This window comes from Granulicella sp. L46 (genome assembly GCF_009765785.1).
GTDB lineage: Bacteria > Acidobacteriota > Terriglobia > Terriglobales > Acidobacteriaceae > Granulicella.
In genome coordinates, this window is record NZ_LMUT01000016.1 from 127883 (window position 1) to 243225 (window position 115343).

General features: G+C 57.5%; 75 protein-coding genes, 1 other RNA gene and 1 pseudogene (2 of these 77 running past the window's edge). 24 read left to right on the forward strand and 53 right to left on the reverse strand.

The genetic code is table 11. From position 1 onward, the window contains the following. The 5 genes from kdpA to GSQ80_RS17680 all read right to left on the reverse strand — a co-directional run. A protein-coding gene (kdpA, locus tag GSQ80_RS17660) for a potassium-transporting ATPase subunit KdpA (RefSeq protein WP_158788986.1) crosses the window boundary here: on the reverse strand, nucleotides 1-694 show its beginning. The gene continues 1082 nt to the left of window position 1, outside the view; the window shows 694 of its 1776 coding nt (coding positions 1-694); its start codon is at nucleotides 692-694; its stop codon lies beyond the left edge, outside the window. Further along, entirely contained in the window at nucleotides 694-807 is a 114-nt protein-coding gene (gene kdpF / locus GSQ80_RS23985; protein WP_216850422.1) for a K(+)-transporting ATPase subunit F, read from the reverse strand. Before kdpF ends, kdpA begins: the two co-directional genes overlap by 1 nt. A 354-nt stretch (nucleotides 808-1161) precedes the next feature. Beyond that, nucleotides 1162-1848, reverse strand: a complete 687-nt coding sequence (locus tag GSQ80_RS17670) for a response regulator transcription factor (protein WP_158788987.1) — start codon at nucleotides 1846-1848, stop codon at nucleotides 1162-1164. A 27-nt stretch (nucleotides 1849-1875) separates the two neighbouring features. Then, nucleotides 1876-3015 (reverse strand): histidine kinase, encoded by a 1140-nt coding sequence (locus tag GSQ80_RS17675; protein ID WP_158788988.1) that lies wholly within the window; start codon nucleotides 3013-3015, stop codon nucleotides 1876-1878. Nucleotides 3016-3225: 210 nt separating this feature from the next. Continuing rightward, nucleotides 3226-3915 (reverse strand): hypothetical protein, encoded by a 690-nt coding sequence (locus GSQ80_RS17680; protein WP_158788989.1) that lies wholly within the window; start codon nucleotides 3913-3915, stop codon nucleotides 3226-3228. 258 nt (nucleotides 3916-4173) lie between these two features. On the opposite strand from GSQ80_RS17680, the gene GSQ80_RS17685 reads away from it, so the two are divergent. Both GSQ80_RS17685 and GSQ80_RS17690 read left to right on the forward strand, forming a co-directional pair. After that, nucleotides 4174-5628, forward strand: a complete 1455-nt coding sequence (locus GSQ80_RS17685) for an ATP-binding protein (RefSeq protein WP_158788990.1) — start codon at nucleotides 4174-4176, stop codon at nucleotides 5626-5628. Nucleotides 5629-5782: 154 nt separating this feature from the next. Beyond that, complete coding sequence (locus tag GSQ80_RS17690) at nucleotides 5783-6799, forward strand: radical SAM protein (RefSeq protein ID WP_254059741.1); 1017 nt, start codon at nucleotides 5783-5785, stop codon at nucleotides 6797-6799. Here the strand turns inward: GSQ80_RS17690 and GSQ80_RS17695 are convergent. After that, the gene (locus tag GSQ80_RS17695; protein WP_254059742.1) at nucleotides 6796-7893 is read right to left on the reverse strand and encodes a LacI family DNA-binding transcriptional regulator; all 1098 of its coding nucleotides are present in this window, start codon (nucleotides 7891-7893) and stop codon (nucleotides 6796-6798) included. The two genes, GSQ80_RS17690 and GSQ80_RS17695, sit on opposite strands and share 4 nt — an antisense overlap. A gap of 200 nt (nucleotides 7894-8093) precedes the next feature. On the opposite strand from GSQ80_RS17695, the gene GSQ80_RS17700 reads away from it, so the two are divergent. The 3 genes from GSQ80_RS17700 (at nucleotide 8094) to GSQ80_RS17710 (ending at nucleotide 11588) form a co-directional block, all read left to right on the forward strand. After that, nucleotides 8094-9674, forward strand: coding sequence for a ribulokinase (locus GSQ80_RS17700; protein ID WP_158788991.1), 1581 nt, complete (start codon nucleotides 8094-8096; stop codon nucleotides 9672-9674). Between the two features lie 41 nt (nucleotides 9675-9715). After that, complete coding sequence (locus tag GSQ80_RS17705; protein WP_158788992.1) at nucleotides 9716-10417, forward strand: L-ribulose-5-phosphate 4-epimerase; 702 nt, start codon at nucleotides 9716-9718, stop codon at nucleotides 10415-10417. Nucleotides 10418-10481: 64 nt separating this feature from the next. Continuing rightward, on the forward strand, nucleotides 10482-11588 hold the full coding sequence (locus GSQ80_RS17710) for an aldose epimerase family protein (protein ID WP_158788993.1): 1107 nt from the start codon (nucleotides 10482-10484) through the stop codon (nucleotides 11586-11588). Nucleotides 11589-11627: 39 nt separating this feature from the next. Here GSQ80_RS17710 and GSQ80_RS17715 read toward each other — a convergent pair whose 3' ends face one another. The 3 genes from GSQ80_RS17715 to GSQ80_RS17725 form a co-directional block, all read right to left on the reverse strand. Then, entirely contained in the window at nucleotides 11628-12650 is a 1023-nt protein-coding gene (locus GSQ80_RS17715; protein ID WP_158788994.1) for a hypothetical protein, read from the reverse strand. Between the two features lie 159 nt (nucleotides 12651-12809). Continuing rightward, entirely contained in the window at nucleotides 12810-13730 is a 921-nt protein-coding gene (locus GSQ80_RS17720; RefSeq protein ID WP_158788995.1) for an N-acetylglucosamine kinase, read from the reverse strand. 8 nt (nucleotides 13731-13738) lie between these two features. Then, nucleotides 13739-14875: an SIS domain-containing protein gene (locus tag GSQ80_RS17725; RefSeq protein WP_254059743.1), complete on the reverse strand. Its 1137-nt coding sequence runs from the start codon at nucleotides 14873-14875 to the stop codon at nucleotides 13739-13741. A gap of 136 nt (nucleotides 14876-15011) precedes the next feature. On the opposite strand from GSQ80_RS17725, the gene GSQ80_RS17730 reads away from it, so the two are divergent. Beyond that, the gene (locus GSQ80_RS17730; protein WP_158788996.1) at nucleotides 15012-15797 is read left to right on the forward strand and encodes a DeoR/GlpR family DNA-binding transcription regulator; all 786 of its coding nucleotides are present in this window, start codon (nucleotides 15012-15014) and stop codon (nucleotides 15795-15797) included. Between the two features lie 14 nt (nucleotides 15798-15811). Here GSQ80_RS17730 and GSQ80_RS17735 read toward each other — a convergent pair whose 3' ends face one another. Then, nucleotides 15812-17959 (reverse strand): glycoside hydrolase family 20 zincin-like fold domain-containing protein, encoded by a 2148-nt coding sequence (locus GSQ80_RS17735; protein ID WP_158788997.1) that lies wholly within the window; start codon nucleotides 17957-17959, stop codon nucleotides 15812-15814. A 306-nt stretch (nucleotides 17960-18265) separates the two neighbouring features. Between GSQ80_RS17735 and nagA the strand changes: the two genes are divergently transcribed. Next, nucleotides 18266-19402 carry an N-acetylglucosamine-6-phosphate deacetylase gene (gene nagA / locus GSQ80_RS17740; RefSeq protein ID WP_158788998.1) on the forward strand — a complete coding sequence of 379 codons (1137 nt, stop codon included), beginning with the start codon at nucleotides 18266-18268 and terminating at the stop codon, nucleotides 19400-19402. 76 nt (nucleotides 19403-19478) lie between these two features. Here nagA and GSQ80_RS17745 read toward each other — a convergent pair whose 3' ends face one another. The 3 genes from GSQ80_RS17745 to GSQ80_RS17755 all read right to left on the reverse strand — a co-directional run bounded on the left by GSQ80_RS17745 (nucleotide 19479) and on the right by GSQ80_RS17755 (nucleotide 26319). After that, nucleotides 19479-20525 carry a glycosyl hydrolase family 18 protein gene (locus tag GSQ80_RS17745; RefSeq protein ID WP_254059744.1) on the reverse strand — a complete coding sequence of 349 codons (1047 nt, stop codon included), beginning with the start codon at nucleotides 20523-20525 and terminating at the stop codon, nucleotides 19479-19481. Between the two features lie 103 nt (nucleotides 20526-20628). After that, nucleotides 20629-24201: a carboxypeptidase regulatory-like domain-containing protein gene (locus GSQ80_RS17750; protein ID WP_158788999.1), complete on the reverse strand. Its 3573-nt coding sequence runs from the start codon at nucleotides 24199-24201 to the stop codon at nucleotides 20629-20631. Between the two features lie 828 nt (nucleotides 24202-25029). Beyond that, entirely contained in the window at nucleotides 25030-26319 is a 1290-nt protein-coding gene (locus GSQ80_RS17755; RefSeq protein WP_158789000.1) for a sugar MFS transporter, read from the reverse strand. Nucleotides 26320-26738: 419 nt separating this feature from the next. On the opposite strand from GSQ80_RS17755, the gene GSQ80_RS17760 reads away from it, so the two are divergent. Continuing rightward, nucleotides 26739-27473 carry a copper homeostasis protein CutC gene (locus GSQ80_RS17760; RefSeq protein ID WP_158789001.1) on the forward strand — a complete coding sequence of 245 codons (735 nt, stop codon included), beginning with the start codon at nucleotides 26739-26741 and terminating at the stop codon, nucleotides 27471-27473. Nucleotides 27474-27551: 78 nt separating this feature from the next. On the opposite strand, the gene GSQ80_RS17765 is transcribed toward GSQ80_RS17760, so the two are convergent. The 12 genes from GSQ80_RS17765 to GSQ80_RS17820 form a co-directional block, all read right to left on the reverse strand. Beyond that, nucleotides 27552-29048, reverse strand: a complete 1497-nt coding sequence (locus GSQ80_RS17765; RefSeq protein ID WP_158789002.1) for an NADH-quinone oxidoreductase subunit N — start codon at nucleotides 29046-29048, stop codon at nucleotides 27552-27554. Next, nucleotides 29048-30562, reverse strand: a complete 1515-nt coding sequence (locus GSQ80_RS17770; RefSeq protein ID WP_158789003.1) for a NuoM family protein — start codon at nucleotides 30560-30562, stop codon at nucleotides 29048-29050. Before GSQ80_RS17770 ends, GSQ80_RS17765 begins: the two co-directional genes overlap by 1 nt. A gap of 2 nt (nucleotides 30563-30564) precedes the next feature. Beyond that, entirely contained in the window at nucleotides 30565-32124 is a 1560-nt protein-coding gene (locus tag GSQ80_RS17775) for a NuoM family protein (RefSeq protein WP_158789004.1), read from the reverse strand. Continuing rightward, nucleotides 32121-34238 (reverse strand): NADH-quinone oxidoreductase subunit L, encoded by a 2118-nt coding sequence (nuoL, locus tag GSQ80_RS17780; protein WP_158789005.1) that lies wholly within the window; start codon nucleotides 34236-34238, stop codon nucleotides 32121-32123. The genes GSQ80_RS17775 and nuoL overlap by 4 nt, the downstream gene beginning before the upstream one ends. 7 nt (nucleotides 34239-34245) lie before the next feature. Then, a complete protein-coding gene (nuoK, locus tag GSQ80_RS17785) occupies nucleotides 34246-34557 on the reverse strand; it encodes an NADH-quinone oxidoreductase subunit NuoK (RefSeq protein WP_158789006.1) in 312 nt (103 codons plus the stop codon). Continuing rightward, on the reverse strand, nucleotides 34554-35078 hold the full coding sequence (locus GSQ80_RS17790) for an NADH-quinone oxidoreductase subunit J (RefSeq protein WP_254059745.1): 525 nt from the start codon (nucleotides 35076-35078) through the stop codon (nucleotides 34554-34556). Before GSQ80_RS17790 ends, nuoK begins: the two co-directional genes overlap by 4 nt. A 59-nt stretch (nucleotides 35079-35137) precedes the next feature. Then, the gene (gene nuoH / locus GSQ80_RS17795; protein WP_158789007.1) at nucleotides 35138-36313 is read right to left on the reverse strand and encodes an NADH-quinone oxidoreductase subunit NuoH; all 1176 of its coding nucleotides are present in this window, start codon (nucleotides 36311-36313) and stop codon (nucleotides 35138-35140) included. 54 nt (nucleotides 36314-36367) lie between these two features. Continuing rightward, the gene (locus tag GSQ80_RS17800; RefSeq protein WP_158789008.1) at nucleotides 36368-37048 is read right to left on the reverse strand and encodes a 4Fe-4S dicluster domain-containing protein; all 681 of its coding nucleotides are present in this window, start codon (nucleotides 37046-37048) and stop codon (nucleotides 36368-36370) included. A 49-nt stretch (nucleotides 37049-37097) separates the two neighbouring features. Then, nucleotides 37098-38258, reverse strand: coding sequence for an NADH-quinone oxidoreductase subunit D (locus GSQ80_RS17805; RefSeq protein WP_158789009.1), 1161 nt, complete (start codon nucleotides 38256-38258; stop codon nucleotides 37098-37100). Continuing rightward, complete coding sequence (locus GSQ80_RS17810) at nucleotides 38255-38890, reverse strand: NADH-quinone oxidoreductase subunit C (RefSeq protein WP_158789010.1); 636 nt, start codon at nucleotides 38888-38890, stop codon at nucleotides 38255-38257. The genes GSQ80_RS17805 and GSQ80_RS17810 overlap by 4 nt, the downstream gene beginning before the upstream one ends. After that, complete coding sequence (locus GSQ80_RS17815) at nucleotides 38871-39512, reverse strand: NADH-quinone oxidoreductase subunit B (protein WP_158789011.1); 642 nt, start codon at nucleotides 39510-39512, stop codon at nucleotides 38871-38873. The genes GSQ80_RS17810 and GSQ80_RS17815 overlap by 20 nt, the downstream gene beginning before the upstream one ends. Nucleotides 39513-39594: 82 nt before the next feature. Then, the gene (locus tag GSQ80_RS17820) at nucleotides 39595-39966 is read right to left on the reverse strand and encodes an NADH-quinone oxidoreductase subunit A (protein WP_158789012.1); all 372 of its coding nucleotides are present in this window, start codon (nucleotides 39964-39966) and stop codon (nucleotides 39595-39597) included. Nucleotides 39967-40075: 109 nt separating this feature from the next. Between GSQ80_RS17820 and nifJ the strand changes: the two genes are divergently transcribed. The 3 genes from nifJ (at nucleotide 40076) to GSQ80_RS17835 (ending at nucleotide 46970) form a co-directional block, all read left to right on the forward strand. Beyond that, nucleotides 40076-43717, forward strand: coding sequence for a pyruvate:ferredoxin (flavodoxin) oxidoreductase (gene nifJ, locus GSQ80_RS17825; RefSeq protein ID WP_174241362.1), 3642 nt, complete (start codon nucleotides 40076-40078; stop codon nucleotides 43715-43717). A gap of 353 nt (nucleotides 43718-44070) precedes the next feature. Beyond that, on the forward strand, nucleotides 44071-45924 hold the full coding sequence (locus GSQ80_RS17830) for a 2-oxoacid:acceptor oxidoreductase subunit alpha (RefSeq protein WP_158789013.1): 1854 nt from the start codon (nucleotides 44071-44073) through the stop codon (nucleotides 45922-45924). A gap of 2 nt (nucleotides 45925-45926) precedes the next feature. Next, nucleotides 45927-46970: a 2-oxoacid:ferredoxin oxidoreductase subunit beta gene (locus GSQ80_RS17835; protein WP_158789014.1), complete on the forward strand. Its 1044-nt coding sequence runs from the start codon at nucleotides 45927-45929 to the stop codon at nucleotides 46968-46970. A 62-nt stretch (nucleotides 46971-47032) separates the two neighbouring features. Here GSQ80_RS17835 and GSQ80_RS17840 read toward each other — a convergent pair whose 3' ends face one another. Together GSQ80_RS17840 and GSQ80_RS17845 are read right to left on the reverse strand one after the other, a co-directional pair. Beyond that, a complete protein-coding gene (locus tag GSQ80_RS17840) occupies nucleotides 47033-47659 on the reverse strand; it encodes a hypothetical protein (protein ID WP_158789015.1) in 627 nt (208 codons plus the stop codon). A gap of 10 nt (nucleotides 47660-47669) precedes the next feature. Then, nucleotides 47670-52352, reverse strand: coding sequence for a choice-of-anchor D domain-containing protein (locus tag GSQ80_RS17845; RefSeq protein WP_158789016.1), 4683 nt, complete (start codon nucleotides 52350-52352; stop codon nucleotides 47670-47672). A 437-nt stretch (nucleotides 52353-52789) separates the two neighbouring features. Here GSQ80_RS17845 and GSQ80_RS23990 point away from each other — a divergent pair. The 4 genes and pseudogenes from GSQ80_RS23990 to GSQ80_RS17860 form a co-directional block, all read left to right on the forward strand. Next, nucleotides 52790-53023: pseudogene (locus GSQ80_RS23990) on the forward strand (transcriptional regulator); the annotation flags it as partial. Nucleotides 53024-53725: 702 nt separating this feature from the next. Beyond that, nucleotides 53726-55135: a tetratricopeptide repeat protein gene (locus GSQ80_RS23490; protein ID WP_254059747.1), complete on the forward strand. Its 1410-nt coding sequence runs from the start codon at nucleotides 53726-53728 to the stop codon at nucleotides 55133-55135. Between the two features lie 131 nt (nucleotides 55136-55266). Further along, the gene (locus tag GSQ80_RS17855; protein WP_371315736.1) at nucleotides 55267-60063 is read left to right on the forward strand and encodes a DNA glycosylase AlkZ-like family protein; all 4797 of its coding nucleotides are present in this window, start codon (nucleotides 55267-55269) and stop codon (nucleotides 60061-60063) included. Beyond that, the gene (locus GSQ80_RS17860; RefSeq protein ID WP_158789018.1) at nucleotides 60056-60958 is read left to right on the forward strand and encodes an Fpg/Nei family DNA glycosylase; all 903 of its coding nucleotides are present in this window, start codon (nucleotides 60056-60058) and stop codon (nucleotides 60956-60958) included. The genes GSQ80_RS17855 and GSQ80_RS17860 overlap by 8 nt, the downstream gene beginning before the upstream one ends. A 75-nt stretch (nucleotides 60959-61033) precedes the next feature. Here the strand turns inward: GSQ80_RS17860 and GSQ80_RS17865 are convergent, their stop codons facing one another. The 4 genes from GSQ80_RS17865 to GSQ80_RS17880 are packed head-to-tail and all read right to left on the reverse strand — an operon-like array spanning nucleotide 61034 to nucleotide 64235. Further along, entirely contained in the window at nucleotides 61034-61786 is a 753-nt protein-coding gene (locus tag GSQ80_RS17865; protein WP_158789019.1) for an SDR family NAD(P)-dependent oxidoreductase, read from the reverse strand. Then, nucleotides 61776-62195, reverse strand: a complete 420-nt coding sequence (locus tag GSQ80_RS17870) for a MaoC/PaaZ C-terminal domain-containing protein (protein ID WP_158789020.1) — start codon at nucleotides 62193-62195, stop codon at nucleotides 61776-61778. The genes GSQ80_RS17865 and GSQ80_RS17870 overlap by 11 nt, the downstream gene beginning before the upstream one ends. Further along, nucleotides 62192-62455, reverse strand: a complete 264-nt coding sequence (locus GSQ80_RS17875; RefSeq protein ID WP_158789021.1) for an acyl carrier protein — start codon at nucleotides 62453-62455, stop codon at nucleotides 62192-62194. Before GSQ80_RS17875 ends, GSQ80_RS17870 begins: the two co-directional genes overlap by 4 nt. Beyond that, nucleotides 62448-64235: an HAD family hydrolase gene (locus GSQ80_RS17880; protein WP_158789022.1), complete on the reverse strand. Its 1788-nt coding sequence runs from the start codon at nucleotides 64233-64235 to the stop codon at nucleotides 62448-62450. The genes GSQ80_RS17875 and GSQ80_RS17880 overlap by 8 nt, the downstream gene beginning before the upstream one ends. Nucleotides 64236-64474: 239 nt before the next feature. On the opposite strand from GSQ80_RS17880, the gene GSQ80_RS17885 reads away from it, so the two are divergent. Both GSQ80_RS17885 and GSQ80_RS17890 read left to right on the forward strand, forming a co-directional pair. Then, a complete protein-coding gene (locus tag GSQ80_RS17885; RefSeq protein ID WP_216850424.1) occupies nucleotides 64475-65494 on the forward strand; it encodes a hypothetical protein in 1020 nt (339 codons plus the stop codon). After that, a complete protein-coding gene (locus GSQ80_RS17890; protein ID WP_158789024.1) occupies nucleotides 65491-66999 on the forward strand; it encodes an MBOAT family protein in 1509 nt (502 codons plus the stop codon). The genes GSQ80_RS17885 and GSQ80_RS17890 overlap by 4 nt, the downstream gene beginning before the upstream one ends. Nucleotides 67000-67138: 139 nt before the next feature. Here the strand turns inward: GSQ80_RS17890 and GSQ80_RS17895 are convergent, their stop codons facing one another. From GSQ80_RS17895 to GSQ80_RS17915, 5 genes are all read right to left on the reverse strand, one after another. Continuing rightward, complete coding sequence (locus tag GSQ80_RS17895) at nucleotides 67139-69523, reverse strand: Ig-like domain repeat protein (protein ID WP_158789025.1); 2385 nt, start codon at nucleotides 69521-69523, stop codon at nucleotides 67139-67141. 15 nt (nucleotides 69524-69538) lie between these two features. Then, nucleotides 69539-71914 (reverse strand): DNRLRE domain-containing protein, encoded by a 2376-nt coding sequence (locus GSQ80_RS17900; RefSeq protein WP_158789026.1) that lies wholly within the window; start codon nucleotides 71912-71914, stop codon nucleotides 69539-69541. Between the two features lie 918 nt (nucleotides 71915-72832). Then, on the reverse strand, nucleotides 72833-74635 hold the full coding sequence (locus tag GSQ80_RS17905) for a DUF262 domain-containing protein (RefSeq protein ID WP_256369912.1): 1803 nt from the start codon (nucleotides 74633-74635) through the stop codon (nucleotides 72833-72835). Nucleotides 74636-74644: 9 nt separating this feature from the next. Continuing rightward, nucleotides 74645-74866 (reverse strand): hypothetical protein, encoded by a 222-nt coding sequence (locus GSQ80_RS17910; RefSeq protein WP_158789028.1) that lies wholly within the window; start codon nucleotides 74864-74866, stop codon nucleotides 74645-74647. 146 nt (nucleotides 74867-75012) lie between these two features. Next, nucleotides 75013-76182 carry a hypothetical protein gene (locus GSQ80_RS17915; protein WP_158789029.1) on the reverse strand — a complete coding sequence of 390 codons (1170 nt, stop codon included), beginning with the start codon at nucleotides 76180-76182 and terminating at the stop codon, nucleotides 75013-75015. A 103-nt stretch (nucleotides 76183-76285) separates the two neighbouring features. Between GSQ80_RS17915 and GSQ80_RS17920 the strand changes: the two genes are divergently transcribed. The 4 genes from GSQ80_RS17920 to GSQ80_RS17935 are packed head-to-tail and all read left to right on the forward strand — an operon-like array spanning nucleotide 76286 to nucleotide 78105. After that, nucleotides 76286-76486: an AlpA family transcriptional regulator gene (locus GSQ80_RS17920; protein WP_158789030.1), complete on the forward strand. Its 201-nt coding sequence runs from the start codon at nucleotides 76286-76288 to the stop codon at nucleotides 76484-76486. Beyond that, nucleotides 76486-76815 (forward strand): hypothetical protein, encoded by a 330-nt coding sequence (locus tag GSQ80_RS17925; RefSeq protein ID WP_158789031.1) that lies wholly within the window; start codon nucleotides 76486-76488, stop codon nucleotides 76813-76815. Before GSQ80_RS17920 ends, GSQ80_RS17925 begins: the two co-directional genes overlap by 1 nt. Then, nucleotides 76812-77807: a hypothetical protein gene (locus tag GSQ80_RS17930; protein WP_158789032.1), complete on the forward strand. Its 996-nt coding sequence runs from the start codon at nucleotides 76812-76814 to the stop codon at nucleotides 77805-77807. The genes GSQ80_RS17925 and GSQ80_RS17930 overlap by 4 nt, the downstream gene beginning before the upstream one ends. Next, entirely contained in the window at nucleotides 77791-78105 is a 315-nt protein-coding gene (locus tag GSQ80_RS17935) for a hypothetical protein (RefSeq protein ID WP_158789033.1), read from the forward strand. The genes GSQ80_RS17930 and GSQ80_RS17935 overlap by 17 nt, the downstream gene beginning before the upstream one ends. Before the next feature lie 517 nt (nucleotides 78106-78622). On the opposite strand, the gene GSQ80_RS17940 is transcribed toward GSQ80_RS17935, so the two are convergent. From GSQ80_RS17940 to GSQ80_RS17960, 5 genes are all read right to left on the reverse strand, one after another. Continuing rightward, nucleotides 78623-79528 carry a hypothetical protein gene (locus GSQ80_RS17940; RefSeq protein ID WP_158789034.1) on the reverse strand — a complete coding sequence of 302 codons (906 nt, stop codon included), beginning with the start codon at nucleotides 79526-79528 and terminating at the stop codon, nucleotides 78623-78625. Nucleotides 79529-79616: 88 nt separating this feature from the next. Continuing rightward, entirely contained in the window at nucleotides 79617-81176 is a 1560-nt protein-coding gene (locus GSQ80_RS17945) for a hypothetical protein (protein WP_158789035.1), read from the reverse strand. An 840-nt stretch (nucleotides 81177-82016) separates the two neighbouring features. Next, on the reverse strand, nucleotides 82017-83978 hold the full coding sequence (locus GSQ80_RS17950; protein WP_158789036.1) for an FRG domain-containing protein: 1962 nt from the start codon (nucleotides 83976-83978) through the stop codon (nucleotides 82017-82019). A gap of 193 nt (nucleotides 83979-84171) precedes the next feature. After that, nucleotides 84172-88251: a hypothetical protein gene (locus GSQ80_RS17955; RefSeq protein ID WP_158789037.1), complete on the reverse strand. Its 4080-nt coding sequence runs from the start codon at nucleotides 88249-88251 to the stop codon at nucleotides 84172-84174. A gap of 575 nt (nucleotides 88252-88826) precedes the next feature. Continuing rightward, nucleotides 88827-95192, reverse strand: a complete 6366-nt coding sequence (locus GSQ80_RS17960) for a hypothetical protein (RefSeq protein ID WP_158789038.1) — start codon at nucleotides 95190-95192, stop codon at nucleotides 88827-88829. Between the two features lie 491 nt (nucleotides 95193-95683). On the opposite strand from GSQ80_RS17960, the gene GSQ80_RS17965 reads away from it, so the two are divergent. After that, a complete protein-coding gene (locus GSQ80_RS17965) occupies nucleotides 95684-96382 on the forward strand; it encodes a YiiX/YebB-like N1pC/P60 family cysteine hydrolase (RefSeq protein ID WP_158789039.1) in 699 nt (232 codons plus the stop codon). Between the two features lie 303 nt (nucleotides 96383-96685). Here the strand turns inward: GSQ80_RS17965 and GSQ80_RS17970 are convergent, their stop codons facing one another. Then, nucleotides 96686-97924 carry a hypothetical protein gene (locus tag GSQ80_RS17970; protein WP_158789040.1) on the reverse strand — a complete coding sequence of 413 codons (1239 nt, stop codon included), beginning with the start codon at nucleotides 97922-97924 and terminating at the stop codon, nucleotides 96686-96688. A gap of 366 nt (nucleotides 97925-98290) precedes the next feature. Here GSQ80_RS17970 and xerC point away from each other — a divergent pair, with 366 nt between their 5' ends. Further along, nucleotides 98291-99628, forward strand: a complete 1338-nt coding sequence (gene xerC / locus GSQ80_RS17975; protein ID WP_158789041.1) for a tyrosine recombinase XerC — start codon at nucleotides 98291-98293, stop codon at nucleotides 99626-99628. A 75-nt stretch (nucleotides 99629-99703) separates the two neighbouring features. After that, complete coding sequence (locus GSQ80_RS17980) at nucleotides 99704-102787, forward strand: SIR2 family protein (protein WP_158789042.1); 3084 nt, start codon at nucleotides 99704-99706, stop codon at nucleotides 102785-102787. Nucleotides 102788-103000: 213 nt separating this feature from the next. Here the strand turns inward: GSQ80_RS17980 and GSQ80_RS23995 are convergent, their stop codons facing one another. The 11 genes from GSQ80_RS23995 to glmU all read right to left on the reverse strand — a co-directional run. Further along, nucleotides 103001-103516, reverse strand: coding sequence for an ASCH domain-containing protein (locus GSQ80_RS23995; protein WP_371315737.1), 516 nt, complete (start codon nucleotides 103514-103516; stop codon nucleotides 103001-103003). Further along, nucleotides 103437-104708 carry a hypothetical protein gene (locus tag GSQ80_RS17990; protein ID WP_158789044.1) on the reverse strand — a complete coding sequence of 424 codons (1272 nt, stop codon included), beginning with the start codon at nucleotides 104706-104708 and terminating at the stop codon, nucleotides 103437-103439. The genes GSQ80_RS23995 and GSQ80_RS17990 overlap by 80 nt, the downstream gene beginning before the upstream one ends. Next, a complete protein-coding gene (locus tag GSQ80_RS23120) occupies nucleotides 104705-105457 on the reverse strand; it encodes a hypothetical protein (protein WP_216850426.1) in 753 nt (250 codons plus the stop codon). Before GSQ80_RS23120 ends, GSQ80_RS17990 begins: the two co-directional genes overlap by 4 nt. Then, complete coding sequence (locus tag GSQ80_RS18000; protein WP_371315739.1) at nucleotides 105450-108494, reverse strand: CHAT domain-containing protein; 3045 nt, start codon at nucleotides 108492-108494, stop codon at nucleotides 105450-105452. Before GSQ80_RS18000 ends, GSQ80_RS23120 begins: the two co-directional genes overlap by 8 nt. Before the next feature lie 70 nt (nucleotides 108495-108564). Next, entirely contained in the window at nucleotides 108565-108894 is a 330-nt protein-coding gene (locus GSQ80_RS18005; protein ID WP_158789046.1) for a hypothetical protein, read from the reverse strand. Between the two features lie 264 nt (nucleotides 108895-109158). Continuing rightward, complete coding sequence (locus GSQ80_RS18010) at nucleotides 109159-110106, reverse strand: DUF4238 domain-containing protein (RefSeq protein ID WP_158789047.1); 948 nt, start codon at nucleotides 110104-110106, stop codon at nucleotides 109159-109161. A 1105-nt stretch (nucleotides 110107-111211) separates the two neighbouring features. Then, on the reverse strand, nucleotides 111212-112453 hold the full coding sequence (locus tag GSQ80_RS18015; RefSeq protein WP_254059748.1) for an integrase arm-type DNA-binding domain-containing protein: 1242 nt from the start codon (nucleotides 112451-112453) through the stop codon (nucleotides 111212-111214). Nucleotides 112454-112586: 133 nt separating this feature from the next. Continuing rightward, nucleotides 112587-112938: a transfer-messenger RNA gene (gene ssrA / locus GSQ80_RS18020) on the reverse strand. A gap of 81 nt (nucleotides 112939-113019) precedes the next feature. Further along, nucleotides 113020-113439, reverse strand: a complete 420-nt coding sequence (locus tag GSQ80_RS18025) for an EamA family transporter (RefSeq protein ID WP_158789049.1) — start codon at nucleotides 113437-113439, stop codon at nucleotides 113020-113022. 373 nt (nucleotides 113440-113812) lie between these two features. After that, nucleotides 113813-114115 carry a 4a-hydroxytetrahydrobiopterin dehydratase gene (locus GSQ80_RS18030; protein ID WP_158789050.1) on the reverse strand — a complete coding sequence of 101 codons (303 nt, stop codon included), beginning with the start codon at nucleotides 114113-114115 and terminating at the stop codon, nucleotides 113813-113815. 40 nt (nucleotides 114116-114155) lie between these two features. Then, a protein-coding gene (gene glmU / locus GSQ80_RS18035) for a bifunctional UDP-N-acetylglucosamine diphosphorylase/glucosamine-1-phosphate N-acetyltransferase GlmU (protein WP_158789051.1) crosses the window boundary here: on the reverse strand, nucleotides 114156-115343 show its 3' portion. The gene runs 237 nt beyond the window's last position; the window shows 1188 of its 1425 coding nt (coding positions 238-1425); the start codon falls outside the window, past its right edge; it ends in the stop codon at nucleotides 114156-114158.

A 115343-nucleotide genomic window follows, 5' to 3' on the forward strand; every position in this document is an offset into this window, starting at 1 on the left:
TGGTAACGGTGGTGGTTGTTGTCTTGCCGTCGGCGCCGGTGGTGGTGATGGTCTGCGGCTGAACGAGCTTGGCGGTGGTGTAGGGATGGAAGTTTTGGATGACTCCCTGCGAGGTGAGGGTGACGGCGAAGACGATGCAGATGGGGAGAAGAACCCAGAGGGTGGCGCGTGTGAGGTCGACCCAGAAGTTGCCGAGGGTCTTCATCTCGCGGCGAGCGATGCCACGGATGAAGGCGATGGCGAGGGCGATGCCGACGGCAGCGGACCAGAAGTTATGCGTAGCAAGGCCGAGCATCTGAGTGAGATAGCTCATCGTGGTCTCGGGCGTGTAGGACTGCCAGTTGGTGTTGGTGGTGAAGGAGACAGCGGTGTTGAAGGCGAGGTCGGGCGCGACCGCGGCGAGATGCTGCGGATTGAGCGGGAGGACCTGCTGGATGCGCTCGATGACGTAGGTGAGGACGAGCGTGGCGGCGCTGAAGACCAGCATAGCCATGGCGTACTGGGTCCAGCGCATTTCCTGGTCCGGGTCGACGCCGGTGAGGCGATAGAGGAGGCGCTCGCAGGGTACGAGGATGGGGTCGAGCCAGGTGCGGCGACGATCGAAGACGCGCGTCATGTAGCTGCCCATGGGTTTGGCGAGGAGCAGGATGAGTGCGATGAAGAGGGCAATTTGGAGCCAGCCGTTGAGCGACATTAGAACTTCTCCGGACGTAGCAGAGCGTAGACGAGATAGATGAGGAGCAGGGTGCTGATTATGAGAAGGATCACGTTTTCGATCATCGACGGCTTCCTTTCAGGTGGTCGCATGCGGAGACGTAGAGCAGGGACAGGGGGAAGAGAACAGCGATGGTGATGAGTGCGAGGATGTCTGGCATAGGTGCTCCGAGCTAGATGGGAGTGGGTAAGTTGCCGGGGACGACGAAGCCGCGGCGTTTTCCAGCCGGCGCGGGGACGGTGACGTGTGCGGGAAGCCCGTCGCTACGATGGATGGTCGGTCGATGGAAAGTTAGATCTGCGGAAGTTCGCGAAGGGTCGGCTTGGGAGGCCGCGAACGGAGACGTGCGAAGGAGTGCAGAAGCAGGAACGCAAGCGCAGAACATCGGAAGATTTCACCTCCATTAGTAGAAGGCTGAAGGCCATGAGAAGTCCGTAGGGAATTCGTTAAGAAGTCGTAAGGGTGGAGCGGAGGCGATAGCCGACCCAGGGCTCGCTCTCGATGTAGCGGGAGCTGTCGGTGGGGTCGAGTTTTTTGCGGAGTTGGGCGATGAGGACGCGGAGGTACTCGGGCTGATCTTCGCCGGCGGAGCCCCAGATGTGGCGGAGAAGGAACTTGTGGGTGAGGACGCGGTTGGGGTTGTTGACGAAGAGCAGAAGGAGGTCGAACTCCTTGGGGGTGAGGTGGATTTCGTCGCCACGCACGCGGACGGTGCGCGAAGGGGTGTCGATGTAGAGGTCGCCGACCGTGAGCTCGGCGGATGCGGGTTCTTCGCGAGCGATCTTGCGGAGGTTGGCGCGGACGCGGGCGAGGAGCTCGGGCATGCTGAAGGGCTTGGTTACGTAGTCGTCGGCGCCTTCGTCGAGTGCGGCGACTTTCATGGTCTCCTGCTCGCGGACGGAGAGGACGATGATGGGGGTTTCGGAGAGGCGGCGGATGGCGCGCGTGAGCTCGATGCCATCCATTTCGGGCATGGCGAGGTCGGTGATGACGAGGTCGGGAGCAGCGGTGCGAAAGAGCTCGAAGGCTTCGAGGCCGTTGTTGGCGACGGTGACTTCGTAGCCGCTGCTTTGCAGCGAGGTGCGGAGGACGCGGGTGATTTGCCGTTCGTCGTCGACGATGAGGATGCGCATTAGCTATTGTCCCGAAAGGCATTCATGTTAGCGATCCTCCTGCGTGACGATGTGGAGGTCGACGTGCGGGGCTTCGGACATGAAGCGCTGGATGGCGAAGAAGTAGAGGTATTTTTTCAGGCCGTGGAGGGCAGAACGACCGAAGAGCGCCTGCGTGATGCGCTGCTCGGTGATGTAGGCGGCGGTGACCGAAGCGATGCGCTTGCCGGAGAGGTGGACAACGTGGGCTCCCAGGTTTTCGGCGAACTTGAGGCTAGCTTCGAGGGCGCGCTTGCACTCGGGGGATTCGTCCTTGTGATTCTGGACGTGGAGGACGTAGAGCTCGCCATTGAGGCCTTCGGCCAGGCGAGCTCCGCGGGCGATGAGGTCGCGGGCCTGCGGCCGGTTGCTGATGCAGACGGCTACTTTTTCGGTGACGGACCAGTGTGGCCCGAGCTGCTTGCGCTTGACGTAGTCGTCGAGGGTGCGATCGACGGCGCGGGTGACGCGGTGGAGAGCCATTTCGCGGAGAGCGATTAGGTTGCCGCGGCGGAAGAAGTTGGCGAGGGCGCGGTCGGCGCGGTCGACGGGGTAGATATCGCCGCGGCGCATGCGGGTGACGAGGGCTTCGGGGGTGAGATCGGAGATGACGATCTCGTCGGCACGATCGAGGACCCAGTCAGGAACGGTCTCGCGGACGGGGATGCCGGTGAGGCTCTGGATGCGCGGGGTGAGGCTTTCTACGTGCTGGACGTTGATGGTGCTCAGTACGTCGATGTTGGCTTCGAGGAGAAGGAAGACGTCCTCGTAGCGCTTGGTGTTGCGGCTGCCAACGATGTTGCTGTGGGCGAGCTCGTCGATGAGGACGACCTGGGGCTTGCGCTCGAGGATGGCGTCGACGTCCATCTCGTGAAAGAGGGTGCCCTTGTAATTGATCTCGCGGGTAGCAACGTGTTCGAGCTTGTTGGCGAGTTCGGCGGTGCCTTTGCGGCCGTGGGTTTCAACGATACCTATGACGACGTCTTCACCACGCTGGCGGCGGCGGATGCCTTCCGAGAGCATGCTGAAGGTCTTGCCGACGCCGGGAGCGTAGCCGAGGAAGATCTTGAAGCGGCCGCGCGTCTTCTCGGGATCGGCGGTGATCAGCCAGTCTTCGGGACTCTTCCTGGGTGTGGAATCGGTCGGCAAGTCGTACTAACTCCTTGTGAACTGACAGAGGGTGGTCGAAGTATTTCGGTAGTTGTCCGCGAAGGTGGTGCTGACCGGAATTGTAGCCGTATATTACCTATCGCTGCACGGCGCCGGTGTCGGAAGCGAGAGCGCTGCGCAAAAGCAACGGGCAGAGCGGAGGAGTCCGCTCTGCCCGTCAGGGTGGTTCAGCCAATGCGAAAGATGAACTTACGAACGACGAAGAGCCTTGCGGCGAATCATCTCGCCGAGGCCGGCCAGTCCCGTAAACAGCAGACCAAAGGAGCCGGGTTCAGGAGTAACGGAGGATGCCGCGGCGTAAGAGATGGGTCCGATACCGAGGTTGTTGCCATCGGCATCGCTCAGCACGATCGACGTGATGTCGAAGCCGGCTGTGGCCTGCACGCCTTCGAAGCTCAGGTTCGAATTGAATCCGCCGTCGGGATCGCTTCCGTTCGCAGTGTAGGTTCCGAGCCAGGTGGCACCATCATAGGCTGAGAAGGTCATGGTGTAGGGGCCGTTGGCAAATTCCTCCGCGTTGAATCCGACCTGGCTGACCGCGGTGCTGAAGTCGATGGTGGCCGTGCCTCCGGATCCCTCGAATCCAGTTCCGTAGAGAATCTCGGTACCGTTCGCGAATGCAGTGTTGAAGTAGTTGGAGCCCGCCTGGTCTACTTCAAAACCGTTCGTGTTGGAGAAGGTCAACGTATTTCCGCCAGCAGCGAAATTCACGGGATTGCCTAGATTGGTGCCGAGCGGACCCGAGAAGGTGAGCGTTGTGTCCGACCCGGAAAGGCCGGCGGGCGAGGTGATTTGCGTTGACTGCGCATGGGCTGAGAAAGACCCTGCGAGCAGTGCCAGGACGGGGAGGGAGGTCCAACTGAAGAACCGTATTTTCATAGCTGCTCCTTGTGGATGGGCGATCGGGGCGAATTGCCTCGTTAGAATTGCAGCACGTCGATATCCAATATAAGCGCATGTGTTTTCAGTTAGATAGATCTAGGAAGCTATAGAAATGGATAAGACTTTGCATATAAGGCGTGAAGGAATTTTCCCTTCGCGGGGATTGGGCGGCTCAACTGGTTGGGCTTGGGGTCGAATTGTGGACGGCTTGATCGCGTGGGTGTGGAATCGGCCGGCAAGACGTAGTATCTCTTTGTGAACTCACAGAGGGTGGTCGAAGTATTCCGGTGGTCGGCGGCGGCGGCGGTACTGATCGGGATCGTAGCGGTGTATCACCTGTGGCTGCATGTTAACCCTACGACGGTTGCGTTAACGCTGCTGTTGCTGGTGTTGTTTCTGGCGGCACGCTGGGGATTGCGGTACGCGGTGGCGACGTCGATTGTAGCGACGCTTGCATACAACTATTATTTTCTGCCGCCGATTGGGACACTGACGATCAGCGATCCGCAGAACTGGCTGGGGATCTTCGCGTTTCTGACGGTGGCGGTGGTGGGCAGCCGGTTATCGGAGCGCGCCCGCGAAGAGGCGGAGGACGCGCGGCGGCGGCAGAGAGAGCTGGAGGTGTTGTATGGGCTGAGTCGGCAACTGCTGCAGGCTGAGAATGTGGCGAGCCTGCTGAATGCGATCAGTCCAGCAATCATGCTGGTGACGCGGGCGGACACCATCGTGCTGTATCTGCTGGACGGCGACCGGCGGTACATGGCGGGAGAGTCCTCTGAGATCCAGATGGACGACATTGGGTTGCGACAACTGGCGCAGACGCTGCCGAGTGCGGAGATGGTGGGGCTGCAGGCGAGGATTCCGCTGCGCGTTGGGGTGAGGCCGCGCGGGCTGCTGCTGATCGATGGGTTGAGCCGGGGGGTGCGGCTGTCGACGGAGACGCTGGAGGCGATTGGGGGGTTGATTTCGGTGTCGATTGACCGGGCGCAGGCGCTGGAGGATGTGACTCGGGGCGAGGCGGCCAAGGAGAGTGAGCGGCTGCGGTCGCTGATGATTGACTCGATTACGCATGAGCTGCGAACGCCGCTGACGGCGATTAAGGCAGCCGCGTCGACGCTGCTGCTGCCGAAGACGCTGGACCATGAGGAGCAGCGCGAGTTGCTGACAGTAATCGATGAAGAGAGCGATCGGCTGAACCAGCTGGTGACCGAGGCGGTAGAGATGGCGCAGCTCGATACTCGTGAAGTCCACATGACGTTTGCGCCGACGGGCGTGGGAGCGATGGTGGAGCATGCTCTGGCGAACTGCTCGAGCCTGCTGGATAACCGCGAGGTGAAGGTGAATCTGCCGCCGCTACCGCTGGTGATGGCCGACGCGGACTTCATTACGAAGGTGCTGACAAACCTGGTTGAGAATGCGGCGAAGTACTCGCCGGCGGGAAGTCCTATCAGTATTTCGGCGGAGCGCAAGGAGGGAATGGTAAGCGTGAGCGTCGCGGACCGTGGGATCGGGATTGACTTGTCGGAGCAGAGTTTGATCTTTGAGCGATTTTATCGGGCGAGCGTTCCGAGCCAGCAGACCTGGGGCACGGGGATGGGATTGGCTATCAGCCGCGCGATCATCGATGCACACCACGGGACGCTCTCAGTGACGAGCCAGCTTGGGGAGGGGTCGGTGTTCAGCTTCACGCTGCCGGTGGTGGAGGGGTAGGCGGTGATGCGTTACGAATTGGTCGGGAAGCGCATGGGGTGGAAAGCGGCTTCGGGCATAGACTAGAGGGGTGAGTGCTACCGCATCGTTGTCCAATGAAATTCGAACGAAGGTTCAGAGCCGCGAACGCGTGACGGCTGATGAGGCCTTGTGGTTGTGGAAGAACGCAACCGATGAAGAGATGCGCGAGCTGGCGCAGATCGTGCGGGCGCGGTATGTCAAACCGAATGCCTGCACGTACATGCTGATGCGCATCATCAACTACACGAATGTGTGTGTGGCGCAGTGCGATTACTGCGCGTTTTATACGCTGCCGGGTGGCGAGGGCGGGTACGTTCTTACCCAGGAACAGGTCTTCGCGAAAATCGACGAGCTGATTGCGCTGGGCGGGGATCTGGTGGGGTTCAACGGCGGATTTAATCCGGCGCTGGCATTGGAGTATTACTGCGATTTGTTCGCTGCGGTGCGCGCGCGGTATGGCGACAAGATGGAGTTTTATGCGCTGACCATTGCGGAGTTTATGTACCTGGCGGATCACGCGAAGCTGGACTATGCGACGACGGCGCAGCGGTTCAAGGATGCGGGCGTGCGCTGGATTACGGGCGGTGGCTCGGAGATTCTTACCGAGGATTTCCGGCGGCGGCACAGCAAGTTCAAGTACACGGTGGCGCAGTATTTTGAAGCGCAGAGGGCGATTGTGGAGGCGGGGCTGAGCACGTCGGCGACGATGGTGATTGGCTTCGACGAGACGATTGAAGAGCGGATCGAACACTTGGAGCGCACGCGGCAGTTTCAGGATGAAGTCGGCGGGTTGGGAAGCTTTCTGTGCTGGACCTTCAAGCCGTACTTCACGCCGCTGGGGGACCAGTTGGGCGGGATCGAGATCAGCACGAGTGAGTATTTGCGGCACCTGGCGTTGAGCCGGATCTACCTGGACAACGTGCCGCGGATTCGGACGTCGGTGCTGACGCAGAATGAGCGCGCGCTCGAGGGGCTGCTGTATGGGGCCGACGATTTCGATCTGCCGATTGAGGACGAGGTGACGCAGAAGGCGGGGGCGACGATCAGTCTCCAGTTCGACAAAATCCTGGCGTTTGCGCGCAGCCTGGGATATGTGCCGACATATCGAAGTGTAGCGCTGGCGCGTACTGCACCAGTCCCGGCAAGTTAGCGCTTGCGTGGCGTGGTGGCCGGCATCTGGGGAAGATCCTGAAGCGTGTTTCGCGGCAGACCTGTGGTTTGTCGAACGATGAGACGCGTGGTGATCTTGGTGGCGGATTCAGCGGGGTTGTCGAGCGGCTTCAAGCGCGAGAGTAAATTGTCGATGGCCCTGGTGGCCAACTCTCTGCAGGACATACGGACGGTGGTGAGGGGCGGGATGGTGTACTCCGCGAGGTGAATGTCGTCGAAGCCGATGAGGGAGAAGTCGTCGGGAACGCGCAGGTTGGCTTCGAAGAGGGCGTGCTGGAGGCCGATGGCGGTCATGTCGTTGGAGCAGATGATGGCGGTCGGCCAGGTGGGCAGCGCGAGGATCTTCTGCATGGCGTCGCGACCGCCATCGAGGGCGTGATTGCCTTCGATGAGCCATTCGGGATTGGCCTTGAGGCCTGTGGACTGGAGGCAGCTGAGGAAGGCGGCCTTGCGACTCTGAGCGGAGCGGCGAGTGAGGGGACCGCTGATGAAGCCGATGTTACGGTGGCCGAGAACGGCGAGGTGCTGGACGCCCTCGTAGATGCCGGCGCGATAGTCGACTGCGAGAACGCTGTTGAGTGGGCGTGAGGGAGCGGGGTCGATGAAGACGTAGGGGATATTGTCGGCGGTGAAGCGATCGAGGAGAAAGTCTTCGATGCCAAAGGTCATGATGGCGACCCCGTCGACCTGGCGCTCCAGCATGCGGCGCGCACAGACTTCCATGGTCTTGGTCTCGTAGTTGGTCGAGCCAATGAGAATTTCGTAGCCGCGCGCGACGGCGATCTGTTCGAACTCCTGGATGAGCTCGGGGAAGAACGGATTCGTAATTTCAGAGACGACGAGGCCGAGCAGGCGGCTTTTGCCAGAGACGAGCGCGCGGGCCTGGGTGTTCGGAAAGTAGTTGAGTTCGGAAACTGCTTTCCAGACGCGGGAAGCGAGGACGGGGTCCACGGTGGGGACGTGATTGATGGTGCGGGAAACCGTGGCGATCGAAACACGGGCAAGGGAAGCTACGCCGCGGATATCGATCTTCGGGGGCGTGGTCACGTCATTGGGCTTGCGCGTTCTTTTCACGGGGAGGGCAACCTGGATTTGTGGATCAGCATACGCGTGAACGGGCCGGGAAGCGAATTGCAGAAACTGTATTGACTAGCAAGTATTCACACAGGTATCGTACCCCACGGAAAACGTTTACACTAGGCATTATTTCATTTGTGCCTGCCTCGTGAACCGGCGAAGGTACGCGAGGGTAAGAGAAGGGTTGAGAGGATCGCATGGCCATCGTTGCGGGTGTGGATTTTGGAACGCTCAGCGTTCGCGTCACATTGCTGGATAGTGAGCGGGGCAGGCTGGGTACAGCTTCGGCGGGGTATCCACTGCACCGGAAACAGGAAGATCCGGACTTCGCGACCCAATCGCATGAAGACCAGATGCGCGCCCTCGTGGAGGCGGTGCGGGCGGTGGTGCAGCAGAGTGGTGTGGATGCAAAAGAGATTGTGGCGCTGGCGCTGGATACGACGGGGTCGAGCGTGATCCCGGTGGACGCGACGCTGCAGCCGCTGGATGAGTACATGCTGTGGTGTGACCATCGGGCACATAAGGAAGCGCAGCAGATTACCGAGCTTGCTCATGCCAGCGGGCTCGAGGCGATTGAGTGGTGCGGTGGGGTGTACTCGCATGAGTGGGGATTTGCGAAGCTGCTGTATTGGCTAAGGAATAACCCTGAGAAGCGGGAGCGGTTTGCGACGGCGCTGGAACACTGCGATATGGTGGCGGCTACGCTGATCGGGATTACGGATGCAGCGAAGGCTCCGCGCAGTGTGTGCGCGATGGGGCATAAGTGGATGTGGAATCCGAAGTGGGGTGGGCTGCCATCGCAGGAGTTTTTGTCGAAGCTGGATCCGGTGTTTGATGGAGTGAGGGAGAAGCTTGGCGGAGAGTATCGGACGTCGGATGCTGTTGCTGGAGGGTTGAGCGAGAAGTGGGCGACGGAGATGGGTCTGCCTGCGGGGATTCCGATTCCGGTGGGAGCATTCGATGCGCATTGGGATGCGATCGGGGCGGGGTGTAAGGAAGGCGACGTGGTGAACGTGGTGGGAACGTCGACGTGCATTATCGCGATGAGCAGCGAGACGACGCTGGTGCCGGGAGTGTGCGGCGTGGTGCCGGGGAGTGTGCATCCGGCGTATGCGGGAATTGAGGCAGGGTTGTCGGCTACGGGCGATATCTTTGAGGCGATTGCGCGGCGTGCAGGGACGGATGTGAGGAAGCTGTCGGAGGGGTTGGCGGAGTATAAGCCTGGGCAGACCGGGTTGTTGCGGCTCAGTTGGGATAATGGCGATCGGACCGTGCTGGTGAATCCTGAACTAGGCGGCATGACGCTGGGATGGAACCTGATTCACACGGCGAAGGATGAGCTGTTTGCGGCGATTGAGGGGACGGCGTTCCATACGCGGATTATTCTGGAGCGGATGGCGGAACATGGAGTGCCGGTGCATCGCGTGATTAATGCGGGAGGGATTCCGCAGAATAATGTGGTGCTGAACCAGGTGTACGCGAACGTGCTCGGTAAACCGGTGCTTGTGCCCGATGGCGTGCCGACCAGCCTTGGGTCGGGAATTTTTGCGCTGGTGGCCGCGGGCGTTTTCAAGACGATCGAGGAGGCGCAGGCGAAGATGTGTCTGCCGTTCAAGACGTATGAGCCTGAGCCCGGAGCGGTGAAGTTGTATGACGAACTATTTGCGCTGTATCAGAAGGTTTATTTTGCCTTTGGATCGCGGAAGAGTGAGTCAGCGTCGATGGGAGATGTGTTGCCGGAGCTGCGCAGGATTGCGGCGAGCGTCTGGCGGGCATAGAAGTTGAAGAGAGAAGCAAAAAAGTTGATGAGGTGTTATCGATGCTGCTGAAGAAGCTGAGAGAAGAGGTCCTGGAGGCCAACCTGGAGTTGGTGCGCAAGGGGTTGGTGCTGTATACGTTCGGGAATGCTTCGGGCGTGGATCGCGAGCAGGGGCTGGTGGTGATCAAGCCGTCGGGCGTGGATTACGACGTGCTGAAGGCCGAAGACATGGTGGTGACCGACCTCGACGGAAAGATTGTGGAGGGTACGCTGAAGCCATCGTCGGACTTGGATACACATACGCTGCTGTATCGGGAGTTTACTGAGATTGGTGCCGTGGTGCATACGCACTCGGAGTTTGCGACGAGTTTTGCGCAGGCGGGACTGGCAATTCCTGCGTTCGGGACGACGCATGCGGATTACTTTCATGGGCCCGTGCCGGTGAGTTTGCCGTTGAGTGATGAGGCGATCCAAGGGAAGTATGTACACGAGACGGGGCTCGCGATCGTGGCGCGATTCAAGGGGATTCCGGCGATTGACCCGATGGCGGTGCCGGCTTGCCTGGTGGCGGGGCATGCGCCTTTTGTGTGGGGAAAGAATGCTGCGGACGCGGCGCACAATGCGGTGGTGCTTGAGGCAGTGGCGAAGATGGCGTATCGCACCCTTACGCTGAAGGCGAGTGCGGACGAGGTTTCGCAAGCGCTCCTGGACCGGCATTACCTGCGCAAGCATGGGGCGAATGCAACGTATGGACAAGGGTAGTGTGCTTGGTAAAGAATGATGCGGCGATAGTGAATTAAAGCGATTGAAGTTTGAAGGAGATGGAATGACGTTCAAGCAGGCTGTACTTGGAGTTGCGGTAGTGTTCATGAGTTCGCTGGCGCAGGCGGGTGTGACGAAAGCGGATTGGGGGAAGACCGCGGATGGAACTCCGGTGCAAATTTATACCCTCAGCAACGAGAACCTTACCGTGCTGATTACGACGTTTGGTGCGCGGGTCGTTAGCATCGAAGCTCCAGACCGCGCGGGGAAAAAGGCGGATGTGGTACTGGGCTATGACAGTTTGAAGGAGTATGAAGCGGACAAGAGCACGTACTTCGGTTCAATTGTGGGGCGCTATGGAAACCGCATTGCGAAGGGTGCGTTCACGATTGATGGCAAGACCTATCATGTGCCGCTGAACAACAATGGCAACGCGCTGCATGGCGGGCCAGCGGGCTTCAGCAGCAAGGTTTGGGTGGGCAAAGAGATTCCGGACGGCGTCGAGATGACGCTGGTGAGCCCGGATGGCGACATGGGTTTTCCGGGAACGCTGACGGCGCGCGTGCGTTATACCGTGGAGGGCAAGTCGCTCAAGATTAATTACATCGCGACGACGACTAAGGCGACGGTCGTGAACCTTACGAACCACAGCTATTTCAACCTGGCGGGCGATGGGAAGGGAACGATCCTCGATCACGTGTTGATGATGCCCGCGGACTTCTATACTCCTGTGGATGCTACGCAGATCCCCACAGGCGAGCTGGCGCCGGTCAAAGGAACGCCGTTTGATTTCCTGAAGCCTACGGCGATTGGCGCGCGTATCAACGATACCAACGAGCAGTTGAAGATTGGCGGTGGCTACGACCATAACTGGGCGCTCAATGGCGCGGGCGATGGGCTGCATGTGGCCGCGAAGGTTTATGAGGCTAGCAGCGGACGGACACTTACCGTGACGACGACGCAGCCGGGCGTGCAGTTTTATTCCGGCAACTTTCTGGATGGCAGCAAGACCGGGAAGTTTGGCGTGACGTATCAGAAGTATGCGGGCTTCTGCCTGGAGACGCAGCACTTTCCGGATGCGCCGAATCAGCCGAAGTTTGCGTCGACCCTATTGAAGCCGGGCGAGACGTTGCACTCGGAGACGGTGTTTACGTTTGGCGTGCAGAAATAGCTGGTAGAGGCGGATGGCTCAAGCGGTAGTGCTTCGGCGCTACCGCTTGCTTTCGTTTGGGAGTTTTTGTTCGACCTGGGACGTTACGGGTTCGGCGGGGCCTAGCAGGAGTTGAACGCCGACATACGCGATCCAGCTCGGCTGGCTGTTGTTGGCTGTGATGGTTTGGAAGCTGCGGCCCGCCATCAGCAATAAGTTGAATGTCTTGGAGTGATTGAGCGCCTGACGGCCCCCGAGGCCGAGCGTGGTTTCACGCTGTTTGGGGCCACCGGTGGCGAATTTCCCGACACCCTGGCCGGCAGGGAGCGTGTTGGCGTCCTGCTGGTCGTAGAGTTCAATGTAAGCTTCGGTGCGGTCCGTGAACTCGTGCCCTACGAGCAGACCGCGTCCCCAGCTTTGGGGTAACGCATGATTGCCGAAGTTGTAACCGACTTCGCCGTCGATACGGATGGGGCCGATGCGGCCATTAATTTCGATCGGAAGAAAAAAGTTTGGCCCGGGGGCGACGACACCGCGAGGGACAGAGCCGGTGGGATTGTCAAGAAAGAGCTGCGGGTACGTGGAGATGCTGAAGTTGACGATGGGCTCTGTGGAATCGTCGGCGCCGGGGGAATCGCCGGAGGCCGCGACGGGCTGGGGCTGATCGGATGGATGACGCCCGAAAGCTCCCAGCAGGCCGGTACCGAAGCGATTCTTGACCCAGGGATCGTTGGGATGATGTTCGTAGAAGCGCCACTTGATACCGAGCAGGCTTTGCCCGAGGCCGCCGATGACCTGTTCCTCAACGGCAGGCTGAGACGGTGAGGCTGGCTGGGCGCGCGTCTCTTCGATGGCGATGGGGATTTCGTACTTGAGTTGGATGCGGTCGCCGAGACCGTAGTTGATGTCGAAGTCGGGCACCTGGTAGGCGCCTGCCTGGGGATTGCGATCGCCAATCCAGCCGAAGTTAATCTCCCAATGCTTGTTGCCGGGTGTTTCCGGATCGTCGGTGCGAAAGGGCGGGCCTCCTTGCGCATGCGCGATGGTCGCGAGCACAGGAATGACGATGAGAAACAGAACCAATTGGCGAGGCCATTGACGTTGCTGTCTTTTTTGGAGAGGTAAGCTCAAGGCCTTGAGCCTATCGAGGTTCATGTATCTATAGTAAGCAATCCAGCTAAAGACAAGCTGAAGATCAGCGTCGGTGGGAGACAGTGCGCTGCTGGGCACATGAATTTTTGTTCAGACAGAATGGCTGGTGCGAGCGCGCCAGAGTGCGCCTGCGATGGGGTCGATGACGCCGTCGAGGGTGTGGAGCGTAGGAAACTCGGCGCGGACGGCGGCGATGAGGGCGTCGCGCACGGGCTGAACTTTTTCCATGATGGAGCCGGTAAAGGCGAGGCTTGGAAGCGGGGCATCGGCGGAGGACGCGGCGTGAATGCGGTGAAGAACGACGCGGACAAGCCATGCTAAATCTTCGCCCTCGCGACGGAGGACTTCGGCTGCAACGACGTCACCCAGGTTAGCGCAGCGAAGGACGACTTCGGTGAGGCGAGAGAAGTCAGGGGCGGGGCGGGAGTTGGCGTACTCGACGAGGAGATCGAGAGAGGCGAGTTTCCAGAAGTCGAGGACGGCGTCGAGGAGGATGGTGGGGAGTTGTTCATCGCGGGCGAGCAGCGCGGCGCGAAGGCCTTGGCGGCCGATCTTGTAACCGGAGCCCTGGTCGGCGAGCTCGGGCCCCCAGCCGCCGGCGGTGACGAGGGTTCCGTTGGGCATGCGGCCGGCTACGTTGGATCCCGTGCCGGCCATCGCGAGCACGCCGATGCCGCCTTGAAAGGCTGCGTCGAGCGCGATCTCGACATCGCCTAGAAGGATGAGGTCGCCGGAGACGCGGGCGGCGAAGGCTTCGCGCAGCCAGTCGGTGACGAGCGGAACGGTTTCGCCAGCGGTGCCGATGCAGGTGCGGGTGATGGCTTGCGGCGAGATGCCGGTGAGGGTAGTGAGTTCCGAGAGCGCTTGATCGAGGTTGGTGGCTGCAGTGGTGGCGTCGGTGCGCATGCGCTTGATGGTGCCGGTGCGCACGCGCGCGAGTTCGCGGGTGTCGTCGGCGAGGAGGTAGTCGGTTTTGGTACCGCCGATATCAAGGGCAAGGAAGTACGGCATGGGATGAGCTACTCCGCGAGCACGGCCTTGGTCAGATTCCTCGGATGGTCGACGTCGATGCCGTTGTTGATGGCCATCCAGTAGGAAAGAAGCTGCAATGGAATCGTCTCACAGATCGCCAGCAGCGGCTCGCGCATCTCGGCGACATAGACCGTGTGATCGGCGAGCTCGGCTACCGTTTCATCGCCGGTGTTGGCGATGGCGAGGATGCTCGCGTGCTGCTCGCGCATGTCGCGCATGAGCTGAACTACCTTCTCGTAACGCTGGATCGAGTCGGGATCGGAGTGGTCGACGGTGGCGATCATGACCAGCGGTGTGCCTTCGGCGACGAGCGCGTTGGGGCCGTGCTTGAGCTCACCGCTCGGATAGCCTTCGGCGTGAAGGTAGGCGGATTCTTTTAGCTTGAGGGCGCCTTCGCGGGCGATGGGATAGTGAATGCCGCGGCCGAGGAAGAGGAAGTTTTTGGCTTCGCGGTACTGGTAGGCGACGCCGTGCATGGCCTCCTCCCAGCCGCGGAGCTGGGCTTCGATCTGGTCGGGGAGTGCGGCCACTTCGGCAAGGCGCTGCTTGAGCTCGGCGGCGTCCATTAGGTCGCGCGAGATGGCGCTCATGAGGGCGAGGAGATAGAGATTGAGCAGTTGCGCGGTGAAGCTCTTGGTGGCAGGGATGGCGCGCTCGCGGCCGGCAACAGTGGGGAAGGAGACGGTGGCTTCGCGCTCCATGGTGGAGTCGTCGACGTTGGTGATAGCGAGGGTTTCGTTGCCGACGAGATTGGCCTTGCGCAGCGCGGCGAGGGTGTCGGCGGTTTCGCCGGATTGGGAGATCACCATGACGGCGGTGTTGGTGAGGGCCTTCTCCGAGCGGTAGGAATATTCGCTCGCGTACTCGACGTCGACGGGGATGCCGCTGAGGTCTTCGATGATGAGTTCGGCAAGCAGACCGGCGTGGCGGCTGGAGCCGCTGGCGGCGATCACGATCTTGTTCTGTACGCGCTTGAGCCATTCGAGGAGAGGGGCGCAGGTTTCGGAGCAGAGGCCGTCTTCATCGACGTAGCGGGCTACCGTCGCCTCAAGAGTGGAGGGCTGTTCGAAGATCTCGCGCAGCATCCAGTGAGCGAATGGGGAGGGTTTAGGCGATGTGGGCACGGAGTGGCTGTCCTTCGGCAAAATTGATCGTTTAAGCTCTATACGATCAGAATAGGGCACGTTTCAGGAAGCTGCAAGAAAAATATTTAGTTAACGGCAAGCATTGTGGCGCTACACTCATCTAGATTCAAATCGTATGTCAACCAAGACAGATGTTCGCGGCGATCGTATTATGAAGGCCCTGCTTCGGGCGGGGGATATCTCCGTTCAGGAGCTGGTGGACCAGGTGGGGACGTCGGCTCCGAGCATTCGGCGAGACCTGGCGCGACTGGAAAAACGTGGTCTCGTGTTGCGTACGCATGGTGGCGCGACGCTGGTGGAACCGCTGTTGTATGAGCCATTTCGGCACGATACTTCGTTCCAGGCCAGAGAGCTGCGGTCGGCGGATGCGAAGCGGCGGATCGGCGTGGCGGCTAGCGAATTAATTGGCGAGAGCGAGACGATTGGGCTGACGGCGGGAACGACGACGACGCAGATTGGTCGGTCGCTGCGGCATCGGCGCGGGATTTCGGTGATCACCAATGCGGTCAATATCGGGATGGAGCTTTGCAATCAACCGGCGATCAAGACCATGCTGACGGGCGGAACGCTGGCCTGGGCTTGGACCTTCGCGCTGGCAGGGCAGCCGGCCTTGAATTTTCTCCGCGATGTGTATCTGGATAAAGCGTTTATCAGTATCACGGGGTTCGATATGGAGCGCGGAATCACGACGCTGGAATCGGAAGAGGCGGCGGTATCGCTGGCGTTCATTCGGAATGCGAAGAAAGTGATCGTGGTGGCCGATAGCAAGAAGATGGGGCAGGTGAGTCCTGCACTCATCTGCCCCATATCGGCGATCCATTGTCTGGTTACAGATTCGGATCTGCCGAAGTCGATCCATGAAGAGCTCACGGCGCGGGGTATCGAGGTCATTCTCGCGTAGCCGCTGCGGTGGCCCTATTTGGGTGGTGAAACCGGTGCGGGAATGCCTATCTGGTTTGCGGGCGGAAGGGTTCGCGTCACGTAGAAGTTGTCGATGAGGGTGTCGATGTCCTGGCCGCGCTTCTGCCAGAGTTGCGTTTGCAGGTCGTAGCGGACGAGGACGTTGTCGATCCAGTAGGGACGATTCTCAGCCATCCAGCTTTCGCGATAGAGGTTCTTGAGGAGCGAGAACCCGTCGCGCAGATCCTGGCAGCGGCCGTTCATACTGCTGATGTTGTAGAGCAGGTTTTCGGTGGTGGAATCTTTCTTGCGATCATGCTGCAGGTCGTAGGCCTGAGCGTAGAGGTCGCGCATTTCGTCGGAGAGCTGGAATTTCAGGCCGATGAAATCAATGCGGCGGGCGCCTAGTTCCATGGCACGTAGCGAATCTTTTTCGCGGAGAGACGGATCGGTGGCGAGCGCGGTTTCGATCAGCTCGATGGCTCGCTCGGAATGGAGGCGCGCGGCGGAGAGGTTGGGTCGGAGCTTATCGGCCTTGGCGAGGCCGGCGGGGCTCCAGGGGTCGAGCCAGAAAGCTTCGTCGCTGACGTCGATGAGATCTTCGGCGGCGATGATCTCGGCCATGGCCTGGTTGATGCGGCCTGTTTTATCGCCATAGAAGCTCGGGCCGAATGATGCTTCGTAAGGCGCGGCCTCGGCTTTGACGGACTGCCACCCGGCGGCCGCGCCGAAGAGCGTGCCAAACCAATCCTGGTTATAGAGGCCTTCGCCGTCGTCGTTCCAAATGGTGGTGAGTTCGCCGGTGCTGCCGAGACGCTGGCCGGCAGCGATAAAGCCGGAGATGTTGTCGAGTGCGGTTTTTTCGACGGGGTAGACCTGGCGCCAGTTGGAATCGCCGGGGGCAACCCAGGTCTCGAGGCCTTGTTTCTTGAAGGGAAGAATGTCGTTGTCGTAGCTGTCTTTGTGGCCGTAAACCCAGGGGACGGCGATCATGTCCTTAGGGATTCCGAGGATGGCGGAGGGGTCGGAGTCGCCGATGTCGCCCCAGAAGATGAGGCGGCGGTGAAGCGGGGCGAGCACCGTATGGATAGAGCTGAGGAAGTCGGCGTACGCGGGGCCGAGACCGCGCTTGTCGACTTCGGGTTTGGTGCGACCGAGGCCGAGGTCGAAGGTTTCGTCTGCGCCGATGTGCAGGAACGGGCTGGGGAAGTCGGCGGCAATCTGGGTGAACCAGCTCACGATGAGCGGGAGCGAGTTGGGCTGGCCGGGGGCGATGACGTTGCCGTGCGGCGTCTCGGCTACGTCGGCATACTTTTCGTATTCGAGAACGTGGTGAACGTGGCCAAAGGCTTCCTGCTCAGGAACGATCATGATGTGGAGAGGCGTGGCGAAGGCTACGAGCTCTTTGGCCTCATCGCGGGTGAGGGCTCCGCCGGGGGGCGCGGCGAGAGGGTCGGCGGAATACTCGAGATTGCTCTCGAAGTAGGGCGAGTAGAGATTGACCTTGTGCGCGGCGAAGACTTCAAGCTGATGCTTCTGGAAGGCGAGCGTGGGGAAGGGGCCGCGGGAGAGGTCGTCGTGCTGCCCTCGATACTTCATTGCGGGCCAGTCGCGGATGGTGGCGGACCATATCTGTGGGCCGTTGGGGGAGGATTCCACGAGCTGCTTGATGGTCTGCGCGCCGTAGAAGATGCCGGCGGCGGTCTGGCCGATGATGTCGACGGTCTCGCCTGCCGTGGAGTTTTTTTGCGAGACGAGGACGTAGCCTTCGTCGTGCATGGGAGCGTCGAAGGCGAGATGGCTTGCGGATAGGAGCCGGCGGGCTTGCGAGGAGTCCGCGCGGAGGAGATTTACGGTGAGATCGGCGTTGCCCGCGGCTGAGGATAGGAGGATGCCGCTTTGGGTGAGGGATTGGGTGAGGTTTTGCGCGGCGAAGAGGTCGTCCGGATCGCTGCCGGGAACGAGTACAGAAACGGAATGCACAGAAACCAATGCGCCGGGCTGGATCTCCTTTGGCTGCGGAGACATGGCGGGAGCAGCAGGTGTGACGGATTGCGCCTGGATAACGGGAGTTGACACGAAAAGCAGGCAGAAGACACCGGCCAGAGACCAACTCGACCGGAAGCGGCAGAAGCGAAATGTCGGTTGGATGGAATCGATCATGTAAGTGGACATTCTCCTGCCAAAGTGATTGTTTTCTATTGAAGTGCGCAAACTTCTGAGCTATCGTGTACTACAAGAACACACTCTGTCTGGTGTGGGCAAGAACTTTTATTCGCAGCGTCCATGGCGGAAGCTGCGACGGCCCCTTCTGCGTGCTGTAACGAGGGTAGCTTTTGATGTGCCGTCGAAGGCACCTCGGCGGTGTGCATCACATGATTCGAGCATAGCTTCGTGATAGCACAGCTGATACGAAGAAGGCGATCGACCGGGCTTGAGCATTGCAAGTTGTTAGAAGAATGGAAATCGATGCTGACGACAATAACTGCACGTAGATTGATCACCGACACGGGAGAGATTGAATATCCGGTGGTATCGGTGGAGGATGGCCATATCGTTCGCATCGAGTCGGGAGATGCGAATGGCTCGAAGGAAACGCTTACCGCAGCCTTCTTCGATATTCATGTGCATGGAGCGCGATCGTTCGACTTCATGGCGTCGGACTCGTCGGGTATTGCGGAGGTAGGCCGGTTCCTGGTGACGCGTGGCGTAGCCCATTATTTACCGACGACGGTGACAGCGCCACTGGAGCTGACGCTCAAGGCGCTGGAACGGCTGGCCGATGTGATCGAACATCCGTCCCACGGCCGATCCGGCGCTCCTATCGCGGTTCCGGTTGGGATCCATCTGGAAGGACCGTTTGTGTCGCACGGAAAACGTGGCGTCCATCCCGAGGTCAGCATTCGTGAACCGAACATTGAGTTGTTCGATCGCTTCCAGGCGGCGGCGAGAGGGCACATTCGTTTGATGACGCTGGCGCCGGAACTTCCGCATGCGCTTGAACTGATTCAGCACGCGACCGCTGCCGGTGTGCGCGTAACGATGGGCCATAGCACGGCGACATCCGAGGAGACGCTGGCGTCAATCGCGGCGGGGGCAACGAGTTCCACACATTTGTTCAACGCGATGCGGCCCATTGATCATCGTGAGCCGGGAATTGTGGGAACCATCTTAGATCGCGATGATATTTATGCTGAGGCGATCTGCGACGGAGTGCATGTGGATCCAGCCATCATTCGGCTGTGGCTGAAGATCAAGGGGGAAGAGCGGGCGATCCTTGTGACCGATGGTATGTCGGCGACGGGCGTGCCGGATGGAACGTATACGCTTGGAGATTTTGAGGTCGTCGTGAAAGATGGTGTCTGCCTGTCGGGCGAGACTCTGGCTGGGAGCGTGTTGACGATGGACCAGGCCGTTGCGAACGTGCAGAAATTCACTGGAACGTCGCTGGGAGCAGCCGTTCGGCTCGCTTCGCGTAATCCTGCGCGCATGATGGGAATGTCGCAGCTGTCGACGATGGCGCCGGGCACGCCTGCGAACTTCAACGTGTTCGACGAGGCTGGCGATCACACGGGTACCATCTTCCGCGGACGGTTGGTGGAGTAGCGGTTGCGAATTGCTGGTGAAGAAAAGCCCTCTCGTTGGAGAGGGCTCTTTCGTGCGTTCGTCCCTATAGTTTGAGCTAGCGTTTGGCTGGGATCGCGTCCCATATCGCTGGGTCTTCTTCGCCGAGCACCCAGGCGCAGACGCCCTGCAGGTTTGACTTCTTCGCGAGGTCGAAGCGATCCATGAAGGCGCGCTTGTCGGTGTAGAAGAACCACTCGCGCATCTGATCGCGATTGATGAAGAACCAGGGAGTGTGCTCCTCCTCATCCCACTGGGTCTTCCCGCCGTAGGTGTCACGGAGATAGATTGTGTCGGCATAGGAGATATAGTCAGCGGTGGGATGCGGGATCCGGTCCTTACCCTCGAAGCCAGGCTCGCCGGTGTACCAGTGATAACCATAGAACGCGATGCCGAGCGAGAGCTTGCTCTTGGGCACGGCCTTGAGCGCGTAGTCGAGGTTCTGATTCGTCCAGACCCAGCCGTCGACGGGACCGGGTTCAGTCCAGCGAGTGTTCTGATCGTAGGTCATCAGGCAGATGAGGTCGACGGCATCCGCGAGAGCTTTCAGGTCGTAGCCTCCGCGCCACTCTTGAAACATCCATGTGCTGAAGGCAGTCTCGCCAGGATGTCCGGGCGCGTTGGGAACAACGTCGATCTGAACTTGCAGGTGTTGCTGGTGGAGGGCGTCAGCGATTTTCTTTACGAGCGCGGAGAGGCCATCGCGATCGGTCCACATGACATCTTCGATGTCGAGATTTGCGCCGTCGTAGCCGTTCTCTTTGCACTCGCGAAGGAGGGAAGCGATCAGCGCGTCCTGAGCTTTTGTGTCGTTGAAGAGTGCATGCGCCTTGTCGGGATTGAAAAGCGCGAAGAGCGGGATGATGGTGAGATGCGCGTCCTTGGCGGCCTTCAGGACAACCGGCTGCGGCTCGCCGCTAACGAAGCCGTTCTGGTCGATCTGATACCAGGTCGGAGAGATGATGTCGATCTTATCTTTGTGCGCCATAAAGGATGCGACGGAGGTGGTCCCGTTACTCATCCAGAACTCTGTTTTCTGAGCGTGTGCAGGTTGGATCACGCTCATGCAGATCACTACGAATAACGCGTAAACGGAATGTTTCATTGAAACCTCAATTATCCAAATGTACCCGAAGAGAAATCTCTGGTTGGCGTTAAGCACAAATGCCACCCCGAGCTGGGGTGGCATCAATGGTTAGGGTTGATGGTTAGAAGCTGAGTCTGAGTGCGAACTCAACTTGACGCCCAGGGTTCGATCCATCGACGAGGCCGAAGGTGCCAACCGTGCCCGCACCGCCGCCGAGTGGACCGGTTGTGCGAACAGCATTGCAAGCTCCGCAGGAGCTGTATGCTCCGCCGTAGGCTGCCGGTACGCTGAAGATCGGCGTGTTGGTCAGGTTGATGAACTGTGCAGAGAAGGCGAGGTTGAACGTATCGGTAAAGTACACCATCTTGGTGATATTCAGGTCTGCCGTCTTAAGGCCCGGTCCACGAAGGGCGCCATTCTGACAGTTTCCGAACGTTCCACCATCGGCTACATCAGCGACTTCAGTTACCGACTTAGGATTGAGATTGGTTCTGCCAATGCTTCCGCCGATCTGCACGGTCTGCATGGGTTGATTGTTTAACATGCCTTGCACGCAATCAGGACGTGCCATGTAAGAGCCGGTGAGTGTCGATGCAGAGTTGGGATTTTGGTCTGCGAAGTAGGCGCCGGCAAAAGGAGTGATACCGAAGCCGGAATGCATCTGGGTGTCGGCAGCAATCTTCCAGCCACCGATCACGGCATTGACGGGCCTGCTGACGTTGGTGCCAATCAGCTTTCCGCGACCGAAGGGCAAGTCATACACGCCGTAGGCTACGAAATACTGGGCGACGTCTATAGTGCAGCGGCCGTAGTCGGCCTTTGGGTCGTACTCGTTCTGGAAGAAGTTCTGCCCGGCCTCCGTCTGCGATTCGCCGGCACCTTCTTCATCACCATACGATCCGAAGTAACCGAGGGAGTTGGCCTGGCACTTCGACCAGGTATAGCTTACCGTGAGATCCAGGCCGTGGTAATTCTTCTGAGCAAACATGAGTTCCAATGCGTTATAGCGGGAGATGCCGTCGGACGCGTTGTAACGCGCCTGAGCTCCAGCGTTCACGATCGGCTGCATGTAAGGACCGGGAACGACCTCGCCCGCGGAGTTGATCTGCTTCTGGTTGTAGAGGTAGATGTCGGACATGTGGTCGTCTTTGTTACCGACCCAGCCGATGGTGATGGACGAATTCGCGGCGAACTGCTGCTGAACAGCGAGGCTGAACTGCTGATCGACAGCGGGTCGCAGATTCGGATTGGTAGCGTGCACCTGTCCACTGGCAAAGCACTCGGATGCAAACTCCTGCAAGAGTGCCGGAGTGCAGGCAGCCGATTCGAAGGGCAGGTAGCCTTCATCCAGTGTGGTGGTTGGATACAAGAGCGACGCGCCTGAAATGTTTTGCTCATTATGCAGTTCGACGTTGGGAGGATTGACGACCGCCATATTGTTGACGCCGTTGCCTTCCATGTAGGTGGAGATATCGTACGCGCCACGAACGACCATCTTCGGAATCCAGCTCGGCTGCCATGCAAAGCCGACGCGCGGCTGCCAGTTACCGATACCGGTATAGGTGTTGTAGTTGGTTCCGATCTGTGGAGTTCCGGTGAGGAGATCGAAGTTGACGTTGTTGTTGTGGTCCTTGTCGCCCCGGTCGGTGGTGAGCTCGTAGCGAAGACCGAGGTTGAGGGTCAGGTTGGGAGAAACCGTCCAATTGTCCTGCACGAAGCCTGCGAACAGACTGTTGCGAAGGTGGAAGTTGAAGGGTTCGCCCTGTTGAACGCCCTGGGGCAAGCCGAGCAGGAAGTCGGCGAACGCGCTACCGGAGATGGCCGTCTGGGTGCCCGGGACGAGCCCGTTGGCAGTGTATTGACCGTTGAAGCTGAACGCACCCGAAGCGCCCTGGTTGCCGGCGTAGACGTCGTTCATGATGTAGTGATAGTACTCAAACCCGCCGTGAATGGAATGCTTGCCATGTACCCAGGTAAGCGAATCCTCCGCTTCGATGGTGGTGTCGTGGAAGATCTCGACTCCGTTTTGGCTGCCCACGTTGCCGTAACCGAAACTCATCAAAGGCAAGATCGTTCCCTGAACGCCGGGGAGTCCAAACACCTCAGGTAAATTCTGGTCGGTTGCGTTGGTGTAGATCTGATCGTTGGCCGGGAAGATCTGCATACCTGCACGAACTTCGTTTACCAGCGATGGGGTGATCTGGCGATCCCAGTTGGCGACGAAGTTCTTGAGCGGATATTCGCGCGTAAGATTCGGCGTCAGGACGTTGGTTCCATTGCTGCTGGTGTTGATCGTGTACGCCTGGGTGTAACGGCCGTTGATGTGATCCTTCGGGCTGGCTTGCCAGTCGATCTTGAGATCACCCTGGTAGCTGTGCACGTAGCCGTTGGTGTAGTAGGTCGGCTGCTCGAATTGCTCCTTGAAGAGCGAGGACGAGACCATGTTTTGCGCTACGGTGCTGTTGATCGGCACCAGGTTGTTGAGGAAGGGCTGACGTCCACCGATAGGGGCGATCTGGCCGGCGTTGGGACCAGTGAGATAGACCGGGCTGTAGAGTTGCAGGGCCTGGTTGGAGCAGACGCCGTCGACAAAGGAAGCGCCCTGGCTAGTACAAAGGGTGCTCATATCGCCGGTAAGAAAGGCTGACGGAATGACCTGGTTATTTTGCGCTGTTTTGGGAGTGTTGTTAATCGCAGAGTTGAAGTCAGCGAAGAAGAACAATTTGTCCTTGACGATCGGTCCACCTACAGCGGCGCCAAAGTTGTTCCACTGCAGAACCGGGCGAGGATTTCCTGGTCCGGTAAAGTAGCCACCGTCACCGTTGGTGTCAGGGATGAGGAGGAAGGCCTGGGCCTTGTCCTGCCAGCTATTGGCATTGAGAACGGTGTTGCGGAAATACTCGTAGACGGTTCCATGAAAGTGGTTGGTGCCGGACTTTGTGGTCTCGACGAGTACACCGCCGATGTAGTTGCCGTAATCGGCCGGCGCATTGCTTGTGATGAGTTGGAAGTTTCCGATGGCATCCGGTGCGGCCACATAGGCTGCGTCGTTGTTGTCGGGCTGGTTGATGTCCATGCCGTCGAGGCTGGCGTTGTTGTCCTGCTCACGCGCGCCGTTCACATAGGGACGACCGGTACCAAAGGTGTTCTGCGAGGATGCGAAGGCGAAGATGTTGGGGCTGATCGCGCCCGGAACAAGGAGGGTCAGTTGGTTGATGTTACGCGAGGCCATCGGGAGATTTCCGACGGTGTTGGCGTCAAGGACGGTGCTCACTTCCGTTGAAACGGTCTGGAGGAGGGGAGGAGCTGCAGTCACATCAACCACTGCATTGACTCCGCCGACCTGCAACTTGAAGTTGATTTCAGCGACCTGATTGACGGACAGCGAGAAGGAGTTGCGAACCTCTTTGCTGAAGCCGGAAGCCTCGACGGTGATAACAACGTTTCCCTCGGGGATTTGGGGGAAGTTGTACAGACCCGCGCCGCTGGTCTTGGTGGTCCATACAGTGCCACGATCGGTATCGCGGACGGTGACGAGTGCATTCGGAATGGCGCCGCCGCTGGGGTCAGTTACGGTTCCAGTAATAGAGCCAGCGGCTTGCTGGGCCCACGCAGGCGTTGACGCTCCAAATACGAGCGTGCCCAAACAGATGGCTATCACCATCATTAACGTTGAGTAACATTTCAGCTTCACTGGGATCTCCTTATGCAATACAAATTCGCGTGTCATGTCTGCTCTCTCTTGAAGCCTTGTTTGCGAACCTTGTGCGATACGTCACACATGAGTTAATGGCCCGTGACTCAAACTGCTGCTCTAGGGTTCTTCGAACACTATTTTGTTCAAATGGGGCCGAGTTGCTCAAAAGTGTGACGATTTAGTGAAATCTACCTTGTCTCGATGTGGTTTGCAACAACGAAATTGCGGATAGGGCAAAAAAACTGCTAGTCAAGGGCGGAATAGCGATTTTTGGGCACAATTCGAGCAGATTTCTAGCCGGATCAGGGGGAAGCGACCGGCGAAATCGGCGTTTGGTGCCCAAGTGATCGCGGGGTCTCGGGCCTTTGGATCAGAACTGAGCAGCCGGATGTCAGGTATGATTGGCCGCGCACGCCTTCCGGTTCGCTTGGGCGAACTCATTGTCTTCTCGTCCAAGGGCGGAAACCAGGCCGAATTGCCCCCCAACAGAATCGCGGAGCAAACCACTCAATTGCAGAGGGCACAATTTCACTAGCATGGTTGAACGAAGCGATGGGCATCGCGGTCGGAGTATGCTTCGCGTTCGCCGGATGAATGGTGCGAACTCGGATGGGCGCAGCTATCAGCCAAACGTTTTGAGCTGCGACTACGATGCATCGATCGGGTCGATGGGCAGCCTGTTTCTGCCGGGCGCATGGTGTACTCCGGCAATAACGACGTTACGGTGATGGGTCTCGATGGTGGTCCGACTGCTTCGCTCGGAGCGGACGATCGCCCAACGCATCTCGATCCCAAGCGGAAGCCGGGACCGACGTCATAAGTTAACTAGATCTCAACCGGCGGCATGTAGTTGGGTAGGGAATCGAAGCGGGGCTGGCGAATCTTGTAACCGCTGGTGGCGAAGAAGACTAGGTAGGCGTAGCAGAGCAGCACCATCACGAAGCTGTGCTGGTAACCGAGCTTGTCGGCGAGGAAGCCTTGAAGGACAGGCACGATGGCGCCTCCGACCACCATGGTGATCAGGATGCCAGAACCCTGGCTTGTGAATTTGCCGAGGCCCTTGACCGCGAGCGGAAAGATGCAGGGCCACATGACAGAGTTGAAAAGGCCGCAGCTGACAATAGCCCACTTGGCGACAGAGCCATGGCCGAAGATGGTGATGACAACCATGAGGGCGGCTACGCTGGCTACGGCGAAGAGCGCGTGCTGGGCTTTGACCTTGAGCAGGGCTACGGAGCCGATGATTCGGCCGGCCATGGCACCTCCCCAATAGAAAGAGACGAAGGTGGCGGCCGCGGCGTGGGTGTAACCGCCCATGGAGGGTTGGCCGAGAAAGTTGATGAGGATGCTGCCGATGGCGACTTCGGAACCGACTGAGGAGAAGATGGCGAGTGCGCCGAAGCGCAAGTGTGTGAAGCTCCAGGCTCCGCCATCGGCTTTAGTGGTGACGGCTTTGGAGTTGGTTTCGATCAGCGAGGGTAGGGGAACAGCGGCGGTGATGAGGGCGACCAGCAGGGCGAAGCTTCCGAGGATGACATAGGGCATGCGCACGGAGTGGGCGAGCTGCGCGGTGGTGGCTCCGGCTGCGATGAAAATAAAGATGGCGCCGACGCGCGGAGCGATGGTCGTTGCGGAGGAGTTGAAGATGCCGCAGAGATTGATGCGCCAGGCGCCCTTATCGGGTGGACCGAGGACACTGACATAAGGATTGACCGCAACTTGCAGGAGAGCGAGTCCGCTGCCGACGACGAAGAGCGCGAAGAGGAATATAGGATAGGAGATCGCGATGGAGGCTGGAACGAACAGGAAGAGGCCCGCCGACATGACACAAAGGGCGGTGATGATGCTGGGCTTGTACCCGATGCGGCCGACGATCCAGCCGCAGGGCACCGACATGACGAAGTAGGCGCCGAAAAAGCAAAGGTCGACCAGCAGGGCGAGCACGTTCGTGAGGTGGAAGAGTTCTTTGAAGTGCGGGATGAGGATGTCGTTGAGCGCGGTGATGAAGCCGATGCTGAAGTAGAGAGCGAGCATGAGGACCATCGGCAGGATGTAACTTCCCGACGCTTCGTTGCGGATGGTTGTGCCTGCATCTCCGGTGGTTCCAACAGCCATGCGTGTCTCCCGTGTATCGTGCTTGAAGAGTTTAATGCTCTAAATCCTGATACATATTCGTCATTCGGTTATCTCTTGGTAATCATTCTCAAAGAGGTAACGCCATGACCCAATTTGATTGTTTGGCGCCTATACGCTCAGTTAGAGTGACGATATCACACAGAATATAGGTCAGGGGGATCTCTCCAATCCGGTTCGCCGAGCAGGTCTGCGGTCCCATGGGCTGATCGAAGAGTGCAATGCTCCCGTGCCTGGACCTCGTTATCACGACGTCGATCGTACGGCTTCCTCATTGGAGGCGCGGTGAGGTCGTGCGTCGTCAAACGACTTCCTATCGATGCTGACTAGGTACAATCGAGTCGTTGAAGTGACTCAACATGTAAGTTGTTTTCGTTGATGCCGGAAGCAGGTCAGGCCAAATGCAAGAGATGATCTTTGAACTCTGCGCCGAGACGATCGACGCGTGCCTCGCGGCAAGAGAGGGCGGAGCGCACCGAATCGAACTATGTTCTGGACTCAGCGAGGGTGGAATTACCCCGAGTCACGGACTGATTCTTGATGCGGTCGAGCGTAGCGGGCTTCCCGTGCATGTACTCGTGCGGCCGCGTGGTGGCAGCTTCGTGTACGCGGCGTCCGAAATCGATGTTATGCGGCGAGACATTCTGCACATCAAGGAACTTGGTGCCGCTGGTGCGGTCTTCGGAATTCTGTGGCCGGATGGGCGCGTCGACGTTGAGGCCACGCGTGCGCTGGTCCAGCTCGCACGACCGCTGAAGGTCACCTTTCATCGGGCCTTCGATGCGACGCCATCGCTGCCCCAAGCTCTCGAAGACGTGATCACCACTGGAGCCGATCGACTTTTAACTTCAGGGGGGCAGCCGAACGTCGTTGCCGGATCCGCAGCGCTCGCAGAGTTGGTTCGGCTGGCAGGCGATCGGATTGAAATTGCAATTGGAGGCGGTTTGCGGTTAGAGAATGCTGCCTCGTTGGCGCGGGCCACCCACGCCAAACACTTTCACGGATCGCTCCGTCGAAGGCTGAAGCAAACTGCTTCGCCAGCGGAAATGGCCGGCGAGTCGCTTTCGATGGGACCTCAATATGTCGTGGATGCGGATGACGTTCGAGCTCTTATCGAACGGCTCGCGAAGGATTGAAAGCCTTCGCGATATGTGGGCACACCTATGACAAGATAACGATCGTCTGATCGAAATCAGTTCGCAGCCGCTGGTAGATCAGAGTCCCGAGGCGTGAATCACTTTCAGAATCTGGTTCAGGATCAGGTCTGGGGCGCAGCCCAGGGCGACTACGCCAGCTGCAAGCAATCCCACGACTAACTGCAGCAGCATGGGCGACTGAATTGGTGTGGCATCGGCCGGGGGATCAGCGACGAATGCGCTCTTGAGCACCCTGAGGTAGTAGTAGAGGGAGACCGCGCTCATGCCAATGGCGAAGATGATTAGGCCGATCAGGAGCTTCGAACCCGGGCTTACCGCGAGCACCGCGGTGAAGAGAAGGAACTTCGCGAAGAATCCCGACAGCGGAGGAATCCCAGCAAGGGAGAGCACGAAGATGAAGAGGCAAGCAGAGAGGAAGGGCGCCCGTCGGCTCAGGCCAGCAAGGTCGGAGATTTTGTCGTTGCCAAGCTGCTTTTCCGTGACTGTCAAAATGCCGAAGATACCGAGCGTGGCGAGCGCGTACGTCGCGACGTAATATAAGAGCGCCGCCAGACTTTGCTCTGAATGGGCCACGTAGGCGAGCAGCATGTACCCAGCATGGGCAACAGCAGAATAAGCAAGCAACCGGCGGAGGCTGGTCTGCGTGATCGCGACTAGATTTCCCAGCAGCATCGAGGCGACTGCAACCGTGACAATCACCGGCACCCATCCGCTCTGGAAGTGATGCAACGTCGCGCTACCTTCCGCGCCGGCAAAGCCTATAACGAGAACCTGGAAGAAGATGAAGAAGCTCGCCACCTTTGAACCGGAAGCGATGAAGGCAGCACTCGGTGTGGGCGCGCCTTGATAGACGTCTGGTGCCCAGAAGTGGAACGGTGCGGCAGCGATCTTGAATCCGAAGCCGATCACCGTTGTGACGATCGCAAGGATCACGAGTGGATTGAGCGGCACCGCGTGAATGGCACTGGCGATCTGGACGAGGTTAGTCGAATTGGAGAACCCATACAGCAAGCTGAAGCCAAACAGCATGAAGGCCGCAGACATGCCACCGAAGAGGAAGTACTTCAAAGCAGCTTCAGCCGAACGAGAGCTCCGCTTGTCAAACCCTGCAAGAATGTAGACCGACAGGCTCAGCAACTCTAGCGAAATGAAGATAACGAGCAGATCCTGCGAGGCAACGAGAAACATCATTCCAGTTGTCGCGAGCAGAATTAGGAGAACGAACTCACCCACGTGATCAGTAAAGGTTGAGTCTACCGAGAGGAAGAGCGTCAGGATCGCGATCACCAGCAGCGCGATCTGAACCAGGTGCGTGGCCGGATTGGATAGAAAGACGCCGCCGAGAAGCATGCCCTCGCTCGAGCCGGGCAACAGCTTGAAGATCGCGGCTATGCAGCCAATCGACGCTATGCTTGCGGCGACCAAAAATCGGGTACGCAGTGCAGACTGTCGAAAGAATAGGAGGTCGGCAGCCAAAGCGATCAGCGCCGCTACGGTAAGGATGATCTCTGGCCAAGCGAGTTGCAGCAGTTGTCCGTAGTTGATGACGCTCATTACCAGCCTCCGTTTCGCAGGCCCTGGAAGAGCGGCGAGTTCAAGGCTGGATGAATGACGTTAAGAAAGACCTGGGGAAATGTTCCGACGATCACACTGGAGCAGATGAGAATTCCTGCACCCAATTTCTCCGGGAAGGTGATCGGGGGAAGCGGATGATCTGGCGGAGCGACGGCGGCAGCAGGCGTTGGCCCCGTAAAGAATGCTTGTTGCATCGCTCGCCAGATATAGGCGACTCCGGCAATAAGCCCTATGCCGACAAAGAGAATGAGTGTCGGATACGAATGCCAAACCCCAATCAAGATCATCAACTCCGCAGCGAATCCGCTGAAACCAGGTAGACCCATGCTCGCCATACCGGCAATGACGAAGGTGAAGGCAGCAAACGGTAGCGCCTTGTTCATGTGCATGGGTCCCAGAGCGGGAAGATCGCGGGTGTGGGTGCGGGAGTAGACCATGCGCCCGACAACAGCGAACAGCAAGCCGGCGAGAATTCCGTGCGACACCATCTGAACTACGGCACCGGAGAGGCCAATCTGGTTGAGGGTCATCAGGCCAAGCAAGATGAAACCCATGTGGCTGATGCTCGAGTAGCCGATGACGAACTTGAAGTCTTTCTGCACCAAGGCGACCAGCGCGCCGTACAGAATGCCGATGACGGCGAGTACCGCAAAGACGTCACGCCAGGAACCCAGGCCAAGGACATGAAAGCCCCAGGGAGCAAGGCCAAGAGGGAAGAGCGTCATGGCCACGCGCAGGCAGCCGTATGCTCCCAACTTCATCACGACGCCGGCGAGCAACATGGAAGCAGCCGTCGGCGCCGCAACGTGGCCCGTTGGTGCCCAGGTGTGGAAGGGCCAAAGACCGGCGAGAATGCCGAATCCCACGAAGACCAGCGGAAACGCCCACATCTGGAAGTGAGGCGAGTACTGATATCCAGCAAGATCGCCGAGGGACATGCTTCTGGAACCTGCGACTACGTACGCGGCGATGAGGCCGACCAGGACCATGGCGCTGCCAATGAAGGAATAGAGCACGAGCTTCATAGCCGCATATTCGCGACGTGTCGAACCCCAGATGGCGATGAGGAAGTACTTGGGGATCACCACGATCTCGTAGAACACAAAGAGGAGGAATAGGTCAAAGCTCAAAAACACGCCGTAGACTGCGCCGATCAAGACAAGGTAGAACGCGAAGAACTCCTTGATGCGATGGTCAACATCCCAGGAGAAGAGAACCCCGCAAACTCCGATGACGCCGGTGAGCAGGAGCAAGGTCAAGCTGATGCCATCGGCCTTGAGGCTGAAGTGAATGCCTAGCGATGAGATCCAGGGATAGTCGACGACCGTAAACATCTCGCCCGAACGGTGCTGGAGGAACGCCGTCAACGTGATGGCAAAGGTGACCAGAGTTGTCGCAAGCGCTAGGACGCGTACCAACGCCGCGTTACGGCTGGGCAGCAAGAGGAGCACCAGAGCTCCGAGAAACGAGATGTAGATCGTCCAAGCAAGCATAATCAGAAGTTCCGCAGATGGATCGCCATCTGTATGGCGGTATGGTTGACGACGCCGAGAATCAGCTGGGGATAAAGACCCAGAGCAAACATAAGTCCAATAACAGGCACGAGCGCCAGCCGCTCGCCGAGTGTGAGGTCAGGTAACTGCGCCCACTTCTCCTTGAGCGGCCCGGAGAAGACGCGCTGGATAACGCCGAGGATGAAGATGGCTGTGATCAGCAGGCCGATCACTGACAGGGAAGTGGCCCAGGTTACGAGCGGAAACGACCCCTTGAAGATCAGGAATTCGCCGATGAATCCGTTCAGTCCGGGGAGGCCGAGGGAAGAGAACAGCGCGATCCCCATCAGGCCGGTGAAGACTGGAATGACTTTGCGCAGTCCGCCGAAGTCATCGAGTCCGCGCACGCCGCCGGTCCGCTTCTCCAACATCGCGATGAACCAGAAGAGCGTCGCTGCTGTGAGGCCATGGTTGAACATCTGCAGGAAGACGCCATTCATCGCGGCAAACTTCTGAGTGGTGAGCGCTGCATCTCCGCCGGTGAATTTGGCCACCGCGAAGATCGCCAGCAGGCAGTAGCCCAAGTGGTTGATCGACGAATACGCAAAGATTCGCTTTAGGTCTTTCTGCGCCAATGCTGTGTAAGCGGACAGAACCACAGTTGCGACCGCGAGCCACAGAAGGAGGTTCAAAACCTTCTGCATCTCGGGGTTGAAGATTGGAAGGAGGATACGAAGAAAACCGTATACACCCATCTTGGACATCGCGCCCGTCAACAGGATGGTCGTTCCACTTGGGGCTTCCGAGTAGGTCGAGGGCAGCCACGTGTGAAAGGGGAACAGCGGGACCTTGACCGCGAAACCAAGAAACGCACCAAAGAAGATGACCAGCGCCACGTGTTCCGGAGTTAGCAGATGCCATCCGAGCTTCGCGACCACCGCCGGCATCAGGGTGCCGTTCTGCGCCATGGCCGCGAGTTCGGTGAAATCAAATGTCTTCGTTGCCAGGAAGATTGCCAGAAAGGAAAGCAGCATCGCCACGCTGCCCACCATGGTGTACACGAGGAATTGCATCGCGGCCTTGGCGCTGCCGGAGCCGCCCCAAAGTCTGACCAGGAAGAACGCGGGAATCAGCGCCAGCTCCCAGAAGATGAACCAGTGGAAAAAGTTCAGTGCCGTGAAGGTGCCGACGAGACACGTCTGAAGCATAAGAACCAGCGCAAAGTACAGCGGAACCCGTTGTTCAATCTGCCAGGACGCGAGCATGCCGATTGGAACGACAATCGCAGTGAGCAGTAGCATCAGCAGGCCTAGCCCATCGATGCCCACGCGATAGCTCACGTTGAGCGACGGTATCCACGCATGCAACTCCTGAAATTGGAAGCCGTCAGCGGTGCTGTTGAAGCTGTGCCAAAGAATCAGCGTAATGATCAGGGAGATTGCGCTGAAGGCCAGCGCTGTCCAGCGTACGAACGCCTTGTTCCTGACGCCCAGCGCCAATACAGCAAGCGCGCCCACGAGCGGGACTGCGGTCAGAATGGTGAGCCATGGGAAGGAGTTCATATTTTGGCCTTCCATAGCAGCACGATCGTGAACACGATGAGCGCTCCTGCGACAATCTTGAGGTATCCCTGCACGCGACCAGCTTGCAGCCTCGAGAGGATCTGGCCGCTGAGCGAGACGCCTTCGCATCCTTCATCAAAGCCCGAGTTCACTACGTTAGTGTCTAAGAAGTTATCCAAGTGAGCGAATCCAAATACGAGTGAAGTGATCGTCTTCACGGCACCACTCCAGACCCAGCGGTCGAGCCAATCGGAGATCTTCGAAAGCAACGTATTCAGTCGAATAAAGGTCGCACCGTAAAACGCGTCGAAGTAGAACGCGTGGCCCAGCACCGTGAAGATAGGAGGAGAAAGTTTTCCGACAGCGTCGGGGGCTACAGCACTCTCAATCGGCTTGCGGCCATAGAACCACCAGCCCAGGCCAAGGCCGAGAAACACGATGACCGAGGAAATCAGCATCACTGGCAGTATGCCGCCCTCTCCGAACGCGCCGAAATTAACGGCCAACGGCGAGTCATCGAGGAATGACTGGAACCACGGCCACGCTGGCGTTCCGAAGAAACCGAGCAGCAGGGCAAACACCGACAGGAGAGCGAGCGGCACCGTCATGACCGCAGGGCTTTCATGGATTGCGCTGGAGCCATGATGGTGGTCGGCGGCGTGCGCATCGGTGTGAGCCGCGGCGTGCGATGCATCCGTGACCTCTTCGGTGAGCCGCGAGCTTCCGGCAAAGACATAGAACACCTGCCGCGTCATGTAGAACGCCGTGAGCAGCGCGGCAAACGCACCCATGTAGTACGGCGCCTGCGAGATGTTCCAATGATGCGCGGCGTGAAGAATTTCGTCCTTACTCCAGAACCCGGAGAACAACGGAAATCCGCACAGCGCCAGCATCGCGATCCCGTAGGTGAGGAAGGTAATGGGCATCAGCTTTCGAATTCCGCCCATGCGGCGGATGTCCTGCTCGCCCGAGCAGCCGTGAATGATCGAGCCAGCGCCGAGGAACAGCAGCGCTTTGAAGAACGCGTGCGTGATGAGGTGGAACATGCCGACGGCAACGCCGCCCACGCCCAGTCCCATCATCATGTATCCCAGTTGGGAAACAGTCGAGTACGCCAGGATCCGCTTGATATCAAATTGCGCGACAGCAACTAGAGATCCGAACAGCGCCGTGATTGCCCCGATCCACGTCACAGCCTGCAGCGCAGTCGACGTTGTCAGCATGCCAGCGATGCCGTTGTGGGCGCTCATCAGCGGATAAACCCGGGCGACGAGAAATACGCCGGCAGCTACCATCGTCGCAGCATGGATCAACGCGCTTACCGGCGTCGGGCCTTCCATAGCGTCCGGAAGCCATACGTGCAGAGGGAACTGGCCAGATTTTCCAATCGCTCCACAGAAGATCAGCAGCGCAATTCCGGTTGCTACGCAGACGCCGATCGCGGTCGTCTGCGAGAGCAGGTGAGTGATGGCTGTGGGTTCGAGGCACCCGGCCCCGTTGTTGTAGAACAGCAGCGTCCCCGTCTGCGAGTACAGCCAGACGATCCCAAGGAAGAAGGGAAGATCTCCGATGCGGGTTGTAATGAATGCCTTTTTTGCTGCCGCCGCGGCGCTCGGTTTGAAGTACCAAAAGCCGATGAGCAGGTAGGAGGTAAGACCCACAATCTCCCAGCACATGAAGAGCAGCAGCAGGCTGTTCGAGATGATCACGCCCAGCATCGCGCTCGCGAACAGCGCCAGGAAGCAGAAGAAGCGCGTGAAGTTTTCGTCATGCTCCATGTAGCCGACGCTGAAGATGAAAATCAGCAGACCCACGAAGGTGACCATCACGAGCATCACGGCAGTCAGCGGATTTAGTACCCATCCCAGCGACAGCCAGTCATTGCCGAACTGAAACCAGGGAAAATTGAAGACCTGTTGCGTCGCCTGCCCGCTGCTTCGCAACACCAACACATGAGCAAACGCGCACAAGGCAAGGAGGAAGGAGATGCCCATCGAGCCGATGGCAAGGCCGGCCGCGAGAGCGCGATTCTTCTGCTTCGCGAGTGCGCTGATTCCGGCTGCAAAGAGAGGCAGCGCGGGAATCAGCCAGAGATTTCGTACGATCCAGTTCATGTGCTGCTTAGCCCTTCATCGAGTTCAGCTTGTCTAGGTCCGTTGTCCTGGAGTGCCGATAGACGGCAAGGATAATGCTGAGGCCCACAGCGGCCTCTGCTGCGGCGACACTGATGGAAAAGATCGCAAACATCACGCCGGTCAATGCTTCAGGGTGCGGACCGTAACGCCAAAAAGCAATAAAGTTCAGGTTGGCCGCGTTCAGCATCAACTCGATTCCAATCAGCACCAGAATCGCGTTGCGACGCGTGAGAGCGCCAGCCAGGCCAATGGAAAACAGAAAGGCAGAGAGCAGAAGGTAGTCGGAGAGCGGGTTCATCGAGTCCCCCGATGTTCATCCATCGCAAGGATGCCCGCACCGATGAGTGCGGCTGTGAGCAGCAGACCGATGACCTCGAGCGGCAGAACGAAGCGATGCATCAGCGCCGCGCCCACCTGGCCGACCGAGCCTTCCGGCGCTGCAGTGAAAATCGGCTGCGCCGAGGTTCCGGAGATTGTCGCCCAGGCCAGGACCGCAAAGACCAGAACGGCGATCAATGCGCCGGATGCTCGAAAGGAGGCGGCAGCGTTCGATGCCGTCGGGTCAGCGCTTCGCGTCATCATGATGGCAAATGCGGCGAGAATCGCGACAGCTCCGACATACACCAAAATCTGCGTGAACCCAACGAACTGTGCGCCAAGTTGCAGGTACAACGCCGCTAATCCGACCAGGCCAAGCGACAGCGCGAGAACACAGTGCACGAGATTTTTCAGAGTCATCGCCGCGGCGGTTCCGATGATGGTGATTGCGGCGAGCAGCAAAAAGGAAATTGTCATCTTGAAACGATTCCAACCCTGCAAAGGAAGTAGATACAGATGAACATACGGAACCCGACTACCCTGTGATGATCATCACAGGTCTAACTGGCGAAGCGATACGTGCGCACATGAAACCACTTGTTGCGCCGCAAGCCGCGGCTTAACAGCACACACGACAGAAGGATGAGCAAGCTTACTACGCCCCACCGCGTAAATCCGGCAGGCATAAAGTGCCAGATTCCGGCACCAACAATATTGATCAGCGACAGAGGCAGCATGAACTTCCATGCGAAGTTCATCAACTGATCCATGCGCAGACGCGGCAGAGTGCCGCGAACCCAGATGAACGCGCAGATGATCGTCAGCAGCTTCCCGAAGAACCAAACGTAGGAAGGAATCCAGGTGAGGAAAGAGAACGGAGCCGCCCAGCCGCCGAGGAAGAACGTGATCGCCATCGCGCTGGTCGCAAACATGCCGAGATACTCGGCGAGGAAGAACAGCGCAAACTTGAATCCGGAATATTCGATGAAATAGCCGGCGATAATCTCCGATTCGCCCTCGGGCATATCGAACGGGCAACGGTTCGACTCCGCTGTCGCCGCAATCATGAAGATAATAAATCCGGTGATGCCCCAGGGCGTAAACACGTACCAGTGTGGCCAGATCCCGGTATAGCCGGCCTGCATGTTCACAATCGTCACGGTCGAGAGGGACCCGGCTGCCATGATCACGACCACCGATGCAAGCACCAGCGGCATCTCGTAGCTGATCATCTGGGCGATGGCGCGCATCGCACCCAGCAGCGAATACTTGCTGTGGCTCGACCATCCCGCCATGAATACCGACAGCTCCACCATGGAGCCGATCGCAAAGAAGAACAGCACGCCGGCATTTAGATCGGCGATGACCATGTTCCTGCCGAGAGGCACTACGGCGTAGACCAGGAACGAAGCAATCACCATCACGACGGGTGCCAGGAAGTGCACCAGTTGATCTGCCGTCCGCGGAACGATGTCTTCCTTGGTCAGGGATTTAATGCCATCGGCCATCGGCTGCAGGATGCCGAACCAGCCGGTACGATTCGGGCCGTAGCGGTTCTGCATTCTTCCCAGACCTTTGCGCTCGAGGACGGTCGTAATCGCAAACAGCAGAGGGAACGCAATGACCACCGGAACAACCGAGAGGATCGCGGAGATGAGAGGCTGAGCCATACCGGGCACATAGCCAAGGAGCCAGTGCTTGATGAGGACAAAGATTTGATCGATCGTCTCAAACATATGTCCGCACCATCCAACACAGAATATTGATCCCGTTTCCTACCACTCGATCGTTCACTTGGTCTCTCCAGATGCCGTCGCGACGGCGGGTGCCGGCGTCTCAGCTGCAAGAGCCGGCGTCGCGTCTGGAGGAGGAGGAGCTGCTGCTGCGGCAGCCTTAGCGGCAGCGACTTCTGCGTCCTTCTTCGCCTTCGCCTCTGCTGCCAGCTTTGCCTTCGCGCGCTCCTCGGCCAGGGCTGCGTCGACAGCGCCAGCCTCGGTGGGATGAATCTTGTTGTAATACTCGTTCGATTTCGCGAGCTTGTACTTGTCCAGCAGCAAGCCACCAAAGCGATCCTCGGAGCTCATCTCGAACTCGACGTCCATCTTGATCGCGTCGAACGGGCAGACCTCGACGCAAATCTGACAGCTCATGCAGACCGAGATATCAATATCAAACTGTGCAGGATAGAACTGCGCTTTCCCTGTCGCGTCCGGCTTCTTGTCCGCGCTCTTGACGATGTAAATGCACTTGGGCGGACACTCCTTTTCGCAGATCTGGCAGGCCACACAACGCAGTCCGGGCTCGGGATCGGTGCCGTCATACACCAGGAAAGGGAAGTCGCGCGTCGCCTCGATCTGGGGTAGCCGCTCTTCTGGAAATTGAACCGTCGTGAGCCGTTCTTTGTTGACGTAGCTGCCGAAGAAATTGCGTGCCGTCTCGGCCAGGCCCTTAACAATACCTTCACCTAGCAAAGCGAACCCCCTGCGATGCGAAAGATGGCGAGCTGCCGTTTACAGGAACTCAACGGTCCACCTCGCCCAAAACGATGTCGATGCTGCCGAGAATGATCACGATGTCGGCGACGTTATGTCCCAGGCACATGTCTTCCAGCAGCGTGAGGTTGATCAGCGTCGGCGGACGGACACGATAACGGTAAGGATTCGGTGACCCATCGCTAATCAGATAGAAGCCAAGCTCCCCCTTCGGTCCCTCAATGCGTCCATAGGCCTCGCCAGCCTTGGGACGGAAGCCGCGAATCTTGGTGCCGGGGTCCATGATCGGGCCTTCCGGCAGATCGCGAATCGCCTGCTTTAGAATCTCGACCGACTCGCGCATCTCCAGCACGCGCAGCATGTAGCGGTCGTACACGTCGCCGACTTCGCCGAGCGGAACTCTAAAGTTGAAACGCTCGTAGATGCCGTACTTATCCACCTTGCGCAGGTCGTAATCGACGCCCGAGGCCCTCGCCATCGGTCCGCTCAACCCAGCGTTGATGGCCTGTGCCTTGGTGACGATGCCCACTCCCTGAGTCCGCGCCATCAGGATTTCGTTGGTCTTCAGTAGGCTTTCAAACTCGTCCAAAAACTTCGGGAAGCCTTCCACGACCTTCTTTGCGCCGTCCAGCCAGCCCGCCGGCAAGTCACAACGGCAGCCGCCAAACCGCATGTAATTACACATCATGCGCGCGCCGGTCAGCGCCTCAAACAGGTCCAGAATCTTCTCGCGCTCGCGGAAGGCATACATCAGCGGTGTGCCGCTGGCGCCCATGTCCTGCATCAGGAAGCCGATCAGGCCGGCATGATTCTGCAGCCGGGTCAGCTCGCCCGTGATGACACGCAAATACTCCGCGCGCTCCGGGACCTTGATGCCGGCCAGGGTCTCGACCGCCAACGCGTACGCCCAGTTGTTGGTGATCGAGCAGATGTAGTCCAGCCGGTCCGTGTAGGGCATGCAGCCGAGGTAGCTTTCGGTCTCGGCGATTTTTTCGTGATTGCGATGGAGGTAGCCGAAAACGGGCTTCAACTTCACCACCTGCTCGCCGTCCAGCGTCACGTTCATCCGAAACACGCCGTGCGTGGAAGGGTGCTGCGGCCCCATCGAAATCTCGAGCAGGTCTCCTGTGAGATGGTCGGTTTCATCAGTGGAAATCGAATCGACAGAAGTGTCGGTCAGGATGTTCATAGACCTCCCTCCTGCGCGGGACGATGCGCCTGGGCTCGCTTCAATACGTCGTCGTGCGCTGTCGGCTCGTACTCGTAGTCGTCCGGATCAACATAATCTCTGCGCATTGGATGATCTACAAAGCCTTCCCACATCAACAGCCTGCGAAGATCCGGATGTCCATCAAACAGAATCCCGAAAAGGTCATATGCCTCGCGCTCCTGAAACTCGGCGCTCCGCCAGATCGGCGTGAGTGAGGGAACATGTACCCGCTCGGCGCGGTCTTCGGTCCGCATGCGCAGAACCACCGGACCTTCCCGCTGCTCAATCGAATAGAGGTGATAGACCACCTCCAGATACCCACCCGTCTGGGACTTCACCACCTCATCCACTTCCTTCTCCACGCCATCGACGATCTTCTTCACCTTGGTCTTGGTGGAGACCTCTTTGACAGGCCAGTCAATGCCAGTGACGTTGGAGCAGAAGTCAAAACGCGGGGTGGCGCCATCGCGCAGAAAGCTCGCCACGGTAAATCCGTGCTCCACATCCACCAGCAGGGAATGCTGACCGGAAGGGCTGCCATTGGGAATGATCTCCAACCGGCAACCGGGAACGTTCGCTTCGATTTGGGACTTAATCTCTTCCAGGTTCATTCTTGCCTGCATTCGAAATGTTAACCAGCGGAACGCTCCAGACTTCGCTGTTGCTTGTCGGAACCAAATCGTGTGGGCCAAACTCCGGCACCACAAACTCACTTGGCGTTTCAGCGTCCAGGTGCCGCGGCCGACCGGGGCCGGTCAGATACTGCGCATCGATCTTCCGCTGCAACATCATGAAGGCGTCGATCAGCGCTTCGGGACGCGGCGGGCAGCCGGGAATATAGACGTCCACCGGAATGTAGCGGTCGATTCCCTTGAGCACGTTGTAGCCCTGCTTGAAGGGACCGCCGGATATCGCACAGGCTCCCATCGAGATCACGTACTTCGGTTCCGGCATCTGGTTATAGAGTCGCACCACTTGCGGCGCCATCTTTTTGGTCACGGTTCCGGCGACGATCATCAGGTCGGCCTGGCGCGGGGAGGGGCGAAAGACCTCGGCGCCAAATCGCGCAAGATCATAGCGGGCCATGGTGGCCGCGATCATCTCGATGGCACAGCAGGCGAGGCCAAAGTTCAACGGCCATACCGAACTCTTCCGGCCCCAGTTGTAGAGTTCCTGAAGAGAGGTTGCAACCACACCTTGCCGTCTCAACTCGCTCTTTAGCTGCTCATCCATTTCCACAAAACCTTCTAACGTCAGGGTTCAATCGGTTTTTTGGGGGCAAACCGACGCTTTTTCTAGTTTACTCCGCGTTCGGCTAGCTCCAGGAAAGCACATCTTTCCGGCAGGCCCAGACCAGGCCACCCACCAGCAAAATTACAAACACCAGCATCTCGATCGCTTCGCCTGCGGTAAAACCACCAAACGACACTGCGAAGGGCAGCAGAAAGATCGCTTCTACATCAAAGATAAGAAAGACGATCGCGTAAATGTAGTAGCCCGGCTTGAACTTGATCCAAGCGTCCCCGTCGGATTCCAGACCGCACTCGTAGATAGAGTTCTTGCTGGGGCCGGATTTCTGTGGCGAAAACTTCCTAGCCCACACCCACGCCAAGGCCAGCGGACCGACCGCAAACCCGGCGCCTCCAATCAACAGGACGATAACCGGCAGATAGATATGGCTTGTCATACGTTCTTTCTACAACATATCAGACCCCGAAAAACAGCTTTGTGATAATCATCACAACCGCTCATCGGCCACAAGCTCAGAATGGGATTGCAACGATTGGAGCCTCCCATTGGTCGATCAAAAGACAGCAGTTCCTGAAGGAACTGAGACAGCCATCCTTGATGGAAACGAAGCCGCCGCCCTGGTGGCTTACCGGTTAGCGCAGGTAATCGCCATCTATCCCATCACTCCCTCATCCACCATGGCCGAGTGGGCGGACCAGTGGAAAGAAGAAGGCCGCAAGAATATCTGGGGCACCATTCCCCTCATCGCAGAGATGGAGAGTGAAGGCGGAGCCGCCGGCGCCATGCACGGCGCCCTGCAGGCCGGAGCCTTCAGCACCACCTTCACCGCCTCGCAGGGCCTTCTATTAATGATCCCCAACCTGTTCAAGATTGCAGGCGAGCTCACCTCCAACGTCATCCATGTAACTGCGCGCTCGATCGCGACCCACGCTCTCTCCATCTTTGGCGACCACTCGGACGTCATGGCCTGCCGCTCCACCGGCTACGCGATGCTCGCGTCGAACTCCGTGCAGGAAGCCGGAGATATGGCCCTCATCTCGCACATCGCCACCCTCGAATCGCGAATCCCCTTCATGCATTTCTTCGACGGCTTCCGCACATCGCACGAGATCAATAAGGCCGCTGTCATCTCCGACGCGACCATCAACGCACTGCTAGACGAGAAGCTCGTTCGTGCCCATCGCGAGCGTGCCCTCAGCTCCGACAATCCGATCCTCCGCGGCACTGCCCAGAATCCCGACGTCTTTTTCCAGGCGCGCGAAGCCTCCAATCCCTTCTACCTCGCCTGCCCCACCATCGTGCAGAACACCATGGACAACTTCGCCCGCCTCACCGGCCGCGCCTACCAACTATTCGACTACGTTGGCGCTCCCGACGCCGAGCGCGTCATCATCATCATGGGATCGGGTGCCGGAGCCGTCGAAGAAACCATCAACCATCTCAACGCCCAGGGGGAAAAGCTCGGCCTGCTGAAGGTTCGGCTCTATCGCCCATTCGCTGCCGAAGCCTTCATGGCGGCATTGCCGCTGACAGTCAAATCCATCGCCGTCCTCGACCGCACCAAGGAGCCCGGCTCGCTCGGCGAACCGCTCTATCAGGACGTCGTCACGGCGCTCGCCGAATCCTTCGCGAGCCCCGCGCCGCGCTTTTTGCAAAGCCCGCGCGTGATTGGCGGCCGCTACGGTCTCTCCTCCAAGGAGTTCACTCCCGCCATGGTCAAAGGCATCTTCGACGAGCTAAAGAAGCCGCAGCCCAAGAACAAGTTCACCATCGGCATCCAGGACGACGTCACCCACACCAGCCTCGACTACGATTCAGCCTTCTCCACCGAAGATCCGCGCACCATCCGCGCTCTCTTCTACGGCCTCGGTTCAGACGGCACCGTCGGCGCCAACAAGAACTCCATCAAGATCATCGGGTCCGGCACCGACAACTACGTGCAGGGCTATTTCGTCTACGATTCCAAGAAGTCCGGCTCCGTCACGACGTCCCATCTGCGCTTTGGTCCCGAGCCCATTCTCTCGACGTATCTCATCACCGAAGCCAACTTCATCGCCTGCCACAACTTCTCGTTCCTCGAGCGCATGGACATCCTCGCCGCGGCCGCTCCTGGCGCAGTCTTCCTGCTCAATTCGCCCTACGGCGCCGACGAAGTCTGGCAGCATCTCCCCCGCAAGACGCAGGAGACCATCCTCGCCCGCAAGCTGCAGTTCTATGTGATCGACGGCTACAGCGTCGCGCATGATGCCGGCATGGGCAACCGCATCAACACCATTATGCAGACCTGCTTCTTCGCCATCAGCGGCGTTCTTCCGCGCGACGAAGCCATCATCCAGATCAAGCAGGCCATCAAGAAAACCTACGGCAAGCGCGGCGACGTTGTGCTACAAAACTACGCGGCCGTCGACGCCGCCCTGGCTCACCTGCATCGCGTCACCTTGCCCGAGCACGTCAGCGCCACCTTCGACCTTCTTCCGATGTTCCCGCGCGAAGCCCCCAGCTTCGTCTACAACGTGCTCGGCGAGATGGCTGCCGGCCGCGGCGACCTGCTCCCCGTCAGCGCGCTGCCGCCTGGCGGAACATTCCCCACCGGCACCGCGCACTGGGAAAAGCGCAACATCGCCCATGAGATTCCTGTGTGGGATACCGACCTCTGCATCCAGTGCGGCAAGTGCGTCCTGGTCTGCCCCCACGCCGTCATTCGCGCCAAGGTCTTCGACTCCACGCTCCTCGCCACCGCGCCGCAAACTTTCAAAACCGCGAAGCCGAAGTGGCGCGGCATGGAAGCCGAGCGCTACACTCTGCAGGTCGCGCCCGAAGATTGCACCGGCTGCCATCTCTGCGTAGAGATCTGCCCCGCCGTCAGCAAGACCGATCCAAAACACAAGGCCCTCCAGATGGTGCCGCAAGCCCCGCTGCGTGAAGAAGAAGTCAAGAACTGGACATTCTTCGAAGCCTTGCCTTCGGTCGACCGCAATCGCCTCTCGCACAACCAGGTGAAGGACATCCAACTCCTCGATCCGTTGTTCGAGTTCTCGGGCGCCTGCGCCGGTTGCGGCGAAACGCCGTACCTCAAGCTCCTCACCCAGCTCTTCGGCGACCGCCTGTTCATTGCGAACGCCACCGGCTGCTCGTCCATCTACGGCGGCAGCCTTCCCACCACGCCCTACACCGTCAACAAGAGCGGCCGCGGTCCCACCTGGTCCAACTCTCTCTTCGAAGACAACGCCGAGTTCGGTCTCGGCATTCGTCTCGCGCTCGACCAGCAGAAGGAGTACGCCGAAGTTTTGCTGCAGTCGTTCGCTGCGATCCTCGGCGACCAGCTTGTCACGGCCATTCTCTCTGCTGACCAGTCCGCTGAGGCTGGTATCGAAGCGCAGCGCGGGCGCATTGTGCTTCTCCGTGCGAAGCTGGCTGGCGTTGATTCCCCTGAAGCTCGCACCCTGCTCACCGTGGCCGACTCGCTCGCCCGCAAGAGCGTTTGGCTGGTCGGCGGCGATGGCTGGGCCTACGACATCGGCTTCGGAGGACTCGACCACGTGCTCGGCTCCGGCGAGAACGTCAAGGTCCTCGTCCTCGATACCGAAACCTACTCCAACACCGGCGGCCAGATGTCGAAGTCCACCCCACGCGGCGCGGTCGCCAAGTTCGCTGCCGGCGGCAAGCTTACCGCCAAGAAAGATCTAGCCATGGAGGCCGTCAGCTACGGTTCGGTCTACGTTGCCCGCGTAGCCATGGGCGGCAGCGACGCCCAGACCATCAAAGCCTTCCAGGAGGCCGAGGCCTACGACGGTCCCGCCCTCATCATCGCCTACAGCCATTGCATCGCCCACGGCTACGACCTCTCCCAGGGCATGGAGCAGCAGAAGAAGGCAGTGCTCTCGGGCTACTGGCCGCTGATGCGCTACAACCCATCTTTGCGGGCCGAGGGCAAGAACCCCTTCCAGCTCGACTCGCGCGCACCGTCGATCCCGCTGAAAGATTACAGCTACAACGAGGCGCGCTACACCATGCTCGCCCGCAGCCATCCGGACGTCGCCGCCAGGCTGTTGGAAGAAGCGCAGGAGGACGTGGATCGCGAGTGGCGCGTCTACTCCGCGCGCGCCGCAAATCCGGGTCATTCGGATCCGAAAGCAATCCTCGCAGCGGAACCACAAAAGGCACCTGTCCAAACGGGCGCAGAATGATAATCGCACCAAATGTCAGCTATCTCGATTCCTGTGGGAAGTACCCGCTGCCCGGTCTAGCGAACCACCACGAAACCCCCGCCACACAAGGGAGTTCGCTCGCCAATGCTCTTGGGAAATGCAACCTCGTTGTAAACCATGACCACTCAAAAAGGCTATCAATACAGGGTTTTCGTAACTATCCGCTTGCGCCATCCCATAGCGAGCAGTTATGCGAAAGGGCTACAATTCCGATGACATAAGCAAGTTGGCCGTTAAACGGCCACGAGTGATTTCGGCAGGTTCCACGCATGGATTCCCCAACACACATTGCAAAACGCACTCGACGCACCCAAGGATGGAAGGATTTTTAGATGGCTACCAGTAATCTCGACGTTCAGAGTCTCCCCGTTGCAGACTCGACCGTTCACCCTAAGAAAATCGTCAACGATTTCGCGATCAATGTCGCAACGGTCAATGGCTCTGGATCACAGTCGGCCAACAGCATTCTTCTTCGCAGCATCTTCAACATGGGAGTGCCGGTCTCGGGCAAGAATCTATTTCCGTCTAACATTGCTGGTCTGCCCACCTGGTATCTGATTCGCGCCAGTCAGGACGGCTGGGTCGCGCGCAAGAGCGAAAACGACCTCCTGATCGCCATGAACCCCGAGACGGTTCACGAAGACATTCGCAAGCTCGCACCCGGTCGCGCCGTTATCTTTGACGAGGCATTCAATCTCACCGAGCGCCGCGACGACATCGTCTATTACCCGGTTCCGTTCGACAGCCTGGTAGCTGCCACCGGCGCCGAGATGAAGGTCCGCAAGCTCATCAAGAACATGGTGTACGTCGGAGTTGCAGCCCAGCTCCTCTCAATCGACCTCAAGGGCATTGAGAGCATCGTGCGGAAGCAGTTTGCCAAGAAGGTCACGGTAGCCGACCTCAACTGGAACGCAGTCCAGCTCGGCTATGACTACGCCGCCAACTCCCTCACCAAGCAGGATGGCCTGGTCGTTGAGCCCATGAGCGCCACCCGGGGCAAGATCATCATCGACGGCAATGCCGCCGCCGCCATGGGCGCCATGTTCGCGGGCGTCACCGTCGTCGCCTGGTACCCGATCACGCCTTCGACCAGCATCGTCGAAGACCTCATCAAATACATGAAGACCTACCGCGTCGAGAAAGATGGCAAAGCAAGTTTCGCCATCGTCCAGGCAGAGGACGAACTCGCCGCCATCGGCATGGTGCTCGGCGCGGGCTGGGCGGGTGCCCGTTCCATGACCGCAACCTCAGGTCCCGGCATTTCGCTCATGGCAGAGTTCGCCGGCCTCGGCTACTTCGCCGAAATCCCGGGCGTCATCTTCGACGTGCAGCGCACCGGCCCCTCGACTGGTCTGCCCACCCGCACTGCCCAGGGCGACGTAGCGTTCATCGCGGGCCTCTCCCACGGCGACACCAAGCATGTCCTGTTGTTCCCGGGCACAGTCCGGGAGTGCTTCGAGTTTGCCACCCAGGCCTTCGATCTCGCCGAGTCGCTTCAGACTCCAGTCTTCGTCCTCTCCGACCTCGACCTCGGCATGAACAACTGGATGTCCGAGCCGTTCGATTATCCCGAGAAGCCGCTCGCGCGCGGCAAGATCCTCAACGCCCAGCAGCTTGAAGAAGCCGGCGGATTCGCCCGCTATAAGGATGTCGACGGCGATGCGATTACCTATCGCACCCTCCCCGGCACGCCTCACCCAAAGGCCGCATACTTCACCCGCGGCAGCGGTAAGAACGAGAAGGCTCAATACACCGAGCGTCCTGAGGATTACGAGTACAACATGCGTCGTCTCGCGCGTAAGTTCGAGACCGCCAAGACCTATGTTCCCAAACCTGTTCTCGAAGCCTCCGGCAACCACAAGATTGGCATCATCGCCTTCGGCAGCAGCCACGTAGCCGTGATTGAAAGCCGCAGCCAGCTCGAACGCGAGTCGAAGATCGAGACCGACTACCTCCGCGTCCGTGCCTATCCCTTCACCCAGGAAGTCGAAGACTTCGTCGCCAGTCACGAAATCATCTATGTCGTCGAGCAGAACCGCGACGGCCAACTCCTGAACCTCATGAAAGTTGACCTGGATCCAGCCCAGGCAACCAAGCTGCACTCCATCGTTTATTTCGGCGGCCTTCCGCTCGACGCCCGCACAGTTACCGAGGCCATCGCCTCACACCAAGGAGCAACCAAGTAATCATGGCGACCTCACCTGTTATCCCAACACCGAAAACCAACGTCATCGGTCTCGAGATCCTCGAATACCGCGGCGGCAAATCGACCCTCTGCGCCGGCTGCGGACACAATGCGATCTCTGAGCGCATCCTCGAAGCCTATTACGAGATGGGCATTCAGCCCGAGACGGTAATGAAGATGAGCGGCATCGGCTGCTCCTCCAAGTCGCCGGCCTACTTTATGTCACGCTCCTTCAGCTTCAATTCCGTGCACGGACGCATGCCGTCGGTGGCCACGGGCGCTATCCTCGCCAACAAGACCATGCGCAGCATCGGCATCAGCGGCGACGGCGACACGGCCTCCATCGGCGTTGGCCAGTTTATTCACCTGCTCCGCCGCAATCTCCCCATCATCTACATCATCGAGGACAACGGCGTCTACGGTCTCACCAAGGGCCAGTTTTCCGCGACCGCCGACATTGGCTCCAAGCTGAAGACTGGCGTGGTCAACGACATGCCACCCATCGATGTCTGCGCGCTTGCGATCCAGCTAGGCGCAACCTTCGTCGGCCGCTCGTTCTCGGGCGACAAGAAGCAGCTCTCCGCGATGCTCAAAGCCGCCATTGCCCACAAGGGCACGGTGCTGCTCGACATCATCTCGCCCTGCGTTACCTTCAACGATCACGAAGGCTCGACCAAGAGCTACAAGTACATGAAGGAGCATGACGAGCTGGTCAACGAAACCGGCTTCATCGCCCAGTTCGAGAACATCTCCGTCGAGTACGATCCCGACACCACCGTCGACGTCGAGCTGCATGATGGCTCTCACCTGCGTCTCCGCAAGCTGCATGAAGACTACACCCCCACCAGCAAAACAGGCGCCGTCAACATGCTCATGGAGGCCCACGAAAAAGGCGAAGTCCTCACCGGCGTCTTCTACATCAACACCGAAGAACTCGACTTCGCCAGCCGCCTCAACATGGTGGACGAGCCGCTCGCAACCCTGCCAGAAGATCGCGTTCGCCCCAGCCGCGAAGTCTTCGCAGAACTCATGCGCGCCCACGCATAAAACGATTGTTTCAGAAAAATGGCTCTGATCCGAAAGGGTCAGAGCCGTTCCTCTTTAACCTGCTAGCGAGGGCCAATGCGAAAAGCAATCCCAGTCGTCACGCGAAGATCATTCTGATGATCGTTCACAGCATTTGGCAGCCGCGAGTAGACGTAATTCACCTCAACGATGTTCCACGCAAAATGCCGGCTCAGCAAGCGACTGACGCCGCCGCCGCCACTCACTGCAAACGCCTGGCTGTTCCGCACAAACGCATAGTTTGAGAGCTCGTCGGACCCTCCTACCAGCACCTGCGCATACGGCGTAAACCTGCTCGCCGATCGATACGAATAGCGCGGCCCGAATAAATAGTCGAACACCGTAATCGTCTGCGGCGTGTCATTGATATTGTGCGCGTGGGTAGTCTGCAGGTCTGCAACCATGCTGAGACCATGCGGCATATTAACTACTAAATTTCCGCCGCCGCCGTTCATCGAAAAGCATCCGCACGCCGCCGGTGGCGCATTCGCCCGCACATACGCATAATCCAGGCCGACATCCACCGCACTTGTCTGCCCCGGCTCCAATCCAAACACCATCGTCGGCCGCGCCTGTGCTCGACCGTGAAAGGGAAGCGCGACGACTACCAGCGCGACGAATCCCTTGATCGCCGCCGCACCTACCGCTGAGAAGGTTCTATCCAATCGCATCGCGTCTCTCCTACTGAACCGTCAGCGTGACGGTGGTGGAATGTTGAGTGGAACCGCTCGTACCGGTCACGGTAACGGTGTATGTCCGGGCCGGAGCCTGCGAGTAATATCCGCCGCCGCAACCCGTCAGCATCGCCGCCCCCACGCTGAGCAGCAGGCACAGCAGCCCGGAACCCAGCCGCCAGATTCGCTCTCTGCGCCTCCACCAAAGTAGCGGTATGCAGAATGCCAAGGTAACGCCAGGCATCCAGCGCCAGCCGCTCGGCGCATGGGCCTGCGCAGTGAGCGAAGCCGTCTGGATCGTCAGCACGCTCCCCTCGCTCTCGCCGCCCGGTGTCACCGACGCCGGCGCAAACGTAGCCGTCGCGCCCGTAGGCAATCCCGTGGCGCTCAGCGCGACCGCATTGCTGAAGTCCCCGTTCACCGAGCCGACTGTGACCTGATACGTCGCCACGCCGCCGTAGTTCACAGTCTCTATAGCCGGCGTGACGCTCACCGTAAAGTCCGGTGCCGCAATCCCCGCGCCGCTCAAAGAAGCAGTCTGTGGCGAACCCGCCGCAGAGTCCGCCACAGAAACCGTTGCCGTGAAGCTCGCCACCGAGCTCGGCGTGAACGTCACCTCGATCGTGCACGAGGCCCCCGCCGCCAGCGACTCACCGCAAGTTGTCGTCTCGGCAAAGTCCGATGCATTCGTCCCGCCAATCGCGACGCCCGAGATCGTCATCGCTGCATTGCCCGTGTTCGAGAGCGTCACCGTCTGCGCACTCGCAGTCGCTCCCGTAACCACGTTCCCGAAGCTAACCGTACTCGGCGAAAGTGCAGCAATCGGAGCCGCCGGAGCCGTTCCCGATCCACTCAGCGTCGCCGTCTGCGGTGAGCCCGTCGCGTTATCCGCAACCGAAACCGTCGCCGCAAAGCTCGCCACCGAACCCGGCGTGAACGTCACCGAGATCGTGCACGTAGCTCCCGCAGCCAGCGAACCTCCGCACGTATTCGTCTCTGCAAAGTCACTAGGATTCGCGCCAACAATCGTGATCCCCGAGATTGTCAGCGCCGCGTTGCCTGTATTCGACAGCGTCAGCATCTGCGCACTCGACGTCACGCCCGACGCCACACTCCCGAAGCTCAGCGTCCCCGGAGAGAGCGTCGCAGTGGGTGCCGCTGCAGCCGTTCCCGTCCCTTGCAGCGTAATGCTCGAAGGGCTCGCCAGGGCATTGCTGGCTACGCTAATCGACCCCGTCTGCGCCCCGGTTGCTGTGGGAGTAAACGTCACCGTCAGGGTGCAGGTTTCGCTCGGACTATACCCGCCATCCGTCTCCTGTTCGCAGGTTCCTCCCGTGACGCTGAAGGGCCCCGTGGCAGTAAAGTTCAGGCTATTGAAGTTCAGGAAGTTGTTACCCGTATTCTCGACCGTAACGGTCAGCGGCGCGCTCGTCGTGCCCGTCGCCTGGTTGCCAAACTGCAGCAATCCCGTTGGTCCAGCCGACAGCACCTGCGGCGTCCCCGTTATCGGAATGAGCACGTTGCCGTTGTTGTCGATTCCTGGCTGTCCAACACCAGACAGTAATGCCGCCGTCGCTGGTCCTCCCAGCCCGCCGGTCCCGCCCCCCGCGAATGTGGAGATGTACCCCTGGTTGCTAGCCTTGCGTAGAGTCGTTCCATTCGAAATAAAGATGTCATCGGCTTCGTTGAGCGTAATCGACAGGGGAGTAATCTCCGCGCTGGTGGCTACGCCGCCATCTCCCGTATTGCCCGCGGTCCCGTTACCAGCCGCGGTCGAAATCAGCCCCGGCTCGAAGTTTTCGTTGATGTAGCGTATGCGGTAATTCAGCGAGTCCGCAATATAGATGTTCCCGTTGCGATCACTCGCCACACTGGTCGGCGCATTCAACTCCGCGGTGTTTGCTTGTATGTTGTCGCCGTTATATCCGGCCATGCCCGCGCCGCCCGGCGCCTGCACACCCGCGAACAGCGTCGCCACGCCTATAGACGTCACCTTCACCACAATCTGTTGCGTTGGTTCCGCAATGTACAGATTGCCGGAAGGATCAAAGGCAATCCCCGCAGGAGCGAGCACGACAGCCGCTCCCGTGCCTCCATTGAAGTAGGTGCCACTGCCTCCTCCGACAAAGGTCGTAATCGTGTGGGTCGTCGCATTCACCTCGCGAATGCGAAGATTGCCGGAGTCAGAAATGTAGACATTTCCCAGTCCATCAACCGCGAGGCCTGACGGTGCATTCAGATGGGCCGCGTTTGCCGGGCCGTTATCGCCGCTAAAGCTGCCAGCGCTGCCTTGAACACCCGCAAACGTTGTGATGTTTCCGGTGGTATCGAGCTTCAACACCACGTTTGCGGTCGGCTCCGCGATGTATACATTTCCACTAAAGTCCACCGCCACCGCGCTCGGTCCGCACAGCTGCGTTTCCAGGGCCGGGCCTGGCTCCGCCGGGCTCACACAGTTTATTGGCATCGTGCCGGTTCCTGCAATCGCGCTCAGGACGGTTGGCGTGAACTGCACCTGGGGCTCCGCCGCAGGCGTTCCTACACCGCTTAGTGTGATCGTTTGTGGCGAGCCGCTGGCGCTATCCGCTACCGAAAGTGTTGCCGAAGATCCGCCGACGACCGTTGGAAAGAAGTTGATCAGATAGGTGCAGCTGGCTCCCGCGGCAAGCGTGCTTGTGCAAGTAGAAGTTGGATAGATTACGAACTCACTCGCGTTTGTTCCCGTGATGCTCGCCACGATATTGGTGAGGGTCGCAGTGCCGGTATTGGTCAGCGTAGCTGTACCTTGCGTGTAATTGCTATTCACCGCGACGTTTGGGAACACCAGCGGATTCGGCGACAGGCCAGCAATCGGCGCCGACGCCGATGTTCCATTGCCGGACAAACTGAAGCTCACCGATGGCGCATTTCCCGGTCCCACATCCGTCACCGAGACGCTTCCCGTTGCGCTATAACTCTGTACTGCTGTCGGCGCAAACGTCACGTTCAAAGTGCACGTCGCATTGACGGCTACGCTGGCGCAGCCGCTGCCCAGGGTCGCGGTGAATGCTGGATCCGTCGTGCTGACGCTATACGCATCTGCGGCGAAACCGTATCCCTGGTTCGTCAACGTGATCGACTGTGTCGTGCTCGTCGTCCCGTCCGTCTGCGATCCAAAGTTGAGCGACGTCGGCGATCCGACCAGGTAGGCCCCGCTGATCGTCGCGGAGAGCGCCACCGTCTGAGTGACAGCCGTCTGGTTCAGCGAGTTGGTTGTGAACGTCAGCGTTCCCGTAAAGTCTCCCGGATTCGCCGACGTGAATCCGAGCTGGACCTGGCACAGGGCGCCGGGAGCGATGGTTGTCGATGACGTGCAGTTTCCCGAAGGCAGTGTTCCGATCGTGAACGTCGCAGATCCGCTTAGGGCCAGCCCTGAGATCGTGAGCGGCTCGTTGCCGCCGTTGTATAACGTAATCGTCTGTGCGGTTGCGGCTGTCCCAGGCTGTTGCGCTCCAAAGGCCACGGCGCCCGAAGAGCGGTTCACGACGTCCAGGTTGGTGTAGTTCTCGACGAAGACGGTGCCATCCGGCCCGATCGAAGCTCCCAGTGGGGAAGCGGCTGTATCGATGGATGCTTCCAACGTCCCATATCCCGTTGCCGGCAGCTCGGCCACGCCGCCAGCCGTGTACCGCATCGCGTAGAGCGTGTCAGCGGCATCCGTAAACAATCCCTCGCTGGCCCCCACCGTGTTGACTTCCGTCTGCGTCCCGCCAGGCGTTAACTCATTGATGGTGTACCCGCCGATGAATACGTTGCCCGCGTCGTCAACCGTCATAATGCTGGGCTGCGTGATCGCCGGGGCGATCGTCACATCGGTCGGACTTCCGGTCGGAGGAAAAATATAGATGTTCGCATAATCGGCCTCATAGACCGTGCCCGTATTGCCCACCGTAGCCGACTGAATATATCCCGGGCTGGGAGTAGGCCACGGAAAAGTGTCTTGGACCCCCCGCACAGTATCGTAGGTGGTGATCGCGGAGTTGGGCTTCTGGTCGGCAATGTACAGAACACCCGCACCGTCGATGGCGATCGTCCGCGGAGAGCTGAGACCTGTGATCGGCATCGCCGTAATCACTCCCGCCTTCGTCCGCTGCAAGACAGTGTTCTGTTCGGTTTCCAGGATGTAGAGCACCCCATTCTCATCCACTACCGAGTCGTAGAGATAACCCGCTTCAGAAACCGAGGTGCTGAACATTCCGGGTTGCAGCAATGCAAATGGGCTCTCACCGATTCCGTACACCAGCACCGTGGCCAGTCGTGTCGTGCCATTCATCAGGAACAGCGCGTCTCTCCGCCCGCCCGGATACGTAGGCGTAAACTTCACCGACACAGTGCAACTCTGGCTCCCCAACGATCCCGTGCAGCTCACCGCTCCTGCGGTGTAAGACAGTCCATAGTGCATGGTCGCCGTCGGCGTGATCAGGCTGCTGAACCCCGTGATCGTAAACGTCTCAGTAAGGCTCTCGGCCGTCCCGGCGGAGATTCCCACCTGGGCCGAGGTGAAGGTCAGGCTCGTGCTCGCCGGCGTTACCGTTTGCGCGAATCCCGGCACGACCATCCCGAAGAGAATGAGTGCAACCCCAAACCGAGCTAAACACGTCGATTTGAGACGCGAAACCGGGCTAAGTATGTCGTAAATTGAACCGCTCACCGGAGCCTCCTTATGTCCTCGCTCTGCCGCGAGCCCTTCATTCCGCCTCGTTGTTTGGGACCAGGACACGATCCCTGGCCGTCCCGATGTCCTAGCTTCAGTTCCTGCGCCTTCTCTTCGGATAAGGGTTCCGGTACCGGAAACATTGGGTTTCCGCACAAAGGACACGTCTTGGGCCCACCCCAGGACGTTCCTTCGAGCACCAGGGTTTGCTCTCTCTCGCTCACCGTCACCTCGGTGCGCACGCTATGGTGCGTTCCGTCGTCATGCGACTCGACGCGGAAGAGCATTGCTCGTTCCCTCAACCATTGGTAAAGTCGTGTCACCAAGCTCCTCGAAATTCAGCGTGCGCGAATTGTGCGCATCGCGCTGCAAGAACGCCAGTGACCCATTCTGACCGCGACTGACAAGTTGTGAATGGCGATAAACTCAAATAAATGAGTGAGATATTCCAGTTCGGTGAGTTCCGGATTGACCCCTTGGAACGCACATTGCGGCGCAATGACAGCGCCGTGACGTTGCAACGTCGCGCATTTGACGTGTTGCTTTATCTCGTCCAAAACCCCGGACGGGTCGTCACCAAGGATGAATTGTTGAAGAACGTCTGGCCAGATGCCTTCGTAGACGAGAACAATCTCACCCAAAGCATCTCTGTACTGCGAAAAGCTCTCGATCAACCCCCCGGAGGAAGCAACTACATTACGACTCTCCCCGGCCGTGGCTATCAATTTGTTGTTCCAGTACAGATTCTCGGGCAATCCGAAGGTGCTGGTCAGCGAAGAAGGCTCGGAGATACGCCGCAGGGTGGAAGCCTGTTGCTTCAGCAGCGCACCGTGACCACCAGCATCGTCACGGAGGAGAAGCACACGCGGCGAAGGACCTCTATCTGGGGTTGGGTCGTAATTGCGGCGCTCACCTCGGGGCTAATTGCGATCATCTTTGCAGGCAATGCCCTATGGAAACGTCTTCACCCAAAGCCATCTGTAGCGACCGTCGTGTTGGCGGATTTTGTCAATTCCACGGGAGATGTGACGTTTGATCGCACGCTCAAGCGGGCCCTCAACATCGATCTGGAGCAGTCTCCCTACATGAATGTCTTGAGCGAGCGTGCGGGAGTAAGCACGCTTCTCTTCATGGGACGGAAGAGTGATACGCCGATTACCGCAGATATCGGCCAGGAGATTTGTGAGCGTACCAACCGGCAAGCTCTGCTTACGGGCACGATATCGACCGTCGGGAACAAATACCTCGTAACATTGGAGGCTTCATCCTGCACTACGGGGAAGCAACTGGCCAGCGCAAAGGCAGAGGCGAAGAGCAAAGAACAGGTTCTCGAGGCACTCGACACCGTTGCTGAACGCGTCCGCAGAGGTTTGAATGAGTCCGCCGAGTCCGTTCAGAGTTACGAGGTGCCGCTGCGAGTCGCTACGACGCCATCATTAGAAGCGTTGAGAGCCTATTCCATAGGGAAATACCTGCAATCGCAGGGTAGCAGTCGAAGCGACATCATTGCTGCCTATCAGCGAGCCGTCGAGCTGGATCCTCAGTTTGCGATGGCTTACCGTGAACTCGCAGTTGAGAATGTAAACAGCGGCCAAAACACTGTTGGCGCCGAATATTACAAGAAGGCCCTGGATCTGAGCGACCATATCAGCGCATATGAGCAGCTTGTCATTCGGGCTGGATATTACGCCTATGGACAGCATGATCTGATTGCAGGGATCAAGGCAAACCAGGTATTGGCGTCGGCCTATCCTCAAGACGTCGTTGCAACAGTCAATATCACCGATGAATACCTGAAGTTGGGACAATATGGTCCCGCGATCGCGACCGGCGAGCGGGGCGTAAAGCAATTCCCAACGAATGCGCTAATGTATGAAAACCTCGCCGAGGCCTATAAAGGCGTAAACCGCTTCGAAGATTGTAAGAGAGCAACATTGATGGCTGCGCGAGTCGGCAGGGGAGATACGGGGCTGCACCTCAACCTATTTGAGATCGCATTGGCGGAAGATGACGAAGATTCGCTTACTCGGGAGACAAAGTGGTTTGAGACTCACGAGGATGGGACGAGCGTATGGTATTTCCCATCCTTTCGCGGCGGAGCGGCTGCGGTCCAGGGAAGATATCGACAAGCGCGGGATCTCTTTCAGGCGGCTTATCAAAATGCCGAACGAGTGAAGTTGCCGGAAACTGCAGACAAAATATTGACCGATGAGGCCCTGGTTGAGTTGAAGCTTGGTCTGCCTGAAGCGTCTCGAATGGCGCTGGATCGAATTCATCCTGCCGATTCTGGAACCGCAGATTATGCCCAACTCCGAGCAGAGTTGGGAGATCCGTCGGCGGCGCAAGCATTTCTTGCCGCACACAGCAGTCCGTCGCCGGACACGTTGCTGACGTACGTAGACTTGCCGCGGATCCGTGCGGTCTTGGCATTGGAACACGGAAAGCCGCTGGATGCGATCTCCGCGCTAGAGTTGGCGAGGCCGTATGAAATGCGCGATTACAACATTCTGTCGCTTCGCGGGCAGGCTTTTCTGCGAGCCGGCCAACCTGGCAGGGCAATCGATGAATATAAGAAAATTTTGGGGAATCGGGGAATAGACCCGACATCCGTTCTCTATCCATTGGCATATTTAGGCATGGCTCGGTCCTATGCGGTACTTGGAAACATGAGTGCAAGTCGCGGTCAGTATGAGGCTTTTCTTACCGCATGGAAAAACGCGGATCGTGATCTTCCGGTTTTGAAAGATGTAAATACGGAGCTCGGCAAGCTGCGAATCTAGCGGATTCTCGATCATCGCTACTGGCCTTCCTCGACTTTCGTACGTAGGACCTTTGCGCAGAGCCGATTCATGTCCCGCGGTGTTGCATCTAATCTGCAGCACCATCGAAGGTGGCCCCGGAGCGGGATCAAGTGGCTGGACGCAAACTGACACCAGGGAAGACGAGAATATCGCCGGGTCGGCGGAGCGGTGCATCTGCCGCCAGCAGCAGCGATGTGCTCGATCTTTTCCATCCGATCACCGCCGAATGGTTTCGTGCGGTTTTTGATGACGCCACTGCGCCGCAGAGGGAAGGCTGGCCCGCGATCTCACGCGGGGAGTCCACGCTTATCCTCGCGCCCACCGGCACAGGCAAGACGCTGACGGCCTTCCTCTGGTGTCTCGACAAGCTTATGCTGCGCGAGCCCGCGACGGGGAAGGGATGCCGCATCCTCTATATTTCGCCGCTCAAGGCGCTGGCTGTTGATGTGGAGCGGAATCTTCGCTCGCCGCTTGCGGGCATCGCAAATATGGCGCAACGCAAAGGTGTCCCGGTGCACATGCCGGAGATCAGTGTCCGTACCGGCGACACGTCTCCGAAAGATCGCGCGCGCTTTAGGAATCACCCTGGCGAGATTTTGATCACCACGCCTGAGTCTCTTTACCTTCTGCTGACCTCGGACGCGGGAGAAGCGCTTCGCTCGGTCGAGACAGTTATTATCGACGAGATCCATGCGCTAGTGCCGACGAAGCGAGGTGCGCACATGGCGCTCTCGCTCGAACGGCTGGAGGCGCTCGCGGGTCGACCGATTCAGCGCATCGGGTTGAGCGCGACCCAGCGCCCTCTGGAAGAAGTCGCTCGTTTTCTCACGGGAGCGGTCGGAGTCGGCACTGAGCTGACGGGCGAGAGACTCGCGATCGAGAGCGAGAGCGAGATCACCGTGGATGGGGTTTTGAAGGAAGACGAGGGAGGCGATGGGCGGCTGGTAAAGGGAGAAGTTGCCGGGCCGCGCTATCGTCCCGTGACGATCGTGAATGCGGGCACGCGTAAGACGCTGGAGTTGAGGGTTGAAGTCCCAGTGGAAGATATGGCAAAGCTCGGGGAGATCGACGAGCTGCCCAGCGGGCCGGCTTCGCAAGGCCCCAAGCGCACCAGCATCTGGCAGAGCATCCATCCACGTCTACTCGAGATCGTTCGCGGGCGGACCTCGACATTGATCTTTGTGAATGCGCGTCGTGTGGCTGAGCGGCTTGCCGGCGCATTGAACGAGCTTGCCGGCGAGCCCATTGCACGGGCGCATCATGGATCGCTGGCAGCGGCGCAGCGCAGTGAAATCGAGGAGATGCTGAAGGCAGGCAAGATCAAGGCACTCGTTTGTACGTCGTCGCTCGAGCTTGGTATCGATATGGGCGCGGTAGATCTGGTTGTCCAGATTGAGGCGCCGCCGAGTGTCGCCAGCGGCATGCAGCGCATCGGACGCGCGGGTCACCAGGTGGGCGCGCCGTCAACAGGCATCATCTTTCCGAAGTATCGCGCGGACCTGGTGGCCTGCGCCGCAGTCACGCAGGCGATGCACGAAGGCCACGTGGAGTCGACGCGTTTTTTACGTAATCCGCTCGACGTACTGGCGCAGCAGATGGTTGCCGTCATCGCGCAGCCCCCGCTTCCCGCAGCTGAGGTCGAACGTCGCCGCAAACGCAAGGCAAGCGAGGAAGAAGAAGCGCCTGGAATTTCCTACGAGGCTCTCCTCGGACTCGTGCGCAGTGCCGCTCCCTTCGCGGGATTGAGCGTTGCGGTATTTGATGGCGTGTTGGACATGCTTGCTGGCCGCTATCCCTCTGACGAGTTCGCCGAACTACGTCCGCGTGTCACATGGGACCGCACGCGCAATTGGATTACGCCGCGCCAAGGTGTGAAGCGCATCGCTATCCTGAACGGCGGGACGATTCCGGATCGCGGCCTGTATGGCGTGTTTCTGAGCGGATCCAGCAAGCCACTGCGTGTAGGCGAGCTGGACGAAGAGATGGTCTTCGAAGCGCGCGCCGGCGAGACCTTCGTGCTCGGCGCATCAACCTGGCGGATCGACGAGATCACGCACGACCGCATGCTTGTAAGCCCCGCACCCGGCGAGCCCGGAAAGATGCCGTTCTGGCATGGAGACCGGCCAGGCAGGCCGATTGAGTTCGGCCGCCGCATCGGCGCGCTCATGCGCGAACTGCGCGGGATGCCTCGGAGCGCCGCGATCGCAAAACTCACTAGGGACCACGATCTCGATCCGCAGGCTGCAGAGAATGTGTTGCGCTTTCTTGTCGACCAGGAACTGGCGACTACCGAAGTGCCGGATGATCGCACGATCGTAATCGAACGCGTGCGCGACGAGCTTGGCGATTGGCGAGTGTGCGTTCTTACGCCGCTCGGCAGCCGCATCCACGCGCCCTGGGCGATGGCTGCAACTGCCAGGCTGAAGGTTGCCGGGTTCGACGTCGAAACGATGTGGAGCGAAGATGGATTCGTTCTTCGCTTTCCCGAAACCGACGCGCCACCGGAGATCGACTCCCTGCTGATGGGTTCGGAAGAGGCCGCACAGCTCGTCATGCAGCAACTGGGTTCTACGGCGCTATTTGCGGCGAAATTTCGCGAAGCCGCCTCCCGCGCGTTACTTCTGCCGCGCCGACGCGCCGACGGCCGCACGCCGCTGTGGCAGCAGCGCAAGCGTGCCTACGATCTGCTGAGCGTCGCTTCGCGCTATGCCAGCTTTCCCATATTGCTTGAGGCCTATCGCGAGTGTCTCCGCGATGTTTTCGACATGCCTGCTCTGATGGAAACACTTCGTGCCATCGCCAGCCGTTCCATCCGCGTTCATGTCACTGACTCCCGAACCCCGTCACCCTTCGCCGCGTCGCTGCTCTTTAGCTATGTGGCGAACTACATCTATGACGGCGATGCGCCCCTCGCCGAACGCCGCGCGCAAGCTCTGAGTATCGACCAAGAACAGCTGCGTGAGCTGCTCGGGGATGCCGACTTGCGTGAGCTACTCGACGTCGGCGCCATCGAGGAAGTTGAAGAGCAACTGCAGTGCGTCGTCGATGCCTACAAGGCGCGGTCGATGGATGGCGTACACGATCTCCTGCTGCGGCTTGGGAATATGACGCGCGCAGAAATCGCAATACGCAGCACAAGCAAGGACGTAGCCGCCAGCGTCGACCGACTTATCAAAGCCCGTCGAGCGCTGGAGTTGATGGTCGCGGGCGAAAAGCGGGTGATGGCCGTCGAAGACGCAGCACGCGTGCGAGATGCGCTTGGCGTTCCGCTCCCGCCTGGCCTTCCTACGGCATTTCTCGAACCCGCTCCCGATGCATTGCTCGATATAGTTCGTCGTTATGCCCGCACGCACGGTCCGTTCACCACGAATGATCTCGCTCAGCGATATTCGCTTCCAAAGGCTTCTGTGGAAGCCACGTTACAGCGTCTCGTCGGCATGGGCCGCGTTGCAGAAGGTGGATTTCGTCCTGGCGGCGTCAATCGCGAATGGATTGACGCCGAGGTGCTGCGCTCCGTCCGCCGCAAGTCCCTCGCGAAGCTGCGCAAAGAAGTCGAGCCGGTCGAGCAGCGCACCCTGGCGCGACTATTTACGCGCTGGCAGGGAGTCATGCAGCCTCGTCGCGGACTGGACGCGTTGCTGGACGTTATCGAAAACCTACAGGGCGCGCCGCTTCCTGCGAGCCTACTTGAGAGAGAGATCCTGCCCGCACGCATCGTGGAGTATAAATCTGCCGATCTTGATACATTGATTGCCGCTGGCGAAGTGGTCTGGGTTGGTTTGGATCCGCTGGGGGAGCGCGATGGGAGGGTAGGGCTCTACCTGGCCGAAAAGCTACCGTTGCTTTGGCCGATGAAACCAGGCGGGAGCGAAGAGCCTCTGAGCGAGCGGGAGCAGACGATCGTTGCGTATTTGCAACGCAACGGAGCCTCGTTCTTTCAACCGCTGCACGATGGTATCGGCGGCGGATATCCGGGCGAGACGCTGGAGGCTCTCTGGTCATTGGTGTGGCGGGGCTTGCTTACCAACGACGCGCTGCACGCGTTGCGCGCCTACTGCGAGAAGCCGGCGGGTACGGGGCACAATGCAAGGCCTGCGCGACGGGTACACAATCAGAGCAGCTTTCGCAGCCGCCGCACAACGCCACCGACAGGACAGGGCCGGTGGAGCTTGAATGTCGTGGCCTTCGATACCACGCGCGATACCCCAGCCGGGCAGACTGCGTGGAGTCATGCGATTGCGCAACAGTTGCTGACGCGGTACGGCGTTGTGTTTCGTGAGACGGCGCATGCGGAGAATCTTCCCGGCGGATTTTCTGCGGTGTACGACGTACTGAAGGCATTGGAAGAGAGTGGCCGGGTTCGTCGGGGGTACTTTGCGGCCGCTCTTGGGGCGACGCAGTTTGCGATGCCTGCGGCTGTCGATCTGCTGCGCTCGCTGCGGATCACGCAGCAGGAGCAGAGCGAAGTGGTGATGCTGGCCGCGACGGATCCGGCGAACCCGTATGGGTCGCTGCTGCGCTGGCCGACGGCGCCTGAAGAAGGTTCGTCGCTTACGCGCAGCGTCGGCGCGCGCGTCGCTCTCGTCGATGGTGCTCTCGCGGCATATATCCGGCGTGGGAATCCAAACCTACAAGTCTTGCTGCCCGAAGAAGAACCTCAGCGTTCGCAGACGGCGCGAGCACTCGCCGAGTTCCTTGTGCAGCATGTTCAACGTGGAGATAACCCCGAAGGCCGCGGACGCACCAGCATGTTGATTACCCAGGTAAACGGCGTTCCTGTCGCCGAGCATCCGCTTGCCCGCTTCCTGCTCGATGCAGGCTTCCAGGCAGCTCCACTCGGTTTTAACGTGCGGCGCAATCTGCCTTCGCTTCCAGGTCGCGCCGCAGAAGCGAGGCCGGATGCCTGAAGGCGACACGATTTACCGGGCGGCCCGCGCTCTTCAGAGAGCTCTTGGCAGCAAGGTCGTCACCGCGTTTGAAACGGGTTTGGCGAAACTTGCGCGCGTCAACGATGACTCGCCGTTGGTTGGCCGCACCGTCGAGAAGGTGGAAGCTCGTGGCAAATGGTGCCTCATCTTCTTGTCGGGCGACTTAATTCTCGTCACGCACATGCTCATGAACGGTACGTGGCACATCTATAGGACCGGCGAGAAGTGGTGGCAGCCAAAGAACCGGATGCGCGTGGCCATCAGCTGCGGCGACTATCAGGCCGTTGCGTTCAATGTCCCAATTGCCGAGTTTCATACGGCTCGCTCACTTGAACGCAACTCGCAGATCCCCAGACTCGGCCCGGATGTGTTGGCTGACGAGTTCTCCATCGAAGCGGGCGTTCAGGTACTGCTTCAACGCGCTGCTTCCCATCCCGCGGACGAGATCGCCGTGGTGCTGCTCAATCAAAGGGTACTCGCAGGTCTTGGCAATGTGTACAAGAGCGAAGCCGCCTTTGCTGCCGGTGTAAACCCTTTTCGTCCGATGAGCAGCATCACCGAACGCGAAATGCTGGCGATGATTGACGCCTCACACAAATTTATGAAAGCTAACGTGCTCGATGGTTCTGGCAACGAAATTGTCACCTATGCCGGGAACCGTCGGACGACACACTTCATGGATTCAAGTGACCGGTTGTGGGTTTACGGACGCCAGGGGAAGGAATGCCGCCGCTGCGGCGCCAGCATCCTGATGCGCAAACAGGGCGAACAGGCGCGCTCCACTTACTGGTGCCCGAATTGCCAACCCCGGCATGCGGCTGATGGACAGCAGGACAAAGCTACCGTTGCATTGCCGACAGTTGCGAAGAGATAAACTCTTGGGAATATAGAGTCGCGTAGAGCTGCGAGGGAGATTCTTTCAGCATTTGAAATATACGTATTTCTGGAATTAATAAACATGCGTTCCTGCGGTGATCGGTATCGTTATTCCTTGTATATAGTCCGACGCGGGAGAAAGAAGTAGTTCAATTGCTCCCAACAGATCAGAAGGCGCCGCGTTCCGTTTTTGAGGATTCGAAGCCGCTTGCATTTGGACAGCCACCTCCGGAAGGTCAGACAGGAACTGCGTTTCAACCATGCTTGGAGAAATAGCGTTGATCCGTACGTGCGTCGAGTCATACTCCGAAGCTAGCGATCGCATAAGCCCCAGTTGCGCATACTTGACCGTGGTGTACATCGTCATATATTTGGGCGCCACTCCATGCACGTAGCTCGACAGGATAAAAACTACTCTCGCGCCCGGCATCTTTGCCATCTTCGGAAGGAACCGTTGCAGCAGGATCACGGCCGACTGCAACTGCACTGCAAGATCGGCCTCGAAGCGCTCCCAGTTAAACTTGGTGAAGCGCTCTGGTGAAGGACGCAGGGCCGGCAAATGTACCATCGCTGACGGGGTTCCGACCTCGCTGACGATGAGGTCCGCCATCGCCGATACCGAGGTGCTTTGCGTGAAGTCCGCTTCATACAGTCTGAGGCTTTTACCGAACTCAGCCTTCAGCGAGCGCAGCTTCTCGCCGGAGCGGTGCGAGTGCGCCAGAACTACCGGGGGATTTGCGCGGCTGAGCAGACTGCGGATTAGCGCGCACCCGATGTCCGACGATGCGCCGGTGATGAGAATCGTTTGAGCTATATCAGTTGACATGAAAACCCACTCGTATGGTTGCTTTCGAGACTAGTTTGCGATCGCCTCGGCGGATCGTAGCCTTGATCTCGACGCGCTTCATGGCTTCGCTCACGAAGACCACCTCGCCCGCCACATGCAACGGGTCACCCGCATGGCACGGCGAATTGAAGTCAATGTCTATCCCATGCAGCAAAACGTACTTGCCTGGAAGATAGACACCCACCAACTGTGAATACAGGGAAGACGTCAGCATTCCAAAGAGCACGGGCGACGCAAATCCCGCGCCTTTGGCATACGTTTCATCTACATGCAAGGGGTTCACGTCGCCCGAGATCCTCGCAAACGCCGCCGCATCTTCCGCGGTGAGCGTAGCGTCGAACTCATGCTTCATGCCGACCGTGACGTCTCCCAGACGATACTCGTTCATTTCGCGGCCAATTTTCTCTGGATTAGCTCGATCATGTCGCCGACATCTTTCAGTTCCTGAATCTCATTGAGCGCGAATTTGATCTTGAACTGCTTCTCGATTGTCGTCAACAGATTGATGTGCGCGAGAGAGTCCCAATCCTCTACGTTACTGGCGTTGGAGGCGCGCGTCAGAATGAGATTAGGTTGATCGAGAATGTCGCGGAAGATTTCCTGCAACTCGGCAAGGATCTCATCGCCGTTCTTCGTAATATCAGCCATGTACAAGCTCCAGAATGTGGATGTGCCGGTTGTGTGCGGCGTAAGAGGAAACGTCGAGCGACCAGGCCGACGCGTTGGTTTCGGGGTCGAGCGAAACCGGCTCAAATCCTAGCTTCTCATAGTGGTCCGCGACCATTCCGTTCTTTTTGGTCGGGAGGTAGAATCCCCTCAGTGTACGAATGTTCGCGGCCCTGGCGCGGTCGACGAGGACGTCGAGCATCGCCTGCTCCATATCCCGCTTGAGAACGCGGCAGCTCATCAGCCAAAGGTCGAGCTCCAGTTCGTCGCCTTTCTTGCGACCGAGCACGATGGACACCAGGCCGTTGTCTCCGAAGCGATCGAGCAGCCGTCCATAGATCCCGATGTAGTTGGGGTCTGCCGAGATCGCATCTATTTCGGTCTGCGTGTAGCGGCGAGTTGTCAGGTTGAACTGGTTTGTCTTGTTGGTCAATTGCGCAATGCGTTCTAAATAAACCGGCTTGAACTCAGCAATCTCCGCCTGCATCTGCAGCGAATCCAGGTATTCGCCGTAGTTCGCAAACTGCGCCTCCGACAAGGCTCGCGCCGCATTCGCCTCATAGAGCGCCGAGCGCGACAAGTCTTCCTTTGACATCGAGATTGGCTCAAAGTACCTGCCTGCATCGATGATGGCAGCGTAGCGCGACACCTCCGCTCCCACGTCAGGCACGGCAATGCCCCCGATCTGTGCGGCGACGATGGCGCGCTCGGCCGGATTATCGTCTACGAAGACGAAGCTGTCTGTCCCGAGGCTGAGCTCCTTGGCAATCGCGAGAATGTTCTCGTGCTTCGGCTCCCAGTTCGCCTTGAAGCAGGAGATGTGTTCGAGCTTCAGCACCGAACTCGGGTGCTCGAATCCTGATTTGGCCACGTCCTCGTCGTTCTTCGAGCACACGGCAAGCAGCACGCCGCGCCGCTGCAGCGAGAGGCAGTACTCCTGGAACGCTGTGTAGGCCTCGGCCACCGGCGTCTCGCGCCCGATCTGAATTTTGTCAACGCCATCGTCTCCGATTACGCCACCCCACAACGTGTTGTCTAGGTCGAGCACCAGCACCTTGCGGCTCTTACCGTAAACCGCGCGCACCAGCGAGGTTAGCGAGCGAGCGATGGCGACACTAGCCTCGGTCGTGGTGAGAATCTTGTAGCTGAAATAGCGGTCCCAATCGAACCACTGTTCTGTCCCCATGCGTGCCGAGAGGCTATGGATGTCCTGCAGCAGAAGCCGCGAATCCGCCGCAGCGGACCGTGCAAACTCCACGTTGAGTGCCATGAAGTAGCGCACCGCGCCGCCACTCGACACGGCATCAAAGTTTCCCAGGATCGCGTAGGGAGGTGTCTCGAAGTTGTTCTGAATAATCTGTGCGGCAACGTTTTGCTCGATCGACTTCCATATTTGCTGATACCGTTTTGCCTCTGCCGCGACGTACCCATCAAACTCCTCTTCCGAACAGCTCACGGGAGGCACAGACTGCACATTCAGACAGGAGGTGTGGAGATAAACAATGTCTGGCTTGAACGCGATCAGATCGGCCGGATCCTGCACGGCATCCTCGTAAAAGCGCCCGTACTCCGATTGGTGGAATACAGGCTTGAAGCCGGATTCCAGTAGGAACAACTCGAGCAGGTCGACTACCTCATTCGTCGTCGTTCCGCCGAGCACGGCGATCCGGAGTGGCTGCAATCCTTCCACCGCGGATAGTTGACGACGCAGGCCCAGGCGCTTCCGGAACAGTTCGTCGACAGCGTATTGGTCGAGGTTCATGGTGGCGGCTCAAGATCATTTTATCGCACGCCGAAGGTCACCCCCTAGCCTACTAGACTTAGATCTCAGCTGATCGCAAGCGGTCTGTCGCCATCGCCTTGTGACGACGACAGACCGCGCTTATATAATTGGATTGCCAGCTAAAACGAAAGCCTTGATACCTTGCGCTGAAGAGGCGTTGACCATACAGCCTTCTCCCCCGGAGCTAGATGCCCACCCTGAGTGAGATTCCACACAGCATGGAGCCGGTCGAGCCCGAGCTGGTTGCCGGCAAACAGGCTCCGCTCTGGTATGCAGCTCTCTTTGTCTGTGTGCAGCTTGGCGCGTTGGCGGGTTTGCTCTCCGTTATGGCGCGGCCCTGGTTTCTCACCCACGACGGGTATCCCGGTATCTACCAGGCCGGCTATGGAATGCGGCTCATGCATGCGGACTGTGACGTCGTTGTATATGGAGATTCATCCGCTCTTACCGGGCTTGACCCTCAACTGATTGCAAAGATTACCGGGTTGAAGACCTGCAATATCGCCGAAGCGCGCGGGGTAGAGGATGTGGTGGGCTTTCGATTTCCATTGGACGCGTATTTGCAAAGAAACAAGCGGCCACGATTCATTTTGATGATGCTCGGCGCCCCCTCATTTCTACCCGACAAGAAACCATTCACCGCGTTCTCAACGGAGGGCATGATTTACGCGCTTCAGTATGACCACGGTCGAGAGATGCTCCATGGATTTCGACGGCGCCCCAGCTGGGTCGTGAACTTTGTGTTCTGGGCGGCCGAGAACATCTTGGAAAACCAATGGAAGCAACTCTTGCCCTGGACCCGTAGAGCTGACATCGACACCAGGAAGCAGCGCGCGGATCGAGACGGCATCTGGCCGTTTCCATTGCCGCCCGAGATCAACTGCGACTACAGTGCGCTAGCTCCCGGCGCAGTGGTCGAGCGAAATGCTGTAGACGTTGCCGAAACCCGAAAACAATATGCAGTCGAGGGAACTCAAGTGATTATCAATGTCTCCCCGATTTCAAATTGCAACCCGTACGAAGGTCTCTATCGAAAACAACTGGATGGATTGCATGACAATGCCCTGATTGCGCTTCCCATGCCCTATTTCAATATGACGGATGTGCACTTCAGCCCCGTGGGCTCGGCCTATATATCTACGGCGGCGGCCAACCAGATCCTCGAACTCATGCACCAGTACGATGCAAAAAGGCTGAATACCCCTTCGCCCGTTCTCCGAGGACCAATCGGCAAATGACTTTCAGCAGCCCCGTTTTCTATTTGTGCTTCCTACCCCTCAGTCTGCTGGGCTTCCAAATCTTTGGTCGGCTCGGCAGGCGCGGTGCAATCGGCTTTCTTGCTTTCATGTCGTTCGCCTTCTACGCCCACTGGAGCAGGGTTTACCTTTTGCTGCTGGTCGGTTCGATCTTTTTCAACTTCGCGATCACTCGCATGATTGTGCGTTTCAGGGCGAGCAATCGCGCGGCTACTGGCTGGCTCGTCTTCGGCATCGCGTCGAATCTTGCTGCGCTCTGCTACTTCAAATACCTCTTCCCGGTGTTGGGTTTTTTTAGCGGACACGGCCTGTTGAACCACGATTTTGGATCGGTCATTCTCCCACTGGGCATCTCCTTCTTCACCTTTACCCAGATTGCTTACCTAGTCGATCTCAAGCAGGGCGCCGCCGAACCAGAGCCGTTGCTCAGCTACTCGCTCTTCGTGACCTTCTTTCCTCACCTGATTGCCGGTCCCATCCTGAACCACAATGAGATGATGCCGCAATTCCGGCAGGAGCGGCGCTATCAGCTCGACCGTAACGACGTCGCCCTCGGCTTGACCTGGTTCACCATGGGGATGTTCAAAAAGGTGATGGTGGCCGATCGAATCTCGCCGATCGCAGACGCTGTCTTCGCGGACACGCACACAGGAATGGTCAACGCGTGGATTGGAGCGTTGACGTACTCGCTGCAGCTCTACTTCGATTTCTCCGGATACTCCGACATGGCGGTCGGCCTCGCGAGGATGTTCTCCATCCGCTTCCCGCTCAATTTCAACTCACCCTACAAGGCGTCGAATATCATCGACTTCTGGCAACGCTGGCACATGACGCTCACCCACTACATCATGGATTACATCTACGCTCCGATACAACTACGCGTCAGCCGAAGCCGATTGAACGCGGGCAAGAAGATATCAAAGAAGGCAACGGCGACGCCTGAAGGGTTTTTGCATATGGTGGCGTGGCCAATGATGCTTACGATGTTTCTTGCCGGAGTGTGGCACGGGGCGGGCAGGCAATTTCTGGTCTTTGGTCTGCTGCATGGGACGTACCTGGTGATCGCCCACGCCTGGCGTATCTTCGTGCCAAACGATAGTAAGCTGCAGAAGCCCCTAGTCCGGCCGGTAAGCATCGGCATCACCTACCTCGCAGTTGTTGTTGCAGAAGTCTTCTTTCGGGCTAACTCGGTGCACGCCGCACTGTCGGTACTCTCCAGCATGACAGGGCGAAGCGGATTCGATCACTTGACCGGCCATACAACCCAGATCCTCATCCTTGTGTGGTTGTACGCGGTTATCTGGCTGATGCCGAACACGCAGGAGCTGCTTGGCGAAGAGCAGAAGAACGACTCACCCAATTGGTCGATCCTGCCGCACATTCGCTGGCGTCCGAACCTCCCCTGGTGGGCGGCCATTAGTACGGCCTTCATGATCAGCATGTTTTACTCGACGGCTGGTTCGACGTTTCTGTATTTCCAGTTCTGATAGCGTCCCACGCAAAATGGGTATTTGTCGTCCTGGGCCTTCCTTCGCGTCTGGTGAAAGCTGATCGGGGACCGGGCCATTTCGAAGGATGAAACTCAAACTGATCCGATCGGTTGGCGTAACAACGCTTGTCAAATCTTTATTGCACCGACAACGTGACGTTCACGGTGTGTTGCAGGGAATACCCTCCGGATCCTAGAGCGGTGGCTGTGATCAGGACGGTGTAGTTGTGCTGACGCCTGGGGAAAATGGCGGTGCGGGTTCCGCATCCCGTGATACTGCCAAGGGTGGCCGCGCATGCCAGCAACGCAACTGTCAGCTTGATGGGGCGGGGCATCTTCCTCTGCCGCATACGCCACGGCAAGCGACGCTTGAAAGGCAGCAGTAATAGAGCGATCGCCACGGTCCCGCCGCCGAAGGTTCCTTTAAGATGGTTCAAACCTTGATTGACCGCGGTTTGCACGGTCATGGTGAGGAGCGTGGCAGCGGCACCAGGGGTGGCCGTCTGTGGCGAGAAGGTGACGGTTGCTCCCGGTGGCAATCCTGTAGCGCTCAGCGTGATAGGAAAATTGAAGGGGCCTACCAGCGGTGTCAGGATAGCGTCGAAGGTGGCGGCGTTGCCGGGAACGACGGTTTGGCCGGTAGAGCCTGCTGGGTTCGTCGGCTGCTGTGTAAGGTTGATGCTAAAGTCCTCAACGACCTGGGCCAGCATGGTCGAGGTGCTGCCGGTAAACTTCGGATCGCCGGAATAGACGGCGAGGATGATGGACATCCCTGTGGGTCGCACGTGGGCACCGGATAGAGTTGTTGCACTTCCAGGAGCGAGCGCCTGAGTGTTGAAGGCGATGGCCCCTGCATCGAAGGCGACTGTTCCCGTTGGCGTTCCAAGTCCGATTGGGTTTACTACGGCAGTGTAGGTGATAGGTTGGCCAGCGAGCGCCGGGTTTACGTTTGCGGTCAGTGCGACGGTGGTCGGTGCCTGGGTTGCGGTACCTGTGAGTAAGATGGTTTGCGGCACGACACCTGTGCCGTTGAAGATGATTGCCCCCCCTGCAGAACCCGCAGCTATGGGAAGAAATTCAATGTTTTCCGTGCAGCTTCCACCCGCGGAGAGCGTTATGGGCAGAGCGGAGCAACTGCCGCCGGTCGCCAGGGTGAAGTTGGTGACGAGGGTGATTGCCGAGACGGTGATGGATTTCGTGCCAGTGTTGGTCAAAGTTACTGACTGAGTTGGGCTGGGGAGGCCGACGTCCTCGCTCGGGAAAGTCAGGATTGGAAGCATGCCGGAGCGTATGCGCTGGTTGAGCCTGTCGGCGATGGAGAGGTTGCCGTAGGCGTCAGGGGCGACCGACCGCGGGGAGTTGAGGTTGGCTGCGGTTGAGAGGCCTGCGTCTCCGCCGTAGTCTTGCGAGCCGGAGCCTTCGATGGTGGCAATCACGCGGGTGGCAATCGCGCCGCCGCCCACTTCGCGGATACGCTGGTTGTCGGTGTCGGCGATGTAGACGTTGCTGGCTGCGTCAACGCTGACGCCACTCGGCTTGGCGAGGGTAGCGGCGGAGGCCGGCGCGCCGTCGCCGGAGAAGCTTCCCGAGAAGCCCGCCGTACTGGTGCCGGCGATGGTGGTGATGATGCCGTTGCTGACCTGGCGGATGCGCTGGTTGAGGCGATCGGCGATGTAGACATTGTCGCTCGAATCGACCGCAACGCTGGTGGGGGAGTCGAGCGCAGCTGCCTTGGCGGCTGCTTTGTCGCCTGCGTAGAGTTCCTCGCCATCGCCTGCGATGGTGGTGATGATGCCGTTGGTTATCTCGCGGATGCGGTGGTTGTTGGTGTCGGCGATATAGACGTTGCCGCTTTTGTCGACTGCTACGCCGCCGGGAAGCGAGAGTTGAGCGGCGGTCGCGGCCGCGTTGTCGCCGGAGAAGCCGGGAGTTCCGGTTCCGGCGATGGTGGTGATAATGCCGTTGCTTATCTCACGAATGCGGTGGTTGTGTGAGTCGGCGATGTAGACGTTGCCGCTAGAGTCGACGGCAACTCCGGTGGGCGTGTCGAGCTGCGCGGAGGTGGCTGCGGCTCCGTCGCCGGAATAGCCTTCGATACCGGTTCCGGCGAGGGTGATGATGATGCCGGTGGTTGAGATCTCTCGGATGACGTCGTTGTTGGCGTCGGCGAGATATAAATTTCCGGTTGCATCGTAGGCTACGGCTGCGGGGTTGGCCAAGGTGGCCGCGGTTGCCGGGTCAGTGTTGTCCGCATAGCCTACGGCGCCGGTTCCGGCAGTGGTCTTGGCCGTGCGAGTTGGATCAACCGTTAGAATTCCTTGCGCCTGCAACGAAATGGAGAGGGCAAAGAGAAGAGCCGTTGCTATGGCGAGGGAGAGGGCAGGGGGAAAACCCTCGCTTCTCCCTGGTTTTGCCGGATGGATGGATGCGACGGTTGCAGAAATGACTGATGCTCGCGCTGTGATCATCGTCTGCTTCCTTTCGGGGTAGCGTTCTGTATTGCCGGTTCTGCGCTTATGCATGGGGACTCGATAGCGTTACTGAATCTGGCAAGTCAGCGTCGTGCCTACTTGGGCGAACGTGCCGAGCGTTGGGGGAAAGAACTGAGTCAATGAATATTGAATCTCGTCCCCCGCGTTGACGCTGAACGTGTTTGTGGAAATGCAACTAGATGCGGGGAGGAATCCCGGCAGACTGGGCTCTAGTTGACAAGACATCGAGGTATTGGTCCCATTGTCTTGCGCCGTCACAATGATTTGGTCCGGAGGGAATGGAAGACCAACTTCGGCCGCATAGACCTGGAGGCTGGTGGCGGTACATGCCACTGGGGCGAATGCGAATTCGGGTAGCTGGGTCTCAGATGTGGGTACGATGCCGACGGCACCGGTGAGGGGATTGATGTTATCCGGTCCTCGATCGGTGGAAGCCTGGAACGAGGTCGTCCAGACGAAGCCGGCGCTGCTACCGCTGCTGGCTGGGAAGTTGATGTTGATCGTTGGGGTGGTTGCGGTGCCGCCGATGCCGACTGTGCCGGTAGATCCCGAGGTGGTAACCGTACCCACTGCAATCGAGCCGACTGTTCCAGTACCGATTGCGCCCGTGAGGCCATTGACTCCGGGAACGCCTTGCGGCCCCTGAGGTCCGGTTGCGCCCGAGGTTCCGGCGGTGTTGGCGACGAGGCTGAAGGCGGCAATGTTCTGGAAGGTGGCGATGGCATACAAGGTCAGGGCTGCGGCTGAGCCGTCGCTGATTAGCCCGACCACATCTCCGGCGTTCAGCGCAATCTGGCCGTGGCCAATGATCTGTGTTGTGCCGGTCGACCGACCGAAGCTCGTGCCGGGGATAAAAATGCCATTGTCCGTCAGGGCCAGAACTCCCGGTTCGTCGACCGAGACGTCGTAGTCGTAGGTGTAGGTTCCGGCAGCGGCCACGGTCACAGTTCCGGTGGTGCTGTTGAAGATAAAGCCGGAGTTCGAGGCGACAAGAGGAGAAGGAGCAGACGTAACGGCAAAGACCTCTGCTCCGATCGCGACGGTAGCGGAGGCGACCGTCTCGGACACATCGATATAGCTGGCCGGAGAGGTGCTTCCGGATGCGCTGCCCGTGGTTGCGACCCAGTAGGCGCTGTTGGATCCTGGGGTAATGGTGGTGGTGGAGGGACCGTTGGTCTGGACAGCGAGGTAGGTGGAGAGGCTATAGTCGACGACGGAACCGGCCGGATAGTTGATGGAGTTGGAGTAGATGCCGCCGACAAAGGGTCCGATGGCTCCTGCGACACCGGTAGTTCCGGTGGCTCCAACCGCACCTGCGACTCCCGGTATACCTCCCGTACCAGTGGCTCCGATAGCGCCTGTTGCCCCGGTAGCTCCAACTGCACCTGCGACTCCGGGTGTGCCCGCTACTCCAGTAGGTCCGATAGTGCCTATTGCCCCGGTCGCTCCGACCGGACCTGCGACTCCGGGTATACCTGCTGCTCCAGTGGCTCCAGCGGTACCTGCGACTCCGGGAATACCCGCTGTTCCAGTATCTCCGATGGTGCCTGCCGCACCGTTGGCTCCGATGGGGCCTGTTGCTCCGGTGGGTCCAATCGCACCCGCGACTCCGATAGCGCCTGCTGCACCCGTTGCTCCAATGGGACCCGTTACTCCGGTGGGCCCGACCACGCCTGCGACTCCTGGAGTACCTGCTGTTCCGGTGGCTCCAATGGGGCCTGTTGCTCCGGTGGCTCCGGCTGCACCTGCAGGGCCGGTTGCGCCTATCAGGCCAAGGGAGCCAGCGAGACCCTGCGGTCCCATGAGTCCCGCCGATCCCTGAATCCCTTGTGGACCTTGAACGCCCTGTGAACCTGCGGCGCCCTCGGAGGTGATGGTGATATCCAGCGAGGCCGCGTGTCCGGTCTCGTCGTTCTCCTTGCTATCGAGCAGAAGGTTGGCGCTGGTGGAGTTCAGGGCGAAGCCGAAGTCGGTGGCCGGGGTGGTGACCCAGCCCTGCACAATGGTGGTGACATCGAGTGTAACGAACTGCCCGGCCGTCGAAGCTGTGAAGGTGCCTGAAGGCGGGCCGATCGTGGGGATTGTCTCGTCGGTGATGGCGGATTCGGTCCAGGAGGCGGTGACGGGGGAGAGCGTCACCAATCCGGATGCGTTGACACGATTGACGAAGACAGTCAGGGTAGCGTGCGCGATCTGGCTGGCGGTGGTGCCCGTGGGCAACGTGCCGAGATCGAATCGCAGGAACGCCGTGCTGCCATTGCCAATGTAGAGATTGGATAGGCCACCGAAGTTAGTCGATGAGCGCGCGCTGCTCACGCTGGCGTCGGCGATCAAAGCTGCCTGCGTAGCGTGAAGGGTTGCAGTAGCCCCAAGAGCGATCAAGACGAGAGACAACAGACGAGTAGATAGACGTGAGTTCAAGGAACGCTCCTGTGAGGTGCGTACGCTCTACACCGTGCAGAAGTGTTCTTCTCTTCGCGAATTGAAACTCAAGGGTGTGGGAAAGGAAAACTTGGCATTAGCAATTGTCAAATTGCATAACCTTTACCCAGTTTTTGAATTTCAGTGAGTTGTCGCTTTCAAAAGATTTGCTCACATCTGGCGGTATGGGGCTTCACTATGTCTATCGACACCAAAGATGTAACCTTTAGCGTTATCTGAAATTTTTGATGATTGTGTTTCAGAGGATTGTGCTCTGCGCGATCTTTTGTGCCATCGATAACGGATAAGGCGCTGTCAGATGGAGGATCTAGCTTTCCCGTACTAAGTACAGGATGTTCGTCCGCAGACGGAAAGGTCTTCAGAAAGTTGGAACTGCTCGCAACCGTGCGGGGTGCAATTCAAGTGGCTTTCGGATGGTTGCGATCATTGAAGATGTCGCGTCGATTAGTCCGTTGCGCGATTGTGATTGTCGATCTGTAACCATTGAAAATGGTTGGTGGAGGCGGCGTCTATCGAATAATGGCCTCAACTGTTTGACAACAAAAGATATTACTGAGTCAAACAAAATAGGTTGCCCCCATAGTTGCCCCAAGATCGAGTGCGTTGGTCTGAGGCGGATTTGAGCTCACCAGCGTGAGGCGGGTCGAGGTTCACTGCTGATCGAGCACGTCATCATCGCCCGATCCGGCCGCGTGATCGCGATCGCCATCGAAGGCGACACCCAATTATCCCAGCTGGTCGAGCGCGTCATCGACATCCCCAAAACCCGCTTGCTCCTTCCCCCCATCCTCGAAGTAGTCCCCTCCTGCTCCCGCCTACCACATAGCCGTCCGCCGAGGCTGCGACGTAGACCAACCCAGAAACCTACCAAAGCGTCACGGTGGAATGAGACCTAGGTTAGCTCGGCCACCTTTCAGCAACCCATTCGCTGAGGTCTTTGGAGCGCCTCTCAATCTCATCCGGCCCCCAAACTGAGAACTCTTTTGCAAATTCGCGAGCCGCTTTATACATCGAGTCAAACTCGTATGTCTTACGTTTAGATTGGTAATCCGTGTTTCCCAATCCTTGATTCATTGGTTGACTCAGGGGGAGCAAATTCGCAAGTCTATCTTTGAGAGCGTCGTGCTGTTTTTCGGAAAATAGCAATTTCCAGCCGTCCGAAATCGTGTCGGGAAGCACATGTTCAATCCAGGGAATTGTGCCCGGAACGTCTCCACCAAGGCTTCTGTTCCATTCGACCAAGAGAAAGTTGGTTATGCCCGACCCGTAGAGCTGACGGGTCATTGCACATGCCTTGACCTCCTCAGTCGCAGGCCAGGCGACCGTTTTGTGAGCTCGAATGCCTGCTTCAGCTTTTTCCGCCGTGGGAGAGCCTCCGCAGTCATCCCACAAGCCTTTGAAAACGGCGTGCAGGCCGGTTGGTTCATGGCCGCAAATCGCTCTTCGAACAAGGAACGACTCCAAGAGGCCAAGTACATTAAGGCCGTCCACCTCCGCAATTTCCAGCGACGCGAGCCCTCTCAACAACCGCATGAGAAAAGGATAGGTAGACGTCGGAGCAATGATCGACATGCGCCCGACCGCTTGCGAGAGTGGCTTTGATAGATCTTCCAAATTGTTCCCGCGTTCGATATCAAGGAAGGCCTGCTGATAGGTGGCCAAATCCTGGATGATCGCAGCGGGACTTTTCTCGTCTTTCCATAGATTGCGAAGATGAGCGTAGACGTCCGACTTTTTCAGATTCGGGTCCTTTATCAACCCGAAAGGGAAGAAGTAATCATCAAATGAAGAATGTTCCGGAGTCGACTTGAACTTTTCGTAAAAGGGTTGCCAGTGCTGTTCATCCAGACTTTCGACCTCGGCAGAGGCATGAGACGCCACACGAGAGAATATCTCGTTCCTCACCAAATCGCCGGTAGTCATCGGTTCTTGTCGCGAATTCAAGCTGTCGAAAATTTTTGGCCCATTAATTGGGTCAAACACGTCGATTTGCACCACAGAAACTTGACCAAGAAGTGCGGTATAGATTGCCCGCAGACGGTCGAGCGACTCCAATTTCACCTGGCTGGCCAGAAACCGTAGTATTGCTCGATAATTATTTGAAAGACGACCTTTTTCACTTCCCGCCGCAGGGAGCGGCTTGAAAGCGAAGGGCGTTAGCTTTCCAGCAAACGTCACGTCCTTCGTAAGGTCCTGCATTACAAAATTGAGTTGCTTTCGATCGTCCTTGCCCGACTGAAGCTTTGCGTTGGTAATGAGGCTTGTTTGGCGGTTTATCACAAGATATTTGAGGAATAGGCTGACCGCTTCGTCATATTCACCGCACTTACAGAGCGTTCTCACGATCGCGCAGAGATATAGATAGACCGTTGTGATTCTCTGTTGGCCGTCAATTACCTCGTAGACCCTCGGGTCAGCGGGATTGCTCGATCTCCCATGAATGATGATTGCGCCGAGAAAGTGGTTGTCAGCTGCACCGTCAACCAACTGCAAGATGTCTCCTTCGAGCTGCTGCAGACGTTCCGGCTTCCACTTATAGGGGCGTTGGAAATATGGAATAGTAAACACCGAGTCGCCCGACAAAACAGAACCGAGGCTAGTTTCGTCCGATACTATTTGTAAGCTTCTGCCATTTCGCCATAATCGACCTCGGCAATGATTGTACGAGATGAAACTACGTGGTAGTCGCGCGACCGCCATCGTTTCGCCTCATTCCGTTTTCGTCGATTGCATCCTGTCTGCAAACTGCGACCACGTGAGCTGGGTCTCACCCTTCTTTCCAGCTCTTCTGTTTTTGGGTCGCCAATCGATGGTTCCTTTACTGATCGTGAGAGTGCCCAACAATGCTCCATCTTGTCTTGCAATAATCACCAAATCGCTGTGAAGGACTTCGATCCCCTTTGGAATCGTTAAGGATATTTCGTAGGCCATAGGTCTCCCTGTCGCCTTTCGGCGACCATAAATTTTGCTTCTGGGGAATAATACACATCTGAGCGGAACTTAAATATTGGGGGCAATATCGAAATCGCGAATGGGCTGAAGAGACGGTACAACGCGCAATCGATCACGCCTCCATATCATCCTTTGGCCGGTGGCGGAACAAGCGTCTTCCTCTTGCGCCTCCTGTCTTTTTTCATTTTGTCTTGGCATTGGCGGTTGCAGAACGTTTTCTCTTTATGCGCTTCTATCTCGAATAACTTATCGCAAGCGGGACACTTCCCAACCCGGACACCGGCCACACGCTCCGCATAGATGGCGGCAGCAATTGCTTCCAACGCGCAGCGAGCATAGATAACCAGAACGGGCAGTAATTCCTCTTGATCTATGAGGTAGTCGAGCAATGCACCTCCGCGTTGCATGTTGCGCTCAAGGTCTGGATTAGGCTTCTTGGGGACGAATTCGATGGAGTACGCCGAAGGCGGAGGAGCGTAAAACCAATGCTCTAACTCTTGCTGACGCTGATGCCTAATTGCAGCACCTTTCTTCATCTGGGCTAATGTTTCCTGGTACTTTTCGGCGGCCTGGCGGGGCGTCTCTGAAGTTATTCCTGTAACGCGGCGAAGCTGCTCTAGGTCGTGCTGAGATGGTGGCGGAGCGGAATCACCGAAGTAGGTATGCGGATAGATGCCGGTCAACATGAGGAGCAATTGCTTGAGCTCATCTGTGGGGTCGGTGTCGTTCTTAGGACGACCCGCAAATATGGCTTTGCTAGCCGAACTCAACGTGTCCCGCTCGATCACCATCTCTGCGCACCTTTGCCAGCGTTTGAAATCGGTCCATGAAATCTGCTGGTCGTAAGGCAGGAATTCGCCGTTTTCGCGCAGAAAATCCAGCGCTTGCCGCTCCGTCGTTACCTTTAGAAATTCGTCTCGTACGTTGTATGCATCGCAGGGGCGATGTGCCCAGCCCTCGATTCGACCCACATCGGTGTTGCCTTCCGTCGCGTCCCTGAATATTTCATCGACAAATCGTCCGCTGGTGCTCTGAAAGACAACTTCGCCCGATTGCTCAATTTGCCGGACACGGGGAATCTTGGCGTAATAGCTAACTGCTATGGGCATCGCTGAGATGTTCCGCTGCTTAGTGCCGTACAGCGCAGCTGTGGCTTGTTCCGGGCCTGTTGGCGGCTCTACCATTCTGTCGCAGTAGAACTTCAATTGCGCCTCTGACAGTGTCCCACTCCCGATCGAGACCCGGCGGTCCAGCTTTTCGAGTGTTATTGTTTTCGCCGTCATCTTTTTTTTCATGCATCCCCCTATGTGCCCCCTAGACGGGGGATAAGACCCCCGATTAGGATCGCCGCAGACGCAATGCTACATCATCCAGCGAAAGCAAACCTTAGGGATAACGATGGCAGAGAACCTGATACGGCTTTCGGAAGTAATGAAGCGAGTACCTTACTCTCGCAGCACCATATATCTAAAGGTTGCCCGGAACGAATTTCCGCAACCTGTCAGCCTGGGCGCACGCGCTGTGGCATGGGTGGAGTCTGAGGTCGACGGCTGGATAGCAAAGCGGATTCTCGGTGGGTGGCGTGGGGAGGAAGAGTAATGCGCGCTCACGGACCTCTTTTCGATTTGGCCGCTGACGAGTCCGCAAAGGAGGCTGGGCGGTCGAGGGCGGCGGCGAAGTGCCGTGACTATCTCTTAGCTTTTGTGCGTGACGCCGTGCGAAGGGCGGCGTTATCTAGGCTGGATCGGCTGGCGACCTCCGATGATGCTTACTCATTCATGGCGGATGTGGGGAAGGATGCGGCGGAACTGGGCAACGCGGAGGGGGCGATCTTCAGTGGGGATGAGTGGGAGGCGGCGGGTTGGAAACCCTCCAAACGCAAATCAAACCATGCCCGCGTGATCCGAGAGTGGAGGCTGCGCGGGTGAGTCGATATCGCAAAGTGGAGGTCCGGACCTGGGGAGATGAGAAGTTCCGCAAGCTGTCGCCTATGCCGTCTTGCGGTCAAGGGCTATGGCTGTACCTGATGACGGGGCCGCATACCACCTCTGTTCCTGGACTGTTTCGAGCGGGTAGAGCGGCGCTGGCGGAGGCGCTTGGCTGGTCGCAGGATGCCTTTGACAAAGCCTTTGAGGAAGTCTTTCGGGAAGGCATGGCGAAAGCCGACTGGCATCACCGTGTCGTATGGATTCCGAACGCGATAAAGCACAACCAACCGGCAAACCCAAACGTCGTCAAGTCCTGGTGGGCGGAGCTTGATCTGATACCAGAATGTGAGCTGAAAGTGGTGGGCGTTGCTGGGATCGCTGCGGGGCTGGCGGCGATGAATCCAGTATTTTCAGAGGCGTTTGCTTTGTTGAAGCAACCGTCGAAGACTTCCGGAAAGCCTTCCGCAAAGCATTTGGGTAAGGTTATGGCGAATCAGGAACAGCAACAGGAACAGGAACAGCAAGAGACTCTCGCGCTCACCGCTGTTGCTGTTGTCAACGGCCCCATGAGCGCCGACCAGGTGGAGCGAGTGTATGCGGCTTATCCACGACACGTAGGCAAGGCAAAGGCGATTGAGGCTATTCGCAAGGCAGTGGTCCGCCTTGGAACGGGCAAAGACTTTCCTGCGATGGATTGTGCAACGGCCCTGGTGTTTCTTCTTGAGGCGGTCGTGCGGTTTGCGGGGACTCCAGCGGGCAATGCTGGAAAATTCACGCCATACGGAGCAACGTGGTTCAACCAAGCAAGGTACTTTGACAATGAAAAAGAGTGGCTACATGGAACCAATACGGGATATTCGGCAGGAAATGGCGCTGGTGCCCTCGCCTCACGCGCTCTCGCAGCACGCGAACAGGCAAGAGCGGCAATCGAAAACGGTGGATCTGTTGACAGCGCTTGGAATGGCGAGGCGGCAGGTGCTCGAAGGTGTTGAGTTGCTGATGTACTCGAAGGCGCTCGAAGAATTTCCTGATGAGGCAATCGCGCTGGTGTTAACGCGGCTGGCGAAGTCAAAGCGCGGGGAATACGAGCCACGAATCCCTGAGCTAGGGGACCTGATTGATATGGTGCGGAAGGAAGCGCGGCGAATGGATCGACCACACGACTGCGTGATTTGTGGAAACTCGCGACAGGTGGTGGTTGAACTAGGTGGAGAGCGCTGGGTGAAGCCGTGCCAGTGCATCATCGAACGGAACGAGCGCCGGAAGGGGGTGGGGGGATCAAATCTCTAAGGCAATCGTCTCCCTAGACCGTACGTTAGGCACACTTACGTTTCCACAAAATGAATGTTTTTGGATTTCAACTAGGAATAATGGGACACCTTTTTCCGGTCAATCAGTCCTTCGGACACTGTGTGGACCCTGTGCAGGCGGGGAGAGACTATTCAGAAACGTGCCGCTTCTCGACTCAAGCGCATTTGTTATGCAAGGTCCCCAATCAGTTTGTCATTTGTAGCAAAGCGTGCGTCTTCAGAAAGTTGGGGCATGTTTGAGAAAGTTGGAAGTTGCCGAAACGCTGGTTCAGACAACAACACGATCTATAGCATATATTTACAGCCAATACGCCGCCCTTCGGGTAGTTGTGGGCCTCGCTGAGTGAATCGGCGATCTCGCACTCATCGAGAATCATTACTGACTACAAGAGCGTTTCCCATTACCTATGTTCTTCCGAGGTAAACAACTCTCATTTCGCGAGTTGACCATGGGCGTCAACTGAGTGGCGCCCACGATAATCAAATACTGTCGAGGTTCATTCAGGCAAATTCCCGGACTTGAACCATGATGGAAGCAAATTCGATGCAGACGAAGGCGCATCCGGAACGTTGAATGATCCAGAGGCAGACGTCCGAACCGCAGTGGTCGCCACTGAGGAAAAGTCTTGATCGATTATTCGGTATCTGACATCCATCCCGGACCACAACGTGGTCGCGGTTCTCCCCTGATACTCAGCATTGTGCAAGATTTCCACCGAGAGTTTCTCAATCTGCGCCCAAAAGTCCTGCAGCGAACTACACACTCGGAAGAAGTCATCTCGCAACTGAGCCTCGACAGGCACGAAGTCTGAGAGATCCCGATCGAACATCACTTTTGTCCAGGGGTTGTATTTATCTATTTTGTCTCTCGTGGGAATGAGGCGAATCTCGTTCGCATCCTTCAGAGTTGCCAAGACAGGATGGTGCAAACGATTCCTGTACACCTTTACGGTTGTCTCCGCGCTATCGAGCCGCTCGGTGTTGATTCTGGCTTCTTTTCGGGTGCAACCGCGGTAAAAGTTGGAAAAAGCTTTGGCGGCCTTGAGTGCCACCGCAACGGCCCGCTGGAGATTTGCCGAGATCTCTTCGGAAAACTTGAAATCGTCTGCCTTGCTCTCGATCTTCCTCCAAGCGCGTGCCATGTTTACATACGCTGTGTAGTTGTTCATCGCGAATGTTTCTATATTGGGGTCGATGCCACGCCGCAAATAGATAGACCCGGGAGCCCTGAGCGGAACAACATGCATCCGCCAAACCACCTCGTATTTCGACAAGTATTGCTGAAGTTGCGGCCATGTTTCCGTTTCCAACTCGTCGCCGTCGCGAAGCAGCGAAATTCCCTGATTTGGCTCCATATTCCCTCCAAAGAACAGCATGACGTTCTTTGACTGAAAGTCGATCATAGTTCAAGTTGATTTGCTGGCGGGTGGCATAGTTTATCGGTGCTTAATACGCCTGGTAAGGAACGCCGGCTTCCTGATTAGGACTTGGTTACGGGTTCACTGTTTCAGTGGTAGCCCAGTAGTTGAACGCGAATCCGAGCTCAAGTATGGGCGTGGCCGCGTCACCACAGAAAAAGCTGCATGGGCAAGTGAGGTAACTGTCGCCACAATTCGAACATGTTGTTGAAGCCACCTTGAACGCGCGCCGCGTCTCCAGACCGGTCTCGTTCCCGTCCGCGGTTGCAGTTGGTGAATCGGCCGAATCGGATAATGCGGCCTCACCACCTTCAGTCGAGGCTGCGCGTTGCGGCGCCACCTTCCGTCGCGGATATAGATTTAGATTCTCTGGATGGACATACTCCAAAGCAGTATCTACGCCCTCCTCGAATGACGCGATACTCTCCGCCGCTTCCCGGACCCAGTCCGCAACGGATTCTGCAGGCGGAAAAGGTTGATCCCGGTTTAGCCAATCCAACACCTCGGTGCATCTTCCAAAGACCGAAACCGAGATTGCGTATTCGGGGAGTGCAAGGGAGAGATTAATCAAAAGCGGAGAAGCAGGGTCTTCCTTCTTCACTTCGGACGCGAGCTCCCGGTAAGCCTGAATCGTTTGGTCGAGTGCTTCTCGAGTGCGATGCATCACGATGGGCATCTGCAAATAGTTGTCTTCGAAAACCATGAAGCGGGCGTTGGCTGGAAAGATCAGGCGACGGCCATCCCGCCCCAAAATCTTCATCAGTTCCAGGGTACGCAAATCGAAGAGAGAATATTCCGCTTTTTCGCCTCTCGCCCATACGTAAGGAAACGCGATGGGTTCTTCCGCAATATTTTCTAGGAGAGCAGGTAGATGCGTCACGGACATGCGGAACGATCTCGCGTCAACGCATGCCCAGGGAACTCGTCTGTCGGGATTGAGCTCCTTCGGAAACACATCCGTCTTTTCCAATTCCTCGCGGACATCGGCTTCGGACTTCTGGCTCCCGAAGTATTCGGAAACCAAAACGTTGTCACGGAAGTGATTATGGATTAGGCTCTTCCAACGTCCGATCTCGATGGCGCCATCGACACGCCAAAGCTTTGTGTATTCCGTCTGGCGGCCGGCGCGCTTGAGATCCACATCGAGCCGGGTGATCATCTCTTCCGGCGTATAGGCGCGTATCGAGCCGTCGAGATGTCCGATCCGGTTCGTGGTGGCGTCGATCACGCTGTGGACGTAACGGCAAAGTAGCTTCGTCCGATCGGCACCGCTTTCGCTGTCGCGCAACTCCTCGGCTTCAAGGATGAGCTCCGCGCTCGTTTCTTTCGTTCTTCGTTGCCACCAGAATTCGGTGCGGTAGATTCGATGGAAGAACTGCTGACGTTCGTCCGCCGTGTGCGCGGTTACTCCGGTCTGAAGCGATGAGAGGTCTTCATTGAACTTCGGCCCATACCAGTAATCCAGCTCCATCGTGTGAGTCGCCGTATCGGCCAATCCCACCATGTCCGGGTCGAGCCTCACTCTCACATTCACGGTTGCATCCTGCGCCATTCGGTGGAGTGTCCCCAGGAGCTCTTCGTTGAAGCGATTGAGGGGGCTTTCCGAGCGCCGCATGAATTGATGTGCAAACACACAAAGCTCCGATCTGGAATACGCCTGGTCGAACCATCGTGAGAGCCGTGAATGCGACGAGACCGTCCTTGTCCGCCTGCTCGAAGATTTCCGGGAATGCTCTTTGTGCGAGACCTGCTGCTCGCAGAGCATGAGCTCCCGAATCCCAGGGGATCTCAGAGCCTGTGAGCACGTCCGGACCTAGAAGATCTTTCAGACGGTCTGTGGACTGTTGAGGTACACCAAGAATTGTGGAGGCGATGAACTTCTTCCATCGCTGCTTTATCTGCCCAAAGTCCTCGTCTGTTTCGGGCTCCATGACATGCGCGAGAACACGGGTGAGACCAGGCTCGAGGTAGACCGCGGCGGGAACAACCCATCCCACCGGTCTGTGACGATCATGGCTGACGAGCTGGGGCATCCCGACGTCAGAGAGATTCTTCATAGAGTCGTAGAGGGCGCCGGTATCCATCCTCATGGACTTCCGATTGACTGAATCGCTCATGATCGCTGCAATCTTAGTTTTCACGGAGGTTCTCGACTTGCGTGCAATCACCCTGCATCAAGGGTTATAGTGATGATAAGTCGGCCTATCGAAAGAAATCCGCCCGGACGTTCTCAATTGTCGAGAACAGGACAATGCACGTTTCCAGACCCGTGAAGGCTCGAAACGCGCAGTGGCGATTTGGCACAAAGGCAAGCATGCAGCCGGCTTACCAAGCAAAAACGCCTATAGCAGGACCAATCTTGGTTCGAGTTCCGACATTGCCAAAGTATTTATGAGGTCCTGCATTTGCGAGATGCAAAGAAGAATAATGCGTACCCATCGAAAAGACTCTGATAGCTCGATCGTATCGGCCTTCAACGCGGCTGACAGATGTATTCAACAATCCTCGAAAAGAAGCTCGCGTATGGCCCAGATGCGTATCGCTTCTTGAGATCAAGCATGTAACCGTAGACATGATCTTCTGTGGAATTCGGGAACAGTCCGGCGAACGTCAATCCGCTGCTCCATTTTCCCGGCTTGAGGCGCAGGATGCATATCAGAGCTTCAGCCAGGCGGTTCGTGCCCGCGCCCTGCCCTCCGGTAAAAAAATGTGCCTTTTGGCGTGCGGCTCTCAGGGCATCCACTCCCAGTTGGCCGAGGGGATTGATGTGTCGGATCGACGATTCCAGGGTAGAGGTGAGAGGGCAGAACACATAAATCACTGGCCATGATTCCCTGGGGGTTTGCCGGTGCTGGTCCGATAGCTCTTCATACCAGGCCTTGGCACCGTCGGTCGCGCAATATTTGTTCGTCGCAAACCAGAGTGCGACCTTCCAGGATTCGGTTATGTCCAAGCCATGCGTCGGGATTCCATAGTGTTGTGCGATCGCCATAACTCCGATATCCCACGAACTCGCCGCACCCGTCGCCAGCCGCTTCCAAGCATAGTTAGTCGACAGCAGATTGTCCTCCCCGTTCACGGCATACATATGGTCCTGCAGCAGAAACTGGAGGACGGGATGGAAATCTTCGTAGTTCAATTTCGCCCGTGCATCCGCGGTCTGCAAAGATGGCTCGCGTGTCTCGTCCGCACCAAACAATAGCTGCCGAATGGCGGCTTCTCGTGCGACCCAGTAGGGCTTGGTCTGCCCGCGAAAGAACAAGGGCCGGTGGGTCGCCTCAGCAAGACTTTGGATCACATGATCGGCGGCAGCGACTTCGTCCACATCGATAATCGGTATCGAATAGTGCCGCACTCGTTCGCGTCCGGACATTTTTTGTTCCGCCAACCAGGTTTTCGTTTGATCGCGGAAGACCGGGTTCGGAGAAAAACCGTACCACCCGTGGGGGGCGATGGAGCAAGCTTCAAATGCTGCGAAGTAATTCTTGTCTAAGAGCAAGCCCGTGTGGCCATCACTGACTGGGGTGGGCGTTTCAGTAGTCAACCAGAGTTCCAATCCAGACAATGAACCAGGTTCGATAGGAGCGATCCACTGGGGAGGATTATAGGGATGATACTCATTTCGAGGCAGTTCGTTCAGATCGTAGTTCGATGCACCGGGATATTGTGGTTCCGACAGGAATTGCAGAATCCACGCTTTAATTCCCAGGATGTCGCTTTTCTGCAAAATCGTGGCGTCAGCCTCGGTGTACCCCATGGATATTAGACCTTCAATGTTTTTCGCAGAATCCGATTTCGAGGGATGGGCCGCCTGTTCGAGGACATAGAGAGGAGTTGTGTAGTAACCGGAAAAGAATGTCCCACGGTCTATGTAAAGGGCATGCCAGCGCGTTGGCCATGAACGGGAGCCGGTGCCAGCTGCCTTCACTCCCGCGGGCATATCAGTGTTTTTTTTCAAAGCTACGCGAAGAGAAGCTAAATAGAGCTCTGCGAAAATTTCAAGCGGAAACCAGAGGCCGCAAGGCCACGGGTGCGCTGACTGCCAATCCATGACGAATATGTCCTCATTTTCCAACTTGCTCGGCACGATTTCGAATGTGCTCGCGTGAGTCGGACTGCACTTTGGAAGTTGGAAGCCACATACGCCATAGATTCGAGATACGAACGTGTCTTCAAACAGCGACTCATCTATGTCTTCCTGTTTCATGTTGTAAAGCTGGAACTTCAACGCAGCGACCAAGGCCTCGGCGACCTGACGGTCTCTTCCGAGATAGACACCGCCACGGTAATCAAAAAGCATGGGTGGCACAGTCTTCGTCTCATCGTCGACAGCCAAATGGGAATAGCCGTTGTGGCGACCTGCGTTGTAGGTCAATCCGAGTAGATCAACCCAATATGGCGAGAGAGCATAATACGACGTAAAAACGTTGGACATGCTGACCTCAATCTTAAGTTGTTTGCCAATCGTCTGATTTCAGTTCAAGACTGCTGCGGTTCTGTAGGGGCTAATTTTATTGAAAGAAATCGCGAACAGGTGCCTAACGACTGTTTAGTCGAGCTGAAGATGGAAACAAACGCATGAGAATACACCCTTCGAAGCAGTTCATCGGCCCACCCTAAGGGTGCACTCAGATGTTGACGTAGTGCATGTAAGTTCTCCGTGAATTCGGACTGGCGCTTGGCTCTCGGAGAATGCCATCCGACTCACCGGGTAGCATCCATTCCGACTCTTCGATCAGGATGCGGAATTCATGCAGCAACATTGACCCTGGCAGCTCCAGGTCACGTGTGTAGGTGGAAAGCCCCTGATCGTCGGGTGTACCTGGCTTGAAAGCACTAAGTTTGGAAACAGGGCGCCATTGCATATCCCGTGTAAGTCCATGCCATCCCTGTTCCACCGAGCACGTCAGGCGCACAGGATTTGCGGCGTCGTTGGGGAAAACGCCTGTCACTGCAAGCGAAATATGGTGATGGTCTGTCCGCGAGACGGAAACCCACCTGTCGGAGCGAATCTGGATGAAGTCCGCCATGACGACTTGAGAAGCTAAGCAGTCAGGCAGCGAGTCGGGTTGCCAGCGCGCCAGAGCCAGACGCACGAAGGCCGAAGCCACCTTGCTGGTGGCCAGGGGAAGATCGCAGAACCAGAGCCCTCTTTGGTCATGAAAGTCCACGTTGAAGGGAAGGACCGTTGCCGTCCCGCCTTCGTCCATCGAAAAGTCTTGCGGAGTCCAGTGTTTGCGCTTCTTTGTAGTCGGATCAGCCGCTTCGGAGGGATTTTCTTGGGTGATGAAGTCCGTGGGCTTCATCTTATAATCGGCGATGCCACGCGGGCTATTGACGATGGGGTCTCCGCCCCAAGTAGAGACCAGTTTTTGAGCGGCGGAGGACGGGTTGGGAGAGTCTTTGTAGAAAACCACTCCAATTGTTTCGCGGTTGCCACTGACGCGGAACGGACGCGCAAGATAGACCCTGAGCGCCATGGTGCGCCCACGCTGCGACATGCCGTTCACCGTGCACTCTCTCCAAGAGAAGACAGGGATGACGTATAGGATAGCCGGAGCCGGTGGTCGTACCGAACTACAGACAGTGACCTGGCAGGGGTCTCCTAGCCGCGAGAATTTATCGATGTCGCTGTTGGGGTCACCGGGGAAAAATTCGCGAAAACGCGTGAATGCCGAAAGTGAATACGTCACAACATGGGCACGCGTATCTCGGAATTGGTGCATTCCTAGGTTGCTGTTGATGTTGCGCCATGGGGTAGCTGGCGAGCCATCATTTGTTAGCTCGCCGGCCACCTCGCTAGTTGTACGGTCCTTCGGTCCCGGCTGTGTCAGGTCGTCGACGCTGTCAACCCACGTAGCGTGGACCGTGATCTTGCTCGTGCTCTGCCAATGCGCGGAAATTTGTCCGGACATTGCAGCAGCAGATTGTCCCGGTTGCCGCGTTACTGGAAAATGAGCGGGCTTGAATTTCGGTGGGTGGGCCGGGTTGCTGTCGGCGGTGCCGGGTTCGAATTTTGGCGGGTCGACCGGCTTGCTGACAGCGTGAACAAGCGTAATCCGTACTGGAGGTGTCGTCTGGTGAGAGCTGCCGTCTACAAAGACAGCCGCGGGAATCATATCGATGATGGCCGTGAAGGTGTCCGTGGCGTGCTGGGACGGAGCTGCCGGAGGAGGTGGCGGTACAACACTGGGCGGCGGCGCTCCGACAGGGGGCGTCGTCGGGTTGGATGCCGCCGGGTGCTGTTGGTGCAAATCCAAGATCTCAGCAACGGCGTCTCCTAGGAGAAACTCTCCACCCAAAGGGGCTGGCGGCGTTGCTGTTGGATTTGCTGCGGGAGTCGGATTTGAGGCGGGCGCCGCAGGGGCAACCCTCTGCTTCAGCCTGGCGCTGAGCTGTTGAAGATTGTTGAACAGGCTAAGCGTTGCTCCGGCCGGTAAGACGTGGGGTGGTGCCGCTGTCGCTTGATCATCTTCAGGGGTGACTCTGTAGCGAAGGAGCGAAGGCAAGCCACAGCCTCCCGAGCCGCTCTCCCTATTGAACGGTGAGGTTGCCGTTGGCATGGAGGAACTTGTGATCTGTAGCAATACTGTTTGCCCCGGTGGAAGTTCGACAAGAATGGCCGGCACCTTGCTGGGCGTCATGTCTGCGAGCGGCACCGGATCTAGCTTGATGTCCAACGAATTGCCATGGCGAAGAACGATGCGCACCGGCGATGGCTGTGGCCACTCGGAGGAAGGAAAGAACGGCAAGTAGATAGCTGTACCAGGGTCTTTCGTGGTGACGGCAGGAGAGTAGGACTTTAACGATTCATCGAGCTCGTAGCTTTCAATGCGAACGAAACGCACGAGCGGGTCAGGCCAATACGGGTTGTTGGGTTGTACCGGCGCCCGCATCAGCAGATAAATCTGATCGTTTTGTGCAGAGCCTTCTTGGGGCAATCCATCACGAAGCCAATGGTTCGCAGACGCGGCAGCTAAGCTGGGAAAAGCGCCATTGTCCTGGAGTTGAGCATTTGCGAAGGCCCACCTGCCTGGGGGAAAGTTGCGGCCATCGAAGGCTCCGTGCAGTTCAACCAGAGAGAAAGGCTCACGAGGCGGCGCTAATAGCCGTGAAGCATCGCAGTTCTCGCGATCCCGAAGGACCATCACGGTGCCCTGTTCTCCGGGGCTGGTCGTACCGCTGTATGGCTTCTCAAGTAGGACCTGAGGTCCACGCAACGGCTCATGGCGGTCGAAGAGATTGTCAGGCAGCGCATATTGTTCATCGGCTGACCAGTTGGGCGGGAGACTGTTGCCGACCAGGTCAACGTGGCGCAAGCGAAGGTCGTAACGATGATCGAAACGCAGGCGAGGGGCGGCAATTTTGGCCGGTTGTGAGTAAGCGGGCTCGATGCGGACGATCGGCGCACCATCGCCCGGGCGCATCGACCTCTTTTCATTGAAATCAAACTTCGGGCGCGGGATAGAAAGCGGCCACCCATTCCATGTCACGAGGGTTTCGTGAGTCTTCAATTGCATGTCTTCGGGTAGCTGAGATACGCCAGATCCGAGAGTCGTGTAGCCTTCGTCGCTTGCACAGGTATAGGGTTCGGTAGGGTCGATCTTTTTGAGATCGATCGGTTCCGGCTTCCATCTAAGGAGGGTGCGTTTGCCCGTTGCGTCGAGAATTCTGTAGGACGACTCACGAAGGTGGAGAGAATTCCATTGGGCGGTCCCCGTTTCGCGCACGTCTAAGCGGTAGCCCAGCGTCAGGTCCTCCAAGGCGAGCGGTTTGGCTTGTGTTCCGAGGTCATCGTCGTTGCGCGCGATCTGGCGGGCGAGAAAGTCCTTCCGGCCTTCCCATAAAAGCGAAAGTCCCTTGGTGCGCGACGAAGGGAGAGTCTGAGATGGGCGATTGTCGTTGACTGTCAAATTGACCGAGGTCGTCTTATACTCCTGACCGCGCGCTGAGGACCTCTTCTGATGGATCAACTTCTGCGCCGATCCATCAGAGTCCTCGGTAATGACTCTGAATATGCTTCTATCGCTGATGTCCAGAAAGCGGTTCTTGTGTGTGTTGTCGGCACTGCTGGCGACAAACGAGGGGTTGATCACGCACGAGGTATAAAGCGAGACCAGATCAATGCCACTTATTTCTTTTTCTGGACCCTCGAGATGTGCTGTGAAGCCGGGTAACGTCTGCAGGGTCTGCAACGACTGATTGCCGAGATCGACGTCTTCAAAGTCCAGCGCGAGTCCAAGTGGACGCAGCAAGACTGGGTATTGGTGGAGCATGCCGAGCAATTGGTGGAAGTCAGGTCTGTCGGGTTTCGGCAGTGTCGTCGTCGATTTCACGTGCTGGCTGGCACTATGAAAGAGCTGGAAGTTGACGTACTCGCGGATGCGCTGGAACAGGTCGTCGCTAATGGCGGTGTTGGAGTGTGATGTGAGCGGACCTGTGGAAGCATGTATGGCGGTCACAACGCCTCGCGTCGTCTCGTCGTGAGAGGAGGGAGCTACAGACGTCACGCAGTTCGTGTAGACAGCCAGCAATGCTGCCGCGGTGAGATCGTCTCCTTCGCGCTCTTCCAGGACATGGATTGAATGGTTCACGCGGTCACTGATGAGCTTTGCTTGTGACAGCGCCCTCCAAGGAGTCTTGGCAGGATCCGGGTCTACAATCGCTTGCACCTTTTTCCGGTCCGCAAGCATCGCCTTGATCGGCACGGCCGTGCCGTCCTTCGGCGTCACCGTGGGGGAGAGATAGATATCTTGCGGCGCAACGGTCGCGGCGAAATCGGTCGCCGTATCTGCCGCAGTTTTGATGTCATTGGGTGGAGGTGCAGTGGCGTCCCTGGAATTTGCGATGATGTGGTTCTTTGCCGCCTCCGTCGAACGGTAATCTCTATGGTCGTCATGCAATTGGCCGGCTTTGACGGAGACGTGCCAGGCGTCATCGTAATCGTTGTTCAGCTTCCTTGGCTTGACGGCGAGCTTTCCGTCGATCAGTGCTGGCCATAACTTTGGATCTGGCTTTGACGTCTTTGACGTGCAGTCAACCGAAATTTGCATCGGCCCATGATCGCTTTGCCAGGAGAGCGTGAGCTTCCAAGGTCGCTCTTTACCGGTGAGGTCGGATCTGAACTTCTCCCAGGTGACCGGCCAGTCTTGGATGGCCGCCGGCAGGGAAGCCTCAACTAACGATGGGCTTAGCAAGGCCGTGAAGTTGACTTTGCTTCCATTGGAGCCATTGGGGAGTAAAGTGATGCGGATACTCGACGTTTGTTGAGGATTGTCCATGATCATGTGCAAACCGCAAACACCTGCTGGTATTCCTTCCACTCTCGATCGGTAAACCAGCGTTCGTCGGCGCTGGGTAAGAACTGTTCGTCTGCCAGCATCCATGGATCCTCGTGATGAAGCTCGGCGCTTTGATTGCTCTGATTGCTGCTGGCCCCAGCCGATCCAATGAAGTCATACTCCGCGTGCATATGGAAGTCTGCGCTGAAGAAGAGGATGTGCACCGAAACCGAGAAGTCGGCGAAACCATGCACACGATTCGGATTGCTCATGTAGCAGAGGGTGACATAGAGATCGATGTCGAGCGAGATGATCCCGAAGATATCCATGTGCCCGTGCGCATGGAGGAAACCGCACACGATCGCCTGGTCGCCGCCTACGTGGAAGTAGATGCCGGCCATCACGTAGCCGTATCCGCCCACCGGGCCGATGGAGATTGCGGCGCAGACGCCAAATTCGAGTGCGCCTTCCAGCACTTGCACGCCATCCAGCCCCAGCTGTAATTGCAGGAAGCCACCCCCGCCATAAATTCCCGAGCTGAGGAGGAATGGGTGGTTCTCGTCGGAAATGCCGATCTGACAGCGGAGTGGAGTGCCATCGAACGACAGCGAGACCGCAACCTCGATCGCCAGTTGAAAGATGTTGAAGGCGCCGACCGATTTGAACGGCATCGCGAAGCGGAAACCCGCACGCAGGCCGAGGCCCGTGAATTCGACGAAGGGACCTGTCTTGGGATCAAGCAACGCTGCCAGTTCGGCCACAAAACCCATCGCCTGGCCGAATTCAACGTGATCCAGCGTGAGTCGGCAGTCAGGCTTGTTTCCGTTCGTCGAGGTGAACACCAGCGACTTGACATGCAGCAGCAGGAAGCTGGGAGAGCCGATCAAGTTGATTGTGAACTGTTTTAGCGTCGCGGTGATGCTGGTTTGCGGCGGTGTACGCGCTAGCAGGTCCGTCTGGAAGCTGGCTTTCACAACGAAGTCCGCGCCGGACTCCAGCACAAAGATCGGCTCTACACTCTTGATTTCCGGGTGCCAGTCGTAGGACAGCGAGACCTTGTCCGGGATGGGAAAGTTCGCGAGAAGCAAGGGAATCAGGTTTCTTGCCTGCAGCAGGCTCTCTGCATTGGCGCCGATATGTCGGGCGGAATCTCTAGCCTTTGCCATAAAAAGATCCAACTGCGCGAGCATGACGCGGCTGTCGTCGATCAACTCGGAAAGAGTGGCATTGGCAGGCGGCTTCTGCAGCTTGCCAAGAGGTGCGCTGATATCCGCAAACAGGATGTAGAGAATTCCGGCGGGCTTAGCGGCGCTTGCCTTCTGGCCCTGGATGAGCTGATAGATATTGTTGCCGCTGCCTGCCACGGTGGTCAGAAGGCCAGCATAGGCCATGAGCGCCTTGGCATCCGCCCCGGTGAGAGCGTCAAGTAGCGACTTGACCGAGGTAAGGTCGGGAGCATCGAGGACATAGCTTTGCCAGGAGACTACCGTTGTGAGCACCCCGATATAACGCACGGTTCCGTCAAACACGCGTAGCCGTGCGGCTGCTTGTGCGGGCAGCACAGCGTTGAAAGCATCGATTCTGTTCTGCATCGACGCGCCCTGCGTTTGCAACGTCTGGTCAGCATCAAAAATGGCTTTGGCCGTGTGCGCCGAGATAGTGTCCATGTCGCCGTTGATGCCCGCAACGAGCTCACTGAATTGTGCCTGTAGAATGATGTTCACCGAACTGGCAGAAGCCAGTGGTGTGGCCATAATCGTGAGGAGCGGCGACTGCTGTTGAGCAGCTGGTAGCGTCAGGCCGGTTCGCATAATTCCGAAGCAGCCGATGACTTCCGTGAAAGACTGATTCTGCGCCACAGCCGAACCGATGCCATACAACGCCTTGAGCAAGGCAATAGCCGCTGCCTGAATGGCCACAGACTCGTTCGCCATGGCCGTAAGCGCAGCCGTCTCCAGCGCGTGAATGCTAACGAGGACCTGGCGCTGCAAGCGAATGAATTGTTGCAGCAGCCGGTGAGTTTGCGCAGGAGAAGGCACGTTATTGAATTTTGCGAAGGTATCGAAATAGAGCTTCAACCTATCGAGACAGCGTTGCACCTGGCGGAAGTTCTGGAGTGTACTCACACCATCGCTGTTCCCGGGCAGCGATGCGAGGTGGTACACGGCCGTTTGCAATTCCTGGACAGCGGCCTCCAGCTGAGCCGCGTCCGTCTTCACGTCAAAGAACGTCGTCCGGAGGTCCTCCTCGGCCTTTTGTGCATTCTGAATAAATTGTTTGATGTCGCCAACCGCCGAGGTATCGAGGCCGAGAGGAGCGAGCGCCTGACAGATCGAGAGCAGGTTTTGTGAGATGGCAGGCAGCTGCTGCACGGCTCCAGCGGGATTACCGCTCTTGATATTGGCCTTCGCTGTGTCAATAGAGACCGCGAGATCTTTCGCCGGCTGCACGGCGTTGACTAGGGCAACGAGCTCTGGCGCCAATTCGCGCAGCGTCAAGGTTGCGCGCGAGATATCGTCGCCGGACGGGAGCTGTACTTGGAGAGGGTCTTTCGGTAACGCCGTATCCAGCAGGCTTACCAGCTTATTCAGCACACCGGTCACCGCACTGTCGATGGCTTGCCGTGCCGGCGCGAGTGCCGTGAGAATTTCGTTCATCGCGCCGTTGAGCTGGTTTTGAAGCGCGGTCAACTCAGGACTCTGAAGGAGGCTTTCGATGATTTCGTTGCAGGCCTCTTCCCCTAACGCGGCAGGATCGTTTAGCAGGGAGGAAAGCTGGTCGATGTACGCTGCAATGCTGCTGATGAGGGCCGAGTGGGCCAGCGCCGCAGTAAGGTCATCGTCAAGCGAGCGGCTCGCGTCGGCCGTTGCCTGCGCCGACAGCATCGCACTGTAATTGCTGTCGATGATCCTCGCCTCCGGGGCCATGTGCCGTGCGATGACGTTGACGTCAGGAAGCAGGTTTTGGAAGCCGTCAATGGCCCTAACGGCTGGTCCTTCGTAAGTCTTTAGCGTGTCCTCCACTGTGTGGAGGGCCTGCTCGATCATCTGCGGCGCCTTGCCGAGATTGCTCGAAACGCCGCCCAGCAGTGGAGCAATGATGTCACCCAGCTTGACCACTCCTAGAAGCTTGGACGAGGTCAGCGCTCCAAAGAAGTCTGTCGGATCGAATTTGCCGGTGGAGAAGGTCGAGAGCGAAGCATGTGGCGTATTAGTGCCAACATCCTTGCTGGCCAAGCCTGCATTTCCACCGACCGGTCCGGCTCTACGCGAAAAGCCGACGACCAGAGTGTCGGGACTGACAAACCCGCCAGCCTGGTCTGTTTTTCCAGAGGAACTGAAGCTAAGCGACGGCGCCTGCGACGTGTCCACTTGCAGCAGGACTTCGCCGGCATTGGCTTTCGCATCGAAGCCGCTTGTCAGGTATGGGCCGAACATGGTGACCCATGTCGGCGGGGCTTTGCCGGTAATGCGCTGGAGTGCAGCCGAGGTCACCTGGGCGCAATCCATGACGGGATAGAAAAACGGCAGGTCGTTCTGGAACAGTAGATTCGTCGTGTCAGTATCGGTGACAGGATTGATCTGCCACCGGATGTACTGGGTGGCAAACTTTGTATCGCCTGATTTCTGGGGGGGACCATAGGAAATGGGCTGATCGTTGAAGGGTGTGCAGAGATAGCTCTCTCTGCTGTTCACTGCAGTATCGCGGCTGTTGCGATTGGAGTCGTCGGTATTTCCAGTAGGAAGTGTCGGGTTTCCCATATTGTAGAGCTGGGCAACTTTGGGAATGAAAGTCGGATCCTGTGCCTTATCCGCGGTGATAAAGACAACTGGCAGCGATGCCTCCGCTTGGATATTGTTTTCCATGCTCCAGAAGTGAAAGCGGAACAGAAATGCCGCCCCATTGACCATCGGCCAGAAGTTGGAGGAGTCGTTGTGCGTCATTGGGTCGAGATCTGAAGTTTGTGTCGTCAGCACATCGACCCTCTTGAACGGGAAGCTTCGGCCCTGATTTGGCTGCTGTGGCAATGGAAAGGTACGCACAGGGTTGTGGACCGAGATGTACCAGCGTTGATGCAGCACGGCGAACCACGGACCATTCTTTGCCCGTTGCGAAAGGACACGCTCTGAGATTGTGACCAGCGAAGCCCTATGACCGAACGGGGCCAAATATCCCTTGTGAACAACCCGGACGTAATGATCGCGCCCAAGTGTCGTGATCTCGTTCAGCTGCTCCAGGAGCATTTGTGTGCTGTGGTTCGTATAGTCCAGTCCGGGTGGATCCCAGGCCCCGACGCCTTTTAGGTAGCCGCCTTGTGAGCTCAGCATGAGGTGCGTCAGCTGAAGTGGATCTGGCGTCCACGCCTCACCTTTAGGATTTTTGAGCGAGAAATCACTGGTGAGATGAACTAATTCCTGGCGATCGCGAACACCGACTGGGAATAACGGCGCCGGTTTGGATGGATCCTGCAAAGGAGCCAAATGCTCTGAATCCAGTTCCTTATCCGGCGTAAAGATAGCCCGCGCAGTGCGGTGCTTGTCGTCTGTCTCATCGATGTGCCAATTCGCCTCGTCCTTATCCTTCACCCGCGACGACAGTCGCGTATGCCAAAGCTCCAATCCTTCGCCGCGCTGCATTGGCGTCGCGCTCTCGTGGGCCCATCCACTGTTTTCATCTGGAGAAAGGTAGACCCGAAAAGGCAACTCAATGTGCGTCTTAGACGCGATCTCGTCGAGCGACTGCGGCAGCTTCGTGTGGAGCGTTGCGGTTGACTTCGCCACTTCCGCCACTCGTGCCGTCCACTTCGACCAGTCCAGCAGGTGATCCAAATGAAACGGGATCGGCTCGAAGGTCGCGCCCATGTCAAAGGCGAGAGTGGATTCCCCCGAAAACGCCCATACAGGAGGGTTCGGGTCCGGCGTATTGCTGATAATGGTGGGGCCGGGCTCATTGGGTTCGAGCGTGCCGTGATTCTCGGGCGTGTTGTCGTCTGAATGGAAAAACGCCTGCTCCTGTACATGTTGTGGGGGAAATACGACCCTGAACCAGGGGGCCGTCGCCGGGGGAGGTTGTGAGGGTCTGATCTCCGGTGCGGGACCGGAATGGAGGGTGACCCCGTCAAAGTGAAAGTCCAGCACCATCATGTCGGATGGGCGCAGGATCGTGAGGGTGTCCTTGCTGTTCAGCTCAAACTCAAGCGTGTGCTCCCAGGGCAGCAGATGCAGATAGCCGAGAAAACGCTCCACGGGACGCATGATTACGCCCCAGCTAAAGTAGAGCGGCTTCGCTGTGTCGAAGTTCACGCGCATGCAGGTCGATGCATAGCTCGGTATCTGGATGGCCGAGACCGCCGGTGTAGCGGAAGGCGTTCCGGCTTGGTCATGTGCGTCGGCTAGTTCAAAGGGCGGATCGTCCTCGTGTGGATCGAAGGAGAGACTGAGGTGCTCTGTATGGGCCCAGGTCGTTTGTGGTTCGAAGTCGGCGAGCAGTACGGAGTGCGGTTCTTCTCTCGATAACGTGAAGGCAAGTCGAGCGGAGCGCAATTTGAAGTGAAAGGGCTCGCGGCTGATGTCCATTAGGCCGCCACCCGGGAAGAAATGCAGGGGCGCCTCGTTGTCCGCCGCCTGCGTAAGCAGCGCGGCGTGGCGTGGTCTTCCCGTTGCGCTCGTGGCCTCTAGTCGCAGCTCATCGAAGACCTCTGCCTCAGACCCGTGCGCCAGCCTCCAACCATGTTCTGCTGCTGCGCGCTCCAGTCGCACATCCCACATCTTGTCTTCGCGCCCGAACAACAGGCTCGTCCTCGGCGCATCGCGATCGCCCTCAAGCAGAGGCTCAGAATGGTCGAGCCTCATTACCCAGCTATGCGCATCGAGAGTTCTTTGTAGCGGATCGAGGGAGATGGCCGTATCGCCGACAAAACTAAACACCCAATCTGGCGCAAACTGTAGGCGGGCTCCATGCGCGAGCGTCAGTAGGGTATCGGTCAGAGGGCGCAGGCGCGCCGCACGGAAAGTACCTTGTGCCTTGCACGTGCCTTCGAGCCAGTTGAGCCAAGTTGCCTGCACCTCTCCACCAAAGGAGAAGCTGAGCTTCATGCTCCATTCGCCGGCCGACCGCAACAGGTCGCAGACGAAATCCGCCGGGAGGGATGTGCCGGGGAATAGCGCATCTTCAAGTGCAATGCGGATGGCGCTTTGTTTACGGTCGACGACAAGGTTCGGAGAGCCGTCAAAGCGTGCGGCGTCGATTGTCCAGCGCACAGTGTCGCCGGTGAGCGCGCGCACCCGGTTTCCTTCGCGGAGCAGCGAAAAGCCATCACCTAGGAAAAGCGGATGAACTGCGGTGGCAGCCAGGCTTGCGCTCGACAAGCTCAGAAAGCTACGACGTGTAAGAACTGGGCCGCACACTGCCTCGGGCTTGGGAGGGAGCGCGCGGCGACGCAGAAAACGTAGGTCAAAGGGAGAACGATGTGACATTATCTGGCTTCCCGACGATCAGGCCTAAGACAAGTAGCACGAGGCACAGGGCCGTGCGTAAGCGGTCGGCCCAATCAATGTCGGTCAGGCCGGCTCTAAGGTGAGCCGCTATCTTTGAACCGAAGCAGAAGCGTAGTGAACATCACTGATCCTCCATTCGTTCTCAAGTAGGAAGTACGTGAGGAAAACTCTACAGCGGTACGAATTCCTTGAAGGGGATGAGCCATTTATACAAACATCTTGCAGGCCGTCAAGAGAGAATTTGTGTCTTTTTGCAAACCTAGTTGCGTTTTCGAAAAAGTTAGTAGAAACTGGGGCGCATTCTGGATTTCTACAGGTCACTGTTTGCGCCGCGGTGAGACGCGATCAAGAAAGAGCATCGTATGCCGAAGCATCGATTCGCTAACGAAGTTTCTCGTCGCGATTTTCTGGTGGCCGCCGGCGCCACGCTTGTCAGCTTAAGTTCGCTGGGCGCGATAGCTCCGGACGACCCTCCACTTTCGCCGAACGCCGGCGGGCAGACCATCCTCGAGTCCGTCTTGCAGAAGGGCGATATCCTCCTCACCACAACCACGTCAACGGATGGCTGGGCCAGCGCGGCCGTCTCGGCTCTCATCCGACAGGCTACGGGAGGCGGCCCTGTCAGCCACAGTGCCGTATTTATCGGCAATGACAGCGTGATCGACGCGACCATCACCGGCGGCGTGAATGTGAATTCCTATAACGATTTTGCGCAGAAGGCCAGCGTGATCGTCGCGTTTCGATATCCATCCATAACCGCTGCTCAGCAGCAAAACATCGTGGACTTCTGCCTGTCGCAACTGGGAAAGCCATATGCTCTCATCGGCGCCGTAGCTAGCGCTCACTTCTTTTTCGGCCCCTTACTGCACCAACTCGTCGACATGGGCGGCACGGATGGAAGCTTCTACTGCTCCAAGCTTGTGATCGACTCGTATGGCAATGCAGGCGCGAACCTGGTTACCGCTGACCCCCAGTGGCAAAGTCCCAACGACTTGATTTCACTCACCTGGTTCGGCGAACTTGGATACGTCGGGCACCTCAAATACCCCGTCGGCTCATAATTCTGCTGAATTCTTGGTGTGGCCGCAACAATGAAACTTGTTTCAATGTCGCAGTGTGTTTTGCGTGATTCGAGTCAGAAACCTGTTACTCTTCGGCGATCGCGCTCAGATAGCGGGCACATGGCTCGCGTTGAAAGAGCGCATCGCGCACCCAAGAGATGCCGGTTTGTGACAATCGATATCTTCTGAAGTGACTTTGAAGTCCCACCTATCATGTGGCACTCGTTGGGGACTCACCAATCCAACGGTCCTTGCCGATGTGCCCGTCTTCTGCAAGGACGGATTCGACGACGGACGGTTGCGCTATTTAAAACGGACATCGCCTTGCTTTATCTCCTTTTCTCCCGAGGACGCATTCCTGAATCCGATGCTGTAATCGCCATGCAATCCAAGCGAAGGGAAATCTACACTTGTCCACCCTCCGTGTTCGTTCTTGGACCGAAGCGTTCGGACTTCTTTCCCGTTTGCATCGTCGAACACCCAGTCGAACGCGCCGGCAGAGACAAACTCAACATCCACGCCGGCCGGTTTCTTGAACACTATTTTGTTGTTGATCCACATTTCGTTTGTAAATGACCCAAATTCAAAATGATAGTCACACTGTTCCCTGCAAGCTTTCACATAAACGACTGGACTCGCGTACCCTGATGCCTTTGGCGGGTGGACGCCCAGCTGCACGAGGACGTCATTAATGAAATTGATGCAATTCCTTTCCAGAAGTCGGTGATACTTAGTGTTCCACTGGTCGATAAGTTGGTAAATCTGACGCCGCTGTTCCTGAGTAATAGAAAAAGTCACTGATTCGGTCGTATGCGATAGTCGTTTCGGATTACTCACGAAGTCATGTGTTGTCACTTGTGTTCCGCCTGGACCAACAATTGTGAGTCCGGCTCTCCAGACCTCAATTGTCAGCTCGCCGCTATTGGCGTTATAGAAACCGACGGGATCATTCATCAGGATGTACAGAAGGCCATAGGATTCCGAAGTAATCACCGCATAAGAGCCAATCGGGAATACCGCGTTTCCGACTCGACCGATGAGCTTTCCAAAATACCGACCGGGTAAGGCTACGGGAAGTTCGGCTGAGGTCGGCCGCCCTGGCGTCCCATCTGCGTCGGAGCATTCTGTGGAGCCCCGGCCCCAGCACCATCTCCCTTCAGCACTGAACGCGATTTGATCTCCAGATGCGACCTCAAATACATGATGGCCGTTAGGATCTCCGGCCGGAACGGGACCAGCTTTGCCTCGCTTTATGGGATAAAACCCAAAACAATCTTCTTTCAGCGTGGAGCTCGTCTTATCTTGAATACAAGGAAAAGCGTGTCCGATTTCAGTTCTAAGTATGTTTTCAGGGCCATAATTCCAGGCACCTTCTTCTGGAAGGAGATCCGGAGACGCCATCAGCTGGAGCTGGAAATTGGAAGCAGGCGTCGAAGTTGGCTTGGGAGTGGGCGTTGGGTCGGACTGCGACCGCGCCAATAGGGCAGACAGGCCAAAGCATAAGGCGGCTATTGCATGCCGAACGGAAGACAATCCTTGCATGACCCGAAATTCTAGCGTGCAAACGACCTCGATCGCGTATTTATTTTCCCGAACTCACTCAGGTGTCCTTACGCCTACGGCTAGGAATTCAGCGAATTGCCTGATCTCGAAATCTCAACTGTTGCTATCAGGCCAATACACTCATCGAGAGTGCATCGACGCCTCAATTGAAAGGTGGATCTGCCAAAACTCTTAGACTCGCACGATCTGCTATCGGACCCCAGTTGCCGGAAGGCTGACGCAGCGCCGATTTAGTGCTACTGAACCCTGTCAGCCTCCCATTTGCTAAACAAGTAACAAAACCAACCCAAAGCAGCGGCCACGTGTGCCACACGTGTGCCGCTTTTTTCTTTTCGGAGGCATTCTATGGCCCGCAAGACCGGCCAGATTATCCGTCGTGGACCCAGCACTTGGCTGGTCCGCATTTACATTGGCCGCGATTCCGAAACCCGGAGACGCATATACCTCGGCAAATCGATTCAAGGAGGGCTGCGTACCGCGCAGGCTCACCTCAACCGCATGCTCGGCGAGCGGGACCTCGGACGCAACATTCGCTCGTCGAAGCAGAACCTAAATCAGTATCTCGATCATTGGCTGGATATCTGCGCGCGACCACGTTTGCGAGCCAAAAGCTTCCGTGATTACTCGAGCCTGCTTGCACGCTACGTCTGTCCCCATATGGGTGCGAGGCTGCTCGGGGAGCTTTCCTCGGCGGAGATTCAGACTCTATACAGTGAGCTGCTCAATCGGAAACTGTCGGCCCGCACTATTCGTTACACGCATGCCGTCCTTTTCTCTGCTCTGCGCCAGGCCGTTCGCTGGAAGCTCCTCCTCACTAACCCCGCGGAACAGATTGACTTGCCACGACAGACGCGCCGGCGCTTCACCGTCTTCGACGTTCAACAGGCAAAGCAGTTCATCGCAGCGATTTCCGGGCACGAGTATGAGGCTCTGTTCGCTCTCGCGATGACCACCGGGATGCGCCCGAGCGAGTATTTGGCGCTTACTTGGTGTGATTTCGATCTTAAGCGTGGCACCGTCAGTGTCTCTAAAACCCTCGAACGGCGAAAAGAAGGATGGAAGTTCGAAGATACAAAACGGGAGCGCAGCCGGCGCATGATCAAGCTGCAGAACTGGATCGTGGCTCTCCTTCGCCAATTTGAGGGGACGTCTGAGACGACCGGTGCCGCGCCAGGCCCCCTCATCTTCACGTCGAACCGCGGATGCCCGATCAACGAGAGTAAATTTGTCGGGCGCTACTTCAAGCCCTTGCTCCAGACGGCTGGTCTTCCAAACATTCGTCTATATGACCTTCGTCACACGGCGGCCACCCTTGCTCTGGTCGCTGGAGTTTCGCCAAAAGTCGTCAGCGAACAGTTGGGGCATGCCTCTGTGGCCTTCACGCTCGAGGTTTACTCGCACGTCTTGCCTCACATGCAGGACGAAGCGGCGATGAGGGTCGAAGCACTGCTAATTGCCGCGTATCGCTCTGAGCATCCGTTCAGTACTCGGGAACGGATGCTCCGGCCTCGCGCTGCCGCTAGGCCGCGGCATTCCCGCCGCATGCGGGTTTCGAAGTGGGCGGCCTCACACGTTGAAGGGTATATCAGAGGCGCCTCCGAGCTTACTACTTGCATTCAACGGAGGCTGTCGTCTCAATCCGCCCATCAGGTAGGCAACACAAAATCGATCATCCTTCGCTGACAAAAGAATCCTGGTCACACTGTGCGTAACGGGGACCGGGCTTTTGCAGTAACATTGATTCTTCGTGGAACCCATATGAACGTGCCGTCCTTTTTCGACGAGAAGAATTTGGTCTCCCGCTTAACCCGCGGCCTCGTAAAGCGGCCGCGAGAAGTTGTCTTGCTTGTCGGCTCTCCGCTCTCTGTGCCTGTCTCTCTCGATTCTCCTGGCGTGCCCGGTGTGCAGGGCATGATCGAAATGATCCAGAAGGAATTCGTCGATGATTCCAGCGAATATGAGCAGTTCAATCAGGCGTTGATAGACGGAAGGTCGAACTCGTATCAAGCGGCATTCAATTTCCTGTTGGGCACTAGGGGCCAGTCAGTTGCAAACGAGATTGTCCGAGAGGCTGTCATCAAAGGCTTGCTCAATCCAGCTCCGACTCCGTCTGCTGATGAAGAGTGTCGCAGGCTTGAAGGAGAGACGAGCCGATGGTGGCTTAGTCCCGGGACAACAGCCATAGGAGACCTTTGCACGGCATATCCTCAACTATTCGGCAAAGCAATCTTAACGACCAATTTCGATCCAATGCTCGAAGTAAGCATTAGACGAGCCGGAGGTACTTTTTATCGAACATCCCTGCACGCTGACGGATATCTCTCGCAAACAGAAGCTCCGGGCTGTCACGTTGTTCACCTCCATGGATACTGGTACGGAGCCGACACCCTGCACACGGCCCGGCAGCTAATTCAAGATAGACCCCGCCTCAAAGCCTCGTTACTCAGCCTGCTCCGCGACAGGTTGCTGCTCATCAGCGGCTATGGTGGATGGGACGATGTCTTTACATCGACGCTCCTTGAGCTCGTCAGAGATGATTCTGCAGGCTTCGAAGTTCTTTGGGCGTTCCACTCCAAACAGCCACAAATTCCAGCAAAACTCCTCGAACAACTCGAGCCCGGAATTACCCGTGGCCGCATCTCGCTCTACTCCGACATCGACTGTAACTTACTGTTTCAGAGAATTTTACTTGGTCTCGCCGAATCGTCCGTAAAAATTGCGACTGTCCTCCCGGAACCATTTCAACCTATAGTCGTGTCGGCTGAAATCGAGTTGCAGATTGATAAGACTAGGGATGCTGGTAGGGTTTTGGAAGGCGACGACGAAGACCGACCGCCCCTTATTGATGTATTTGTGGGCCGAGAAACAGAATTCTCTTCGATTCTAGAGTCATCCGCATCAGTAATTTTTATTACCGGTATGGGTGGCGAAGGGAAATCTGCCGTAGCCGCGAAGTATTTCGCCGTTGCGCAGGACGAGCAACTATATAGACTCTTTATCTGGCGCGATTGCAAGGAAGAAGGCGAACGCTTTGAAACGCAACTAGCGCAGGTGATCGAGGTTTTGTCACAAGGTGAGGTTAGCGGGCGTGATCTCGCTAATCAGGATAGTCAAGCTCTAATAGACCTTTTGCTCGCCCAATTAGCATCCGGGCCGCCCGCCCTGTTCGTTTTCGACAACGTTGACCATTATGTCAATCTTGAGGAAAGTAGACTCGCCGGAGGAGCGGATAAGTTCGTCAAGTCCTTTCTCAACGCCGAGATCAAGGCGCGGGTCATATTCACATGCCGCTCAAGGGTCGCTTACGCTGGTCCCATGGCCCTAAGTATCGAGCTGGGGGGAATTCCGCTTCCGGCAGCCTACGACCTCTTCGAAAAGAGGGGGAGCAACACCTCGCGATTAGAAGTGGAGCAAGCTCATGCCGCCACTGGAGGCCATGCTTTATGGTTAGATTTGATGGCACTACAGGTCGTCAAGAGGCAGCCGCCCATCCGCTTGCAGGACTTAGTAAATGAAATCAATGCCGGAAAGGCAGAACTTCCTGACGATCCCCTTAGGTGGACCCTTTCCTCTATCTGGAGAAGTCTCAACGATCCTCAACGACTGATCCTTCGAGCCATGGCTGAGACGGTGAGACCAGAGACTGATATCGAGTTATCGGAATACCTCCGCGAGCACATGACGTTTAATAGGTTTGGCCGTTCGCTACGTGCGCTAAGGTCGCAGAATCTGATAGTCGTCAAAGAGGGTCGAAACGGCCAAGAACTGATCGAATTGCATCCGGTGGTTAGAAAATTCGTCCGGATGAGTTTCTCTCGTATTGAACGGATCGCGATCATTTCAGCGATCGTGCGTGTTTACGAAAGGATTATGGGAATATCGCAGGAGCAACTGAGAAATCGTCCCGGCCTAGCGATTCTGCAACGATGGTCGCAAGCCGCTGAACTGGACATCGAGGCCAATAACTTTGGTGCGGCGATCAAAGTATTAGCCGAGATTTCCACTGCGTTTGCGGCTAGCGCGTATATGAGGGAATACGTGCGAGTAGTCCGGCTATTGCTCAACTCCTTCGATTGGGTAAACGAAAATCGTAAACACGATGGCTTCGTCACGGTATTCGATGCACATATCGATGCGCTCTCATATCTCGGAGCATTCTCCGAGGTGGATGGTCTGCTGGACCAATTTGAGCAAACGGTCCAGGAGAAAGATGCTAAGTTTGTTTCGTATTGCGCAATGCGTTGCCATACCGAATGGGTCAGAGGTGAATTTTCCCAAGCTGTCGAGTGGGGTCGTCGTGGCCGCGACCTAGAAAAAGCTTCAGGATCTGACGGAACTTCTGGTATAGCGCACAGGCTCGCGCTTGCCGAACGGGACGCTGGTGCACCAGAATTAGCATTGCCAGTTTTCTTAGGCGGCGTACGCCTCAGTCACGCAATCTCTCCAGGCAGTCTTGACGAAGAGCGTGATGGCGCGTTTTATGGCAACGTAGGACGCTGCCTCGATTTTATGGGACAGATCGACACTGCGTTGATCTGTTATCAAAAGTCTGCGATTCTCATCGAAAAGGACGCCCGGAACGAACACGTTATGAACCAAGGATATATCCGTCGCTGGATCGGCGAGCTATTGCTTTCAAAGGGGGACGAAGAGCTCGGCGCGATTTTTCTTGAGGCGGCAAGACGTAAGTGGGAATTCGCTTCACCTCAGCGCGCCAGCCAGATTGAGAAGCTTCAACTGGACGTGGCTCCCGCCGTACAACAGCGGCTTCATTCCTCAACTGCTAAGCCAGAAGAGGTTGTTCTGAACTGGATCAAGGGAAAGTCCAAAGACTGGCGATAGCGGTATCCAATAAGTAATGAGATGTCGGGAATTGTCCACGATTCTGACTGGGCCGCGATAGCGTAAACCTCCGGCGTTTATTAGGATCAATGATGAAGATGCCGGTCCGAAATCGGAGACTCGTGCTTGTTCCTTATGAGGGTGTGGTTGACTTCACGTCCTCTGGCGTTTCAGCTGCGCGAGGAGACATCGCTTTCGGTTTCTCCTGCACAATCATCCCGCTCGTTCCATCGCGATCAACTCTTCCTGCACATCATGCCGGGGCCTGAAGAGAGAGAGTGCCCCGCGTCCTGATATAGGCTCTGAGAACCGTCTGGGCTCATCCATGAGCCACGCAAGCAGCCCGCTCTGAAATGCGTTTTGTTCGAGATGCTTGCTTCGATACTGTGTCCATCGCTCGGGCGTGAGAGGAATCACTGCCGAGAGCCGTATCGAACCGATATAGCCTCCGCGATACAGGCCGTGATAACCAAATTGAAAATCGAGATCCGGTTTTGTCGCCAGCCCCGCGTGAAGCCAGATTCGTCCTCGATATTCGGGAGCCCACTTCCGAATTTCGATGGTTTTTTTTCCGCTGATGAGCAACTCGGCCCAAGGTTGGTGCACAGTCAGAGCCGGCCATTGGTAGATGTCTATTTCCATTTTGGCCTCAGAGGAATGTCTCATGAAACTCGTCGGAAAAAGTTCTCCAGAGTTGTTCGAGCGCAGAAAGTGTGGTCCAATCCCCATCGATCAAATCTAGACCTTCGGCCGGTAGAGCCCTGCGGAACTCAGCTGTATTTACGGAGGAACGAATGGCTGAGACAAGCTCTAGATATTCCAGGAAGAAAGCGCCCAATTGAGGGTGATTCCTGACCTTGTCTACTCGCAAATCGAACGCGTATTCTTCTCCGGGCAGTGCCGACCGTCGAATGATGCACGGGATGCAGACGCCGCATTGCAGATTCACCTTCTTCTCAAAACGTCCCAGCTTGCTCACGCCAAAAGCGTGAGGTGCCGCCAAATTCCAGCAACTTTCCGTAATCGGCGTGATCTCGTTTGCCCGTTCTTTACCCACGTTGCGTATCAAGGCATCGACCGCTTGACGTTTGGTCATCGTCCACAAAGGATTGGTGACGATCCAGTCGCTCATGAATACGCTCTTCAGAAGCTGAGCGAAAAGATCGTGCAGCTTTGGGTGTGCATGTTTCGTCATTGACACAGAAGGGACTGGAGGAATGGAGCCGGCAAGGATCCCGTTTTCAAATTGCAGGATCTCGCTGGCCTGCCAGGTGTGGGCCACCGCCGCCGCCAAGGAAAGAAAAAAGAAGGATCGATAGTAAAACGAACGGCCTCGCCCTGCTCTACCTTTATGCCTCCACTGCGTTGGCGGCCCGAACTCCAGGGTCTCAGCAAGTGTGCGTTGTAGCGTTTTTTGCTTTGTGTAGTAAGAACAGAGCTGTGTCTCATACGCCGCCGTGAAATTGGAACCGAGGCCGGAGGCGCTATCGAGCCCCCCGGACAAAAGAGCAATTCGTCGAATCGGGCGCGCCTGGTCTCCGGGCGCAGGAAGGACAATGTGTTTTCTGCTTCCCTGAACGAAACGAATATTCCACTCGGTGTTTCCCAGGAAGCCGAGGATGTCCTGTAGAAGCTCTCTTGGCTTCCCGTTCCATAGATCCGGCTCCCGTACAGGCATGGTCAGGTCCCAATGGATATTGGGATTGCTCGCGCTTCGCGGCGGCAGCTGTCTCTCGATTGCGTACACCGTCGTCGCAACATCCAGAAGGTCGAACGCCGTGTTTACCATTGGGTTCGGGCCAAGGGGTCCACTGGTCGTTAGCCAACCTTCTCCGTCGGTTTCGACGATGGTCTCTTGTACTCCGAAGCGAGCTACCCTGCCATGGGCTACGCACAACGCTGCATTAGATTTTCGTCTCATTTTCGAAGCTGGCTCAGGAACCAGTCCTCCTTAAGAGCAATGCCGTCGAACAGATTGTTATAGCTGGCCTGAGTCACCTCTGTACCGAGGGCTTGGCCGCCGAACTCATGCACGAAGTTGTCGGCAATCTTCCGGGCGCGATCCTGCGCGTCGTCTCGAAGATCGCCTTTTACCTCAGGCGGCAGCGCGCGCTCTTCCGTGCGGATAACTTCATAGAGGAGGTCGCCGAGGAATTCGTTGGCCAACTGATCAAAGACTTCTGGCTGGAGGTGGGTGAGTACGTCCGCCGCGCTGCCGGAAATGAAGACATCGGTATCATCTCCGACCATGCGAATCAGCAGATTTTCTAGAGCCATGCGCACAGAGGCTCGTGACTTTTCATTCTTGTTCTTAGCTTCATGACGGCGCATCAACTCCGCGGCCAAGCGACGAAGGCAGCCCGGACCATCGTTTACACCGAGCCGGGCGGCGATCTGGTCCCAGCGACGATTCGCCCTTAAGTCCACACTGACAAGAATCAATTCATGATGAATCTCGCGCGCCCCGCTAGTGACGAACTGCTCATGAATGTACTCTGGGCTCAGCTTCTTGAGCACCATGGAGAGCGCCTTGGCCCTGTTCTTCGGGCTCGCCCCGCTGGTCACGAGCGTGCCGGCATTAAATCGGTACCCTCCGTAGCCGCTACCGCCGCCCGAGGTGGAACCGCCGGTCCCTCCTCCTCCTCCGCCACCTGATGATCCGCTACCCATGAGGAACGCTCCTCCAAACCTCTTCCGGCGCCGGAAACTCCACGGACCATGGCCGTTTCAGAAAGTCGTTCCAGGCCTCTTCGCCACCGTCGCCTCTAGACAAAACGTACAACCCTGCAGCCGTGGCTGCAATACGATTTCGATCGCTTCCGGCATCGAAGCCCGGGTTTCTCCCAAGGTCCTCGAGGTTTGACCGGAGCGATCGCACAGCGACGGCCGGGTCGGCAACACGTTTTGCAATTCGAAGTCTACCGTCTACCACTGTCCGCACGGCCCATCCGTGGTTTGGAAACGCAGTCAGGTTCGCTTCAATCGGCCACCATGTCTCGAGATCAAATGCTCCGAACTTCCAAAACTTACGCGCCGCGCAAATTGGTACCAGCATGAGGTGGCCTGACGCCAGCGCGTCGGTCCTGGCTTGATCGAGGAGCGTCGAAGCCGCTACTTGATCGCCTTCGCGCAGCGCCATCCTCGATTTTTCATATTCAATCTCGGCATAAACAGGATGCCCAGTTTCGTCTTGCAGCAAAGCTAGCGCCTGCTCAAGCATCTCTTTGGCTTGTACCCACTCCGGGTCGCCAGGCTCGTGCCCGATTCGCACGCATTCCGAGTAATTCCGGAAAACGGTAGCCAGATCAATGGCGGCATCAGTGTCGTATCGCCATTCCTCCACCAGCTGCTCATAGACTTTCGCAGCCTCCGCGGGCTCATAGAACAGATATTGCAAAATACGGGCGCGGTCCTGCTGGTACGCCCGAAGGCGTCGCGCTTTCAGTGGAGCATCACCTGATGCAGTGTCATTCTTTAGAACCTGAACGGCGCAATCGATATCGTCGAGGGCCTCTTGACGCTCACCTCGCGCTTTGTGGATCTCCGCGTTCAAACCGTGTCGCCAAGCGTCCTCAAGCGAATCCGTCGCCGCGCTCCTCTCTAGCCACAGGTTCGCGGTTTGAATGTCCGACAACACGGTGTAAGCCCAGGCCGCGCGGATGAGGAGGTGGGAAGGAAGCTGTCGCCAGAGTTTATTGCCGGCGCGCTTCATCAAGGAAACGACTGCCTGGGGGCGGTTCGCCTCTCGGTAAGTCGAAAGCAGAATACTGACCTCGTCCCGGGCCGCTGCGATTTCTTGGGCCCCCATACAATGGCTCAATCGCCGTTCTCGAACCGCCGGCGTGTACCTGCCCGCAAAACTGATATGGCCGTAAATCTTCATGCAGCCTTTGTGCCCCTCGATCTTGGAAGGGTCATCCATCCATGCGAGGAACTGCTGCTGCGCAGAGGACGCTAGTAGGACCTCTCCCGCCTCCGTATGAACGAGAAAATTGCCAAGATGGGATGTCAACGCGGACTTATAGCCGAGGGCCTCCAAGGATGCCTTCGGGACAGGGGCATTGAGTAAAGCTAGAGCATTGCCGACGAGCGGCGCCTCTGCATAGGCCGCAGCCAAGGTCTGTTGATTGATCGCCATGTTCGATTGCTCGATGGACCAGCCGTCGGTCATCATCTGACCGGTAACCGTCTCTCCTAGAATAATTGCAGGCATATTCCCTTGAAGCACCGGGTCCCAAAACCAGCGGTCTTTCCGATACTCAGGCGGCCGCCACAGACTGAGGAGGATGTCGCTTGCGGCACAGAGCTGTTTCCAACCCAGCTGAGGCCTGCGCCGCATGAGTTCGAGCGCACTCCGAAAGGCTTCTCCATGGGCGTTCGAGATCTCAAGCGTCTCCTGCAGCTCTTCTGCCCAAACGCTTAGACTTTGCGCCAGATCAAGATGCGAATCCAGCTCGACAGCGACGACGTAATGATGCATAATCGTCTCGCTAGCCATCAACAAGCGGATCCAGCTTTCCCGGTCAGCAGCCATCCCGGAGGTCTTCACCCAGCAGAGTCGCGTCTTCGCGCACCGATCCGCGGAGGAAATCTCCGCGGCCGTGGAAGGGAAGTAGGGCCTGGCCTCTCGCGCCATTCGGGCGCGCCGATTTGCGATCTGGAGATGCGCGAGCTCTGACTCCGGCGTGTTCCATTGAAGATTTGCTCCGCTCAGACCCGAAGACCATACCACTGGGCAGGCCCAGTCGAGTCGGTCTCCCGAGCCCATATGCGATACGTCAAGCAAAACTGACCGCGCTCGCGCTGCAGCCATATCGAGCGAATCGCCCGACCCCAAGGCCTGAAAGACCTCTTGCGCTAAGAGGATGGCTCCTCGATCACTGATCGTGGACTGCATGGCCAGCACGCTTGCCACGCCAGCTTTCGAAAGCGAAAGATAGAATTGCGGGCCGGGGCCGCCGCGGCTTTTTTGTGGGACTCGCCCTGTATTGCACGCCCAGAAAGCCACAAAGACCGGACGAGCGACCGCTCGCGAAAGCAGCTCCTCGATGTCTTCCGGGGATACGAACGAGCCGTCCAATAGGTAGAAACGCGGTGGATTGGTCGATGCGTGACCACTAAAGAAGAGAACATCGGCCGATTGTTGCAGCGCTTGCGTCAGTTCGTCCTTCGTTCGCGGCTGGCAGGTCGTCGGGCGGAGAATAGCGGATCGATTTGCCGCTGGCAGCGCGTCGTACACCTCCAACAGCCGTTTTGTTTCACCTTGGAGATCCAGTAGATAACGCCGCGTATGCGAACCGTCATCGCCGAGGATGCAAACCACGGACATCGGACGAGCGAATTTGCTAGGCAGGGCATTGGGAGCTTCCGGTAGAGCTCTCACGATTGAGATATTCCTTCGCCGCGACGGGGCAACTTCTCCAATCAGGAGCTCCCATGCTCGTTCCCAAGCGCCTTCGGGAAATTTAAGCAAGAACCGCCGAAACTCACGCTCGTCGCCACCCGTTTCGGAGAGCCACGCATCCCGGAACGCCTTCGACTTTGCTAGCTTACCGAATTGCCACTGCGCGAGTCTGCCGCGGATGTCTGTCGGCATGAGCGCGTACACATACTTTGAGATTGGCAGATCTACGATCGCCGATCCGCGCTTGATCCGCCAAGAAACATAAAGAAGTTCGGATGCCCACTCGACGATCAGATCAGACATGAGGAGCTCTTACACGGAAACTTTAGCCCGCGCCATCGCGGAAACGTCGATTTGGGGCCACAGCATGGGTTCAGCGGAACCAGGATCGAAAGAACGGGGTCTTTCCATCGGCACCACCGCGATGGTCGCCGGCGGCTCCCTCAGTAATGCCTGCTGCTGAGATGTAGACCAGAAAGCTGTTGAAGAATCCGACAACATCTGCCTTCGGATCAGTGATTTTGTCGCAGAGGAAAAGGCCGGCCAGCATCACAAGGAGCGAAACCACAAGGCCGAGCCACTTTGCTTTCCAGCCGAACGCTTTGAACAGGCCGTTCGTTACAAACGTAGTAACAGTTACCGATCCAAGCAGGGTCCCAAAGGTTCCGACGGTAAAGAAATCAGACGGGATCGCTGAAGCCATATATTCCTCCTCGTTTTAGGGGCTTGAAGCGGTAAAGATGGGTTTTTGAACTCGAGCGGATCATAGCATAAATTCGATGCGTCACCGCGGCAACGCATCGCATCTGGATAGTTCCACGGAACTCTCGAAGGGACCGGTGAACTCGAATAGGCAACGACAAGTCGGTATCGCGACTGGAACCCGTTGCCCTACCTGCCAGCTGGGGCCCGAGGAGGCTCCGGGAGTGTAAGGCGTTTCCCGTTACTAACCTTCCATGAGCGGACGCTACCCCAGAATCCGGATTCCCTCGTCCCGCCGATTTGCGACCCTCATAGCTCGAGTTTCAGCTAATTCACGTTGAATGTACTCGGCGTCGAAGGGTGCGTAGACAAACCGGTCGGCCTGTCGAATGAGAAACCGATTAAGTTTCTCTACTTGATCGCTTGCCAGCTGCAACTCTGACGGTCCGGAAGAATACGTGCCGGCTAAACAATATTTCCGGCTAAGCGGGAAGCACATTTCAAACGATAGGAATCCCCGAGGCAATAGCGACGCCTTGGAAGGATCATGAACTGCCACAGGACAATCTGAAGTCACAAAAAAAGCATCATTCGCATGGATTATCATCAGGCGCATATCCATGAATTGCCGTTGAAACAGCATCAGGGATTCAGCCATCATTCGTAAGGACCAACCTCTGCTCGCTTGCACTGCCCGAACTTTTCCCCTGCTGAGTACACGCCTAGATTCTTCGGGATCCATTGGCTTTCCAGTCCTTTTCTCCATCTCAGCGCAATACTCGGCATGGCGCACGGGATCGTTCACCAGATCACGAATCTGCTGAACAGTGTGATCGATAGTCGCTTGGTCGACGTTCCTCTTTCCTGCAGGCGTTCGAACTAGCGACATCGCCACATAGCCGGTGAGCGTGAAGCGATCCCGTAGTGTTGCGGGCAACGCTCCAGCCTGTGCTGCCTTCACAACGTCGGCTGATGCTGATTCAAGATCAGCAAGGAACTTCTCTCCTATGAAGCTGCGTCCCCCGGTTTCATCCTGATGGCAATAAAAGTAATTTTCGACGGCGCATTCTTTCGGAATCTGGCGGCGCGGAGGCTGATTGGCAGAATGTACCCAAAGAACGGGCGAGCCAGTCCTTTCGTGCGGAATAGGATCGCAGAAGGCATCCAAATATGCTCGCTGAACGTAATGCTGCGCTTTTGGCTGGCCCGGCATAAGAACAGCTTAAGCCTAAATACCGCAACTCTGGTTCATGTAGTGCGGGGTGGGGTTCACTACTCATAAGTCTTAGTTCTGTATCTGGAGCGCACAACAAGACATGCGGAAGCCTCAATGCGGGCGCTTTGGATACAGCGACTTGAAGGAAGCCGCTGGCGTTTGCGGCGGACGCGGTTATGCTATGGGATTTGAATCGACTTTCGCCTGCAAACTGCTGACTGCTATTGGGTTAGCTGCAGAGGGCGAAAGTCGATTCAGGACGCCAGCGAAGCTCATGCTGCTCGGAGGATCGCACGCGTAGCGGCCGCCGCGCCAGCGGCTTAGTTCAAGTCGGTATTGCGGAAGTTACATGACGCTTAAGGGGACCCCAGGGCAATTCGCGAACTGCCTGACAAGCTTGGCTTTTGGGAATATTCATCAGACCACGCTTAATGGAAAATACCGTTAGCGCATTACATTCTGCGTTTACGGTAGACTGACTGGCCATCAGCAGAAGCAGCTGGCGCGATACGCATCAGTCTTCCGGACGGCCAAATGCCGGTGTGCGGTCAGTGTGCGGCGCTAGCAAATCGCTCTGCTGGACAGTCTGTGGCTGAAGTGATTCCCGACCGCGTTCTACCGGATGCACGGGAGCGGCTAAACACTGGTCGACTCTGCGGCAGTGATAGGACGCGCAGTCTCAAGTTGTTTTCTAGACAGCAAAGTTGACAGTAACCACCAAAGATTTCGGGCTGTCTCCTTGGAATCAGTGGACGCGGAATCTCCGTATCGTGCACTAACGACTACATCAGGTCACAGAATGGAATCGGTGTCTCACAACTCAAAATCCGCAGAGGGCACACACTAAGCCTTCGTGCTGCGCGCACTCCGTATCTGTTCGATCCCGCGCCAGGCGGACCCGGAAATCGCCACCTGATAAGCACTAAATAAATATGACTCAGACGATTTCGTACAACCTCGATAGTCTCGGTTGAATGCAATTCGAATCCCTTATCCGCATTCTGCTTAAGGAGGAATTTGGTATAGGAATTGAAGTGTGTGGGGAGGCAGCGCAAATCATGGTAGAGATGCGTATTGTCATATCGAACTCAACGTCCACCAGTTAGGCCCTCTGTCTTATCGGCATGACTTCAGGCATGGCCTTTAGAATGTCCAGATAGTCAGACCACAGTTGCATCATCTTGCGACGTTCGGGCAAGTGCGCCGTGCGGTTGTAGGCACGTCCGTTTGGATCGCGGACGGCATGGGCTAATTGGTGCTCAATGAAATCGGGCCTGATGCCGAGCACTTCGTCAAGGATGGTTCTCGCAACCGCTCGAAAGCCGTGTCCGCTCATCTCATCCTTGGGGATGCCCATGCGTCGCAAAGCTGCGAGGATAGCATTGTCGCTCATGGGCCGGTGATTGCTTCGCGCACTAGGGAAAACAAATTGACCTCTGCCCGTAAGCGGTTGGAGTTCGCGTAAGACTTCCAGAGCCTGTTTGGAGAGAGGGACAATATGATCCGTATGCGTTTTGGTCACTACGAAACGCCACTCCGCCCCGTCAAGGTCGATGTCTGCCCATTCAGCCTTGCGCAGTTCGCCTGGGCGAACGAATAGCATCGGCGCAAGACGCAAGGCTGAGCGCACGGTTAGCGTGCCTTCGTAGCCTTCCATTGCTCGCAAGATTTCTGCAACCCGCTTTGGATCTGTTGTCGCTGCTAAGTGTTCGCCCTTCACTGGGGGCAGCGCTCCGCGAAGATCGGCGGCTGGATTACGCGTGGCGCGTCCAGTGGCGATGGCATAGCGGCATACCTGCCCGCAATTGCTCAAAGTGCGGTGCGCGGTTTCCAGCGCTCCTCGGCCTTCAATCCTGCGCACAACGGCCAAAATATCTGGTGCTGTTATATCGGCTATCGGACGCGAACCTATCCAAGGGAATACATCGCGCTCCAATCGGCTTAGGATGCCCCTGCTGTGGTTGGCTACCCAGGTAGGGGAGTGTTTGGCGAACCACTCACGGGCTACCACTTCAAAACCGTTAGCCAAGCCATCTGTGCGGGCTGACTTCTGTGCTTTTCGATTTTCGCTGGGGTTGACTCCGTTGGCTAGTAGTTTTCGGGCTTGATCCCTACGGTCCCGGGCATCTTTCAGGCTGACATCTGGATAGACGCCAAGAGACAGCCGGTTTTCTTTCCCATCGAATCGGTATTTCAACCGAAACCACTTGCCCCCGGTTGGCGAGACTTCTAGATATAGTCCGTGGCTGTCGTATAGGCGGACAGATTTTTCGCGGGGCTTCGTGTTTCGGATCGAAGTATCAGTCAGAGGCAATTGGGGCAACTCTTTCCAGGTGCAATTCACTTGCCCCTAATGTTGCCCCTAGTTGCCCCCGGATGTCAACCCGTCGCATCGTTCACTATCGGACGCCAGAGACGACAAAACCCGCATATTTTGCGGGTTTTATGTTGTTATTGGATCTCATTGGATGTTTGATTGGTGGAGGCGGCGGGAGTCGAACCCGCGTCCGAAAAAACTGTCAACAGAGAGCGTTCATGCTTTTTCCGTTCGCATTTGTCTCGTAGTGAATGCTTGCAACGGACGAAGACGCATTCACCACCAGCCTGATTAATCTCGTCCTTGGCGTACAGGCGGAACCCCGCGGACCAGCCTACTGTGCGACGATCGGTACAAGCCCGTAGGCGAAGCCTGAGCGATCGGCTACTTAATTATTAAGCAGCAAGCGCGAATTGAGGTTCGGCACTTATAGTTTTGTGAGCGATTACGGGTGTCCACACCCCGGCATGCCTCTCTGCCGCAAGCAATCCCGTCGAAGCCGTGACGCCCCCATTATTGAGACTGGCACCAACATTGCATTGGGCATTCAAAGAACTAGATGTAGTATACGTTGATCCTTCGAAACGCATATCTCAGGCGAACGCAAGCAGCAAGGCGCCCGTGGTGACTAATGCCGCACCCGCGATCTTTACTGGGGACATACTTTCGCCAAAGCATAGCCAGCCTGCAACGATCACAATGGCGACGCTGAGCTTATCGATCGGTGCGACTCCGCTGACGGGCCCGATCTGCAAAGCGCGAAAATAGCAAAGCCACGAAAGTCCTGTGCATAGCCCGGAAAGAAGCAGGAACACCCAGCTTCTACGGCCAATCAGACCAATTCCACGATGGGCGTCAAGGCTTAGCGCGATTGTCCAGGTGAAGATCAGGACGACTGTTGTTCGGATGGCTGTGGCCAGGTTGCTGTCGATCCCTTCGACTCCAACCTTCGCAAGTAAAGCTGTTGCCGCAGCAAATACGGCTGAAAGTATCGCCCAAAAGATCCAAGTCATCTTATGCTCCCATGGATAGCCGGACGTCTATGTGATTACATAGACTCTTAGTCCATATACAGCCAGAATGAAACCTTTTGTTCTTCCGTTGGTAGCGATGGATTCTAACCACCATACGGCTCAATGGCTTGATCCAATTAGCCCTGCTGGAGATCGTTTTGTGAAATATCAATGTTTTGTGATGGATAGCGTGGTTGGCTCGGTCGAAAAAGCAAAAAAAAGGCGGCACGAACGGTGCTTTGTTCGTGCCGGGAGGCCAGTGACGCAACTTGCTCTCGAGTGTTTGGCAGCACTCGAGAAAACTTTCGCGAGATATGCTCTTTGGGAGAAATCTACGCTAAAAAGAATATAGCACATGCCGTCGGCGAAATGTCTAGTCTTCCGGAAGCATTTCGTAACTCTTTTTTGCGATCTCGTGCGCCATACTAATATCGTTTTGGGTAATGCCGCCGGCATCATGGGTTACCAGTGCAAGGCGAACCTTGTTATAACGGATGTCGATATCGGGATGGTGGCCGGCTTTTTCGGCGAGATCGGCGACATGGTTTACGAACTTCATCGCCTGCTGGAAGTCCTTGAACGTGATGATTCGAACCAGCTCGCCGCGTTCGAGTTTCCATTTGGCAAGGGTTGCGAGGGACGCCTGGATCTTATTTTCATCCAAAACCTTATTCATAATACCTGCTATCTGGCTGCTGTGATGTGGCTTACGGCTGCTAGTCGCATGATGGCCGTTGGGTGCGTTTGCGATTGGATACCCAGCCGGGCTTGGTGGTCTGACGGCTGCGCCCCAGACTCAGCGCATCAGCTGGTACATCCTCTGTGATGCAGGAGGCAGCAGCGATGTAGGCCTCATCGCCAATGTTTATAGGGGCTACGAGCGTGGAGTTGGAGCCTATGAAGGCGTTGTTGCCAATTACTGTTTGGTGTTTGTGGGTTCCGTCGTAGTTGCAGGTGATGGTGCCGGCGCCTATGTTTACGCCGGAGCCAATGGTGCTATCTCCCAGATAAGAAAGGTGGTTAGCCTTGGAGCCGCGGCCCATTTTTACTTTTTTTGTCTCGACGAAGTTGCCGATGTGGGCTTCTTCGCCGATTTCGCTTTCCGGGCGCAGATGGGCGTAAGGTCCTAACTTTGCACCACTTCCGATGGTGGATTGCAAAACGATGCAACCGTTGCGCAGGAGCACCTTGTCGCCAATCTGTGCGTCTTGAACCACGGTATAGGACGCAAATCGACAGTCTGAGCCTACTTTCGTGCTGCCCAAAATCTGGACGTAGGGTTCGATGACGGTGTCGGGACCGATCTCGACCTGGGCGTCGATGACACAGGTTTCGGGACGGAAGATGGTGACGCCCTGGGCCATGAGGCGGCGGGCGGTGGCGAGGCGCATAGCGGCGTCGAGGTGCATCATCTCCTCGATGGTGTTGGCGCCGAGCACCTCGTCGACGGAGCCGGAGGATTTGAGGGCGACGACGCGCTGGTTGTCGGCGACGAGGAGGGCGGCGACGTCCGTGAGGTAAAACTCGCCGTGGGCGTTGGTGGTGGAGAGGGAATCGAGGTGGGTAAAGAGTGCGGAGGTGCGGAAGCAGTAGATGCCGGAGTTGATCTCCGGGGCATTCAGTTGATCGGGCTTGAGGGATTTCTGCTCTACGATCGCGGTTACTTCGGGGGCGGCGTCGGAGCTGCGGAGGACGCGGCCATAGCCGGTGGGATTTGGGGGGGTGGCGGTGAGGATGGTCATGGCGGCGCGCTGGGCGAGGTGGAAGGCGCAGAGTTCTTCGAGAGTGGAAGGTTTGATGAGCGGTACGTCGCCGGAGAGGACTAGGAGGTTTTCGGGAGGGGTCTGGCCGGTGGCGATGAAGTGCGCCTTTAGTTGCTGAAGGGCGTGGCCGGTGCCGCGCTG

What these genes read in the sequence shown, in the direction of transcription:
- GSQ80_RS17770 (WP_158789003.1), bottom strand. Translation starts at nt 30,562, where the DNA reads ATGCTTGCTTGGACGATCTACATCTCGTTTCTCGGAGCTCTGGTGCTC.
- GSQ80_RS17925 (WP_158789031.1), top strand. Translation starts at nt 76,486, where the DNA reads ATGCGCGCTCACGGACCTCTTTTCGATTTGGCCGCTGACGAGTCCGCA.
- GSQ80_RS18000 (WP_371315739.1), bottom strand. Translation starts at nt 108,494, where the DNA reads ATGTCTGATCTGATCGTCGAGTGGGCATCCGAACTTCTTTATGTTTCT.
- GSQ80_RS23120 (WP_216850426.1), bottom strand. Translation starts at nt 105,457, where the DNA reads ATGGGTAGCGGATCATCAGGTGGCGGAGGAGGAGGAGGGACCGGCGGT.
- GSQ80_RS17680 (WP_158788989.1), bottom strand. Translation starts at nt 3,915, where the DNA reads ATGAAAATACGGTTCTTCAGTTGGACCTCCCTCCCCGTCCTGGCACTG.
- GSQ80_RS17880 (WP_158789022.1), bottom strand. Translation starts at nt 64,235, where the DNA reads ATGAACCTCGACCAATACGCTGTCGACGAACTGTTCCGGAAGCGCCTG.
- kdpF (WP_216850422.1), bottom strand. Translation starts at nt 807, where the DNA reads ATGCGACCACCTGAAAGGAAGCCGTCGATGATCGAAAACGTGATCCTT.
- GSQ80_RS17735 (WP_158788997.1), bottom strand. Translation starts at nt 17,959, where the DNA reads ATGATCGATTCCATCCAACCGACATTTCGCTTCTGCCGCTTCCGGTCG.
- GSQ80_RS18030 (WP_158789050.1), bottom strand. Translation starts at nt 114,115, where the DNA reads ATGAATAAGGTTTTGGATGAAAATAAGATCCAGGCGTCCCTCGCAACC.
- GSQ80_RS17705 (WP_158788992.1), top strand. Translation starts at nt 9,716, where the DNA reads ATGCTGCTGAAGAAGCTGAGAGAAGAGGTCCTGGAGGCCAACCTGGAG.
- GSQ80_RS17700 (WP_158788991.1), top strand. Translation starts at nt 8,094, where the DNA reads ATGGCCATCGTTGCGGGTGTGGATTTTGGAACGCTCAGCGTTCGCGTC.
- GSQ80_RS18025 (WP_158789049.1), bottom strand. Translation starts at nt 113,439, where the DNA reads ATGACTTGGATCTTTTGGGCGATACTTTCAGCCGTATTTGCTGCGGCA.
- GSQ80_RS17670 (WP_158788987.1), bottom strand. Translation starts at nt 1,848, where the DNA reads ATGCGCATCCTCATCGTCGACGACGAACGGCAAATCACCCGCGTCCTC.
- nuoK (WP_158789006.1), bottom strand. Translation starts at nt 34,557, where the DNA reads ATGAACCCGCTCTCCGACTACCTTCTGCTCTCTGCCTTTCTGTTTTCC.
- nuoH (WP_158789007.1), bottom strand. Translation starts at nt 36,313, where the DNA reads ATGTTTGAGACGATCGATCAAATCTTTGTCCTCATCAAGCACTGGCTC.
- GSQ80_RS17860 (WP_158789018.1), top strand. Translation starts at nt 60,056, where the DNA reads ATGCCTGAAGGCGACACGATTTACCGGGCGGCCCGCGCTCTTCAGAGA.
- GSQ80_RS17840 (WP_158789015.1), bottom strand. Translation starts at nt 47,659, where the DNA reads ATGCGATTGGATAGAACCTTCTCAGCGGTAGGTGCGGCGGCGATCAAG.
- GSQ80_RS17885 (WP_216850424.1), top strand. Translation starts at nt 64,475, where the DNA reads ATGGAGCCGGTCGAGCCCGAGCTGGTTGCCGGCAAACAGGCTCCGCTC.
- GSQ80_RS17970 (WP_158789040.1), bottom strand. Translation starts at nt 97,924, where the DNA reads ATGCAAGGATTGTCTTCCGTTCGGCATGCAATAGCCGCCTTATGCTTT.
- GSQ80_RS17720 (WP_158788995.1), bottom strand. Translation starts at nt 13,730, where the DNA reads ATGCCGTACTTCCTTGCCCTTGATATCGGCGGTACCAAAACCGACTAC.
- GSQ80_RS17915 (WP_158789029.1), bottom strand. Translation starts at nt 76,182, where the DNA reads ATGAAAAAAAAGATGACGGCGAAAACAATAACACTCGAAAAGCTGGAC.
- GSQ80_RS17875 (WP_158789021.1), bottom strand. Translation starts at nt 62,455, where the DNA reads ATGGCTGATATTACGAAGAACGGCGATGAGATCCTTGCCGAGTTGCAG.
- GSQ80_RS17765 (WP_158789002.1), bottom strand. Translation starts at nt 29,048, where the DNA reads ATGAGCGTCATCAACTACGGACAACTGCTGCAACTCGCTTGGCCAGAG.
- GSQ80_RS17965 (WP_158789039.1), top strand. Translation starts at nt 95,684, where the DNA reads ATGCCGAAGCATCGATTCGCTAACGAAGTTTCTCGTCGCGATTTTCTG.
- GSQ80_RS23995 (WP_371315737.1), bottom strand. Translation starts at nt 103,516, where the DNA reads ATGGGGATTGGACCACACTTTCTGCGCTCGAACAACTCTGGAGAACTT.
- GSQ80_RS17755 (WP_158789000.1), bottom strand. Translation starts at nt 26,319, where the DNA reads ATGGCTGTTGGAACCACCGGAGATGCAGGCACAACCATCCGCAACGAA.
- nuoL (WP_158789005.1), bottom strand. Translation starts at nt 34,238, where the DNA reads ATGAACTGGATCGTACGAAATCTCTGGCTGATTCCCGCGCTGCCTCTC.
- GSQ80_RS17980 (WP_158789042.1), top strand. Translation starts at nt 99,704, where the DNA reads ATGAACGTGCCGTCCTTTTTCGACGAGAAGAATTTGGTCTCCCGCTTA.
- GSQ80_RS17940 (WP_158789034.1), bottom strand. Translation starts at nt 79,528, where the DNA reads ATGATCGACTTTCAGTCAAAGAACGTCATGCTGTTCTTTGGAGGGAAT.
- GSQ80_RS17910 (WP_158789028.1), bottom strand. Translation starts at nt 74,866, where the DNA reads ATGGCCTACGAAATATCCTTAACGATTCCAAAGGGGATCGAAGTCCTT.
- GSQ80_RS17805 (WP_158789009.1), bottom strand. Translation starts at nt 38,258, where the DNA reads ATGAACATCCTGACCGACACTTCTGTCGATTCGATTTCCACTGATGAA.
- GSQ80_RS17775 (WP_158789004.1), bottom strand. Translation starts at nt 32,124, where the DNA reads ATGAACTCCTTCCCATGGCTCACCATTCTGACCGCAGTCCCGCTCGTG.
- GSQ80_RS17760 (WP_158789001.1), top strand. Translation starts at nt 26,739, where the DNA reads ATGCAAGAGATGATCTTTGAACTCTGCGCCGAGACGATCGACGCGTGC.
- GSQ80_RS17710 (WP_158788993.1), top strand. Translation starts at nt 10,482, where the DNA reads ATGACGTTCAAGCAGGCTGTACTTGGAGTTGCGGTAGTGTTCATGAGT.
- GSQ80_RS17830 (WP_158789013.1), top strand. Translation starts at nt 44,071, where the DNA reads ATGGCTACCAGTAATCTCGACGTTCAGAGTCTCCCCGTTGCAGACTCG.
- GSQ80_RS17895 (WP_158789025.1), bottom strand. Translation starts at nt 69,523, where the DNA reads ATGCATAAGCGCAGAACCGGCAATACAGAACGCTACCCCGAAAGGAAG.
- GSQ80_RS17990 (WP_158789044.1), bottom strand. Translation starts at nt 104,708, where the DNA reads ATGAGACGAAAATCTAATGCAGCGTTGTGCGTAGCCCATGGCAGGGTA.
- GSQ80_RS17865 (WP_158789019.1), bottom strand. Translation starts at nt 61,786, where the DNA reads ATGTCAACTGATATAGCTCAAACGATTCTCATCACCGGCGCATCGTCG.
- GSQ80_RS17905 (WP_256369912.1), bottom strand. Translation starts at nt 74,635, where the DNA reads ATGGCGGTCGCGCGACTACCACGTAGTTTCATCTCGTACAATCATTGC.
- GSQ80_RS17815 (WP_158789011.1), bottom strand. Translation starts at nt 39,512, where the DNA reads ATGGATGAGCAGCTAAAGAGCGAGTTGAGACGGCAAGGTGTGGTTGCA.
- GSQ80_RS17730 (WP_158788996.1), top strand. Translation starts at nt 15,012, where the DNA reads ATGTCAACCAAGACAGATGTTCGCGGCGATCGTATTATGAAGGCCCTG.
- GSQ80_RS17745 (WP_254059744.1), bottom strand. Translation starts at nt 20,525, where the DNA reads ATGAAACATTCCGTTTACGCGTTATTCGTAGTGATCTGCATGAGCGTG.
- GSQ80_RS17810 (WP_158789010.1), bottom strand. Translation starts at nt 38,890, where the DNA reads ATGAACCTGGAAGAGATTAAGTCCCAAATCGAAGCGAACGTTCCCGGT.
- GSQ80_RS17870 (WP_158789020.1), bottom strand. Translation starts at nt 62,195, where the DNA reads ATGAACGAGTATCGTCTGGGAGACGTCACGGTCGGCATGAAGCATGAG.
- xerC (WP_158789041.1), top strand. Translation starts at nt 98,291, where the DNA reads ATGGCCCGCAAGACCGGCCAGATTATCCGTCGTGGACCCAGCACTTGG.
- GSQ80_RS17820 (WP_158789012.1), bottom strand. Translation starts at nt 39,966, where the DNA reads ATGACAAGCCATATCTATCTGCCGGTTATCGTCCTGTTGATTGGAGGC.
- GSQ80_RS18005 (WP_158789046.1), bottom strand. Translation starts at nt 108,894, where the DNA reads ATGGCTTCAGCGATCCCGTCTGATTTCTTTACCGTCGGAACCTTTGGG.
- GSQ80_RS17890 (WP_158789024.1), top strand. Translation starts at nt 65,491, where the DNA reads ATGACTTTCAGCAGCCCCGTTTTCTATTTGTGCTTCCTACCCCTCAGT.
- nagA (WP_158788998.1), top strand. Translation starts at nt 18,266, where the DNA reads ATGCTGACGACAATAACTGCACGTAGATTGATCACCGACACGGGAGAG.
- GSQ80_RS17920 (WP_158789030.1), top strand. Translation starts at nt 76,286, where the DNA reads ATGGCAGAGAACCTGATACGGCTTTCGGAAGTAATGAAGCGAGTACCT.
- GSQ80_RS18010 (WP_158789047.1), bottom strand. Translation starts at nt 110,106, where the DNA reads ATGCCGGGCCAGCCAAAAGCGCAGCATTACGTTCAGCGAGCATATTTG.
- GSQ80_RS17835 (WP_158789014.1), top strand. Translation starts at nt 45,927, where the DNA reads ATGGCGACCTCACCTGTTATCCCAACACCGAAAACCAACGTCATCGGT.
- GSQ80_RS17950 (WP_158789036.1), bottom strand. Translation starts at nt 83,978, where the DNA reads ATGTCCAACGTTTTTACGTCGTATTATGCTCTCTCGCCATATTGGGTT.